Source organism: Haloarcula sebkhae (genome assembly GCF_014647415.1).
Lineage (GTDB): Archaea > Halobacteriota > Halobacteria > Halobacteriales > Haloarculaceae > Haloarcula > Haloarcula sebkhae.
Genome location: NZ_BMPD01000011.1, coordinates 1 through 83,886 on the forward strand (window position 1 = coordinate 1; position 83,886 = coordinate 83,886).

General features: G+C 53.0%; 77 protein-coding genes, 13 pseudogenes and 1 riboswitch. Of the genes and pseudogenes, 52 read left to right on the plus strand and 38 right to left on the minus strand.

Going from position 1 to position 83,886, the window contains the following annotated elements:
- Positions 1–211, minus strand: a pseudogene (locus IEY38_RS21455) (hypothetical protein); the annotation flags it as partial.
- A 440-nt stretch (positions 212–651) separates the two neighbouring features.
- Here IEY38_RS21455 and IEY38_RS20150 point away from each other — a divergent pair.
- The 6 genes and pseudogenes from IEY38_RS20150 to IEY38_RS20175 form a co-directional block, all read left to right on the plus strand.
- Positions 652–1,197 (plus strand): HD domain-containing protein, encoded by a 546-nt coding sequence (locus IEY38_RS20150; RefSeq protein WP_188980663.1) that lies wholly within the window; start codon positions 652–654, stop codon positions 1,195–1,197.
- 172 nt (positions 1,198–1,369) lie between these two features.
- A complete protein-coding gene (locus tag IEY38_RS20155) occupies positions 1,370–3,046 on the plus strand; it encodes a transposase (RefSeq protein WP_188980665.1) in 1,677 nt (558 codons plus the stop codon).
- Between the two features lie 355 nt (positions 3,047–3,401).
- Positions 3,402–4,424, plus strand: a complete 1,023-nt coding sequence (locus tag IEY38_RS20160) for a tyrosine-type recombinase/integrase (protein ID WP_188980667.1) — start codon at positions 3,402–3,404, stop codon at positions 4,422–4,424.
- Positions 4,425–4,530: 106 nt separating this feature from the next.
- Complete coding sequence (locus IEY38_RS20165) at positions 4,531–5,349, plus strand: hypothetical protein (protein ID WP_188980670.1); 819 nt, start codon at positions 4,531–4,533, stop codon at positions 5,347–5,349.
- A 329-nt stretch (positions 5,350–5,678) separates the two neighbouring features.
- On the plus strand, positions 5,679–7,085 hold the full coding sequence (locus tag IEY38_RS20170) for a dockerin type I domain-containing protein (RefSeq protein ID WP_188980672.1): 1,407 nt from the start codon (positions 5,679–5,681) through the stop codon (positions 7,083–7,085).
- Positions 6,976–7,287 (plus strand): annotated as a pseudogene (locus IEY38_RS20175) (tyrosine-type recombinase/integrase); the annotation flags it as partial. The gene IEY38_RS20170 and the pseudogene IEY38_RS20175, both read left to right, overlap by 110 nt.
- A gap of 94 nt (positions 7,288–7,381) precedes the next feature.
- Here IEY38_RS20175 and IEY38_RS20180 read toward each other — a convergent pair.
- Positions 7,382–8,236, minus strand: coding sequence for a hypothetical protein (locus IEY38_RS20180; RefSeq protein WP_188980830.1), 855 nt, complete (start codon positions 8,234–8,236; stop codon positions 7,382–7,384).
- Between the two features lie 196 nt (positions 8,237–8,432).
- Here IEY38_RS20180 and IEY38_RS20185 point away from each other — a divergent pair, with 196 nt between their 5' ends.
- The 4 genes from IEY38_RS20185 to IEY38_RS20200 all read left to right on the plus strand — a co-directional run bounded on the left by IEY38_RS20185 (position 8,433) and on the right by IEY38_RS20200 (position 15,431).
- Complete coding sequence (locus IEY38_RS20185; RefSeq protein ID WP_188980674.1) at positions 8,433–12,584, plus strand: VWA domain-containing protein; 4,152 nt, start codon at positions 8,433–8,435, stop codon at positions 12,582–12,584.
- Between the two features lie 882 nt (positions 12,585–13,466).
- The gene (locus IEY38_RS20190; RefSeq protein ID WP_188980676.1) at positions 13,467–13,868 is read left to right on the plus strand and encodes a hypothetical protein; all 402 of its coding nucleotides are present in this window, start codon (positions 13,467–13,469) and stop codon (positions 13,866–13,868) included.
- A gap of 389 nt (positions 13,869–14,257) precedes the next feature.
- Positions 14,258–14,605 (plus strand): hypothetical protein, encoded by a 348-nt coding sequence (locus IEY38_RS20195; RefSeq protein ID WP_229775401.1) that lies wholly within the window; start codon positions 14,258–14,260, stop codon positions 14,603–14,605.
- Positions 14,606–14,984: 379 nt separating this feature from the next.
- Positions 14,985–15,431, plus strand: a complete 447-nt coding sequence (locus tag IEY38_RS20200) for a hypothetical protein (RefSeq protein ID WP_188980680.1) — start codon at positions 14,985–14,987, stop codon at positions 15,429–15,431.
- Positions 15,432–16,307: 876 nt separating this feature from the next.
- Here IEY38_RS20200 and IEY38_RS21460 read toward each other — a convergent pair.
- Entirely contained in the window at positions 16,308–17,696 is a 1,389-nt protein-coding gene (locus tag IEY38_RS21460; protein ID WP_229775402.1) for a DUF6498-containing protein, read from the minus strand.
- Positions 17,697–19,181: 1,485 nt separating this feature from the next.
- On the opposite strand from IEY38_RS21460, the gene IEY38_RS20210 reads away from it, so the two are divergent.
- Together IEY38_RS20210 and IEY38_RS20215 are read left to right on the plus strand one after the other, a co-directional pair.
- Entirely contained in the window at positions 19,182–19,559 is a 378-nt protein-coding gene (locus IEY38_RS20210; protein WP_229775403.1) for a hypothetical protein, read from the plus strand.
- A 202-nt stretch (positions 19,560–19,761) separates the two neighbouring features.
- Positions 19,762–20,613 (plus strand): hypothetical protein, encoded by an 852-nt coding sequence (locus tag IEY38_RS20215; RefSeq protein ID WP_188980684.1) that lies wholly within the window; start codon positions 19,762–19,764, stop codon positions 20,611–20,613.
- A 123-nt stretch (positions 20,614–20,736) separates the two neighbouring features.
- Here IEY38_RS20215 and IEY38_RS20220 read toward each other — a convergent pair.
- The 3 genes and pseudogenes from IEY38_RS20220 to IEY38_RS20225 all read right to left on the minus strand — a co-directional run.
- Positions 20,737–21,066, minus strand: a pseudogene (locus tag IEY38_RS20220) (radical SAM domain-containing protein); the annotation flags it as partial.
- Between the two features lie 4 nt (positions 21,067–21,070).
- Positions 21,071–21,298: pseudogene (locus tag IEY38_RS21895) on the minus strand (ATP-binding cassette domain-containing protein); the annotation flags it as partial.
- 83 nt (positions 21,299–21,381) lie between these two features.
- Positions 21,382–23,586, minus strand: a complete 2,205-nt coding sequence (locus tag IEY38_RS20225; protein WP_188980686.1) for an ATP-binding protein — start codon at positions 23,584–23,586, stop codon at positions 21,382–21,384.
- A 354-nt stretch (positions 23,587–23,940) separates the two neighbouring features.
- Here IEY38_RS20225 and IEY38_RS20230 point away from each other — a divergent pair, with 354 nt between their 5' ends.
- Complete coding sequence (locus tag IEY38_RS20230) at positions 23,941–24,144, plus strand: hypothetical protein (RefSeq protein ID WP_188980688.1); 204 nt, start codon at positions 23,941–23,943, stop codon at positions 24,142–24,144.
- A 93-nt stretch (positions 24,145–24,237) separates the two neighbouring features.
- Here the strand turns inward: IEY38_RS20230 and IEY38_RS20235 are convergent, their stop codons facing one another.
- The 4 genes from IEY38_RS20235 to IEY38_RS20250 form a co-directional block, all read right to left on the minus strand.
- A complete protein-coding gene (locus tag IEY38_RS20235) occupies positions 24,238–24,531 on the minus strand; it encodes a HalOD1 output domain-containing protein (protein WP_188980690.1) in 294 nt (97 codons plus the stop codon).
- Between the two features lie 177 nt (positions 24,532–24,708).
- Positions 24,709–25,122, minus strand: coding sequence for an amino acid permease (locus IEY38_RS20240; protein ID WP_188980691.1), 414 nt, complete (start codon positions 25,120–25,122; stop codon positions 24,709–24,711).
- Positions 25,123–25,190: 68 nt separating this feature from the next.
- Positions 25,191–25,490: a hypothetical protein gene (locus IEY38_RS20245; RefSeq protein ID WP_229775404.1), complete on the minus strand. Its 300-nt coding sequence runs from the start codon at positions 25,488–25,490 to the stop codon at positions 25,191–25,193.
- Between the two features lie 7 nt (positions 25,491–25,497).
- Positions 25,498–25,668, minus strand: a complete 171-nt coding sequence (locus IEY38_RS20250; protein WP_188980693.1) for a hypothetical protein — start codon at positions 25,666–25,668, stop codon at positions 25,498–25,500.
- 81 nt (positions 25,669–25,749) lie between these two features.
- Here IEY38_RS20250 and IEY38_RS20255 point away from each other — a divergent pair, with 81 nt between their 5' ends.
- The 3 genes from IEY38_RS20255 (at position 25,750) to IEY38_RS20265 (ending at position 28,660) form a co-directional block, all read left to right on the plus strand.
- The gene (locus tag IEY38_RS20255; protein WP_188980695.1) at positions 25,750–26,859 is read left to right on the plus strand and encodes a PDDEXK family nuclease; all 1,110 of its coding nucleotides are present in this window, start codon (positions 25,750–25,752) and stop codon (positions 26,857–26,859) included.
- Between the two features lie 226 nt (positions 26,860–27,085).
- On the plus strand, positions 27,086–27,505 hold the full coding sequence (locus tag IEY38_RS20260) for a competence protein CoiA family protein (protein ID WP_188980697.1): 420 nt from the start codon (positions 27,086–27,088) through the stop codon (positions 27,503–27,505).
- A gap of 117 nt (positions 27,506–27,622) precedes the next feature.
- Positions 27,623–28,660 carry an aldo/keto reductase gene (locus tag IEY38_RS20265; protein ID WP_229775405.1) on the plus strand — a complete coding sequence of 346 codons (1,038 nt, stop codon included), beginning with the start codon at positions 27,623–27,625 and terminating at the stop codon, positions 28,658–28,660.
- Positions 28,661–29,703: 1,043 nt separating this feature from the next.
- Here IEY38_RS20265 and IEY38_RS21900 read toward each other — a convergent pair.
- The 5 genes and pseudogenes from IEY38_RS21900 to IEY38_RS21470 all read right to left on the minus strand — a co-directional run.
- Positions 29,704–29,913, minus strand: a pseudogene (locus tag IEY38_RS21900) (radical SAM domain-containing protein); the annotation flags it as partial.
- 289 nt (positions 29,914–30,202) lie between these two features.
- Positions 30,203–30,454: a hypothetical protein gene (locus IEY38_RS20270; protein WP_188980699.1), complete on the minus strand. Its 252-nt coding sequence runs from the start codon at positions 30,452–30,454 to the stop codon at positions 30,203–30,205.
- Positions 30,451–30,744, minus strand: coding sequence for a hypothetical protein (locus tag IEY38_RS21465; RefSeq protein ID WP_229775406.1), 294 nt, complete (start codon positions 30,742–30,744; stop codon positions 30,451–30,453). Before IEY38_RS21465 ends, IEY38_RS20270 begins: the two co-directional genes overlap by 4 nt.
- Positions 30,745–30,789: 45 nt before the next feature.
- The gene (locus IEY38_RS20275) at positions 30,790–31,839 is read right to left on the minus strand and encodes a sensor histidine kinase (protein ID WP_188980701.1); all 1,050 of its coding nucleotides are present in this window, start codon (positions 31,837–31,839) and stop codon (positions 30,790–30,792) included.
- 284 nt (positions 31,840–32,123) lie between these two features.
- Positions 32,124–32,327: pseudogene (locus IEY38_RS21470) on the minus strand (radical SAM domain-containing protein); the annotation flags it as partial.
- A gap of 60 nt (positions 32,328–32,387) precedes the next feature.
- On the opposite strand from IEY38_RS21470, the gene IEY38_RS20280 reads away from it, so the two are divergent.
- From IEY38_RS20280 to IEY38_RS20290, 3 genes are all read left to right on the plus strand, one after another.
- Positions 32,388–33,035: an archaellin/type IV pilin N-terminal domain-containing protein gene (locus IEY38_RS20280; protein ID WP_188980703.1), complete on the plus strand. Its 648-nt coding sequence runs from the start codon at positions 32,388–32,390 to the stop codon at positions 33,033–33,035.
- A gap of 945 nt (positions 33,036–33,980) precedes the next feature.
- Positions 33,981–34,511, plus strand: a complete 531-nt coding sequence (locus tag IEY38_RS20285) for a hypothetical protein (protein ID WP_188980705.1) — start codon at positions 33,981–33,983, stop codon at positions 34,509–34,511.
- Between the two features lie 91 nt (positions 34,512–34,602).
- Positions 34,603–35,358: a DUF7537 family lipoprotein gene (locus IEY38_RS20290; RefSeq protein WP_188980707.1), complete on the plus strand. Its 756-nt coding sequence runs from the start codon at positions 34,603–34,605 to the stop codon at positions 35,356–35,358.
- Positions 35,359–35,732: 374 nt separating this feature from the next.
- Here IEY38_RS20290 and IEY38_RS20295 read toward each other — a convergent pair whose 3' ends face one another.
- The gene (locus IEY38_RS20295; RefSeq protein WP_188980722.1) at positions 35,733–37,076 is read right to left on the minus strand and encodes an SPL family radical SAM protein; all 1,344 of its coding nucleotides are present in this window, start codon (positions 37,074–37,076) and stop codon (positions 35,733–35,735) included.
- Positions 37,077–37,210: 134 nt separating this feature from the next.
- On the opposite strand from IEY38_RS20295, the gene IEY38_RS20300 reads away from it, so the two are divergent.
- The gene (locus IEY38_RS20300; protein WP_188980724.1) at positions 37,211–38,290 is read left to right on the plus strand and encodes an SPL family radical SAM protein; all 1,080 of its coding nucleotides are present in this window, start codon (positions 37,211–37,213) and stop codon (positions 38,288–38,290) included.
- Here the strand turns inward: IEY38_RS20300 and tcmP are convergent.
- A complete protein-coding gene (gene tcmP, locus IEY38_RS20305; protein WP_188980726.1) occupies positions 38,273–39,337 on the minus strand; it encodes a three-Cys-motif partner protein TcmP in 1,065 nt (354 codons plus the stop codon). The genes IEY38_RS20300 and tcmP overlap by 18 nt on opposite strands.
- A 329-nt stretch (positions 39,338–39,666) precedes the next feature.
- Between tcmP and IEY38_RS20310 the strand changes: the two genes are divergently transcribed.
- On the plus strand, positions 39,667–40,941 hold the full coding sequence (locus IEY38_RS20310) for an AAA family ATPase (protein ID WP_188980728.1): 1,275 nt from the start codon (positions 39,667–39,669) through the stop codon (positions 40,939–40,941).
- 200 nt (positions 40,942–41,141) lie between these two features.
- Here the strand turns inward: IEY38_RS20310 and IEY38_RS20315 are convergent, their stop codons facing one another.
- From IEY38_RS20315 to IEY38_RS20325, 3 genes and pseudogenes are all read right to left on the minus strand, one after another.
- A complete protein-coding gene (locus IEY38_RS20315; protein WP_188980730.1) occupies positions 41,142–41,405 on the minus strand; it encodes a hypothetical protein in 264 nt (87 codons plus the stop codon).
- 175 nt (positions 41,406–41,580) lie between these two features.
- The gene (locus tag IEY38_RS20320; protein WP_188980732.1) at positions 41,581–41,832 is read right to left on the minus strand and encodes a hypothetical protein; all 252 of its coding nucleotides are present in this window, start codon (positions 41,830–41,832) and stop codon (positions 41,581–41,583) included.
- Positions 41,829–42,083 (minus strand): annotated as a pseudogene (locus IEY38_RS20325) (hypothetical protein); the annotation flags it as partial. The pseudogene IEY38_RS20325 and the gene IEY38_RS20320, both read right to left, overlap by 4 nt.
- Positions 42,084–42,234: 151 nt before the next feature.
- On the opposite strand from IEY38_RS20325, the gene IEY38_RS20330 reads away from it, so the two are divergent.
- Positions 42,235–42,699, plus strand: a complete 465-nt coding sequence (locus IEY38_RS20330; protein WP_188980737.1) for a hypothetical protein — start codon at positions 42,235–42,237, stop codon at positions 42,697–42,699.
- Positions 42,700–42,835: 136 nt separating this feature from the next.
- Here the strand turns inward: IEY38_RS20330 and IEY38_RS20335 are convergent, their stop codons facing one another.
- Together IEY38_RS20335 and ftsZ are read right to left on the minus strand one after the other, a co-directional pair.
- Positions 42,836–43,087, minus strand: a complete 252-nt coding sequence (locus IEY38_RS20335; RefSeq protein ID WP_188980739.1) for a hypothetical protein — start codon at positions 43,085–43,087, stop codon at positions 42,836–42,838.
- Positions 43,088–43,672: 585 nt separating this feature from the next.
- Positions 43,673–44,663 (minus strand): annotated as a pseudogene (gene ftsZ / locus IEY38_RS20340) (cell division protein FtsZ); the annotation flags it as partial.
- Positions 44,664–45,445: 782 nt separating this feature from the next.
- Here ftsZ and IEY38_RS20345 point away from each other — a divergent pair.
- Positions 45,446–46,273 carry a hypothetical protein gene (locus tag IEY38_RS20345; protein ID WP_188980741.1) on the plus strand — a complete coding sequence of 276 codons (828 nt, stop codon included), beginning with the start codon at positions 45,446–45,448 and terminating at the stop codon, positions 46,271–46,273.
- A 142-nt stretch (positions 46,274–46,415) separates the two neighbouring features.
- Here the strand turns inward: IEY38_RS20345 and IEY38_RS20350 are convergent, their stop codons facing one another.
- Together IEY38_RS20350 and IEY38_RS20355 are read right to left on the minus strand one after the other, a co-directional pair.
- A complete protein-coding gene (locus IEY38_RS20350) occupies positions 46,416–46,667 on the minus strand; it encodes a hypothetical protein (protein ID WP_188980742.1) in 252 nt (83 codons plus the stop codon).
- Positions 46,664–46,960 carry a hypothetical protein gene (locus IEY38_RS20355; RefSeq protein ID WP_188980744.1) on the minus strand — a complete coding sequence of 99 codons (297 nt, stop codon included), beginning with the start codon at positions 46,958–46,960 and terminating at the stop codon, positions 46,664–46,666. Before IEY38_RS20355 ends, IEY38_RS20350 begins: the two co-directional genes overlap by 4 nt.
- Positions 46,961–47,112: 152 nt before the next feature.
- Here IEY38_RS20355 and IEY38_RS20360 point away from each other — a divergent pair, with 152 nt between their 5' ends.
- The 11 genes from IEY38_RS20360 (at position 47,113) to IEY38_RS20410 (ending at position 57,221) form a co-directional block, all read left to right on the plus strand.
- Complete coding sequence (locus tag IEY38_RS20360; RefSeq protein WP_188980746.1) at positions 47,113–47,325, plus strand: hypothetical protein; 213 nt, start codon at positions 47,113–47,115, stop codon at positions 47,323–47,325.
- Positions 47,326–47,831: 506 nt separating this feature from the next.
- Complete coding sequence (locus IEY38_RS20365) at positions 47,832–48,512, plus strand: transcriptional regulator (protein WP_188980748.1); 681 nt, start codon at positions 47,832–47,834, stop codon at positions 48,510–48,512.
- On the plus strand, positions 48,509–48,823 hold the full coding sequence (locus IEY38_RS20370; RefSeq protein ID WP_188980750.1) for a PadR family transcriptional regulator: 315 nt from the start codon (positions 48,509–48,511) through the stop codon (positions 48,821–48,823). The genes IEY38_RS20365 and IEY38_RS20370 overlap by 4 nt, the downstream gene beginning before the upstream one ends.
- 504 nt (positions 48,824–49,327) lie before the next feature.
- On the plus strand, positions 49,328–49,480 hold the full coding sequence (locus tag IEY38_RS20375; protein WP_188980752.1) for a hypothetical protein: 153 nt from the start codon (positions 49,328–49,330) through the stop codon (positions 49,478–49,480).
- A 796-nt stretch (positions 49,481–50,276) separates the two neighbouring features.
- A complete protein-coding gene (locus IEY38_RS20380) occupies positions 50,277–50,576 on the plus strand; it encodes a hypothetical protein (protein WP_188980753.1) in 300 nt (99 codons plus the stop codon).
- On the plus strand, positions 50,576–50,833 hold the full coding sequence (locus IEY38_RS20385) for a hypothetical protein (protein ID WP_188980755.1): 258 nt from the start codon (positions 50,576–50,578) through the stop codon (positions 50,831–50,833). Before IEY38_RS20380 ends, IEY38_RS20385 begins: the two co-directional genes overlap by 1 nt.
- Positions 50,830–50,997 carry a hypothetical protein gene (locus tag IEY38_RS20390; protein WP_188980757.1) on the plus strand — a complete coding sequence of 56 codons (168 nt, stop codon included), beginning with the start codon at positions 50,830–50,832 and terminating at the stop codon, positions 50,995–50,997. The genes IEY38_RS20385 and IEY38_RS20390 overlap by 4 nt, the downstream gene beginning before the upstream one ends.
- Positions 50,998–51,177: 180 nt before the next feature.
- Positions 51,178–51,327, plus strand: a complete 150-nt coding sequence (locus IEY38_RS20395; protein WP_188980759.1) for a hypothetical protein — start codon at positions 51,178–51,180, stop codon at positions 51,325–51,327.
- A gap of 142 nt (positions 51,328–51,469) precedes the next feature.
- A complete protein-coding gene (locus IEY38_RS20400) occupies positions 51,470–52,309 on the plus strand; it encodes a hypothetical protein (protein ID WP_188980761.1) in 840 nt (279 codons plus the stop codon).
- A 758-nt stretch (positions 52,310–53,067) separates the two neighbouring features.
- A complete protein-coding gene (locus tag IEY38_RS20405; protein ID WP_188980763.1) occupies positions 53,068–54,228 on the plus strand; it encodes a hypothetical protein in 1,161 nt (386 codons plus the stop codon).
- On the plus strand, positions 54,228–57,221 hold the full coding sequence (locus tag IEY38_RS20410; protein ID WP_188980765.1) for a type IV secretory system conjugative DNA transfer family protein: 2,994 nt from the start codon (positions 54,228–54,230) through the stop codon (positions 57,219–57,221). The genes IEY38_RS20405 and IEY38_RS20410 overlap by 1 nt, the downstream gene beginning before the upstream one ends.
- On the opposite strand, the gene IEY38_RS20415 is transcribed toward IEY38_RS20410, so the two are convergent.
- Entirely contained in the window at positions 57,218–57,829 is a 612-nt protein-coding gene (locus IEY38_RS20415) for a hypothetical protein (RefSeq protein WP_188980767.1), read from the minus strand. The genes IEY38_RS20410 and IEY38_RS20415 overlap by 4 nt on opposite strands.
- A gap of 1,452 nt (positions 57,830–59,281) precedes the next feature.
- Positions 59,282–60,022, minus strand: a complete 741-nt coding sequence (locus IEY38_RS20420) for a hypothetical protein (protein WP_188980769.1) — start codon at positions 60,020–60,022, stop codon at positions 59,282–59,284.
- Between the two features lie 143 nt (positions 60,023–60,165).
- On the opposite strand from IEY38_RS20420, the gene IEY38_RS20425 reads away from it, so the two are divergent.
- The 4 genes and pseudogenes from IEY38_RS20425 to IEY38_RS20440 all read left to right on the plus strand — a co-directional run bounded on the left by IEY38_RS20425 (position 60,166) and on the right by IEY38_RS20440 (position 65,984).
- Entirely contained in the window at positions 60,166–61,050 is an 885-nt protein-coding gene (locus IEY38_RS20425; protein ID WP_188980771.1) for an IS1595 family transposase, read from the plus strand.
- Between the two features lie 124 nt (positions 61,051–61,174).
- The gene (locus IEY38_RS20430; protein ID WP_188980773.1) at positions 61,175–62,449 is read left to right on the plus strand and encodes a hypothetical protein; all 1,275 of its coding nucleotides are present in this window, start codon (positions 61,175–61,177) and stop codon (positions 62,447–62,449) included.
- A 1,067-nt stretch (positions 62,450–63,516) separates the two neighbouring features.
- Positions 63,517–64,482 (plus strand): hypothetical protein, encoded by a 966-nt coding sequence (locus IEY38_RS20435; RefSeq protein WP_188980775.1) that lies wholly within the window; start codon positions 63,517–63,519, stop codon positions 64,480–64,482.
- A 678-nt stretch (positions 64,483–65,160) separates the two neighbouring features.
- Positions 65,161–65,984, plus strand: a pseudogene (locus tag IEY38_RS20440) (IS5 family transposase).
- Positions 65,985–66,081: 97 nt separating this feature from the next.
- Here IEY38_RS20440 and IEY38_RS20445 read toward each other — a convergent pair.
- The 4 genes from IEY38_RS20445 to IEY38_RS20460 form a co-directional block, all read right to left on the minus strand.
- Positions 66,082–66,438, minus strand: a complete 357-nt coding sequence (locus IEY38_RS20445) for a nuclear transport factor 2 family protein (protein ID WP_188980777.1) — start codon at positions 66,436–66,438, stop codon at positions 66,082–66,084.
- A 440-nt stretch (positions 66,439–66,878) separates the two neighbouring features.
- Positions 66,879–67,235, minus strand: coding sequence for a fluoride efflux transporter CrcB (crcB, locus tag IEY38_RS20450; protein WP_188980779.1), 357 nt, complete (start codon positions 67,233–67,235; stop codon positions 66,879–66,881).
- Positions 67,235–67,645 (minus strand): fluoride efflux transporter FluC, encoded by a 411-nt coding sequence (locus tag IEY38_RS20455; RefSeq protein ID WP_188980781.1) that lies wholly within the window; start codon positions 67,643–67,645, stop codon positions 67,235–67,237. Before IEY38_RS20455 ends, crcB begins: the two co-directional genes overlap by 1 nt.
- 6 nt (positions 67,646–67,651) lie before the next feature.
- A riboswitch (Fluoride riboswitch) is annotated at positions 67,652–67,716 on the minus strand.
- A 165-nt stretch (positions 67,717–67,881) separates the two neighbouring features.
- Positions 67,882–68,205, minus strand: a complete 324-nt coding sequence (locus IEY38_RS20460) for a hypothetical protein (RefSeq protein WP_188980783.1) — start codon at positions 68,203–68,205, stop codon at positions 67,882–67,884.
- 279 nt (positions 68,206–68,484) lie between these two features.
- Here IEY38_RS20460 and IEY38_RS20465 point away from each other — a divergent pair.
- Positions 68,485–68,682, plus strand: a pseudogene (locus tag IEY38_RS20465) (IS1595 family transposase); the annotation flags it as partial.
- A gap of 101 nt (positions 68,683–68,783) precedes the next feature.
- On the opposite strand, the pseudogene IEY38_RS20470 reads toward IEY38_RS20465, so the two are convergent.
- From IEY38_RS20470 to IEY38_RS21480, 3 genes and pseudogenes are all read right to left on the minus strand, one after another.
- Positions 68,784–69,065 (minus strand): annotated as a pseudogene (locus IEY38_RS20470) (HVO_A0114 family putative DNA-binding protein); the annotation flags it as partial.
- A gap of 71 nt (positions 69,066–69,136) precedes the next feature.
- Positions 69,137–69,337 (minus strand): toxin-antitoxin system TumE family protein, encoded by a 201-nt coding sequence (locus tag IEY38_RS20475; RefSeq protein WP_188980787.1) that lies wholly within the window; start codon positions 69,335–69,337, stop codon positions 69,137–69,139.
- 116 nt (positions 69,338–69,453) lie between these two features.
- Positions 69,454–69,930, minus strand: a complete 477-nt coding sequence (locus IEY38_RS21480) for an SHOCT domain-containing protein (protein WP_229775407.1) — start codon at positions 69,928–69,930, stop codon at positions 69,454–69,456.
- Positions 69,931–70,373: 443 nt separating this feature from the next.
- Here IEY38_RS21480 and IEY38_RS20485 point away from each other — a divergent pair, with 443 nt between their 5' ends.
- From IEY38_RS20485 to IEY38_RS20510, 7 genes and pseudogenes are all read left to right on the plus strand, one after another.
- Positions 70,374–71,831 carry an alkaline phosphatase gene (locus tag IEY38_RS20485; protein ID WP_188980789.1) on the plus strand — a complete coding sequence of 486 codons (1,458 nt, stop codon included), beginning with the start codon at positions 70,374–70,376 and terminating at the stop codon, positions 71,829–71,831.
- A gap of 213 nt (positions 71,832–72,044) precedes the next feature.
- The gene (locus IEY38_RS20490) at positions 72,045–72,449 is read left to right on the plus strand and encodes an SHOCT domain-containing protein (protein WP_188980791.1); all 405 of its coding nucleotides are present in this window, start codon (positions 72,045–72,047) and stop codon (positions 72,447–72,449) included.
- A 1,343-nt stretch (positions 72,450–73,792) separates the two neighbouring features.
- Positions 73,793–73,882 (plus strand): annotated as a pseudogene (locus IEY38_RS21485) (IS6 family transposase); the annotation flags it as partial.
- Positions 73,883–73,947: 65 nt separating this feature from the next.
- Complete coding sequence (locus IEY38_RS20495) at positions 73,948–74,931, plus strand: hypothetical protein (protein ID WP_188980793.1); 984 nt, start codon at positions 73,948–73,950, stop codon at positions 74,929–74,931.
- Positions 74,932–75,236: 305 nt separating this feature from the next.
- Positions 75,237–75,506, plus strand: coding sequence for a type II toxin-antitoxin system HicB family antitoxin (locus IEY38_RS20500; protein WP_188980795.1), 270 nt, complete (start codon positions 75,237–75,239; stop codon positions 75,504–75,506).
- Positions 75,507–75,758, plus strand: a complete 252-nt coding sequence (locus IEY38_RS20505) for a type II toxin-antitoxin system HicA family toxin (protein ID WP_188980797.1) — start codon at positions 75,507–75,509, stop codon at positions 75,756–75,758.
- A 589-nt stretch (positions 75,759–76,347) separates the two neighbouring features.
- Entirely contained in the window at positions 76,348–77,340 is a 993-nt protein-coding gene (locus IEY38_RS20510) for a hypothetical protein (protein WP_188980799.1), read from the plus strand.
- 164 nt (positions 77,341–77,504) lie between these two features.
- On the opposite strand, the gene IEY38_RS20515 is transcribed toward IEY38_RS20510, so the two are convergent.
- The gene (locus IEY38_RS20515) at positions 77,505–77,759 is read right to left on the minus strand and encodes a PRC-barrel domain-containing protein (protein ID WP_188980807.1); all 255 of its coding nucleotides are present in this window, start codon (positions 77,757–77,759) and stop codon (positions 77,505–77,507) included.
- A gap of 382 nt (positions 77,760–78,141) precedes the next feature.
- Between IEY38_RS20515 and IEY38_RS20520 the strand changes: the two genes are divergently transcribed.
- Positions 78,142–78,324 (plus strand): hypothetical protein, encoded by a 183-nt coding sequence (locus tag IEY38_RS20520; protein ID WP_188980809.1) that lies wholly within the window; start codon positions 78,142–78,144, stop codon positions 78,322–78,324.
- A 319-nt stretch (positions 78,325–78,643) separates the two neighbouring features.
- Here IEY38_RS20520 and IEY38_RS20525 read toward each other — a convergent pair whose 3' ends face one another.
- Entirely contained in the window at positions 78,644–79,174 is a 531-nt protein-coding gene (locus IEY38_RS20525) for a PH domain-containing protein (protein ID WP_188980811.1), read from the minus strand.
- Positions 79,171–79,293: a hypothetical protein gene (locus tag IEY38_RS21725; protein ID WP_268238783.1), complete on the minus strand. Its 123-nt coding sequence runs from the start codon at positions 79,291–79,293 to the stop codon at positions 79,171–79,173. Before IEY38_RS21725 ends, IEY38_RS20525 begins: the two co-directional genes overlap by 4 nt.
- Before the next feature lie 467 nt (positions 79,294–79,760).
- On the opposite strand from IEY38_RS21725, the gene IEY38_RS20530 reads away from it, so the two are divergent.
- A complete protein-coding gene (locus IEY38_RS20530; protein WP_188980813.1) occupies positions 79,761–79,913 on the plus strand; it encodes a DUF7837 family putative zinc-binding protein in 153 nt (50 codons plus the stop codon).
- A 27-nt stretch (positions 79,914–79,940) separates the two neighbouring features.
- On the opposite strand, the gene IEY38_RS20535 is transcribed toward IEY38_RS20530, so the two are convergent.
- Positions 79,941–80,399 carry a hypothetical protein gene (locus tag IEY38_RS20535; RefSeq protein ID WP_188980815.1) on the minus strand — a complete coding sequence of 153 codons (459 nt, stop codon included), beginning with the start codon at positions 80,397–80,399 and terminating at the stop codon, positions 79,941–79,943.
- A 433-nt stretch (positions 80,400–80,832) separates the two neighbouring features.
- Between IEY38_RS20535 and IEY38_RS20540 the strand changes: the two genes are divergently transcribed.
- From IEY38_RS20540 to IEY38_RS20550, 3 genes are all read left to right on the plus strand, one after another.
- Positions 80,833–81,117, plus strand: coding sequence for a helix-turn-helix transcriptional regulator (locus IEY38_RS20540; protein ID WP_188980817.1), 285 nt, complete (start codon positions 80,833–80,835; stop codon positions 81,115–81,117).
- Between the two features lie 261 nt (positions 81,118–81,378).
- Positions 81,379–81,777, plus strand: coding sequence for a type II toxin-antitoxin system death-on-curing family toxin (locus IEY38_RS20545; protein WP_188980819.1), 399 nt, complete (start codon positions 81,379–81,381; stop codon positions 81,775–81,777).
- A gap of 34 nt (positions 81,778–81,811) precedes the next feature.
- The gene (locus IEY38_RS20550) at positions 81,812–81,982 is read left to right on the plus strand and encodes a hypothetical protein (RefSeq protein ID WP_188980821.1); all 171 of its coding nucleotides are present in this window, start codon (positions 81,812–81,814) and stop codon (positions 81,980–81,982) included.
- A gap of 45 nt (positions 81,983–82,027) precedes the next feature.
- Here the strand turns inward: IEY38_RS20550 and IEY38_RS20555 are convergent, their stop codons facing one another.
- Positions 82,028–83,044: a tyrosine-type recombinase/integrase gene (locus IEY38_RS20555; protein ID WP_188980828.1), complete on the minus strand. Its 1,017-nt coding sequence runs from the start codon at positions 83,042–83,044 to the stop codon at positions 82,028–82,030.
- Positions 83,045–83,513: 469 nt separating this feature from the next.
- Between IEY38_RS20555 and IEY38_RS21490 the strand changes: the two are divergent.
- Positions 83,514–83,886: pseudogene (locus tag IEY38_RS21490) on the plus strand (hypothetical protein); the annotation flags it as partial.

Genomic DNA, 83,886 nt, shown 5'->3' on the forward strand with positions numbered 1-83,886 from the left:
GGTCGAACAACTCTTGGCCCCCTTTTGAAAGGTTACTGTACCTGAGCACCTTATCGTCGGGAGAGACATCCGATTCATCCACCTCCGTGACGAGAACTTGGGTCCCCGTATTGGGGGCAACGAAAAGAAGTAGGGCAGATATGACGAGTGCTGCGACTCCAATTATAATGAGAGCCCGGACACTGAATCGAAATCCTGCTGGTGTACCCATTTTAGAGACTATCTGAATCAAATCAGGGAGCTATCTTCAGTATCGTAATTCATCAAGCGAGGAAGCAATTTCATGTCCCGTGCAAGTGCCTATATTCTTTGTGGGAATTCACATGTGTGATTGCCAGTTCGACAAGACTAGGCGTTTGGAGAGCAATCTGAGCCAGTTCCCGGTCACTGAACCAGCCGAAACCACGCATCATAGCACCGCTAAACCCGCTGTAGTCTCAACTTCCAAGACACGACAGTAGTTGAGACCGCCAGTCTCAGTGTACACAATATGAAATCTAGTGGATCTTGGCTGAATTAACTGTTCAATCTGGATGCAAATTTCACGTGGGCAAGGAGTGAGTTAGGGGTCATTGGGGCAGTCAGAACAGATACTTCGGGCAGGTTGTGTCAAAAAGAAGTTTATAACCTATCTGTACTCTATTCGTACAGATGAGAGATTTAGGAGAGGATGAAGAAATTGAGCGTGCTATCCAATATCTAGTGCACTCGTTCGAATCTTCGGGCGATAATCCGAAACCAGTGATACTCCACAGTACAAGAGTGGGAATGAATCTTTATAACAGAGATTACGACAAGTCCATCGTCATCTCTGGTTTTCTCCACGACCTGCTAGAGGATACAGACGTGGCTTCTGATGAGATCAGTTCGGAGTTCGGAGAGGATGTTGCAAATATCGTGGAAGCCACTAGTTTCGACGGGAATATCGACGACTATCTCCAACAACATCTCGATATCTATGAAAGATGTTTTGAATTGGGACGAAGTGCGGTGATTGTCAAAGCTGCAGATATCCTTGATAACAGTGATTACTACGATTTGGGTGGCTCGGAGGTACTACAAAAGAACCTAATCAAAAAAATGGACTATTTCATCCAAAACTCTGAACCATATATCGGAGACGAGGACATACATCAGGAACTCAATGATAAGCTCCCTATAGTTAAGGAAAGAATGAATATAAAGACCGACAGCTGAAATTTACGACATATTTGAACTGTTCGGGCTGGCTACCGAGCCTAGAGTGCTCCGTTGCTGTTCTGTACTGACTACTGTCCACTCATACTGCTTAGCGATATTGAGAGCTGAATGTGTACTCTCTATTACCAGTTAGACGAATTTTTGGGCATGTCGTGGCCAATACCTTACAGTGGTTGCGAGTTGTGATTCTCAACGCAGTGTCTTTCGACGAATCGCCCAGCAATCATTTGTTGAATGGCCAGCATATGATTCGACGCCACTCTACGATCGGAGCTCTCTCGCCGCCTTGGAGGAAGACATCCGGGCCGTTGCCTCCACATGGTTCGACCACAAGGCCCACGATTCCGTCGACGAGTTCGTGTCTCACTACCCAATAGCGTATTTCAAGTTTCGACCACACGACTGGTATTCGGGAGCAACCCGGTACCAGATGACCCAACTGTTTCGACTGTTCCTACTCAAAGAACTTCACGGCTGGACTCATGAGACAGCACTCGTTACGTACCTCACCCACCACTCTGCACTCTGTGAGCAACTAGATCTAAAGACGGTCCCAGACCAGGCGACGCTGTGGCGCAGCTGGCACGATCGATTCACAACAGAGCTTCGCGAGACAATTGAGGCAGCCGCGCGGACGATTCTGATCAAAGCCCAAGACGCGGGCGTTGCTGTTCCACGCGAGCCAGAACGTCAGCTTCCATTTCACGGCGATGAACAAGAGGAATCAGATCCAGACACTCAAGCTATTCTCGACGAAGCGGCATCGATTACGGACCACATCGGCCACGTCGTTTTCCCGGCATTCTCACTGAATCGTGACAACGGCTGTGAGATCCACGAAAACGCTTACTGGGACTTACAAACATACCTCGGACTTCGTGAGAGTTTGGCTGCGAACGAAGGAGCCCGCAGCTTCGTCTACGAGTCAACTCGTGACCGGACACCGCTAGGTCACGCCCATCGCGAGCACATCCGCGACTTGTCGATTGAACAGATCCGGGAGATGTACCCGCAGGCTGTGAATCGACTATTGGATGAAGTAGCGGAGACGGAGGAGTTCCTCCGAGCTGGTATCGTTGCTATCGATATCACTGAAGCGGCCCCGTTCACAGGCGACAGGACCGGGCACGAAGACGAGATTATCGGCACGAAAGAAAAGACCGACGAGTACGCCTATCAGTGGGCTACCGTCCAATTAGTCGGCAATGCTGTCCCAATTGTGCTGGATGCTCGTCCTGTGCGAAGAGGTGAACCACGGAAAGAGATAGTGGAGGATCTGCTGGATTCAGCCCAAGACGCCGTTCACGTCGATAGCGTACTGATGGATCGTGAGTTCGACAGCCAGCACATTCTGGAGATGCTCAGCCAGCGTGGACTGTCGTATGTCGTCCCGAAACGAATGCAGACCAGCGAGAAAGCCCAAGCAAAGCGACTCCTGCAGCGCGGCCAGGATCGGTACGAGACCGACAGGAAACTTAATCTCGGGAAGAACGAGTGGCACGAGACGACACTGACCTATCGGCGGAAAGAGGACTCAAAGCACGACGACCACCGCCAGTACTCGGTGCTCATGTCCAATCGCGGTAGTGGCTTCCTCACTGAGTACGGGTATCGGTGGGAGATCGAGAGTGGGTACAAATCGATCAAGCGATTCATGGCCGCAACGACGTCGAAAGATTTCGGGTTGCGATTCTTCTATTTCGCGTTTGCGTGTCTGCTCTACTCGATCTGGCGGGCGGTTGATTTGCTCGTACAAGTCGAATTGACTGGTGAATACGAGCATTCGCCGATGGTGACGGCCGATAACACGCTGACGCTGTTGAAGAAGGAGACTGGAATCGGGTAGAGAGGGAACTCAATCCAGGTGATTGCGGAATTTGAGTGGATACACTATCGAAAATCTTCGGAACCTGGAAATATAGTCAGTAATACAACATGATTGGCTGATTGAGAACTAATCTGAATCTGTCCTCGGTCACTTAACCGTCCAAATACATACATTACAGCCCCGCTACACCCGTTGTAGTCTCAACTTCGGGACACGAAAATTTGGTATAGCAATATGTACTTTATCAATATCGGTATGTCAATTCTAAGCACCATAGAGGTGCTGAGACACCAGAATTCTGGTTCGTGGTTTGGGTTTGTATTATCTTAATAAGCACCACCAGTTTTACCCGGACCCCCGCTGTATGGGAAGCATGGATCGGCTTCCGCCTGAGTACGACGCTACTCCCGGGGATGATGCCCTCGAAGCAGCCATCGAGAAACGACTGGTCGATATCGACTCCGGACGTTACCGAACAAACGTCGCCAGCGTGCTGCGGAAGTTCGCGGCATGGAGTCGGGACCAGCATGGTATCACCGGTCCGGAAGAGATTGACGATGATCTCTGTCGACAATACGCTCGTGATCTAGCTCGAGCCGACGATCGGGACGATATCTCGCCGGAAACAGCACGGCGGTACTTCGCCTACGTCCGCTCGTTTCTCACCTGGGCCGTCTACGAGGGCCTGATACCGACGAACCCAGCCAAGACCAACCACGCTGAAGGCCCGCTTCCGACCGACGAGACCGAAACTGACCAGCAATATTGGACGACACGCGACCGCGAAGCCATCTGTGCCACTGCGACCGCTCGCGTCGACGAAGCCGGTGAGCACGAGGACGTCGATCGGGTGGCAGCTTATCGCGACCAAGCGCTCGTTTTCCTACTCGCCTACTCCGGAGCTCGCAGCGCAGAACTCGTCGCCGTCTCTGATGATGAAGAGCGGAACGGCCTGCGGTGGCGACACGTCAATCTTGATGCTGGCACGATGCAGGTGTTCGGCAAGAATCGAACCCGCGAGTCTGCACCGATTCTCGACGATGCGCTCCGCCCACTTCGACGCTGGAAGCAACTGCGAGAACCTGACGAAGACGAAGCCGTGTTTCCCAGACTCGATAACGCGGCGAAACCAATGGACCCAACACCGTCGATCACAACCCAGTCTGCCCGAAACATCCTCGCCGACCTCTGTGAGTGGTCTGAGTATGATTTCGAGGAACCGCTGAAGCCACACGGCGCTCGCCGGGGGCTTGGACGAGAAATCTATCGCGAGAACCCGCAACTGGCTCAAGACGTATTGCGACACAAGTCGATCGAAACAACGCACGAGGGCTACGCACAGGAAGCAGCGAAGCGTACCCGTGACGAAGCGAATGATATCATCGGCGGTGAGTAGGTTGGGACATCACCTCGGTAGAAGGAGGTAAGCGACACTTCAACTGATTTGTTCACCGAGATGGGGAAGAATGAGTATTATTTAACTCCCACGTGATTATCAACTGATGTCTGGAGACAACTTCTCAGAAGCAGTCCTCAACGCTGCCACTGACATTGTGGCTATTCTCAAAGAGTTCGGGCTAAGCGATCAGGACATACTTGATGCCATCATGGAATACGACGGTGACGCTGACTCACCAGTTGAAGCTGTGGCTGGCGAATTTAATATCTCGGCTCCAAGCGAGGGGGCGATATCTGCTAATAAGACAATGGTACTGCAAGATGTACTCAATCATAGTGAGTTAGGGGTGGTAACCGACAGTAGGTACGGTCACAAAGTAAATCTTGAACATCAGGTCGATGGTGCGGTGAATCGGTTTGGGTATGGATTCAACTTCCAGAGTATTGGCACTGACGAATGGGTCAGACTCAAATCAACCCACCCCAGAGCGTTCCGATTGGTCGTTACCGGGGAGAGTGGCGAGACGGTGACGACAGCCACATTCCGCTATCCCCCTGTTGACGACGAGGCTCAAAAGTCATACCAGCAGCAGGGAGCCCTCGGCGCAGCTCTGAACGACACTGTACTCAGTGATATCGGGCTTCACATGTGCTACCTTGATGAAGGAAGTGAACATTGGAAGTGGTTCATCATACCGAAGGCTACCCTCTCTAAGTTGGTTGAGACATACGGTGAATCATTGGCCGTTTTCGGCGAACCGCTTGTTCGACGCTGTCCAAGGTATACCTACAGCTGGAACCAGATTGATATTGATGAGGCAACTGATCACGAGGATGAATTCGGTGTCCCTGAACCGCCAACAACTTATAAAATCGAAGAGGCATACGATTTGAGTGAGCCGGCTTCACAACAACTGTGGTAGCTATTATCGACTACTAAGCAGAGACTAATCGGTGTGATATGAGTGGTCGCACTGTGCTGCTATCTCACTCTTGATCCATAGCAAATTCTCCTGTCTCGCGGAAAATAGTATACGGGTTCACCGCTAAACATGGCTATACAAAGGCCAGCTACTATTGCAAGTTGCTTTATTGAATATTTTTACTGAGTAAGTAGGATTAAGTACCCTAACAACTGAGATAAATAGCAACAGTACCTCTATTGAGACTTCATATGACAAGCTCAACAAGAAAACTACAGGCGTTGCTTGGTGTGTTGCTAGTACTAACTGTCGGTCTAATATTTGGGGTGATGGCCGGAATCTGGGCTGGTCCGTTAGAGACAGCCGAAAACGAATCGGCACAGACACCCACCTCAACAGCCGGAGACCAGGCGACCGGAGAAATATCGGCCAGTTGGAATGAGTCAACAGAACCGAGTGCGAGTGCCATTGAGCAGTTAGCGCCCCGGGAAGACGACTCTCAGCCGTACCCACTCGTCGGTGGACACCAGCCTACTGACCCAGATGGTGACGGGCTCTACGAAGATGTCAATGGCGATGGGGCTTTCAACACCGTCGACGCTAACGCACTGTCACGTCATCTGGGGACTACGGCAGCTGGTGCTAACTGGAGCGCGTATGATTATACAGGTGATAAGCGAACTGACGGCGAAGATGTCCAATGGCTCCTCGCGGCTACACGCTCGACACCCTCGAATGACACCGATGGCGATGGACTTCCGGATGCATACGAGCGAAACGTCACCGACACCGACCCCGACATAGCGGACTCCGACGGGGATGGTGTGATTGACGGCACAGAAGACTGGGATAACGATACGCTCCCAGCATACCGAGAATACCGACTCGACACTGACCCTCGAAGCAATGATACAGACGGTGACAGGCTCTCTGATGGCATTGAATCACGGCTCCCAAGCGTTGATCCGACCGACCCTGACACGGATGGGGACGGCGTACAGGACGGCGCTGCCGATCCAGATAACGATTCACTGAGCACCTACAACGAGACCGTCGCAGGTACCCTTAGCACCAACCCAGATACGGACGGTGATGGCCTGCTTGATGGGACAGAGGTTCACCAGCTCGGGACCGACCCACTCACCGCTGATACGGATAGTGACGGGCTTCCAGACGGCGAAGAAGTTCGCCTCGAAACAGACCCACTCGTGGCCGATAGCAACGACAATGGCGTTATTGATGGTCAAGAGAGCTATACCACGACGGCTACGAACGAGACACTCGGAGTCACACTGAGTCTGACTGGCAACGGTGACATCGGGAATGAAACGACCATTGCTCCCCAAGACGAACCACGGTTCAACACGTCCCGTGTGACGTATATGAGCGCATCGCCAGTTGTTGAGCTCACCTCCGAGCGAGACTTTTCCTCGGCTAATGTTACTCTGGCGTACAACGAAACGGGGGTTCAAAATGAGAGTCAGGACCTCGCCGTGTTCACATACGATCCTGAGATGGGGATTTTCGTCCCGTTAAACTCCACTGTCGACGCCGCTAACAACACAGTAACTGCGAAGACAACCCACTTCTCTACGTTCGCAGTCTATGATCTTACCAACTGGGCAGCGACGTACAACGCAACCGAGCCAGCCCGACAAACACACGGCGGTGGTGTTCAGCCCAACACCGTCAATCACAACGCAGTCAGCCCGAAACATCCTCGCCAATCTCTGTGAGTGGTCTGACTACGAGTTTGAAGAGCCGCTGAAGCCACACGGCGCTCGCCGTGGCCTTGGACGCGAACTCTATCGCGAGAACCCACAGCTGGCTCAGGACATCCTCCGACACAAATCCATTGAGGCGACCCACGAAGGGTATGCTCAGGAGGCTGCCAAACGGACCCGTGACGAAGCGAACGATATCATCGGCCGTGAGTAGGTTGCTGACATCTCTTCGCAAGGGACCAGACAGACGACACCTCAACTGAGCTGGTCAGCGAGGTGAGAACGTATCGTCTGTTCTGGAGTCGTTTCTACAACCGCCGGTAGATGATGATCCCACCGAGAACAGCCACGAGAATGCTCCCACCCACAAGCAGATTTGTCGGTGAGCCACCAGACGGCTCAACACTGTCGGTCGCTCTGGTCTGAGACGGTGCGTTCGTCGCGTCCGGCGTGATGGCCGGCCCACCGCCGGTCTGCGCCGAGGTTGACTGCTCGGTTGCCGTCTGTGTCGGTTGTTCAGTTGCCGCTGTCGTCGTTGTCGGCGTGTCACCAGGCGTCGGTTCCGTTACTGTCGGTGTGTCCGTCGGTGTTGCCGTGTCACCAGAGTCACTGCTGCTGGAATCACTGTCACCGTCACCGTCATCGCCATCATCATCGTCATCGTTACTATCGTCGGAACTGGAAGAGTCTGACTCGGTTGGTGTCTCCGTCGGAGTCGGTGTTGGCGTCTCCGTTGGGGTTGTTGTTGTGTCATTTCCGGACTCGACTGTCAGTGTTCCAGCGCGGACGCTGGTGACATTGTATGCGTTCCCGGATTCGTCACCAACGGCTGCAACAGTCAGGTCGACGTCGCTCGTTCCGACAGCCTCGCCGGTGAGCGTGACCGAGACAACAGGCGCTGAGCCAGTGTCGGCAGTATCCATGCCAGTCGCCGCAACGCGGACGCTGTTCGCTTCTTGTGAGGTCTGGACTGTGTCTGGATTCCCAGAAACAGTCGTGTTCGAAACTGTTGCAACTGACCCGCTGGTGCTTGCAATATCGATATCCAGCGAGCCGACTCCGTCTGTAGCAGACGTGACCACAATATCAACAGTGGTTGTGTTTCCAACGGCAACGCTGTCAGTCGATGGCTGGACGACGACACTGGTCGTTCCCGCCCCCATCGCGAGTCCCGCACAGAGGGACAACGCTATACAAAGGCCAGCTACTGTCGCAAGTTTCCTCATTAAATATACTACTCAGATAAGTAGGATTAAGTATTTTGATTACTGAATCAAACCAACAACAGTACCTCTGGTGGGGGTTTATATGGCAAGTCCAACGAGAAAATTACATGCGTTATTTGGTGTATTACTATTAGTGACTGTCGGTCCGGCTTCCGGGATGATGGCCGGAGTCGGGGCTGGCCCGTTACAGACGGCCGGCAATGATGCGTCTCTCACAGGTGCCGGAAACCAGGCTGTCACCACGGCCGGAAACGAACCAGCACAGACACAACCGACCCAAACACCCGCCGCAACGGCCGGTAATGAACCAACACGGACACAACCACAGACACCCGCCGCAACGGCTGGCAATCAGGCGACCGGACCACTTTCAACCAGCTGGAATGATTCAACAGAACCGAATGCGAGTGAAATTGAGCAGTTAGCGCCCCGAGAAAACGACTCTCAGCCGTACCCACTCGTCGGTGAGCACCAACCGACTGACCCAGATGATGACGGCCTCTATGAAGATGTCAACGGCGATGGCGCTATCAATATCGTTGACGTTGACGCACTGTCGCGCCATCTGGAGACTACAGCAGCCGGTGCTAACTGGAGCGCGTATGATTACACAGGTGACGATCGAACCGATGTCGGGGATATCCAGTGGCTCTTCGTGGCCACACGCGCGACATCGTCGAACGACACTGATGGCGATGGACTTCCGGATGCATACGAGCGAAACGTCACCGACACCGACCCCGACATAGCAGACTCTGACGGGGATGCCGTGATTGACGGCGCAGAAGACTGGGACAACGATACGCTCCCAGCATACCGAGAATACCGACTCGACACTGACCCTCGAAGCAATGATACAGACGGTGACAGGCTCTCTGATCAGGTAGAATCACGACTCCAGGGTGTTGATCCAACCGACCCCGACACGGATGGGGACAACCTTACTGACAGCGACGAACACAGACTCACGAAGACGGATCCCACAAAGCGAGACTCTGATGGCGACGGGGTCACTGACAACCATGCAGACCCCGATAACGATGGGCTCACACACAAAGAAGAATTGGCTGCCGGAACTCACCCGCTGTACGCCGACGTGGATAACGACGGCCTGACTGACCCAGAGGAACTCGAACTTGGAACTGACCCGCTCTCGCCTGATACTGACGAGGATGGGCTGACTGATGGCGATGAGAGAGCTGACCCGTTCAACACGGACCCACTGAACCCTGATACCGACGGAGACAGTGTCACAGATGGGAACGAGACCTACACTACGACTGCCGGCAACGAATCGCTCGGAGTCACCATCGACGTCACCGGCCAAGGCAACGTGGCCGATCGTGTCTCGGCTTCGGTCGACGACACCGGCCGATTCGACACCCCGCAGATGAACTCGGCTGCCGTGACGCCCGTCGTGGACATCGAGTCTGAAGAAGACTTCGACAACGCCTCAGTCACCTTCGAGTACAACGAATCGGCGGTGCCTCAGAGTGCCTCCGCACAGCTTGCAGTGTTCAGGTGGAACGAGTCGATACAGGGCTTCGAGCCGGTGAATTCCACGGTCGATACGAGCGCACAGACCGTGACAGCCGAGACACCCCACTTTTCGCGGTACGCGGTACTGAACGTCTCCCAGTGGAAGGACAGTTTCACGGCCGTTCCGGCTGACGAGTTCTCCGACAATCCCGAGGACAATACAACGCTCAAGCCCCTAGACGTGGTGCTGTTGATGGACACGACAGGATCGATGAAAGGGAACGACCCGAACGGGCTCGCCAAAGATGCGGGTGAAGAGTTCATGTCGAGCCTGCTGCCATCGGACCGCGCGGCGGTCCTGGAATTCTCCAATCGGGCGAACGTCATGCAACCGTACACGACCAACCACGATGCAGTCAACAGTTCCGTGATGGATCTCAACTATCGCGGTGGCCGTGGTGGGACGGCTATCGGCTTGAGTCTGGAGGATGCCATCGATTACAAGCGCAATAACAGTACCCCGGATCACCGTCGCGTCATCGTTCTCCTGTCTGACGGGCAAAACAAACAGGGCGTTGGATCGGATTCGTATACGGTTGCCCAGGCCGAGCGAGCCGCTCAAGAAAACATCACTGTCCACGCAGTTGGCTTCGGCGGCGCCGATGAAGACCTCCTGCAAGAGGTTGCCAACAGTACTGGTGGCCAGGCGTACTTCGCCGAGAGTGCAAGCGAATTGCCCGAAGTGTTTTCGCGGGTCGCGACAAATACGACCGGCGGACAGGACAGTGATGGTGACGGATTGCCAGACGAGACTGAAACTGGCGGGTTCACGGCGGAGACGCTGCCGATGACCGTCGAGCCGTTCTCGACTGATCCGACACAGAAGGACACCGATGGTGATGGACTACTAGACGCCGAGGAGATCAGCGCCGTGCACAGACAGTCCCACGCGTTCACGGTCGTCACTGATGGTGACGCTGTCTCGCAGTCAGTGAAAGGCGGCTACTGGCGGATCAACAGCAATCCGACGAAGACCGACACCGACGGGGATACGATAAACGATTCGACGGAAGTCAACGGGTGGACCATTTCGGTGATCAATAAGACCGGCCACACCGACCCGTATCGGTACGACTACGCCTGTGAAACGGACGATGGGTGTGAAGCCCAGTCGGATTCCATCCGTGTGACGTCGGACCCGAAAACGCCACATTCGGATGACGATGGTCTGACCGACCCCGAAGAGAAGAATCTCACGCACACCGATCCGAGCGCGGAGCGAACGTACAACATTACTACCGAGCGGTCAGAGACGTTCGAGCAGGTGTTCGATGGCAGAGGGTCCTACCCACGAACGAACCTGCAGAACCAGATGGGACTGGACACTGATCGCATGCAGGGCGTGGACGACCTCTCGGATCCGGAGTTCACGGACGCAAGCGATTCATTCGACTTCGTAACGACCGACCAACGTGGGCTAGATCAGTTCGTCTTCAGAGGGCTGGATGGCACCCCGCAGACGGATCACTGGATTTCGAACAAGAAAGAGATCCGCACGGCGAATCCGGATCATCGGCAACCAGATGCAGATCCGGCCCTGGGCTCTGAGACTGATCCCTGGGACCCTGACACCGACGATGATGGACTCACTGATGGACAGGAGATTGATGGAGTGCAGGACGGTTCGTCCGGCTCGGTCTACAAAACAGACCCAACGGACCCAGATACCGACGGTGACGGCTACTGGGACGGCTGGATCGGCGTCTACGACGTTGGGCACACTGACAACGTGGTGCTGTATCGCGAACACTTAGAGGACGATGATGGAAGTGGTGCACCGAGCGGGATTCAGGGAGACGAGATCGTGGATGCCCAAACTGGCGTCCACAAAATCGATCCAAGTGATCCGATGACTTCGTCGGCATTTGGCGCACAGTACAACGGTGACCGTGTCCACTCAAACGTGCATATTGGAGAACGTCAATGGGGAACAGACCCAACGACAGTAACGAGTCGGTCCGAGACGACAATCGGTGTGGAAGTAGACTGGTTGAAGGGGAAGAATCCGTATTCGATGACGGTTGCAGGGACGAACTGGAACGTGATCGAAGCGACTCAGTTGAATTATCGCCTCTACGGCATCAACTTCCAGTTCTACCGATCTGATGAAGGAATCTCAAAGCAATCGCTTCGGAACGTCTGTCGATATGGTCTCCGACAAGATGGCGGGTACGGAGTCAAGAAATACTGTCTCGAACCGGATAGCTTCAATGCCTGGGAAGGTGACGTGGTGGAAGATAACTTCCACGACGACACCTCCCGCGTCCATCTGTTCTGGACGAATCGGTACGGCGCGGACAGGCCACAGTACATCCCACACGATACACCTGGTCAAATTCCGAGTTCCGTTGCCGGTCTCACTGGGCACACCGGGTCGCCGACGCAGGTTGCCATCATCGAAAACGGATTCGGGACACCGTATGGTGTGATGATGCTCGACGATACACTGAACTCCCCGTCGGCAAAACATCGTGTCCTGATGCACGAGATGGGGCACGTTCTTGGGGCTGGGACTGCAGACGATAACGCTGCGAGGATTGGAGAGTGTTATAGTGGGAGAGATTGTGTTATAGACACCAGCATCACCGGCGGAGTGGATAAAACACCTGAGCGAGTATCGATTTTCGGTGGACCAGAGTGGCCTGTCATGGGCGATTCAAGATATATTGACACCGCTCGGGCTGGGTTTAGCATCGAAGAGTTGAGTACAATTGATATGGAGGATCTCCCGAGTACCGATGACTAACCAGATTACCCGGCGTCATCTACTTTGTTGTGGCTTTGCAGGTGGCGGTTTATTGGTTAGCGGCTGTTTACAGCACAGTCGGCTCCGTTCACTAGAGTTTCGGCGAATAAATGTTGAAAATCAAACCAATAGTGAATACGATATCCGTGCAGACGTTGTTGCTGATGGGCGCGCTGCTACTTCTGAGTGGGCAACATTTCATAATGTTTCTGTTGTCGGATACACTCGCTCAGGGACAGTTGTTTGCCAAGAAAATATCGGGACCGTCTCCCCAAATGGCTCCCCACAAACAGTTCAATTGTCGTGTGAGGAAATACCGCCGTTGTTCACGTTCACTGCGGACGAGTCCCCCTGTGACCAGGAAACGTGGATCGGAATATATCAATATAGGAATGCGGAAAAGGGCGTTGATTACTGGGAATTGCGTAGGAAGGAATGCGATGAGCCGTCACTTCCTCCAGTTGCTGAAAATGAGTAATGATACAATCTGTCTGTTTAATTAACATATAAACGGCTAACATTAAATCCCGAAGAGGACTGCTGCTGCTGTTTCTGAATATTGGCAACAATCTCCACTTCTCAGGCACTGGTTTTCCAAGAGCTACTGAGGTGTGTGAACCGTTTTATGACACCCTGTGATTAGTAGAGAAATCACAGGAAGAGAAGATCAAACGCCCGAAGAGACATCGAGGTTCCAAGACAACTCTTGGCCGATCATGGGTGATAGTTTTATTGCCAGCCCCGGCCGTACTGTGTTTAGTATTGAAGAGCTGACCACAGTAGATACCGATGACTTACCTAGTGTCGATGATTGAAGATATCTCACGGCGGACGATCATCAGAAGCATTTTCGGAGTGTTGCCAATGGCTGTGGCTGGGTGTATGTCTGAGCCGCGAAATAGAAACTTGGGATTCAAGACATTAAGTATAATCCCTGTTGACAGCGGAAAATTCAAACTAGAGGGAGAGGTTAGAAGCTCTTCACGCAATGCTGATGAAAATTGGGCAACATTCCATAATGTATCTGTTGTAGGCTATCAATCTTCGAAAAGTGTTGTCTTTCGTAATTATATCGGAACTGTCACGCCAGGATATGATGGAATCCGAAACATATCAACTGTGACTGAAACACTTCCAAAATTCATTACGCTAGTCGCCGACGAAACTCCTTGCGATGATTCAACGGACATTAGCATCCTCACATTAAATGAGGGTGAAAAAACATATTCGGAAGCTCGTCATCGGAAATGCAAGGAGCCAGAACTTCCCCGGATACCTGAATGACCTCAAAAAATTAGTTCTAGATGCACAACCAGCGAACCTAGGTACTGTTGCTGACAGACTTGCAGAGTAGTCCGGATTAACCGAAGCACGCAATAAAAGTGCTCACACGTGGCTGTCGGCCGAGCGTGAACTCGCTGCAGGGACGGACCGTGGGAAAACATTCAGTCGTGGAAGATCATGCGTTCGGGTTGGTCAGATGAAGTCGTCCATACTCACGACAGACGGATTTACTATGCATTCAATATTGAAGAAGTAGCCACTACGAAAGAACCATGAAAGATCCAAATTCCAAACTGATTGTTCTGTCTTTGGTCATCATATTGGTGGCCTTAAGTGGATGTAAGGCTGGCAATCCAGTATATAATGGGAGTATTCGGTTCAGTGGCGAAATGACTGCTGTTGAAGATGAATTCATAATGGAAGGCGATCTCGACAATGAGGGGATTGCGAATATGACCTTCAATAATCTCAATGTGTACTTGTACTATGCAAATGGAACCCGGATCAAAAAGCATCATATGGGAGATCTATCCACAACTGTCCCAGTAACTATTCGTAGTACACAGATTCCGGACTACGTCATTATAGACTCCCCAGATTTTTGGAGCACATCAAAAGTGGAGGTCGCATACTATGAAAAGCGAAAATCGGGGAACTATACCGAATCTATCGTAACGGAGCGTGATGACTTACCAGTTAATCCGAGACACCGAAATATAAAATATCGGCCGTGGTGAATCGCCGGACATAGCGTGATTGTCAGGTGTCACGGCTCGCTTGATGATGTAGCCGACACTTTTCAGGACGAGTTCGCAGAACTCACGTTACTGAGCACAAACGATAGAGAAGTTGGAAGATGATTGATCGCAACGTTGGAGTCGGGGCTATAGCACTTGTCGGAATCCTGGCTGCTCTGGGCCTGCTCGTTGCGGCGTCTCAGGAGTCAGGACCATCGCAGAGATCACCGACAGTGATGACCCGGCAGGTCAGATAGCCACTCGATGGAAACGTCGAATGGAGCGTAATGTCTTCAGGCTGGGATAGAGACTAGGTGACGCAGCTAATGGACGGACGGTACTACTCTTACAGTGTTGAAGAACTTTTTCTAGTCACACAATGAGCGAAGCAAATCAGATTGGTATCATCGTCACGCTGGTGCTTCTCGTCTCGACAGCTGGCTGTACGTATCCGGAGGCAACTGAGAACAGTCTCGAATTCAGCGGCACTATCGAACGATCGGCTGGTCAGTTCAATATGGACGGAGATGTCCATGTGGACGGGACAAACGACCGCGATGTCGAAGATATAGCTATTGTCCTGTACGATGATACCCAATCTGAACTCAAGCGGGTTCCTGTTGACCTGATTTCGAGCAATCCCGATGGTTCGTATCCTTCCCGGCAATCGGTCAATATTACTACTGATAAACAGCCGGAGTTTGTGCTCATTGAATCACCAGACGCATGGAATGCGGGCGTTCCATCGGAAGCGTACCAATGGACTGGCGACCACTACACCACATACTGGGTTGAAAATGAGGACGATCGGTTCCCATCCGACTAATTCCACCTGCAATGATACCGACGGAGAGGGACTGCCTGACGCCGAGGAGATCAGCGCCGTGCACAGACAGTCCTACGCGTTCACGGTCGTCAGTGTTCCTTGCGTTGTGTCTGCGGCTCGTCGTTGCAATCACCAACTTCGAGCGAGGAACCGAACCGGGCTTTGAGAAGCTATGAGATGGATTCTATGACACGCTCCAATTAGACCAACCACCGTACTCAGTGGTCACACCACTGACGACGCACACGCTACTGACGCCGTCAGTATCAAAACGGTGCTTGAGAACGGAAAGTAACAAGACTGAGTTCACTACAGATCAGGTGTTTGGGTGCGGGCTGTAGTGTAAATCGCCTAGCTCATTGCACACTTCTTGGAGGTTTACCTCCCTGTCCAAGCGGGGATACGGTCGTCTTGCAAACAGGTCTGTTCGAAGAGCTTAGAGACACAGCGGCTCAACAAAATTCCGTGAGTTCCGAGAAATCGCTCTAATGTGTGTCGTTTACCACATCAAACGTGCCGTGAAACAGTAAATGCAACCGCCCCATAGCGATTCAACACAGTCTTATATTTTTTATCCCGCTTTTTGACACGATCAACCCCAACCAAGTCGTGATAGCCCCACCGAAGAGCTCGAGTAGAAACTCACCGATAGCCAATATAGAAATTCCAAACCGCATAAGAAACCCGAAAACATTGCTGAGGAACATGCCTCAGATTTCTGTTCCCCGGTTATTAGAGCTACTGTACCCGCGGCTGCAGTAGGCAACTTGCATACTGACCGTGGCTACGGACATGATGAAGTTTAGCTAACGGTGATTTATTAGTCGCTGCGCCGGAGTCCCCACACTCCACTGATGGCTCGGCGAGGAGTTCCACTTAGATCCGAGACAGCGCGACGTACAACAAGATACCCGCGTGAACTACTGCGAAGGGTCCGATAACAACCAGTGAAGCGTAGGCTGTCCCAGAGTCGACTCCCGGGGCCAGAAACAGCCCAGCTGGAACTGCGAGAAAAAAGAGCAACAAGCCGCCGGCAGCCGCGATGATCGTTGGATCTCGGTCTGGCCGATCCGTTTGATACACTGGTAGATCCAACGTCTCGATAGCTCCGTCGAGATCAGATAGCGGGCCGAACTGCACGCTACCTTGATTGACCGAATCAACCCCGGCGATCCGTAGCCGCCCCGTGCTGCGAAGCCGGTCGACGATAGCATTAATCACGGAGAAATCGGTTCTTGGACCGACCTTAGCGATCCATTGCGGGGACTCCAACAATCGGTCGTAGGCGACCAGAAACTCACCCCGGCGCTGGTACTCAATTGTTCCGTACCGTAGATAAAAACTCAGTATACGAACTCCAACGATACAGAGAACTACGACCGAAAGCAGCCCGATCCAGACCGGGTTCCCGATCTGTAACGCGATGACAAACGCCGCGACAGTGAGAACTGTGAACCATGAGGTTAGTGCGAACCCGACGGCGCTGAGACTTCCCAGTAGAACCGATCTCTTATCGACAGTAACACTAGCCTCCACCGGCTCTTCAGGCATTGTGAGTTCCGGTGGCGGTTCGCTTTCAGGCAAATCATCTGATAGGTCCAGATCCACGCTAAGAGATGACCCGCCGATATGATCCGCGTAGAACCGGTAGAGTGAGCTGAGCGTTTTCCCGACGACGAGCCCGGTTAGCAACGTCATTCGACCGGCTCGGGACCCGCCCAACGTGAGAAACCCGATAAAGAGGAGCACTAAGGTCAACTGTGCTGGTGTCCGGATCAGCTCTTGTGCGGACACGTCGCGGTACTCATCGGTACCAATGTACTCGACCACGAACTCTTCGACCTGTGAGAGGACCAACGCCACGATACTCACTATGAGGCCCACTGAGAGCTGAATTGTAGGTCCGAGCGTCAAAAGATAGACAAGGCTGATTGGCCCGATGAACCCGAACCAAACCCCTAGCACCATTAGCGCGAAGGGGATATTTCGCGGGTATATTGGCGGCCAGTCCGAATAGATCTTGAAACCACCGCGTTTCTCCCGAAGTTCATGTAACGGCTCGTGCTGCCCGGGGCGTCCCGGAGAACCTTGCTTAGCGAACAACGCCTTCGTAGCTGCGATAAGGACTGAACAGGCGGCCTCAGCTGTGTAGACGACGAGTAATAGCCAGAGGTCCCAGCCCCAGACAGTGACTCCGACCAGCGGAATACAGTTCGCAACGATTAGGCCTAGACCGCGGACGGAGGCCGGGAATCGCTGGGTCATGATTGAGGACGATCAATTCATTATACTTGAATAATAAACATACTTCGAATTCGATAGGACAGCTGAACCGAAGCCCGGTTATTCTGAAGATGAAAAAAGCGGACACTGGACCGGTCAGTAGTGGTCCAATCAGAGTTGGGCACTGAGATTCCAAGTTTGTGGGCAATCACCGTTACAGGACCGCTAAAATGAATTAGTGGGTATACACCACAGCAACCTCTCTCTGGGGATACCGGATTTCAACCCCACGAGGGTCGTCTGAAATCTGGACTTCCACTGTTACTCTTGGCTTTGAGCGGTTGACATCAAGAGAAGGTATGCAATGACACCAGTGGTCCAGACAAGGACTCCGGCGACCTCTGGTGTTTGTAATTCAACATATTTGGTGAGTGCTAATGGGCTTATACTCAGCCCGAACATCCCAACTGCATGGCCAAGTCTGTGTGGATGTTTCCGAAACGTGATATGTTCTTCTAGCAACGGGATATCGAACGAGAAATAAAAGTACACACTACCGGCGTACACTGCTGCAATGCCAAGCGCGAAGAACCAATCCGGAAGCAAGAATCGGTAGACGAGGCTGCCGATAGCGAGGCCACACACTAAAGCGAATAGGAGGGACTTGTTTGGAGACATGGGTTACGCTCTGACCAACGTGTGCGTAGCCTTGGTGTACAGCTACTTTAGATCCCATCACTCTGCGCAATAGCCATGCCCGGCCAGACACGTCGTCTCAGCAAAGATATGTGCGAGGACGTGACACAGAGATACTGGAATAATCAGTCAGCAGGTAGTTTACCAACTACCGCGATGCATGCAGAAGGCACGTTCAGACCCTACGTATTCGAGTTGATTCGCTCGAACAGTGTTTCCACTTGGCCGACGAACCACTGGGCACTGCGGTTCCGAGGCCGAGATCCCGCAACTGAAACCGTTACTCGAACGCGTCCCGACGTACCAGACATGACGACGACTCGGTTCGAGAGCGTAACGGACTCCTCGATGTCATGAGTTGCGAACAACACTGTCTTGTTGGTATCACGCCAGATCTCGGGTAGTTCGCGTTGCAATTGGCGGCGAGTCCGCATATCCACACTTTCGAACGGCTCGTCCAACAACTGGATATATAGGGGAGTTGAGACGGGGCAGGATGTCCCGACGGACCCCTCCCACTGGGCACTAGACAGTTCGGAACAGAGTAGAATCACGCCCGTAGACTCACGTCGTGCAACGCCATAGATAACACTCTCAGTATATTTAGTGCCAGAATACTGTCTAACGTTGTACTTAATCAGATCATTTAATATTAACCGCGTTGATTAACGAAATATGCGCGATCTCCTCAATGAAGAAACATATATTGTGCGGTTCGAAGGGATACGGGATGGGTACCGGGCAGAATTCAAACATCCGGAAATGTTAGAGAAAAAGAGCGCGGATGTTGCCTCTTACGAGTTTTGCGACGTTGACTACACACTGTTACCGATGGAGGGGCGCCATCACAGCGCTCTGTATTCGATTCGGCTCAGGCTGAGTGCAGAGCCGACTGACACACCAGACGAAATCGGCGAGACCGTCTCCAGTGCTGTGCTTGACCTTGAAACTCTTGACGAGGACAAGCATATTCTTGTTCGCGGCTGGGACGACGAAGAGAACCTCCTCGTCAGACACCTCCATTTTTCCTCGTGGTGGGACGGCCACGACGCCTCCGAATACGAGTATCTGACCATCGAACTCGAATATCTCCACCAGACACGAAGCGAACCCGATCCAGACCCGGAATATATCGAGGACTGCCGACAGTCGTTCCAGAAACAGATCGACCGCTTCGACGGGATTGCTGTCGACGATACTGCGTTCTAGCGACGACCGGTCCACGTCGCGACGATACTCACTGCCATCGGCATCAAGAGCAGGATCTGGAAAGGCCGTCCCCACGTGTCCCCACCAACTGAATCGATAGAAACGCTGCTGGAAACTGTGTTATCGACCACTTGAGTCTGAGACACAGGGGTATAAATTACAGTAAGTAAGTTATGAAGATAGTGAGTGGATGGCTACAAACATGATATACATGGAAGATTTCGCCACGGCAGAAAAAGAAGAAGTCGAAGGGAGATTTGATCTCTCGACAGGAGCTATATCACGAGTTCACATAGCAAAAGAGTTCTTACCAACCAAGGGTCGATACATCCGAGCATGGTATCGGCTCTCGGTCTCGATCGAGCCCCATTCAGCAGAGAAGAACACCGAATCAGTCACTGGCCCGCGAACGGCTGTCCTTCGACTCTGGGGAGATACTTTGAAAGAGTACAATCACATCGACCTCTGCTCTGATGCTGATACTGAAACTATTCGTGGACATGTCAGTCTTGAGCCGTTTATCCTCTCATGGACTGGGGACGACGACATGGAACGCGTACCAGACGAGTGCCAAGTTACACTTGCGATCGAGTACGACCCCGGCAAGACACTACGTCGGACATCATACCCAGACATAGTGAGAGAAGCGGACCCAGATATCGGGTATCGAACAGCGCTTTCGGAGACCGAAATCACCGTCGATTACAGAGGCCAGATTGAGGGAGAGGGCTGGAATCACCGATTCCCTATGGATATCAAATACGTGTACCCGATCGACGGCCGACTACTTGTCTTGCTTCGGGAGGACACTGAGGGCGTTAGCAATCCAGATATAGCGTGTGATACCGCCCGAAACGTCGTCTGTTTTGACTCGAACGGTGATGTGTTATGGAGAGCGCAACCGAGCAAGGCCGACGATGGCGACCACACTTACTACCGCTACCTCTGGCGCTACGACGACCGGCTTATGACGAGAACGGCTGCTCAATCGTACGTAGAACTGGACCCCGAAACCGGGTCGATCATCCAGACAACTCCCATGTACCCGGGTTAGGGAAGAGAATGAGTACAAAAGAACTGCTGACGCTGTTCAAACGCGAGACTGTCGCCAGCTAATATACATGGCATTTGTTGAGTTCACATTTACTGCATGGAAAGAGGAGGATGCGGCTGACTATTAAATGAGATGCTGTATAGAATCACTGTCCCGGGCTAACTCCGACTGCCCAGGCGAGGCGTCTGTATCGTGCTCGGAGAACGATTCCGGTGACACAGCCTGTCGCATCGCTTTGAGCTTCGACCGAAGTTGACCGCTTGTCGAACGTACCAACTCATCGTCGGGCCAAGAGTGTACTTCGAGTCCGTCAAAGCGCGTCGCAACTTGCCGGACCGTATTCAGTTGTTCGAGGACACACTCAACCCAGTACTGGTGGCTGTCCTGCATCTCTTGGAGTTCTGCAACCACGTCGTCGTAGCCGGCTTCTTTGGCGGCGGTGAGACACTGCTGGGAGGTCCACAGACAGTGCGCGCGCAAAACCGACTCGCTGTTTCATACCGCCTGAGAGTTCCTTCAGGCAGGCGTCAGCAAAATTAGACAATCCAATAACATTTAGCAGCCCTTGGACCCTATCTTGCCGCTCAGCATCTGGGACTCCCTGCCCCACCAACCCGAAGGTGACGTTTTCCTAAACTGTCAGCCACGGAACCAAGTGGTACGTCTGGAACACCGTCTCCCGATTCAGATCCACTAACACGGTGGTCAGTCGATACCGCAGCCCCATCTGAGGTTGTACTGTCAGTCATGATGGTCGGGACAGACGTGTCAGTGGTCAGTCTGGCTTTCAGCCTTGTCATCGACATTACTGCTTCCGCTGCCGTTGTCACCCCCGCCAGTATTGTTGCTCCAGTCGTTGTCAGCGTGAGGACCGCCACCGCCGCCATTGCTGTCATCCGTCTCATCGGTCTCTTCATTCTGGGGAGTTGGGAGTCGAATGTCAACAGAAGTTCCCCGAGCTGTCGCCACAGAAACCCTGCCATCGAGGTTTGTGATGATCCAATGAGCCAAGAACAGCCCGAGTCCTTGGCCATGGACAAGCGGGTCCTCTTCTCCAGTGGTCAGTACCTTTTGATCGGTCTCTGGGAGCCCCGGCCCATAGTCGCCGATCTTGATTAAAATCTGTTCATCAGTCACGGAGACATCAACATCAATAGTTGGTTCCGGGCCTGTGTGCTGTGCAGCGTTGTCAAGGATCTCCCAAAGCGCGGTTTTGATCCGTGGCTGCGTCTCCGCAATTGCGGTCTCTGGGATATCCATCGCCACTGATGCTTCAGGGTACTCTTCATTGAGTTGTGCAAGTAACTCGCTAACAACCGGCACGAGGTCAAGCGACTCTAGATTTGGTGACAATTCACGGTGAGATTCAATGCGGCGGGCCGACTCACTAAGATTGAGAAGGTGGTTACCGGCATCGAGGATGCGGTCTGCTTTTGATGCGCTGTTGCCCTCAAGGTCCGCTGCCAACATCTTAGCATGTCCATTGATTACGGTGAGCTTGTTACGCACGTTATGACGCAGGACACGGTTGATAACGCTGATTAGACCTTCGCGCTTACGACGATCACTCGCATCCCGTACCATCACTTGGGCACCAATAATATCTTCAGTGGTCCGTGCGTTTGACGCAACACTTGGCTCGTATATTGGCTCTGCTCGGATATCTGCATAGACCGTGTTACCGGATCGGGTTTCGATTGGGTGGCCACGGACTTGGATAGCTTCACCATTATTAATTATGCGATCGAGATAGTCACGTGCTTCTTTGACTGTTTGCTCGTTAGGTCCCAGTATCGAAATGGGTTCACCGTTGAGCATGTCCGGTCTGTAGCCGGTAAAGTCTTCAACAGACGGCGAAACAAAGCTGAACTTGGCTTCTGTATCAATCTGAAACACAAATGCAAAGCTCGCAGAAATAACAGCGCGATATAGCTCGTTTCGTTTGTTGAGTTCACGCTCCCGCTGGATCAGGTTGCGGCGCTGGCGCTCGGACTCCGTGACATCGGAAAGCCCGAGAATCCTGACTGTCGAGCCTCCAATCGTCATCGATCTAGGGGAGATGAGATAGTAGCGTGGTCCATCATCTCCATTACCTTCGACAATCTGATCAGTGTCTCCGTTTTCAGTGGCTGCGACTGTTGGAACTGTATCGTCGAGCTGCATGCCTGTCGCGCCATCGAGTTCCGGGAAAATATTCGCAGCCGCAGGTGAATAGGCCTGAATTCGATTCGTCTCGTCCAGCACTATCGTAGCTGCATCACCCTGAGCCGTGGTCCGAACTGCAAGGAACTGATCGCCGAAAATAAACAAGACCCCGACAGCAAAGATCGCAACCCCAACAGGGGCATAGATAAACTCGATTAATTCTGGGGTCGCTAGGGCAACGAGATCTATTGTAACGGGCAGAGCAAGCAACGCTGTCAGCACACCGAGTGGCGTCGTATCGTATCCTGACTCGACATACATTTCAAATATCATAAACAAGCCAATAGCTGCGAGAACGTACGAGAGGCTGGTCGATACCCAATGAATAAGTCCGTGCTCGATGGCTAAATACCGGAACGGTGTCGTTGCCTCGGTAGTGGTAAAGTATTGTTTGTGTATTGGATTCGTTAGCTTTAATGCGGTAATAGTGACGAAAATGGCGCCACTGAGGCGTCGGAGTGTCGAATTCTTGTGTAGTGTCCGACCAGTATAGGCAGACGCGAAGTATAGCCATGCCCAGACGGATCCAAACCCGGAAATAAGACCAATAGTATAGATTGCCGACTGCAACGAAATAGGGACAACAAAAAAGGCTGTTTTAAACAGCGCCCAGAGCCCAGTCAAGCTGAGCAATCCGACTAAACCGTACCTGACCTCAATGTCAGCGAACGTCCGTGCCCGAGGTAGAGATGCCAGACAGCCAACCCCAGTAAGAAGGAAAAGTCCAATATATCCGATGCCAGCGAAGGTGGTCCACGGCATCGACATAGTAACATCAAGTATAATACTCCCACACTAATAACAAGCTCGGAAAATGAGTGTTTATAGGTCTTGAAAAGGCGATTGAGCAGTAATATTAGACACTGCTGGCCACAGTATCATAAAAGATACTTGCTGAATAAGCGGGCGAAGACGAACTTCTATTACCGTCAGATTATGCTGGGGAGGTCAAAGACGGAGATATTCTACGCTCCTGACCGAAGCCGAGGAGTTTGACTTGCATAAGACAGAATTCAATTCCTTGGCTTCATCCTTCTAAACCGGTGAAAACAAACGAATTGGTTGCTCTTCAACAGAGCATATCCGAAAGGTATTGTCACTTACCGTTGATAGGACTCATCGATGCCCTCCACAAACAATCGACAACTGCTGGAAGTTTGCGCCGCGGGGATTGATTGGCTCGTGAAAATCGTCCTCGTCTATCGTTGGTACGTGGGTGACATCGAGACGAACACACCGGCCTGCTGGAGCGTATCCAGCGCCTGCCAGCGAGTCATCGGTGAGCGATCACTCCGTGATCTGCGTGGTGTGTTTGACGAGGACTAAGTAACCTCGATAAGCCGTCACGATCACGTATGCTCTTTGATACCTACAAACCGATGAGGGCAAGTAATTAAACCAGGCGGCTACAGCTCCTGTCTATTCGGAATGTAGCTGCCGTCGAGCTTCTATTGCTCCGTTTTGACGGATCCGGACCTCATACGTATCAACAGAGAAACGAACCTCGGTAAACTGTCGCCCTGCGACTGCTTGAAGCCCGTTGCAGAGCGACTCAGCGTCAACGTATTCATCCAGTACTGGTGCGTCATCAGTAGACAACTCATCCAGAACTTCTGCAAGCTCTACGATAAGCTCAGTGTCGCCATCCCAGTCATGAACTGCAAGCGTTTCCCAGTTCTGGGAAAATGATGCAGCAGCAGTACTCTCTGACATACCTTTACTCATGAACGTGCGTACATGAAAATATCGTCCAGAGTATCAGTAGTGATAACCAAGTAAAAATAAGTTAAATCAATTAGCAATAAGGTTGCATATTCAAAATCTCTCAATTACTTACCCTGCTGGGAGAACGCACTCGAAGCGGTTGTATCCGAGTAGCCACCGCAGGGGTCAGGTTAATAGCCAGAGCACGACAACCACGACGGTCGCGAAAGCGAGAATCGGGAGCAGGTACTGACGGAATAGGGCAACCGGTGCGAGAAGCGTTGCCCGAAGCGTGTGATAGACACGCCAAGCCGTCGCCGTGAGTCCAGAACCACCCGCGTCGCTGCGGTCCGACATCGTATCTTGCTGGCTGGTCTCGACCGAGCCATCAACAGCCACGTCAGGGCTGGACTCAAACCCGGGATCTGGCGTTGTTCCGTAGGTCAGTGTTTCTGCGTCGTCCAGTGCATCCGGACCCGTCGGTGAATTAGACTGAATATCGGACTCGGCGACAGGTTCGAAGGTGGTTGCGGTGCACTCACGGCACTCATCGGGGTTCTGTGTATGAACCGTCTCACACCGGGTGCACAGCCAGAACATCAAGTGCTGTATCGAGGCTTCTGTAAAAAATCTTGATGGTGTGACTACCGCCTCATCGACGCTTAGAGTTATAACAGAGCGTGGCTGCTATTCAGCTCATCAACTTTGCCGTCGCGTGCGGCAGCACCATCGTCGTGGATGAACCGCGTGAACTCGATCGTATCCATATCTTTGGGATCGTGGATAGCGAGCCAGCCACTCTCCGAGAGGACGAGCTTCAGGAGCCGGCCGTCGTACTTCAGATTCGTCAGACCCAGCTGAGTGTTCTCGTTGCTGTGAATGAACTCCGCCAGATCGGGCTCACTGTCGATGTCGCCATAGGCTGCGCCGCTATCAATTGGGCCGTCGCTTGCTCGGAACCAGCCCATCTCTGAGTCACCGCACCATCCAGGCCGCGGTCGAGACGGTTGACAGCGCCGTCGCGAGAACGAACTGAATACCAACCAGAACCTCGGCGCTGGGGTCGTACAGCTTCACGAGGCCGACGACCGCGAACAGGACCTGCGCGATGACGATGGTCGTGATGGCGAGGCGTCTGTTCCACAAACTCGCCTGCTACCCAAGATGTGGAGACAAAGGAAACGACTCGCCCCTGTTTTATCCCAGTAGGCCCAGTCTGATCCGAGGATGCGAATCTACCAGTTCGAAAATAATGACTCTCCTCAAACTACTACTGCGGCTGAACCAAACCCGATCATTCCTGCTGGTGAAGATAACGGAGAAGGAGAGGAGGCGTTAGAAGAGTGGCTGAACAATACTCCAGAAGCAATTCTTGATGAGCGGCTTCTCCTATTCGCTCGGCAACCAAGTTTGTCCACAGGGGTTCCTGATCTCTTAGGGCTCGATCGATATGGAAACGTGGTTGTCATCGAACTCAAATGTGGAGACTCTGGTTCTGGATCGGCTTCTGAGGGGAGCATCATCAGCCAACCTCAGCTCTACGCACAGGCGCTCGATCGATACGATTACAATGATCTTGACAATCTCTACGCCGAATTCCGGAGCCGAGAGTGGTCAGTACAGGATATCGTTGACGAGCATAGCTCTCTGTCGTCTGCCTTTAATGCCTTCTTTGAGACTGATTCCAAACCGTGGGAGCTGAACCAGACACAGCGACTTGTTATCGTTGCAGAATCGATCACGGGCCAAACGCGTGACTCCGCCCGATGGCTTCGGGATCGCGGCCTTGATTTGCAGTGTGTAGAGGTACAGCGGTTCCAGTTTCCATCTGGGGAGAGCGGCTTCGGGGCGGTCACTGTCATTGATTACGACGAATCACGTTCGAAAACGTCCGCTCCGTCAAAACCGGGTGATCGAGTATTCTCTACAAATGTGTTCACGAGAGCATTTCCAGATATCCAAGATTTGCTCTCTGTTCAGAGCATCGATCCAGTCCTTGGTAACCTCTCGACGAACTACCCATATCTTGAAACGAGGGCCGATACTCACCCGGGTGGAGTCCGGTATGCATTACGCGTGAATCCCTACGATGATCAAGAGGTCAAGGTCGCAATCGATTCATCTGGTGATAGTGAAGCCGTTGAGAGTCTTCGAGAGCACAGCAGTGAGTTCGAGCATAACGGGTTCACGGTGAGTTCTAGAACGGCCATGCGGATTGTCGTTGATACGTGGGAGATTGAGGGTGTCGAAGCCCTCCGAGACGATACGTTCATCCATCGAGTCGCAGAGCGCTACGCTGAACTGGTCAAGATAGGACATCAGGTACTCTCAACATAGTGGGTTGTACACAGCTACGGGCGTTCACAGGGGACATTATTCCATCTGTCTGTGGTTGATGTCTCAGACTCGTGCGAAGCCAGTCAGCACACGCACATAGGGTACCACCGACAAAGCCGGTTGTTCACCCGATGGCAGACCTAGACCGCGATTCTATTGTACCGGGTAACTGGTTGTCTATCAGACGAGAAAACACAGTTACGGTGGGGCATAATTGCAACGAGCAATGCCCTTCATCGCGGTTGACCCTGTTGACAACCGACCTCGGATTCCAGTCGGTGTCGGTGACGATGAGGAGGTTCAGTGCCCTGTTTGTGAAGATATCCTCCGCGTTCGGGACGGAGACAGCATAGCCCGCCATTTCTATTATCCACCAGACTCAGAGTGCTCCGGGGAGTCGCCGCTCCATCTTCTGATGAAATCAATCGCGGTCGACAAAGTTCAAAAGAAGCACCCAGACGCGACGGTTCACGTGGAATTTGTAACCCATGAAGTGCCTCGACGTGCGGATGTCTTTGTGGAGTTCGAGCAACCGAAGCAGCCACTTGGCAGTGGCACCGCGGTTGAGGTCCAGCATCAAAACGAACAAAAGGACTTCGTCGAGACGACTGCCAGCTATCTTGACGGAGGGTGCAGTGTTATCTAGCTGTTCAAGAAGAACTACGTCGACACACATCGCTACACAGAATCCAGAAGCCGACGAGCATGGAAACGACTTCGCAAGAGCAGCACAGTTATCTTGGCGGCAGGTGTAGTCGCCACCATGTCGGAAATGCGCTACCGACTTCTCGGGAACAGTGGCCTGCGGGTGAGCGAGTACTGCCTCGGAACGATGACGTTCGGCGAGGATTGGGGCTGGGGAACTGCGGAGGAGGGTGCCCGCAAGATGCTTGACCGCTTTGCCGACGCCGGCGGAAACTTCATCGACACCGCGAACAACTATACGGACGGCTCCAGCGAGCGCATGCTTGGCGAACTGCTGGAGGGCCGCCGTGACGAATTCGTGCTGGCGACGAAGTTCACCTCCGCGACCCGCCCCGGCGACCCGAACGCCTGCGGCAACGGGCGCAAGAACATGGCCCAGGCCGTGGAGGCCTCGCTCGACCGGCTTCAGACCGACTACATCGACCTGCTTTGGGTCCACGCCTACGACGGGATGACCCCTATCGAGGAGACGATGCGCGGTCTCGACGACCTCGTCTCGCGTGGCCTGGTCCACCACGTCGGCCTCTCGGACTATCCGGCGTGGGCGGCCTCGCGCGCGGTGACGCTCGCCGAGGAGCGCGGCTACGTCATGCCGTGCGCGCTCCAGATTAAGTACACCCTCACCGAGCGCACGCCCGAACGCGAACTACTCCCACTGGCGCGGGAACTCGGCCTCGGCGTGACTCCGTGGTCGCCGCTCGATAGCGGTGCCCTCACCGGGAAGTACCTCGAGGAGGACGCCGAGGGACGCCTCTCCGCGACGGGGCGAGAGATGAGCGACGAACAGGAGCGGGTAGCCCGGGCGGTCGTCGAGGTGGCCGACGAGGCCGCCTGCTCGCCCGCGCAGGTCGTGTTCGCGTGGCTAAACGCCCGCGAGAACGACACGGGTATCCAGTTCACTCCCATCGTCGGGGCGACCACGCCCGAGCAATTGACGGACAACCTCGGCGCGCTGGACGTGACGCTTGCCGATGAGCACCTCGAACGACTGAACGAGGTGAGTGCGGTCGACATGGGGTTCCCCGGGGAGTTCCTGAACTCGGAGAATATCGACGACATCGTCCATAACGGGATGCGAGACCGGATTGATAAGTGAATAATTCTGGCGACTGGACGACAATACACCTTAGAAACCGGATACGCGGCGATTTAATGTGATCTGAACGCTCTTGTGGCCACTTAATGGAGCGTATATTCTTTTCGGGTTTTCTCCTTGAATTTACCCCAACCCCGGTTTATACCGGTGAAAAGATCAACTCACCCGCGATCATGGTGGCTGAAGCCCTACTCGTTTCAGGACTTGGCTCATTGTTGGCTGGCACAGTTTGTGGACCGTCTGCTGTTCCGACACCATTTCACTCTGTATATTCTATCTTCGACGGAACGCCTTCTGTGTCTCGAAGCACAGCGTCGATCGCCGGGACAGTGACTATGGACATTGTGGAGTTTAGCTAAGGATTATTTATCAATCGCTACGGCGGCGTCCCCATAATCCACCGATGGCGAGTACGGCTCCCGCAAGTCCGCTGAGAGAACCAGCGACAACAGATACCGGGTTCATCGCAATGACAACCTCAACCCGAAGGATTGACTCGTTATAGCTGACAAAGTACGAATTCACGATATCGTTTCGATAATTGAAGTGGGTCCCACTATCGGATGCTCCACGGTCTGCGTACGTCAATTGCGATGACTGACTGGCACGTGTGATGGCCGTCTGTTCTGGTGCTGAGAGATTTGAGAATGCGATAGGGTCAATTTCGGACGCAGAATATGACTCCACCGCAGTTGCCATTGCTTCTCTATTCGGTTCCTGGGCAGCTATCGAAGTCGTGTATGCTGGATAGCCCACATAAACTAATCCAGCACCTGCTATCAGGAAGATGACGCCAATGTACAGAACTACCTGAGACCGATCTAATGGAGGGGTGCCCATGTAATATCGAATGAGTTGATATTTTACTTATGGGTTATGTATCGTAGCTCGGCTCCTGCTTGCGCTAAATGCAACTCACTGGTTGACCAGCGAAGAAATCGGGATTGTTGAGGCAACAGTTGAGGAGTGGTGCTTAGCACTTAGCGTACTCTTCAGTTACGGCCGCTTGTCGTTCCACTGAGGCGGGTAACGGATTTTCTCGGCTACATGAGTCTCCGAATCTGCTCAGATTCTTCTGCTAACACTGCCTGAGTAGATGATTCTCGATAATCCTGTCCAGAAAACAACTCTGGTGACACGGCCTGTTGCATCGCCTTGAGTTTCGACCGGAGTTGGCCGCTTGTCGAACGCACCAGCTCATCGTCAGGCCAGGAATGTACGTCGAGTCCGTCGAAACGCGTTGCACAACGCCGGTCGGCAGGAGCGACTTCAACCGCTCAAGTCCGTCTGAAACCCAAACGAGACGACCAGTGGCGGTGACGGTGGCGGCGGCTTCAACCGCTCAAGGGTCCGTCTGAAACTAGACCCACGACGCGATTTTGCCATCCTCCGGGTCGCTTCAACCGCTCAAGGGTCCGTCTGAAACCATGCCCAGTTTCCGGGACACAGCCTATCTCTAGGCCGGTTTCACTTCACTATTTTCGTCGACCGCCAATACCCCCTGAACCCCCTGGGGGTCGACGAAAATATGATACTATTATCCTACACCGTCGCCGCCACGTGCTGATACTCCGCTTGCGACGGCGTCGGCTGCAACGTCAACCCCGCCAGCGCCAGCTCACGTAACACCTCCGGCGGCACACCCTCCGAACCACGCAGCACATCACTCAACGTCCATTCACCGTACTGACTCGCACTCGGCGCAAGCACGTCTACCGATTCAGTCGCCACCTCCTCTTGAATTGCTCTCGCAGCACGCCGAACACGCTTGCGCTCTTCCACAGTGCAGCTCATGCTTCCACCGCCCGAACGAGATCACCGACCAGTGACCCACCAACGTGCGGCCCGATGTCCCAGCCACGCTCACCACGCGTGTATTCGCACCACTGTGAAAGCGTTTCAAAGGGCGTCTCTGCCAACACAACTTTCTCTGGCTCACCGTCACTCTCGACTATAGCCACGGCGAATTCATAGCTGTCCCAGTAGTGTGCGGCACCCTCGCTGTCAACGCCGAGAAAGAGCGGTCGCCCTTGGGTGAGTAGTTCGCGTGCGGGACAGTCCAGTACAGGTAAGAGATGTAGCACGGTTTTTAAGTCAATACATGTTGTCCAGAGTGCAACTACGTTTCGTTACGTGACGTTAGTGATCTCAAAACGGGCTCCCCCTTCTGCCCCAGTCATGGTTGTAATATTCCAGCCATGGGCGGAAATAACCTCCTCTACGATTGCTAATCCAAGCCCTGTTCCAGTTGCTGCAGTCGTCATCCCCCAGTCAAAAACTTCATCGGCGGTATCCTCGGGAAATCCAATTCCGTTATCCTCGATATAAAACCCTGAATGCCCGAGGCGACCTACTTTGACCACCGTTAACTGGTCACCACCATGGTCTATCGCATTCCGAAACAAATTTTCAAACGCCTGTCTAACCCGTGGTTCATCCACTTCGACCGTCATCAAACCTTCTATCTGGAATTCAACATTATTCGTTTCAACAGTCTCCCACGCCGAGCGTGCAACCGAATCAAGCGCGACTGATGTCGTATCCGCTGTGAGTTGCGTCTGCTGAGTCAGGGCAAGTGTGTCTGTAATTATGTTCTCGATTCGATCAAGGGATCGGTCAATCGCCGCGATGTGCTCTGATTCTGTTGACTTTTTGAGGATATCGAGACGCCCTTGTGCGACGTTTAGCGGATTTCGCAGATCATGGGATAGAACACCTGATAATCGGGTTAATCGTTCGTTTGTCTGTTCTAACTCTGCATTGTGTGCCTGAATCTGACGGTGTTGCTGTCGAAATTGGAGATACAGTGTGGTGAGAATACCGTTTCCTACGATCCCAATTGAGACACCATTGAGGTAGACAGGGAAGTAACTGCCTATCAACCCATTTTCAATGTTTACAATAAGAAGAATCCAAGAAGTAATAGCAGTGAATAAAATACTACCCGCAATGAAGCCCAACGCTGCGAGGATTCGCTTCTGAGCATCAAAATCAAACATCCGGTTTTGTGATATCCACCAACCGAATCCGATTATGAAGATACCTGAGAAGAGTGGCAGCATGAGTTCCACATCATCAACGGCGAGTGGGTGATCATCAAAAGTAGAAAACCACATAGTAATGACCAATAAGAGACCACCAACTCCCTCAATAGACCATCTTGAAACTTGAGACAACATCTGCTGCTAGGTTGTAATGTCTGGGCCGAAAGTATGTAGCTATTCTGGCCGTCTATCGAGATTCTAACTGTAGATTTAATAGAAAAGTTTGGCACCAACCATGGCAAATTAGTCATGCAGTCAGCACGCTTACCGAGCAGTCGTTCCTAGGAAGAAAACGAGAAATAAATGGCTGGCAGGAAGCGGGTACATACTCGTGTGTGTCTCATGCATGTGCTCAATATGGAAGGGACCGTGACCGTATGCGAAGTGTAAACTGCCCATGACACAGTATCGTGGGTACGTTAGATAAGATGGCTAAGAGACTCGGTTTCGTTGGCTAAGCCTGATTGCTCCGATGATGGAGCGGCCTGCTTCCCGGAGAACGACTCTGGTGACACAGCCTGTTGGATCGCCGTGAGCTTCGACCGAAGTTGGCCGCTCGTCGAGCGTACCAACTCATCGTCAGGCCAGGAATGCACGTCGAGCCCGTCGAAGCGCGTCGAAATTATCACGTGTGAAAATGCTGTGAGAAACATTATATACTGCTCTCATTTGCTTAATATTACATGGAATGCGCATACGGCGCGGGCCCGGACGGTTCTCGTGGACAGGTTGGTATCGGCACGCTCATCGTTTTCATTGCGATGGTCCTCGTTGCAGCAATCGCGGCCGGCGTTCTGATCAATACGGCCGGATTTCTTCAATCAAGCGCCGAACGGACAGGGCAACAGAGCTCTGACCAAGTCACCAATCGGCTACAGGAAGCCTCTACAACCGGACAGGTAGGTACTGTGAGCGGCGAAGACCGTGTTGGCGTCGTGAACATCAGCGTGAGTCGAGCGCCGGGCGCCGGCAACATCGATCTGTCTGAGACGACTATCCAATGGGTCGATTCGTCAGGCTCGTACAGTCTGGTCCATCAGAGCCAATCGGGTGGCGTCGCCGACGGAACGTTCGGAACGACGATAATCCAAGACGGCGACGGCTCGCAGCCAGTCTTGAACGACCGCGCCGACCGACTCAAAATAACACTTGACGTCGGAGCCGCCCCGTTCGATGTTAGCGTCGGTGGAACTAACATAGACAGCTTCGGTAACTCGCTCGCAGAGGGTAACTCGGCGACGATACGAATTACCACTCCGACTGGTGGAACCACCGAGATTCAACTAACTGTTCCACAGACCCTCAGTGGGTCAAGTTCAGTCTCGCTGTGAAGTAACAGTTTGCCGGCACAATTGTAACTGATATCACAGCCGCGCTCGCTAGAGGTGTAATCGCACCACTCAGCAAGCGGCTCGAAAGGCTTCTCCGATAATTCCACTTTCTCAGCGTCGCCATTGGTTGCCACAACGGCCACGGCAAACTCGTAACGGTCCCAGTAGTTAGTCCAAGCAATCAGTGCACCGACCAGCACCGGGAGGCGATGGCTCCCCGCAATCTATGCATGCATCAGTTGCGGCGTGATTCTTTGCACCCGATTCAAGATACTCCTTAAGTGTTTTCCATACCCGCTGAATCATATCTAGAATCTAGTGCTCAAGCCATATAAACCCAATATTCGAGGAGTTAGTGTATACCGCTATGGAGTAGTATGTATCATACCAGCTCCTGTGCAACTGTGCCAAAATGTAAAATATCGGGTGGACCGAACTGACAGGCAGGAGGCGACATCTGACCGAGCTGCTGTAATGCCTGTTCTCACCGTATACAGACAGTGTAGACTGCCCAACGATGAAATCTGGATTGTCGAGGCCAGAGTAGTCTACTGGCCCGTAAGCAACTACAATACTGCTGCAATAGCCCCAGCAGTCAGGCAGTTGACTGTATATGATATACAGGTCAGGCGTTTGGGTGCGGGCTGTAGTGTAAATCGTCTAGCTCACTGCACACTTCTTGGAGGTTTACGTCCCTGTCTAAGCGGGGATACGGTCGTCTTGAAAACTGGTCTGTTCGAAGAGCTTAGAGACACAGCGGCTCAACAAAATTCAGTGAGTTCCGAGAAATCGCTCTAATGTGTATTGTTTATAACATCAAACCTGCTGTGAAACAGTAAATGCAACCGCTCTATGGCGATTCAACATAGCCCAGACGAATAAATTCTCGTTACCGGGTCTTGTCTGAACCCTGGGATTTAACCCGTTTTTTCACAACAGGATAGTATGGCGACTGAGACGCAGGCACGTGACGGAATCGTGTTGGATACTAAAGTGATCGCTCAAGCAATCAAATACTACGCTATCATCGGGGCCGGCCTCGGGGTTCTTGGGGTCGTCCTCTTACTCCAACTTGGCGCTGGTGAGGAAGGCGGCGGGATCATTGGGGGCATCCTTTCGATGGTCGTCTTGGCATTTGCTGTCCTGAGCGGCCCGGTTATTGCAGCGTTCATCGGCTATGCCACTGCCGGAATGGGAATTGGGGATATTCGGACCCGAGCAGTAAACAGCGGCATTGCAAACGGCATTGGTTTCGCGATTTTTGGAATCATTGTCGCCGCAATCCTCTGGGGCGGTCTTGCTGTGCTTATGGGTAGCGGTGGTGACGGTGGTGCAGCCAGCGGTGGTGGTGGCAGCTCCGGGCCAATCGAGATTACCAAACTCATCACGCTCATTATCCTGATGATGATCCCAAATTCGCTTGTCGGTGGTGCCATTACCTTCTTTCTCGGAGGGCGAGGGCGAGCCTCGCCATAGCGAGTCTGCACACGCACAAGCTGCAGGACGAGAGACTGCGTCGGGGCATGCGTCGTCCGGTGGCGGCATTAGCCGACGCACAATTGGTGCCGTGATTATCATCGGCCTCTTCGTGTTCATCGGGGGCATGGTCGTGTCTGGGGCCCTGCCCGGGCTGGATGGGACTCCACTTGCTGGGACAAGTGACCCAGCTGCGGAAGGTGGTGTTCCCGATGAAGCATTCGGGCCTGAGGTCAATTCGACAGCGTTGCGCCAGGCACACGCTGACCGACTCAACGAAGCTGGCTCGTTCACATTTACTGAGGAATATAGCGCCGAAAGTACCAGTGCGGACGGCCCATCAAGTGATGAAACGCTTACTGCCACATTCGATCTCGAAAACGAACAGTCACTGATTGAAATCTCGACTGCGGACTTCCGGCGGGCCGCATATGGAACAGGTACTGAAAGTTACGAACGGATTGAGCTGCCCTCGCAAGAACCACAGTATCGAGTTCCTGACCGAGATATCGGACCTGACCCATACCTCGATTCAGGGCTTCTAGGCGAGTTGGAGACAATGGAGACGGAGCATCAAGAGACCGAGACCGGCCACGTGTATACGGCGAGTGGTGTTGATGCCGTCTCAGACGGGTTCCTTGACGCAGATGTGGACTCATTCCGATCGTTCGAATTTGAGGCTGTCGTGACCGATCAAGGCGTTCTCAAGGAATTCTCGTATCGAGTTGTGCTTGAGGATGGCGGTGAGGTAATCACCGTGACACGATCGGGCGAAATCACAGATATCGGATCCACTGAAGTGCGCGAACCAGGATGGCTTGATGATGCCCGTACGGCCACGAACTAACAGCTAATCTACAGCCGTATTCTCGGCAGCACTGTTTTCGGCGGCTTGGCTAACCCGAATTAGCTCTGCTGTGTGATTGTGTATTGGTATTCACGGCCCTGTTGACATTCCCAACCCGCGACAACTCTTGAAAGACGTACTGACTACAGGATGCGAGTCTTCGATAATATCCTCATACCAATCACCCATTCCACTGAGCTATCCATCCGGTATCTAACCACTTCAACAAAGAGTACTAGTGCTGCCTCAGAGCTGAACTATGAGATATGACCGATAGATCACTTCGCTGTAAATCTAGTAATTCGTGATGGCAACCCATCACTTCCCATTAGACAGACTGTAGCGCAATACATGATCGCTGTACTGCGGGTGCATTAGATAAGATGGCTAAGGGACTCGGTTTCGTTGGCTAAGCCTGATTGCTCCGATGATGGAGCGGCCTGCTTCCCGGAGAACGATTCTGGTGACACCGCCTGCTGCATTGCCTTGAGCTTCGACCGAAGTTGGCCGCTCGTCGAGCGCACCAACTCATCATCAGGCCAGGAATGCACGTCGAGCCCGTCGAAGCGCGTCGCGACCTGCTGGACCGTATTCAATTGTTCTAGGGCGTATTCAACCCAGTATTGGTGGCTGTCCTGCATCTGCTGGAGTTTATCAACAACGTCATTATAGCCGGCTTCTTTAGCGGCGTCGAGACACTGCTGGAAGTTTGCGCCGCGGGGGTTGATTGGCTCGTGGAAGACAACAACCTCACCGAGGGCTCTGAAGTAGCTCAGGAGCTCGTGAAAGTCGTCTTCGTCCATCGTCGGGTATGTGGGCGACATCGAGACGAACACTGACACACCGGCCTGCTGGAGCGTATCCAGCGCCTGCCAGCGAGTCATCGGTGGCGGGGCGTTCGGTTCCATCGCTCTCACCAGTGTCGTATCGAAGGAGGGAATCGACGAGCCGACAGTAATCCTGTCACCGGCAGCCTGGAAGAGGTCGATGTCCCGAGTCACAGCCGGGCTTCGCGTGAGGATACGAACGGGAATGTCGTGAGTGATGAGTTCGGCGACAGCGCCACGGGTAATCTGCGCTGTCCGTCGGTCCTGATAGCAGTCAGTGCCACTGGATAGCATCACAACACCTCGGCCGCGGTCAGTCTGCTTACGGTCGCTGGGATCACGTTCCTCTAAGATGTTGCCCAGTCGCTCCGGGAGGTCGTCCCGGTACAGCAAATAGCTCCCCCAGTCAGTTTGTGGATCATCAACTTCGGCTTGCTCGGCAAGCATCGCATCACGACTATCGATAGCCGGCGTGGTTGGCACGTAGCAGAATTCACAGCCGTGTCGGCAGCCAGTGGCGACGTTGATGACGTGGTCACAGAGGCTCTTAGTGTGGAGATGGGACTCGCTCATCACCGACTTCGTTGGATCGGTGTTGACCGTGATGCCCTGTTCGTCGTGACTTTCGGTGTCTGTGGCACAGTCCCAGCACAGCAGATCGCCCTGTGGGTTGGCAGCAAACCGGCCGTTGATTTCGTCGCTGCACTGGGTACACAGGAGGCCGGCCTGCCAGAGGTCGAGTCGGTCAGTTGGGGCACCGTGGCTCCGTGAGATCTCACGGAGTTCATCGAGCGTCGGCTGGTCATCGAACGTGGCGACCGTCTCACCAGCGTGTTCGACGGCGTAGGTACGCTCGAACCAGCTATCGCCGGTGTCCCACGTGAGTTCCATGCGTCTCTCTCTTACCTGTCTTTTTATACTGGACCCCATTAGAAGTCAGCCACGCGGAGTGAAAGTGAAAGTAGACGATGAGCCGTGTCGCACATATTTATATCTAGACATAGACGGGAACAATAAGATAATATATGACAGACGGTCACGACGACGTACGGACGGGAGAAGACCCTACAAAGGCGATTCTCAGTGAATCGGGCCTCAATAGCAAGCATCTGTGTGACTACGTTGTCAACGTAGCGACAGGCTGTCGGCATGGCTGTAAGTTCTGCTATGTTCCCTCGACGCCGAACATTCGGACGCGGCCGGATATGCTCAAAGAGGAAGCCGATGTTGACAACGGCCAGAAAGAGTGGGGAAACTATGTGCTCTATCGGGATGATCTAGGCGAGAGACTGGACGGACATTTGGATCGAAAACGAACGTGGCGGGAAACAGAGCGGGGCCAGGGCGTGGTTGGCGTGTCCTTTTCGACTGACTGCTACATGGACGGTCGCGCTGGGAAGATCACCCGCGATGTCGTGGATGCGATTGCAAGCCACGAAGAGTACGTCCGGGTGCTAACGCGGAATCCGATTCTGGCACTACAGGACTTAGATGTGTTTCAGGATGCCGGCGAGTATGTGACGATTGGCTCATCGATCCCGTGTATGGACGCCGAGCAAGTTGGCGCGATTGAGCCGAGTGCGCCAGCGCCGGAGTTGCGGTTGAAGGGGCTGAAGGAATTCAACGAGCATGGTGTCCAGACCTTCGTCAGTATGAGCCCGACTTATCCCACACAGGACAAGGCCGATCTTCGGGAACAGCTAGAGCGGGTCGCTGAATGTGACCCGGCTGTGGTGTTCCACGAGCCGATCAACCCGCGTGGTGGGAACTTCGAGATGACTGTCGAAGCAGCACGGGATGCTGGGGAAGCAGAGTTAGCCGAGGAGTTGGATGCGCTTCGCACCCGTGAGCGATGGGTCGAGTACGCGACGAATCATCTGCGGTGGGTTCAGGAAATTGGGCGTGAGCTGGACCTGCCGGTGCATCTGTGGCCAGATAAACAGCTTATCAAGAATGTCGGGGACGAAGAGGCAACCTGGCTTCAATCATGGCGAGATCGCCAGTCGCCAGAAGATTTCGCTCATCGGGAGCTCCCGACCGATCCAGTCCCGGAATATCCGCTTAGTAACACTACGCAGACTACGATGTCAGAAGTCTCCGAGTGAAGACTGCCCGTCCTCTCTCTCAATTTCTGCTTGATCAGGAACGAACTCATCCAACCCTGTTGCACTGCCCTCCATAATTTCGATTACCTCTGCAACATCATCACCTGACATTCGTTCAATCCGCTCCTTCATATTGTCCATAAAGCCGATGTATGGACTTCCATTATCAGTCTCACGAGTCGCGTAAATCAAATCATATGAGTACCGATCTCCGGCACCTTTCACTCGTATTTGTCTATTAATCGGGCGGTTATTCTGTGGCTCATCATACTTTTCGCCGATAGTCGCCAACTGCTGTTTATATAATTTCCTCAATTCGTCTGCAGAATTACATCTACGATACTGCCGTCCGCCAACAAACTTGTGTAGTTTCCGCTGAGCGGTTTCAATACGCTCTTCAGATGCCTCACCACTCTCTAAATAGCCTAACTCCCGTGAGACCCCCTTATGTTGAAAATTGATGAGGTAGTCTCCCCAAATACGAGATAATGCAATCATCGTCTTCCAATCGATTTCCATCCGTTCATTATCAGCGAACGTGAGTTGGTTTGTTCCGCTATATCCAGATTCCTGAATTATCTTATCTATTTCTTCCGGGACGGTCTGATTGGCATCGCCGTGGTGAACAAAGCAGGCATCTCGGTCAATATCAAGTGGTGTTTCGTCGGCTATGTAATCCAATCGGTGCGAGAGTGCTGTAGCACGCTCTCTTTTACCTTCAAAAAAGTGTAATTCATCGAATGGGTATTCTGGAAGCGTTGCGGCAATTATTGGCGACCCGGTTATATTCACGTCCTTATTTTCAATTTCAACGATTCCTGATCCTGCTAGTACATCAAAATATAGTTTCCTATCAATACCATCTGACTTGTGAATAATACGAGTGTATAGGTCAACAGTAACAATCAGATGGAAAAGTTTGAGTGCTGCCCAAGGACCAATTTCATTCGTAGCACTCGGCTGGATATTGTACAGTTCGTCTGCGTATTCGGTTAATGTATTTAATTTCTGTCGTATCCACTCATTATCTGGTGTTTGAAGGGACATTTGTATCGATTGTTAATACAGACAGCTAAGTTAATTCGTTCTTCTGATTTATATTTAACTCAATATTTGGCCGTTGTAAATCTGGAATAACCGGGACAACAACAGGAGTATTTGACGTGCGGGACGGGCGGTACAAATCAACGATATTTCACACCGAATCGTTACGTACACAAGATTTGTTAAGGACTGTCTGCTGAATATAGAGGGTATACTCAATATAAAATAACAACTATCTTTTTGTTAAAATTTTGCAACTCAATCCAAAGAAGATCACCTACGGAGATAGTGAATACCATGATACCTTTATGTAAATAGCGAAAATAACGTATATGCATATTTCGGACGTATTCACGCCCGGGGATACCCCTGACGTGACCTATGTCGAGAGAAATAGAGGGCAAAAAGAGAGTGAATTAAAATTACAAATAAATAAAAAATCGTATATTGCGTCGATAACAGGTCCTTCAAAGTCTGGGAAATCTGCACTTGTTGATAAAGTTGTTGAACAGAATGGGGGCCAAGTTTCAGAAAAGATAACGATTAACGGTAAACAAATTCGTTCCGAACGAGACCTATGGTCGGGAATACTTGATGGTCTGAATAGGCCTACTGAAAAAAGTATAACAACAACAGACAGTGAGAGTGGTGAAGTTACTGGGTCACTAGGCGTTAACCTTGGTGGATTTACTGCGGATGTTGGAGCAACAACTGGAGAATCCTCGTCAGATGAGGTCTCTCTTATATTTCAGAGATCTGTATTGAACTATGTTAATAATCAGATGGATAATAGTGGAAATGTTTTGATCTTTGTGGACGATGCCCACTATATACCTGAAGATATCCATCAATCCATCGCAGAAAATATAAAAATGGCATTTGAATACGGCCTAAATTTCTGTTTTGCTTATATACCATTTCGTAGTGATGATCTTACAAAAGCAAATAATGATCTTCAGACTAGAACACAGCACATTGAGTTGTCTGATTGGAGTCCAGGGGAACTGAAAAGGATTGCCGATATCGGGTTTGACGAGTTGAATATATCGGTGTCTGCAGATTTAAAAGAACATTTTTCAAGAGAATCTGTAAGATCGCCATATCTTATGCAAGAATTGTGTTATAGGTTTTGTGCCATCAATGACATATATAACAAATGTGAAAATGAAGTTAAGTTTTCACCCAGTGAAAGAGATATAAAAGAAATACTTAGAGACACCGCTGATAGCTTAAAATATCCAACCGCTCATGGGATAATAAGCGGAGATACAAGAGGGCGTAGTGACAAACAATTCAACTTCGTTGACGGGACTGAAGGCGATCGATATGTGGCGTTGATGAGGGGGGTGGCAGCGAACCCTCCGAAATCCAGTTTTGAAATGTCTGAAATAAAGAAGCGGATTGACGAACAGTGTGAGACTAAGGGTCCGGAACCAGGAAACATTATTCAGGATGTTAAACGGGTGAGCAAATGGATGAATGAATCTGATGAGGATGATCTTCTATTTGACTATTCTGACAGTAAGATAGAGATGATTGACCCGAGTTTGGTCTTCCATCTTAGGTGGTCTAGAACTACTGATTTTGAGCCAGAACTCTCCAGATAACGTCAATGTAGCCTATAGACGTATGTGATTTACTGCTATCCAAAGTTCATGGCTGCCACATAACTGATAAGCAGGTGTTCTCAACACTCATACCAGTTGTTGTGAATACGGCAGATCTATCCGTGACGGTAGTGAGCGGCACAGAGATCCGTGTCACAGTCCTAATTGACCTGATGTCCACTGTTCACCGGCTTTCTTCGTCATCTCGTTTTGATCAGAGAACACCGTGTGTTCTGAGACGTGCTCATTAAATGAAGCGTCTGGAATCTCATCAAGCTCCTCCGACTCCACAGTCCATGGACTTTCCCCAAAAAACTCTTGTATTGATCGAAGTTAGTGTACCCCTCCGTGAAACTAGGATTGGAAAGTTCGGATAGGGGAACCTCATTTTCCCCGTCGAGTTCCTCAGCATGGTCGCCTATTTCAATTAAGTCGTCTACTGAGTTATCAATATCATCGGCCATACTGTCCAGATAAATATCTGAGGTTGAAAAATATTAGAGGTGATAAGTCAGATATGTGCTGGACGCATTTCAGGTGAAAATTTGAGCAACAAACGACGGTCAGAAACTAATCGGTTATCGGCTAACCAACAGTTGTGGGTATTACTCTGCTATTGTTGGTTAGCACTCCGGTATCCTACACTGTCGCCGCTACATGCTGAAACTCCGCCTGCGACGGTGTCGGCTGCAACGTCAACCCGGCCAGTGCCAGTTCTCGCAATACCTCCGGTGGGACACCCTCCGAACCACGCAGCACCGCATCAAGCGTCCATTCACCGTACTGACTTGCACTCGGCGCGAGCACGTCGACGGACTCGGTAGCCACTTCGTCTCGAATCGCCCTCGCGGCCCGCCGCACCCGCTTGCGCTCTTCTACAGTGCAGCTCACGCCTCAACACCTCGGACAAGATCGCCGACGAGCGACCCGCCGACGTGCGGCCCGATACCCCAGCCACGCTCACCCCGAGTGTATTCACACCACTTTCCGAGCGTTTCAAATGGCGTCTCGGCTAGCACAACTTTCTCAGCGTCTCCGTCAGCCTCGACAATAGCCACAGCGAATTCATAGCTATCCCAGTAGCGGGCGGCACCCTTGCCGTCGACGCCGAGAAAGAGCGGTCTGACCTGAGTGAGTAGTTCGCAGAGATTCTGTCAGTACAGACCAAATGTTGATCACTCGAACCCTATCGAATGGCTCGAAGACATGCTCCAGTCCTATACTTCGAACTATTTTCCGGTGGCGTGATTGACGGCCGAAAACATATATCGCAACCAGCAGAACTCCGACTGAATGCCCGCTGATCAAAGATTACTCACACCTCTGTTCTGGATGCTTCTTGGATGCTTTTTCATCGGCGGGAGCGCCGTCGTATTCTCAATGATTCCTGTCACGGAGTACACAACCACCGTCGAACCAGCTACTGCAGAAGAGGTCGATCAGATAGACGGACATGACCACTATTACACATTTTCGACTCTCTCTGATAGGGCTCAATCGCTATTCTTGACAGCAAAGAATACCACAAAAGTGACCACCACTAACACGAGTCGCCTCCCACCAGAGTTTGAATATTACGATGATACAACATGGGACACATACGTTCAGCATGATGGCAAATACTACTTAGTGTGGACGTACAGATCTGACTGCCTTGGCTGTCCCATTGCTCAACTCGGGGGCGCACTCATCGGCCTCATCGGTGCCGGGTTTGTTCTGCTCGGACTAATACTTAGATTATTGGGGAGAAAAGCGTAGATTGCTTGGTTCGCACGCTTACCGAGCAGTGGTTTCAGGAGAGTACCCCAGCAATAAATGACTGTCAAGAACCTGAGTTAGCTAACCAACAGCTGTGGGCTTTTACTCATTCTTTGTTGGTTAGCGCTCTACTCGCCTACACCGTCGCTGCCACGTGCTCATACCCGGCCTGCGACGGCGTCGGCTGCAACGTCAACCCGGCCAGCGCCAGTTCTCGCAACACCTCTGGCGACCCACCCTCCGAACCACGTAACACAGCATCGAGCATCCACTTATTGTACTGACTCGCGCTCGGTGCAAGCACGTCGACGGACTCTGTCGCCACCTCTTCTTGAATCGCCCGCGCGGCCCGCCGCACTCGCTTCCGTTCCTCTACAGTGCAGCTCATGCATCCACCGCCTGAACAATCTTACGAGTATATTCACACCATCTGTGAGTGTCTTGAATAATGTTGCACTAAATTTGACTTTCTCGCTCCTCATGTTGTTATAGTGACGACAAAATCTCAACGAGTAACTGGCCAACAATTCTAATATGTTGCTGCCTTGCGTGGGCTATCACATTTCAATATCCAGTCTTGGTCAACTGTCTGAAATCTGTCTGAATCTCTGTAGCGTCTTGACTCTATGACACCGGCGATGCTGAATTTCAACTACCCAAGGATCCGTCTGTAACTATTTGTCCGTGTCAAATACTATATCCCAATCGTCTTCAGATTGTTCGGCTTCCTCGTTTTCAGGGTCTGAATCTTTTTTACTCTCCCGATTGGGCTCGTCTTTTTGTTCTGACTCAGGCTTCTCTTCTTCAACTGGAGTTGGATCCGGCTTATTAGTTCTAATAACATCAAGCTTAGAATTTTGGACTACAGCGTCTGCCTCGGTTGTGTTGTAGTCGCTATGGGCATGAGACCTAGACATCGTTGGAAAATCTGCACTCAGATCATCAGATGAACCTAGTTCTTCGACCGCCTCGTGGGACTTGTTGGCCTGCTTCTGGGTCGTCGGACCGAGCACCTGGTCGGACTGGACGCCGGTCATGATGGCCATGACCCGCACCTTGCCCTTGTACTCATCCTGAATCCGTGCGCCCCAGATGACGTTGGCGTCGGCTTCGAGCCGCTCAGTGATGTTTTGTGCGATGCCCTCGGCTTCCTTCAGCGTGAGGTCCGGGCCGCCAGTGATGTGGACCAGACTACCACTCGCGCCGCGGTAGTCTACGTCGAGCAGCGGGTGGTTCATCGCATCCTTGACGACTTCCTTGGGCTTGTTCTTGGCCTGAGTCTCACCTACCAGCATCACCGCGACGCCGCCTTGGTTCATGATGGATGTCACGTCGGCGTAGTCGAGGTTGACGAGGCTCGGTTGTGTGATGGTCTCGGTGGTACCCTTGATCGTCTCGGCGATGATCTGGTCCATCACTGAAAATACCTTGCCGATGGGTAAATTCGGAGCGAAATCGAGTAGTCGATTATGATCCAGCACGACGATGGAGTCCGCTTCGTTGCGGAGCTTCTCAAGGCCTTTCTCGGCCTTGACCGTGCGGGCCCGCTCGACGTTGAATGGCGTCGACACCATGCCGACGACGATTGCACCCTGCTCCTTGGCGACCTTCGAGACGACGGGGGCAGCCCCGGTCCCGGTGCCGCCACCCATCCCGGCGGTGACGAACACGAGGTCAGCGTCGCCCAGCACTTCCCCGATGGTACTCTGTGCCATCTCCGTGGCGCGCTCACCCATCAACGGGTCGCCACCGGCCCCGAGGCCATTAGTGAGGGACTTGCCAACCAGAATCTTCGTGTCGGCTTCGATCATCTTGAGGTGCTGTTTGTCCGTGTTGATGGCTACGGTGTCAGCGCCTTCAACGCCGATGTTGTACAAGCGGTTGACTGTGTTGTTGCCGGCGCCACCACAGCCAGCAATGACGATGCGCGGGGCGCCAAACGTGTCAACGTCTTCATCGAACATCCGCTTCTGTTCTTGCTCGTCGCGTTCGAGGGCCTCATTGACTAGATTTGCTAACCCACTACCCTGTACGTCTGTATTATCTCCAGAATCCAATTCCCCTCTTTCATCATTGTTAGGTGAGAAAGTCTCTCTATTTTTACTGGGGAAAATTGAGTCAGTCTCTGTATTTGCATCAGGTTTGGAAGGACGATCATCAAAAGAAAGGGATTCAGCTATCGCCTCCGGGAGAGAAGGTCGGTCGGCAGTAAGATGTCGCTCAAGAGTTTCACTATGCGAAGTGGAATCAAAGAGGGCTCGTTGTACGGGTACTAAGCGTAGGTAATTATATTCGTGAAGAATTCTGATTCCACGTGCTGTGGGCCCCCAAAATTCTTTTGGATAGTCGCGCTTGTTTGGATTATCTGGGTTTTCGGTGATGTATTTCTTTATAAGCGATTCACTTTGGAGCCGCTGAAGTGCATCGTCAATTGCGCCTGCACTCTTTGAGACCATTTCTCCAATTTCGGTACGAGAAGCTAAGTGGTGGGGATGACCGAGAATAGACATCAAGATACTGTGGCGTGTCTCCTGAGATAGGAGTTCCATCATCTCGCGCTGGCTCTCGCCAGGCGTGGAGTGAGTGTTCTCCCCATCGTCAGCCATGAGAAGGTTTACGCGACTATACTGTAAAATAGTTCGGGCGAACCGAACCGGTCATTCTAATGAAAACCGAATAGGTTGGAAGAGTGTAATCCCGAAATGGTCGAAATATTTTCTAATTAAGCACTGTTACGATGAGTTGAATGGTTGATTCTGGTTCCTTACCTGGTGTTCCTGAAGAAGCCTCCGAAATTTACACCGCATTGACAAGAGCGCTAGGGGATATTGAATTATCTCAGGAAGAACGTGAAGCTATTGCTACGTACGTTCGTAGAGAGGCCCCCACATTGCTTGATACAAGGAGCTCTACATACTTGATTCTCGGAAGCTATCGCGGGGAACGTTATAATAGAGTACAAGCAGTTGAGCACGAACTTGGTACCCGTCGTACTGACACCAAGGTCGTCGTGTTAGGCGACACAGCAGATCTCGAAATTGATGAGAGAGAACTACCCGGGTTTTCGGTCAAATTTAATATATTGGCAAGCTGTGTTGATTGGATAGTAATGGTGATGGAAAAGGAAAGTGGAGGTGAAAGCGTTGAACTTGGTAGAATCGTTGACGGTCCATATTTCTCCGACTCCCATGTTATGCCGCGAGACTATGCAAATTTCGTATCTGAATCCGTTGAGTCGATGACTGACGCAAAAAAAGCCGCCATTGAAGTTTGGTTTAACGAACATCTATCCGACTCAGAGTCTGAGAACAGTATTAGGAGGTTCGCGGAGCATATTGCAGATAACCCATCTCTTGATTTCAATGACTCTGATAAGATTACAGAACGGCTCATTGAATTTGCAGAGCAACGAGAAAAAGAAAAAGAAGAACCATCAACATACTCGTGGGTCCATCTGAGTGACTTCCGAAAATTTGAGCGGGTAGGACGGTGCTACCCTTGGATGGATGAAGATTCTCTTAGAGAGCAGGCTAATAATATTCCAGGCCCAGGGACTGTTGATTGGTCATACTAAACTTACGTAGTTTATTGCTATATTTTATCATTTAAACTCTCACGCTAGTCCTACATATGAGCAATATAATTCTATCAGTGCTATTTCTGACCTTTTTCGACAGTGTCGTGGTAATGCGATATGCTGGTCAGCACTGTGCTACCTACACTGTGGCTGCCACATGCTGATACCCGGCCTGCGATGGCGTCGGCTGCAACGTCAACCCGGCTAGTGCTAACTCTCGAAGCACCTCCGGCGGCACACCCTCCGAACCACGTAACACCGCGTCGAGCGTCCATTCGCCATACTGACTCGCACTCGGCGCAAGCACGTCCACCGATTCGGCCGGAACCTCCTCTCGAATCGTCCGTGCCGCCCGCCGCACCCGCCGCCGTTCTTCCACGGTACAGCTCATGCTTCCACCGCCCGAACGAGATCACCGACCAGCGACCCGCCAACGTGCGGCCCAACGTCCCAGCCACGCTCCGAACGCGTGTATTCGCACCACTGTGCAAGTGTTTCAAACGGCGTCTCCGACAATTCCACTTTCTCAGCGTCACCATCGGCCGAAACAACGGCCACGGTGAATTCGTAGCTGTCCCAGTAATGGACGGCACCCTCGCCGTCAACGCCCAGAAAGAGTGGGCGACCTTGGGTGAGTAGTTCGCGTGCGGTACGTTCTTGTGGATTGGATTGCGTAGTTGCCATTGGTTCTTGGACGGAACCACGCGCCTCGGTGCTCTAACACCGGGGCGATTTTGGAAGAAATCGACCAGTGGCGCGTGTGTTCCTATACTTAGCTTATGTTACGCCACCACCATAATACTTTTGCTGGCCGTAAACAATAGTAATAGTAGAAGATGTCTCAAGGAAAACGCGAAGTGACCGATTCAGAGATTGTGGATGCGTTCAAAGACATTGCTGGTCCGTTTGCTGCAGCTTCTGAGGTTGCAGAATATTTCGGACATACCCGCCAGTGGGCACATCAGCGTCTTACACAGCTACACGAACAGGGTGCCGTAGAAAGAAAGAAGACCGGCGGACAGTCTGTAGTTTGGTGGGTCGAGGACTAAGTTTCGCGTGTCTCAGAGAGGTATTGTCTGCCTTCATCAGTAACCCAGTAGAAGCGTGAATTCCCACCGGGGTTCTTACTATCGACGTATTCAGATGATTCCAACTTCTGTAGCTGTTGATGGCCCCACTGTCGGGTTTTATCGAATTCATCTCCGACCTCACTTGCAGTAAAAGCAGGATCTGGAGATTGGACCATGAAGAGAAGAATCTCACGGGGGCTTGCAGCTGGATCTGGTCCACTGGGCACAACAAACCACAATCTCGACTGGCGATTAAGTTATGCGGTGCTTTTCGTTTACGGCCAGCAAAGGTTAAGTGCGGTCGGCATAACAGTCTGACATAGGCGACGCCCACACCGAAAGCGGCGTCCCGTCGAACCCATGACAGCAGCCAAGCCCACCCACGAAGAGTCGCATCGCTCCCCAACCACGAGACAGCGTCCCATTCCGGGTTCCGGAAACGACCCGAGTAGCCACTTTACGCCCCCTGCCGGAGGGATGGCTGCATGACTGCTTGGCACGACTGTACCGCCCTCCAGCGGGATCTCCTGAAAGCGATTGCCGACCACGACCACTACAACCGCGAGGCCACCGCCGACGCCCTCCAGATCGCCGTCGAAACCCGGCGCGAAGCCACGCTCGACGACACGCGCGTCACGGACGCTCTCGCCGAGCTCGAAACAAACGAACTGGTCACCACCACCAGCGGCACCTACGCCCTGACCGACCGCGGCCAGGACGCCATCCAGCAAGCCGCCCGGTCACTGGCTATCGTCACCGGCCACGACCTGGTCGTCACCGATGGCGGCACTCCCATCCGGTCACATACCGAGGCGGCCAGCCAGCTCGACACTGTGCTACACGCCGCCGAACCCGCTCTCGATGACACGGAACTCGACTCGCTGGCGGCTGTTAGCACCTACCTCCGCAGTACGGATGGGTTCGTCGTCGAAGCCCACGCCGAACCCGAAATCCGAACGCACGCATGCACCGTGATCGCCGCCAGCGAAGACGAACAGGGCGCACCCGTCGGCGCAGTACTGGACACACTCGCCGGCGAGTACGGGGCCAAGCGAGCGATGACGGCGCTGCTGGATCTTCTCATTCAGGGCGAGTGCTATCAGCCCAATCCAACGACGTTCCGGCGGGTCGACACCGACGCCAACGAGCCGGGAGGCGACCAATGACAACCCACTACGACCTCACGGGCTTCCAGCGCGATCTCTTGGAAGCCATCGCCGCCGTCGAGGACGATCCCTACGGCCTCGCGCTCAAAGAGTACCTTGACGAGCGCTACGCCGACCCGATCAATCACAGCCGCCTCTACCAGAATCTCGACCAGCTCGCCGACCAGGACCTCCTCTCCCGTAAGGAACTCGACGCTCGCACGAACGAATATACGCTAACTGACGCCGGCCAGAGCGTACTCCAAGAGCAGGCAGCCACACTCACAGGCCTGTGTCCGCAGGCCCGTCCCGTTGGAGGTGACCGACAGTGACGGTTCGTTGTCGCCACGCTCGTATCAATCAGTTTTTATGTTTCTACCGTGTAGTAAAATTCGGGCGACCGTGGGCACCTGCAGTGTCGCCCGACGGCCATTGTCAGAGGCACGGACAGGTTCTAGACTCTGCACACCGCTTGTCCCACGTCCGGGTAGCGTGGGGGTCGGTCTGCAGCGAGTACCAGAACCTATTTCTACAGTATGGGCCATTGATAATTAATTCTGGCCATAAACTGTCAGCCAGTGCCAACCCTGGCCCTGCATATCACGGTGGTCACGCCAGGGTAGCTGTGAAACACTCTCTCAGCAGTCGAAGCTGGGACAGACAGTCTCTCCAAGTCCAGCAAAACGGTGTGTGGCAGCCGGGGGAAAGCGGCGTGCCACGCACCACCCAACGTCGCCGTTCCCGACGACAGGTCCTGCACCCAACACATTCACTCAGACGAGCGAGGCTCGGGGAAACATGGAGCGCGGGGCAGCACCTGTCATGCAATACCAGTGATGGGAGTGATAATTTTTATCCAATCCCACGCCGCGCTGGCGGGCATTCACGAAGCCGCTGGTATCGCCGCCAGCAACAGAATGGGCGACAGCCATGGGCAAATGGCCTGTCACAACCCATTCAGCGTCGCCAACGTCGGCGACGGGTTCTAGTCCCGGGCTATTCGGGAGATCGAATGAGTCCTATGAGGATGCTGAGTGGGATCCAGAACCCATCGAAGCATCGGACGAGTCCCGGTAAAAACGCTTTCGATACTCACAGAATCGCAAGCCAGCGATGGACTACGTCTCGTCATAGTCAACCCCAGCAGCAGCGGTCAGCGGGCGCATTTCTGTGTGGCCACTCGATTCTCAGGCAACAGCAATCACAGAACGAGAATGGTGGGCAGCCGGGGGGAAGTGGATGTGGGAGTGGCGTGCACTGCACCATTCGAAGTCGTCATCCACGACGACAGGCTCTGGACCCGAAGTCCGTGGTGACTCAATTGGCTATCAGGGGGACCCGGAGCGGGGACCAGAACCTATCTAATACCAAGATAGTCCGTACGAAAAACACTTGCGATATGTCACCAAATACGTTCCAGCTTGTTCAGCCCCGAGCACACGCGCTGGACACACCACATGTCCACAGTCGTACAGTCACAGCACAGACTCCTGTAGCGAAGACAATACTTAATCGCCGACGGAATAGTGGCCAGCTCGGGGGGCCTTCGAATGGAGCGAATACGATGGCCACTATTCGGTCTTGTCGCCTGTACCGACAGGTTCCGAAGCCAGTCTCCCCTGACCTCTCGGGAAGGCTTACTGATTGGCAGGCGGGGCTTCGGAACCTATCCACTCGATTAGTAACAATCCGTAAAAGTCATTTTGGCCGATATGTCTCGTTCGGTAGACTAAGTCGATGCCGTCGGCAACCAATCTCCCGCTCGTATCAGCCGGAGGTGGGCCAATGACCGCCCAGCCGACCGTCGGCGAGATCGTCGCCATCACGACCATCGACAGCGACCCGCTATTGCTGGTCAGTACCATCGCTGACGACCACGTGACCGGCGTCTTGCTGGCAGACCTTGCAACTGAGACGCTCCACCGGCTGCAAGCGTCCGAACCCGACACAGCCACGCGCCAGCAGCTGGCCGATGCAATCGGTCGGACTAATGACCGCATGTCGTTCACGGTTCCGCTCACAGATTGTGCGCTGGTGGAACGCGACAGTAGCCGCCTTGGGCCGTTTGAGGGAGGTGAGCACTGATGGCCCGGGCCGACAGAACAACGGCGACTGAGCGGGACACAGTGCCGGTACAGGCCAGTGAGTGGCGACTCCGCTACACGGTCGGTGATCTCGTTCATTACACCGAGTGGACGGCCGACTTCCCGACTGTCGAGAACTACTACGACCAGTACCGCCGCAGCGACCACGCCCATGATGTCCGCATCGAGCGCCGGGTGGTTGCCCGTGGTGCCGAAGATGAACAAAGCGAGACGCTACGCACGGGAGGGACAGCATGACTCCCCCAACCGACCAGCTTGCGGACGCTCGGGAGGCGGTAGCTGCTGTCGACCTGAATGAACTCAGCCGTGCAGATGCACGAATCATCCTCAATATCGAGGAAACGCTGGAGGGGCTGGAACAGGCCTACAGCGACTCATCGGAGGGTGTAGATGGCTCGTGAGTGTCCCAGTACTGCGGCACACATGGACGCTCCCAGCACTGAGAGACACCGCACAGACGGGAGGGGCAGTCATGGAGTGTGAAGACTGTGGCGAGCCCGGCCCCGATCTCTCGCCGGTCGTCGTTGGCGGGCAGCGCAAGACCCTCTGTGCAGACTGTAACCCCTACAACCCGCTCACCGATGGCTGAATCGTACTACACCGCCAGCGCCCGCTGTCGGAATTGCGATGAGAGGCGGCCAGATACCACAGAGCGCGAGATTGCTGGGGCGACAGTCATCCTCTGTGGTCGGTGTGCAATCAACTGGTTCGTCGAGGGCGGTGACGCATGACGGCCGTCAGACAATCTCCGGGACGCCGACAGCACGGTCAGCTAGCGGCTGCGCTCTCCAGCCGCTAGTGTAGCCCCGTCGTTGTCGTTCAGTGGCCCGTGCCATCGGCGGCTTCGCTGGGTTCGATCCCCAGGCGGGCTCTATGGCAACAGCAGATGCCGGCGAGACGACCGTCGATCAGCTAGCCACCCGTGTCGAGCAGTTAGCGCAGCAACTTGCACGCAAAGACGACCGCATTGACGCCCTTGAACAGCAACTCGCCGATCACGAGGAGCGTATTGACGGGCTGAAGCAAGAGAACGAAGCGCTACAAGAACGCGTCGATGAGCTTGAAGACCTCGCTGATGTCAACAGCAGCAAGATCAAGCGTAACCGACAGCGTGCGAGCGACATCAAGAACCGGCTTGGAGAGATCCAGTCACGTGAACTCGAAAAGGGCGCACATCTGCTTGAAGCTCACATCGATACCGGACGGCTTGACGTCGACGGCGACCGCATCGAATGCTTCGACGGTGATGACGGACAGCGCTATGCCCGACTGCCCGGTGAGGCTGATCCGCTGGGCCGGTCTGGGTCATCGAGTCTCGCGATGGGTGACCTCCTGCCGATCCAGCAGTTAGCACGCATGGACGATGATATGCTGGCGGCATCCACGTCATCACTGCCAGCCCAACTCGCTGCCAAAGCGTGGCGCGAACGCGAAGCTGGCCGGTTGTGGAACAACGGGAGCGGGAGTGTCCGCCACTACGTCGATGCCAGCGACCTCCGGACCTGGATTCGTCGCGAAGAGCAAGGTGTGAGTGAAACATATGCAAAGAAGCTCGTCAGTCGGACGCTGGATGCACTTCAGGAACTGACGAAAGACCGGCTCTGTATCGAACGCCGAAGTCGGAGAAAGGATGGACTCAATTACAAAGAACGGCGGGTTGTGTTGCCAGCCGACTCAGCGATCCCCGGCGAAACCACCGGTCAGGAGGAGTAGCCCGATGACAGCTGTCGTCCCCGGTCAGCACTGTCGCCGGGGACAGATCGAGGCCGAGAGGCCCTAACGAACTCTCAAGGACCCACCACATCCGACGCCGCTGCTGCCGTGCTGTGTGTTTCCAGTGTATCGTTACTTGCGGGTATCGGGTGAAGAGCGGGGGTCGGCGGGGAACAACGAGAGACGCACACTCAGCAGTCACCGTGGACGACAGTTGTCTCCGGAAGACCACTCTCCTAGAGCGAATGTGCAAACTTCTCAATTGAGCCCCAAGGCACTCGGCCTGCTCTGCCTGTAGAGTAACTCTCTCCAGCGGTGACCCACTGCCACCGGCGTCGTGGCTGCTCCGACGGTCGACAAACTGGGCGACTCTATGGAGACTGTATCGACAACAGTTGACAAGGTTTTATCAAAATCGAGAGTCGAAATTTTATATGGCCCGTCGCCGCATCAAACGACGATTGAAATCAGCGTTGCTGAGATTCAGTATTGGTACTGGGGTCCTTACGATTCTTGTCGAGTGGTTCTATAAAGAGAATTTTCAGTCCGTATTCGGTCCACTCTCGTTTGAAGACCATCTTCAGATTGTCGCATTATGCGCAATGGCTATTTTCCTCTTTGTCGTTATGGTGTCAATTCAATAGTCAAGATTCTAACTCGCATCCAACACTCCTGATTTGCTTCAGTGTTGATAGTCTCGTATTCTATAATATATTGTTTCTGATAGAAGCTAAGTGCGATGAACGCAATGTCTCGGTATGGGATTGATTTTCGGTGATGAGTCACGCGAAGCAAAAGAATACGAGACATATCCCATCACAGCGCCGTTTCAGGTCCCGCTAGAGAGTCTCCCCGGAGAATTGCTTGAGATCCACCCATACAAAGATAATGACGGCATTGAGGCCGGCGCAAATCTCCTGCAAGCACTGCATGACGTTCGTATCCGTGATGGCGAGAATGCCAGTGACGCCCACGCATTCGAAATCTGGTTCGACCGAGGCCAATTCACCTTCCGATTATATGCCGCAAATGAGCGCGCCAGTGAGCGATTCCAACGCCGGACAACGAACACGTACACGAACTCTGAGGTGATTCCATTATCCGAAGGCAAGGCATTCCCATCGCTTCGCCCGGGCGATCATGTCGCCGGCTCATTTCTGGCTGAAGAGCGACACACCTTCCTGCCGATACGTCACCACAACGCCGAGGGGTTCGAACACGGTGATCCGTACAGCGACATCATGGGTGAGATGCTGACGCTCGACGATTCTGTTGTTGTCGTGCAGGTCGTTTTCAAACCAGCGGCCAAAGACTGGACTCAAAACGGACCGGATGGGGAATCAGTTGCTGATATTGCGACTGACCTACGGAACGGCTCTGTTGCTGGGTTCAAAGACCCGCTGTTCTGGCTCGGCATCCGCGAACTTGACGAGCGCAAAGCCAGTCGCAAGGATAAGGAGGCCGCGAATATTGTGGAAGATCAGCGTGGCGAACAGGGGTTCCATGTTAATGTCCGGGTGTTGGCTGCCTCACCCCAGCCCCGGGAAGCTCGGGAGCGGGCCCGTGGGGTTGCCTCGATGTTCGCGAAGTACTATAATGCAACCACGGAACAGGGATTAGACCACCATCCAGTTGATGCAAGCGACGAAACGATGCAGGGACTACTTGCCGATTTGTTCGAACGTCGCTGGCACGATCGGAAGATGATACTGAGCATTGACGAGGTTGCCGGCCTGGCGCATATTCCGAATGGAGAGATTGAGGTGCCACAGATCCCATGGAAGACGACACAGACTGGGTCACAAATCGCCGCCGAGGCTGGCAAACACGAGTCAGAGACAGCGACACCAGCTGCCAGTGACGAGACGGATGAACCTGCATGGGGATACGAGGCCGACAGCCACGGGGAGGGAGACTAATGTTCGGGCTCGGCGGTGACGACGACCAGCACGCCGGGTTCGTTGACGACGAACCGACACCACGGGACCAGACATCATCGGAGCAACAAGGGCCAGCAGCGGATGAATCACTGACCGGTGAGACGTATCAGGTTACCATCGACGATACCGAGCGAGCTGGACAATACGAAATCAAAGCACACACAGAGCAGGCGGGGCCTGTCGCCGGAAAGAAGCCCCGACGGATGTTTGAGACGGCAGCCAACGATCCACAGCAGTCGCTTTGGATTGGCTACGATGACACCGCCCGCAATGGGTTTCGAGAAGCCCCAATCCAGTTCTCAGCCCTTCGGCGGCATCTGTGGATTAGTGGTACTACTGGGTCCGGCAAGACCACACAGATGCAAAACAAAGCTGTCCAGCACGCTTACGCCGGGCATGGGTTCTGTAATATCGACCCGAAAGCCAGCGGCGACACTATCGAACTCCTGCAGCAACTGCCTACGCACCGACTAGATGATGTGATTGTCCTTGACCCAGGGTCCCCAGGGCTTGAGAAGATTGTCGGCATCAACATGCTGGATATGCCGGCAATTGAGGATGAAACGCGCCGGGAAAAAGAGATCGAGAGTCGGCTGGAGAATTTGGTCGCGATTTTCGATAACGACGAATACTGGGGTGTCAACATGCAGGCAGTGACAGAATCGATGGGGAGAGCGATGCTCCGGCACAACGCCGAAATATCGCTCGACCCAGCTGGAGATCCGGAGGACAAGTACAGCGTTATCGACATGTATTTTGTGTTGTTGAACGCTGAGCGCCGTGAGCGGTTCGCCACAGAGTGCAATGACCCATATCTCAGAGAATTCCTGTTTGAAATCGTGGAGATGGATGACGACGATCTGCGCCCGCTAACAAAGCGCATCAAATCATGGGTGGAAAACGCAGTCGTCCGCCGCATCATCTCACGGCGTGAGTCGACTATCGACTGGGACGATATCGTGGACAATGATCGGATTCTGTTAGTGCGGATTCCGGTTGACAGCGAAGATGTCCATCAGATGATTTCCCTCTCGGTGCTGCGGAACCTCTGGAGTGCAAAGAAGCGACAGGACCGGGACCCAGAGCGCGAAACGAAGCCGTACTTCTTGCAGGTCGACGAATTCGAGAAGGTCGCTAACGATAATCTCGCAATCGAAGACATGCTCGTTCGTGCTCGCTCGATGTGGCTGTCGGTGACGTTGGGAACCCAGTACCCCGGCCAGATCGAGCAAGACCACGAGGGCGTGATGCGTGCTATGGAGAACAATTGTAATTCGTTGCTCGCGATGCGTACTCCGGGTGGCAACGACGCCAAACTGTTGATGCGGCGGTTCGAGGGGTACAGCGCCGGCGATCTCATGGATACAAATTACTATCGAACGTGGACCAAGATCCCGCTTCCAGGAGGTCGAGAATCTGAGCCAGTCAACCTGCAGAACTTCGCCCCGTATCCCCCACTCCGGTCAGCGGACGAGGCAAAGAATGTTATCCGGACAACATTGGACCGCTGGGGAGCCGAACCACTGTCTGACGATGAAATTCAGCGCAACCTGAAATACGGAGGCTTCAACGAAGTGCTTGACCCGGATGCAGCGTCGGGGGCGGATTTCAACCCGGATACAGCGGCATTTGACGAGGGTGGACTCTCAGTCGAAGACTTGCCGACAGATACGATCTTAGAAGGAATCTATGCCGCACAAGTTCAGTACGAAGATGAGGAAACGTTGGTTGCCGCCACACACGCAGTCGAAGAAGTAGAGAAGCGACTCGGCGATACAGGCTACCAGTCCCAGCTAAGCAATGCATTCGAAGAACTGGAGTCAGTCAAGCGGGGCCGGCGGTCTGGCGAGGTCGTTGTCGGGTTGACTCCCGAGGGGCGGACACGCGTGTTTAGCGCTGATACCGGGTCATCGGCGTCAGGTGGTGGCGACGATCATCGGTATATCCTGCAGGAGTCGTTCCGAGCGTTCACGCGACTCGGCGCACTGACGCACCTGCCGACGCAGGAAGGCGACGAACTCCCGGACGGGGTCGCGGACCTGCCGATTGACCCACTTGCGGATGCCGACACAATGGCTGAAGCCCATGAGCTTGAAACCCGGTTGCAGAGTGAATACCCAGCACTGTACAATCTCGCTGGGGCACGTGATATCGCTATTGAAGCGGAGACATCGACGATCAAGAAGCCAATGCAGACGCTGACGAATCTACGGAAAGCTATCGAAAGTGATCGACTCTGTGTTTATACGTGTAAAGACGCAACAGCGTCAGGCAACGGATTCACGTACTGGCCCCAGCGTGGAGAGAAGATCATTTTCGATGTCGACGGACAGCAGATTGATTATAAGACAATCACGTGCGTTCGGGATGTCGATGATGAGGGACGGCGGACATTCTACAACAAAACCTCGAAATACCAGATCGACGCGGACAGCTATGCAGTGCGGCCGACAACAAAAGAACGAAACCCGCTCCGTTGGCACGAAGCAGATGATGATATCGTCGCGACAGCGAAGAACGGGACTGAGTGTGGGCGGTTCGACAGCGCCGAGGCTGTCGAGAATCCGTCCCCATCGGAAGTCCGTGCTTATCGAACCCTGACTGATGACGGTGCGTGGATCGTCCAAGAAGGCAGCAAGCAGCATGGACCATATGGGTCGCTGGATGAGCTGCGAAACGAGTGGCAGGACCTCTATGCGCCGTTTATCCCAGAAAATGAGTTCCCGCGTCAGCCGGTTCCAGATGACTTTGTGTTCGTCGTCTTCCCGGACGACGACAACACAGAGTTCGACGAGCCAATGCTATACGATCAAGGAGAGATCCGGCCGCTGTTTGAGGACGATATAGACTCAACGGTGATAGCCAGCAGTGAGGGACAAGATAGTACTGAACCCCAGCATCAAGCTGACCAACCAACAGGTGCAAATAAGGAGACTGACCGGGCAACGGACTTGTTCGTTGATCGAGTCTAGTCAACCAACGGCTTGATGTCCTCACGGTAGTCTGCGGTCAACTCCCGAATCCGATCTTGATCGCCGTGTCGATCATCAAGTACCCGAGTGAGAGCGAGTATTGCTGCTCGGCAGTCATCCAAGTTGCTCCGGATTTCGGTATCGAATATTGGGTCGTTCTTTAATTCTTCAACTTCCATAGCGAGGTTAGCAACCTGTTCTTGGAGATTATCGACATCTGTCTGGCCGGTGGATGAGCTATCTGAATCGAGCCCTTGTACTGTCGACTGAATAGTATCAACTTGCCTTTCAACCTGTTCGAGCCGGTCAACCACATTCCCAGATGAGGGTTCCTGATTGAGCGTGTCGATCACCTCTTTTCCATCCTGTGTCAGTTGGATCTTCTTTGCAGGGGCAGGGCCAGGTCCACCGGCAGGTTGTTCGGTGATAACTAGTCCATGATGTTCTAAGTAGTTCTCAATTCGATAATGTATCTGTTTGTTTGATAGTCCAGTGAGTTCTTTTATATCGGCCGTCTCAGCGACGGAATCAAACTCAGCGAGCGCACTGAGAATGTCCCGAGAGCCTTTGTCTAACTCGGTCCGTATCTGATCAGATACTTCGGTCACAGGTAGTGTTAGTATCCCGCTACTTGAAAAATTTCTCCTGATTTCAACTTGCGCTATTTCATGGTGGCTCTCTTCATGGTGAAATTTCATGGTGTTATTTCAAGTGATTTCAAGTTGAATACCGCACCGCGTCTCTAATAGACAGATTGGACCCCAGTTCAGCGCGAGCAGGTGGATACCCAAAGAGGGAGAGACAGGCCGAGATGAGAGTGTGTCGAGAAAGTGAGGTTTCCAGTCTAGCTAAGCAGTACTGAGGGCCGGCCGAGTGCCGTGCAAAGTGAGGTCCCGAGCAGCGCGAGCCCGAGGACTGACAACTGCCTCGAAGCAGGTGGGGTGTCCAGCAGTGTCGAACAGCTGAGCATCCGGGTGTGTCTCCCAGTGTGGGTGTCCGGCAGGGCAAGCACCGCGATAAGAGTGTGAACAGCAGCGCTGGCAGCAGCGTCGACAGGGCCGACAGGTGGGGGGTCCCTCTGGTGAGGCACCCCGTGGTTCACTGGTCTCTCCGAGGGGGTATCCCGGCGAACTCGACGGCCGAGAGGCAATGGTGTGTCTCCCGGGTGGGGTATCCACCGGCTGAGTGACAGTGGGGTCCGACTGTCTCGATGACCGACAATCCGGGGCTAAGTCTCCCGGTGGACATCCCCACTGGCTGACCGAGGCTGGGGGCGAGGTCCTCGACGATCTCGACGACCGACCAGCACTCTCCGGCCGACAGCCTCTTCAGACCGACCTCGACGACCGACCAGCACTCTCCGACCGACACCGCTGGTGGACACCCGGGCTGGCTAGGACCCGTGGTTGTCCGGTAATTTTCCCAGTGGACCTCCGGGCTGGCTTCAGCAATAGGACCGCCGTGGCCCGCTTCGAAGTTGGGGGTCCCACCGATTCCGTATCAGTGAGTCTGGGTGTGCTTCTCCCCGTGGGATACCCGGTGGGGCGAGACATCGAACCACCCCATCTCGATGGCCGACCCCCCACCACACGCGGAGCGGCAAACTAGCCGGGGCCGCCGGTAGCAAACATCACATCCAATCATTTTGCGAGTGACATCCTCAACAGTACCGTACTCACCAATGTCCTCTTTTTCAATAATATGGATAGTATCTGTTACTGCTGAGGACTCGGCCCGGCAATGAAATAGACCAATTGTGTTAATGTCAATAGCCATTTGTTATCCCCACAAAGGCTTCGGATATATACTTGGTTGGCTTCTAGCAAAAGTAAACATACTTATCTTGATTAAACGTGGAGAACTGAAGAACTGTATAACTGTCTATGGATGATCACCTGAACCGACCTCTTTTTTGAAACTGTTGTTAGATGGGTAATCAATTCATGTCATTATAATAGTTGCTACAAACACAAAGTCTGCAATTCTAGGATTTTCACTGATTGAGCTATTTTATTGGAGAGAAGTAAATCAATCATGTCTACCAAGACCTACTCAGCAAATTAAGAGGGTAATGATGTTGGTTTCTGAAATGAGCGGACAGCCACAATCAAGAGCTGAACGGTTTTGCCCAAAGCTGGCAAGATGGAGGATAGCAGTAATATAACATATGACAGTATTGCTACAATAGTGGCAACAGTGGGTCCAAGAAGCACCTTTGTGAGAAGGACGCTTACAATAATGAGTGTGGTCATAGCTGATATTTTGCCCAATATAATTGCTAGTTCATAGTTTGAGGAGTCATCTATCATCGGTAGGAAAAACAAACAAAGTAAAACCAACTCGACAGCCCCATATCCTGCGTGATTCCCTGCATGGGAGATTATTGATTGTATTGGTAGTAATATCCAAGCTATTCTGAGGACAGCTTCTGTAACTCCATACAGCACCAGGCCAAGGCCTAACACTTCTTGCCATTCCTCGCGGATCTTCACATGATCGGGGACCATATTGCTATTTATTATCGACAAGAATGAGGGGTAAATAACCAATGAGAGCATGTACATAGATAATGGAACTTGAAATGGCGAGACCAGATGGAAGAGACCTGTCCCGCCAATAGAAATGCATATCGTTTGTAACACTCGTCTGATGAATTCAATCCAATTTTGCCGTTGTTGCATAGTGACTTCACTGTCCGGACTGGTATAGCAATTATACCAAAGATTAGTCCACATATTCACAAGGAAAATTGCAAAGAGTTTAAAGGGGGATTCTAATGGACTGTCGTTCTGTTCCGGCATACTATTAGATATTATGTAGGAGTTTAAAAACATACGCTAGTCATTTAAATGGTCGCTCTTCTGTAGCGGATTGTTGGTGAGTTGGAGCAGTAGCTGGAAGTCACAGCGGGCAAGGGTGGCGCGACCACGCCACCCGACGAAGCATGATTCCACTCAAGATGTTCGTCTCGGAGCGTCGGGCCGCGAATCTGCTGGCACAGGTTCGCTGGCGTGACGGTATCTATTGCCCGCGCTGCCGTGCCGAATCAGCGATTCGGTACGGCAGCTATCGGGTGTTTCAACGGTATCTGTGTAAGGATTGCGGCCGGACGTTCAACGACAAGACCGGCACGGTCTTCGAACAGTCAACGATACCGCTTAGGAAGTGGTATCTCGCCGTCTGCAGTTACATCCGGCTGAACACGAGCATCCGCCAACTGGATGCTGAACTCGCCGTCTCGTACAAGACGGTCTACCGGCGCGTCCAGCGCTTCCTGCGGGCGCTGGACGCGCCTCGACCACAAGTAGAAGGCCCGGTTGAAATCGACGAGTTGTACGTCAACGCAGGCAAGAAGGGCCGCGAGCGCGACCAGCCGTCGCGCTCGCGTGGCCTGTCCACACGCGGTCGTGGAACGTATCACGAAGACAAGCCGCCCGTGTTCATCATCGCTGATCGCGGCACGGGAGAAACATACGTTCATCCGGCGAAAGCTGCCGATGAGTCAACGATTCGACTCCTGCTTGACGACGGCAAAGAGGAGTCGCTAACAGTCTATACTGACGGCTTTCGAGCGTACGGGCCACTTGACGAGGACGACGCATTCGACCGCCAGTACGTCGTCCATAGTGAGGGTGAATACGCTGATGGAGACGTGCACGTCAACACATGCGAGAGCCACGCGTCGCTGGCGCGACGGTGGCTCTCGCCCCATCGAGGTATCTCTAAAGACAAACTCACACCCTACCTCAGAGCGTTGCAGCTTCGAAAACGTGTCCGGCGAAAACCCGGCGACGAAGCGCTCAAAACCATCCTCGAAACAGCACTATGACGCCACCAACAATCGCTTACCCAAGAGCGTAAATGGTTATTATAATATCCTAATCTACCCGTGCTTTACTTTCACCTCACCCTCACAGACTTTTACTCTCATTAGAGAGAGCTAGTCAACAAACGTGTCACGAGCCGATATATGGAACGCTACGCCGCCCCACGGTGACTCGATAAAGCTGGCAAACCTGCCTGAACCACCAGAGAATTACGACGAACTATATTCGGAGTTAGATCTTCAAGTAGAGCGAATCCCACCGCTTGAAGAGGTCATTGTCAAGCAAGCTGAGGACCAGTGGACTAATTCTTTAGCTGACGTCGTTGGCAAAGTCTGTATTCGTGGGCACTATATGCCCTCGATCGAACACGAAAACCAGTACTCGACGAAGTTTGATCCGATAGAGTCGCTCAACATCTACATGTATCTCCAGTTGAGCCCCAACGGACAGACGAACTTATCCCGGAAATCAAAATGGTCTGACGGGTTCTGCGACAGTCTGGATATTTCGAAACCAGTGAGCCAGCCCACTGTCGGCCGTATTAAAAATCGAGTTCAGGAACGCACGCCCAGTTGGGCAGACTACTTCGACCGTGTCTGTGACGATGTGTTCATCCAAGTCCAAGGAACCGAATATGAAGATTGGTTCGATGATCCTCCAACAGTGACGTTTGACGGCGGTGCCGTGCCTGAAGTCAAGAAAATAAGCCGCAGGCTCCGGCGGTATATCTACCCGTTCATCAAGCTCAACAGAGGCCACGATACGAAGTACTCCAAGGATAAACTGCTAAAGATTTTGGCTGCCGCTGGACGTTGGGGCTGCCAGCCAAACCAGGCAGCAGACGCGATGGAGCTGAAGGATTGGAATCATGGTCAAGACGTACCAGATTCCGCGTCGCTATTCTACAACATTTGGCCGATGAAGATGCAGCAGGTGATGGAAATGTTCATTGTGTGCCACGAGGCACTGTTTCGGCTTGCCAGTCGATACGAGTCGTTTGGTGGTGACATCGAGGTCGCTATCGACATCACAGACTGGCCGACCTTTGGCGACCCAAACGCGAGCAATGGTATCAGCGGCACGAAACCAGAGCGGAACTTTTCTCATGCCTGGCAGTATGCCACGCTCTCCCTCGTTGGCGATCGCGTCCCCATGACACTTGCTGCTATTCCGGTGCAACAACGGAAGAACGCGAACATCGCCATGCGGAAGCTGTTCACCTATGCAGACTCGAAGTTCGATATTGACAGAGTATACCTTGACAGTGGATTCTACGAAACCAAGTTTCGGAAGGTCTGCGACGACTTCGACATGAATTTCGTCATAAAAGCGAAGGAGCAGGCAGATGCGGTTGAGCAATCCTGCATGCTGGATCTGGCGGACGGACGCTGCGGGTTCTAGTGCCTGACGAGGTGCTGTCAGCACTAGGCATTGCTCGCGAAGAGGTCGACAGCAACGACCCGCCAGAGCTAACCCTGTTTGCTGGACCAGAAGTCCTAGCTGTTGAGCGCACAACCAAGCGGACGATATCTATTCCAAAACCATAGCTGTCTGGCGATTTTTGAAGTGTGACTGCGCGTAACTTTTGAGAGATCTTAATTAAGAGAATATAATTATTGAAACCTGTACCAACAAATAACGGTACAAATAATTTTCAAACCCTAATTATCAAAAATATGAATAGGCGCGATAACCACGAAACTCAAAAATTCCAGCTTCAAATGCCCTCGCAGTCGGATTCTATCTCGATAATTTCGATATATTTGACTTTGAGTTACTGCTTATAGATCTACATATCCCAACAGCTTTTTCACACTCGAAAACGCGCCATTCGACAATCAGGAAAAACAAACTAACTACTAATAAAAGGTAGAAGCAGGGTGTTGGGACCGTCACCAGCGATCCCAACGACAACCACAGCACAATCGTGATTCTTGCTTCTATTCCCGACGGAATAAAGATTGTGGCCGGACAGCCAGAGATATCTCTGTGCTGTTTTCATGCCCAACGCATCGCGAAGTAGTCGATAGACTGTCGTATTCCCCGCAAATGATGACCCCCACCCACGCCTCGACGGTCATTTCAATGTCTGACGCTGATAGCGGTTTTAACTCGCCGCATGTGCAAGTCGCAGGACAGAGAAGACACTACGAGAACACAACGCACCTGAGAAGGGGCCGACGTTCCCAGCTCAAACCCGCGCCAACGGGATTCGCTGGGAACGCTGCATCTGTATCGGTCCTTTCTCGGCAGACTGTCTTAAGCGTTACCCCAGAGTGGCGACGCTGCGCAGTGCCCACGCTGCCGCCGTCGAGAGGCGCCGGGTGTTCGAAACCACCCACAATGAGTACGATTTCGCAGGGGGCACAGACGTGTGTGTCTGTCCCCGCCGAGACTGCCGCCCAGCCCGCCAGCCATGGCGAACCGACCAGCCGCGCTATGATCGTGGCGCTCGCAGGAGGTGTCCAATGAGCGTCGACAACTCGCTGCCGGCTACCGACGAGTTGCCGGAAGGCCCGAACGGACTTCGGGACGTTGTCGCTGACCTCGCCGAAGAGGTCTCCCAACTGCGCGCGGAAAACGAACATCTACGCGAGCGCGTTGACGAACTCGAAGACGAGGTCGCCGAGCAAGAGTCCATCGAGTATCGCGGCGATACCAGAGAGATCGAGAACCTGTTCGTTGGTGGTATTCCAGTTGGGAAGAGCATCGCTTCGAACAAGCAGGGTCGGAAGAATCTCAGTCGCCTCGTGTTCGGGAACCCAGATCCCGACGTCGAAAAGAGCGACATCGAGTCCCTCGTCGAGGACCACGGCACGGTCGAAGAGACGGTCACCAGCTCCAAGTCGACTGCCGAAGACCAGAGTGAGCCAGCACAGCACCGAGAGAACATGCTTCCGCTGCACCGGATGATGGTCGATATGCACTCTGGGGCAGGTGCGTCGCTCAGCAAGTCACAGAAACGTGCTGCGGCGCTGTACGAGCGGTTCGTGAACAAGGCCAAGGGCGAGACGAATCAGAACGTCACCCCGGACGGCCAGAAGTTCGCGATGAACACCGAGCAGGCCGTGGAAGTCCTCGAAGACGAGGGCCTGCTGGATGGCGTTAAACCACAGTCGTATTCCAAGACAGCCGGTCGTGTCATGCGCGATGTCCAGCGGTTCACGATTGTCGATGGAGATGCCCACAAGGACTGTGTTGACATCGACAAGTGCTCTGACCACGGCCTCATCAACTTCCGGCCTGGGAAGCCACACACCCTGACCGTAGCCAAGCAAAACATGAAAGCCAGCGTCCACAACGCTGACACTCCTGACAGCGCTGTCAGAACCGACGATAAGAGCGAGAGCGAACAGGATACGGCCGAAGAGGACTCAAACACTACAGCATTCGACCAACTGAATCAGGCAACGGCGGTGAACGCTGATGACTGAGCCGCGTTCTGACAGTGTTGTCAGTACGCTCGCGAGTAGGCTGTCAGATAGAGGTGAGCAACAAGAGCGGTAACCACTCCCCGACTAGCCCCCTGCGATAAAATCCACACGAACGTGGTGCGTAACGTACGCTTGTTCTCGTTTCCGTAGAGTGACGTGAAATGACTTCCCATTTCCTTCCCTCTATGAGGTGTAGGAAAAGAAGTCTGAGAACGAACGATTCCATCTGACATCCTCTTGCATCGCCTTCTGACAACACTGTCAGATAGCTCGTCAAACTAACTCCACGCCTTTTTGATCTCTACTTTTACGACAGTCCTCAGGACTCAAGCAGTTCTTCTGATATTGTTCTCTCCGGTTTCTCCCCTCAGTCTGCTGACGCGGTGGATGAGATCACTCAGGAAAGAGCAGATTTTGAAGCGGTTGCTCAAGCCCGCTGATGTAGTATGCAACAAGATCAATCAGGAATTTGGAGACGAGCACAATAAACAGGAGCGGGCCACTGGCTGCACTCGCAAGGCTGACTGGGTTGCCTTCTATGGATTCACGGGCGGTCAATAATACGGGTAATCCAATAGCAACGATTACCAGTCCCCTGTAAAATGCCGTGTTGAATAGCGACCTAATCAGCTGGCATCGCGGAGTAGAAGGACGAAGCCGAGGAAATCGACTCTGCCTATGGAGATCGACATCCTCGACTTCATTGAGCAGTGTCGGCATCTAGCTAAAGAAGCGTTAGGGAAGCATGCGGGCGAGCCCGCCAGCGGCGGGTTCGCCCGCTGGTTCACGTCGTCTTGCACTGTTTCCGGGTTGAAGAAGAGCACAGCTACCGTGAAATGCCGAATCGGCTGGAATACATGGCTGAAATCCGTGACGTGCTAGATCTTGATCAGGACGACCTCCCGGACTACACAACTATCTACAAGTCCTTCGATCGGCTCAAAATGTGGGTTTAGCGGGCGTTGCTGCGCGTTTCAGCGCAGCAACACCCACAGTCCGGCCACACAGCACTCGACAGCATATTCTTCGACCGCCGCGTCTCTTCATCTTACTACCGGCAACGCTCCGGAAACAGCGTTCAGACGCTGAAAGTGACGACATTAACTGATGTGGAATCGCTTGCTGTGTTGGACGTACACATCTCAGCGCGCTGGCAACACGATACCAAGACCGGACCGCAGGTCGTCCGCCGGAATGCGGATGACCTGCAGTCCGTCGCCGCCGACAACGGTTTCCAAGACTGGAACACCGAGTACGAGATCGCCGCACTAGATATCGACTACCTCGTCCACTACCGTGGGTCGTCGCTGAACGCAACCGCGAATAACGCACTTATCCGGGCAAAAGGCTACTCTCAGCGGTGGATAGCCGAAACCTCGTATTCAACAACGAAGCGCTCGCTCGGCGATGCCGTGCGAGCGCTCGGCTGGTATCGACAGTTCCGTGAAATTGTCCTAATGTTCGCCATCACAAACATAGAAACGCTCTGTGAGCCACTCTAACAGTGACTCAAGATCTATTCAACAGAGCAACTGTACCCGCTCCTGTAAATAGGCGGCCTGCGTATTGATCACAGTTATGACCATTGGCCGTGACTAATTAAACCGTATCTCGGTCTGTGTAGGTATACCGACGTTTAATAAGGCCAGTCTCATTGAATACAAAGAAGTCGGCGAACCCAAATGAGACCTCGGTATCACCTTGTATACCGCTAAATGTCCCTCTCACCGCAACAGTCTCGCCTTCGTTGATGAGCGAGCTAATTTCATGCGCCCCATTAGATAGCGGCCGTTGGTTGATATAAAACTCCTTGAGAGCGTCTTTACTACGAATGTTTTCTTGCCCAGGGCGTTCATACACTATATTCTCATCGAAGAGGCTAAACACTGTATCGTGCTCTTCAGCATCGATTGCCGTGTAGTACGTCCGGACAGCATCTTCGTTCGTCTGTGGCATAGTGGTACATACCCCTCAAAATAAAAATACTTCCCCATCTGGCCGCGGGCGATATAAAGGACATCAGAGAGTAGGATCGCTGCTGGAAGTTCCGATATCCAGACTTGTAACACCCAAATGTTGATTCCGACAGGCGTTATCGCTGTCAGCAATACCCCATCAAATTACTGTGTTGAATAGCGATGCTGGTCGGGACAGTAGAAATTTGAGTCGACTTGTCAGGGGCTGGTGCCGATGATCTCAAAATCGGTGTCGTCTCACCGTGGTCCAGGGGACGCTATTCAACACAGCAGATATTCACGCTTTGGATACCGCCTATCGGGTTCAGCCGCGTTCTACAGTTGGCCTATTTTAAGCGCTGTAACGGCTATACTCTATCCACCGTTCAATAGAGTGGGCATAGGTACCAGCGTGGGCTTCAGGCGGTCTTCGGTCGACAATCATAGCTGAAGGATGGTAACGAGGGCAGCGGCGACTCCAGCAGCAGTGAGACACAGTCCAAGCGTCCCGAGCGCGTACATGCTTGCGCGTAGCCGGTCACCTGTCTCCCACATTCTGACGGATTGAACCGAAAACGAGGAATACGTCGTGAAGGACCCGCACGCACCGGTTCCAACGAGGAGCGCGGTGTCACTATTGAGTCCAGCAAAGACGACGAGTCCGAGCGCGAAACTTCCCACTACGTTTACCGCGAGCGTCGAGAACGGGAACCGGTCAGAGGCCAATAGCTGGCCAACCGTATAGCGTGCCACCGCACCGAGTGCACCACCGGTGCCAACGAGATGGGCTGGTTCCATCAGTCACCGACCTCCGGTACCGGCGGCGTAACATCGATAATCCAGTGGGTGGCCTCCCGACCGAGCAGCACTGCCCCGAAGCCTAACACGTAACTCGTGGCAGCGTAGCCAACCGCCAACACTGGTGAAGTCGTGAGTGTGCCGATGATAAATGTGCTGTAGGTGGTGAAGGAAGCGATGAATCCAGTCGCCATGAGCGTCCGACTGGAACCTGAGATCGTCCCGCTGAAGAGTTCCTCGTAGATCAGGAATCCGAGGGCGAAGGAACCGATGACGTTGACTGTCAGCGTTGCCGCCAGTGAGTTGGGGACGGTAAGATCGACAAGGTATCTGAGGTTCGAGCCGGCGAAACCGCCGATTCCGACCACGACGAGTGCTTCTACGTGTTCGATGGGGTGTGTTCGAGCCATGGCTGATGTTCAGTAGGAGTCATCAGCCAGAATGGCGGTTGGGACAGGCGGACTCCATCGCCCGAACAGCCCACATAGGGGCGTTAGTCTCGATTGACGCTGGTTACATTTTAAAAATATGATTCTCGGTGAGTCATACGAAGTGGTAACTACGCAGTAACTACCTAACGGCTGTTTCATGCAAGAATATGTCTGAAGAATAAGGTTTCAACAGGGCCAGACTACTGTAAGTGCGCTCACGCAACTTGCTGCCAAGATGGATTCATTTCGAGTTTTTGAATAGCAGATTGGAGCTCCGACTGAATCGCTCCATAAAATCGTTCTCGGCCAACAGGTGTCTGGATGCAAATAATGGCTGTTTCACTGGTAACCTTGAAAGCCGACAATCGCCACTGCTCATGCTGATGGGTCCATCTGCTGAGAACCACCGTTTGCTCATCCTGAACGGTGGATTTGCCCAACTCCCAACTCTGTCGGGTGAGATGAGACAGATCGAATGGCACCACAGCTGGTAACGTGGCGGAACCCTTACTTTCACCTCGATTGTTATGAACTGCCATATCACGATGTCTAGAATTATTCATCAAAAAGGTGTCTATCTGGGTAACTGGAACATAACCGCAACCTGAGGCGGGTATGACACAAACACCTGACACGAAACAGAGCGTGTAACTATGCGGTACGAAGAAACCGTCTGTATATTGCGGGGTACAAGCAGGGTTACATGGCCGATATGCGCGCTGGTCTTTGAGAACTCTCAGTTCGAAAACGGCAGCACAACTTCGACGGCTACCATCCGGTTTAGAGAGGTTGCGAGAACGTAGTAGGGTTGACCCGCCGGCGTCCAAATTAACCAAGCAGAGTGCCTATTTTTGCTCGTCCAGCCGTGGCTGCGGAAGGTCTGCGGCCTGTCCAAGCAGGGCTTGGAACGGGCCGCTCACACCTTCGGCATCGTTCGTTCACTCAACCTAGCTGGTGAATCCACCGAGTCAATAATTGAATGTCTCGTTATCGGGGCTCTCCGCAATTCTACATAAGAGCGAGTTCAGTCAGAATCCCGGTGTCGTTGAGACGCGGGACGTCCGGAGAGGCCCGCGCCAGTGAGGGTATCGTGCGACACCGAACAGCGTCAGCGTGATCACGCCGCAGCAACGTCGGTGTCACCGCTGTCGAGAGTAATCTCGGCGTCAATCGCGTCGAAACGAACAATCGGCCGTTTTGAGCGGCCCGACTGCTCGAACTTGATAACGTTCAGTGTCTCTAGTTCGGTCAGGTTTCGATGCACGTCCTTGAAATCCCGCTCAACGAGGTTAGCTGCCGCACGTATGCTCTCCGGCTCGTGTTCTCGAATCGCTCGCAGCAATTCGAGGTTGGTCGGACTGAGCAGGCGCTGTAGGTCAGCTTCATCGTCGAGGACAAGGACATGCCGGTGAGGGTGGTCTTGTCTGTCATTTTTTGAACCTCATCTATATGGCACCCTGAGACTCAGTCCTACGGTGGGAGTTCGTTGATCTCTCTCCGGAACCGGTCAAACAAGTCGATGATCCCCGGAAATTCGATTTCCGTCACGTCGTCGCCAACGTGGCGTTCGTGGCCGTGCGGCCGTTCGTGTGCATTATCGTATCGGAGCAGCGTCTCGCCGTCAGTCGTTCCGTAGTGCATCGTGTAGTCGTACCCACACCAGCGTGTCATAGAAGCGTTCCCAACCCCGTAGTGGCCACCCGCGGGCGGTCAGTACGGTTCATACGGTTGCGAAGGCCTGGCTCCCATCCCGAGCCAACCGCTAGTTTAGTTACGCGAGAACTGACTCACCGATTGTGATCCATATTTAGTTCCGCTGTTGATGGTGAATCAGCGCTGGCTGGGCTGTTTACCGAGTCTTCAAATGCTGGGGACTCTGCCTGTTCACGCTGATCAGTGTCCTCGGACTGGGCCAACGTATTCATCCGACGTTTGAATTCTTCGTCAGTAATTTCTCCCGTTGCGTACTGCTTGCGGAGTATCTCAATCGCTGAATCGGTATCTTCGTCTTCTGCACCTCGGTCAGTCGCGATTGATTGTTCGATCATCGCGTAGACCAGACATATCGAGCTCAGAATGCATCCGGCCCCAACGAAAAACAAGACAAGCACACCCGCTGACACATGACTGGGATCGAGAAGATGCTCTCCGGCTGCAGTGAGCCAGCTACCCAGAAATATCACGCCGAGCACGAAGCTAGATACAGCCAGAGTTGCCTGGGGCCGCAGACTTTCAGGGATGAGCTGAGCTATCCGATTACGCATGGGTGTCTCCTGTTCGGATATCTTTGGAGGGCATTCATATTTAGAAACACGTTGTTGATATAAAATATTTATTACAGCAGCTAAACGGCTGGATTAGTATCTGTGATGATTCTATGGGAGATACGCAGCACGGCTGACGAAATAGTATAAAAGTAATGATGGTTACTGGGCGACGTAACAGTCAGTTCGCAGACGTACCGAACAGATGCCTATCTGTTTGGCCTTCTGTTTCGCTCTCATCCAACAATTAATCGAAACAACATATGTCGTGTTGAGAAAATAGGGAACAATGTACGGTCTGGGATGATCACTTGCCAGACTGAATGTTTCTAGACATTTCTAGTTGTGAGTGAATGAATTCCTATTCTGTATTTAGTGGTACATAGTATTACGAACAGAAAATATCAATTATTAAGACAGTAATCTCCTGTGAACTTACCGTAATGACGGGAAATTCTGATTCGCAGCAAGGCGCTGGATCTGCCAAACCAATCCGTGAGCGAATTAATACATCCCGGCGAACACTTCTTAAGTCAGTTGGGGCGACCGTTGGGGTTGCTACAATAGGTGGTACAACAGTTACTGCAGCTACACAGCAGTCGGATCAAAATAATATTATTATGTACGTTGGTGATGGCCAGGGTACGTCTCATATCAGTATCGGCCGATATCTCAAAGCCTATCAGGAAGACCCCGATGCGTTCCCACAGAATACCCGCAGTGCAGAGTATAATTTTGACCGTCATGACAACGTCGGTCTCACCACAGTACATCCACATGACCCCGACGAGGTAATCACTGACTCAGCGGCGGCAGCTACAACGTTTAGCGCCGGTGTAAAAAGCTACAATGGCGGCGTTGGCGGTGTTGAGGATAACGGCGAGTTCCGGGAAGTCACGACAATTCTTGAAGCGGTCCGAGAACAGGGGTATGCAACTGGACTGGTCACCACTGCGCGGATGACGCATGCCACACCCGCAGCTTTCGCATCACACGTCCCTGACCGCGATCAAGAGGACGAAATCGCAAGACAATACGTTGACGACCAGAACGTGGACGTGCTATTTGGTGGTGGCAGACGACATTTCCTCCCGGGAAGCCGTGACGACGGGCGTGACATTACACAGGAGTTCCAGGATCAAGGATACAACTACGTGACCACTGAAAGTGAGCTTGACTCCGTAAATGAGGCGCCAACGCTTGGCCTCTTCGCCCCAGATAGTCATATGAGCTATGTGCTTGACCGGATGGGAGATGAGTCTGAGGAACCAAGTCTGCCGAAGATGACTGAGAAGGCAATAGACATTCTTGAAGCGGAAAGCGGTGATAATGGGTTCTTCCTCATGGTTGAGGCTGCACGAATTGACCACGCTTCACATGCCAATGATTTCGCGGTTGCCCACGAGCAGACGGAGGCAGATGACGCTGTTGGAGTCATACTTGATAGGGCTGCAGAAACGGCCAATGATACCCTCGTTATCTCAACAGCGGATCATGAGTGTGGCGGCCTCTCACTCGGTACTGAAGGCCCCTATGACGTGAACTATGATGTCTTGGATAACGTTACAGCCAGCGGCGAGGCAATGAATGAGGCAATCAGTGGAGTTGAGGAGGAATTCGGTGATGAGGGTGCAGATGAAATTGCTGATTTGATCGAAGAGTTTGGTGGGTTTGAGCCGACTGAGACAGAGGTCGACGCCGCACTCGGTTATGGGGTCGGGATGAAAGACGTAATCAACGAACGCGCTCGGATCGGTTGGACTACGGTTGGACACACCGGTGAAGAGGTCCCCACGTTCGCCAGCGGGCCGAATGCCGAACAGGTGAATAGTATGCACGATCATATCGATTTGGCAAACATCATGTTCGAAACAGCTGGCATCGATAACCCTAATAGGTAGATCTGAGTCCTGTCAGAAGGAATTTATATAAATTCCGTATAGCGGTATGCATTTACGTCAATGTTTGCTGAACTACCGTATAGAAAAGACTAGCCAGTGTGCTTGCGAACTGGCCAGTGTTCTACCCTCTTCGTAAAAGGCTATCTTGACCTTCCGGAGAAATCATGTTCCGTTTCCGGGATTATTAAGTTGTAAAATAGTAATAACGTAGGTGTGTTCGAATTGGTCCACCGATATGCCCCTCAAAGCCCCACTGGTCGAACTGCGATTGCCATCGTGGCCTGTTTGATTGGTGTCCCAGCACTCGTTTTCGGGCTCTTTGCGCTGACTGGAAGCATCGCGTCAGGGGCATTGTTTCTATTGCTCAGCACCGTCACACTCAGTGTCGCCGGACAATTGATACGTGGGGTCATTCGCCAGGCAAATGCGGCCCCTGCCGATAGTCTACAGGACGGGCAGCAGTTAGACGAACCAAACCAAACGCCAGTTGAAACGCTGCGGCAGCGGTATGCAGAAGGTGAACTTGATCAAGAAGCGTTTGAGCGGCGTCTTGACCAACTCATAGAGACAGAGGAACCAGAACAGCAGACAACCGAGCGCGAACGTGTCTTAGAGTAATTCCCCATATTGACCGTAGAGTCCTGATTTGGGCTGCTATCCCAGTATCCTGGCTGAGCGGAGTCCCCACTGTGCAGGCAATACCGCAATTTGCCGTTCTGTACCTCCACCATCGCTGAACAGTGGCTATCTCTAAACTCAGTCAGCTCTTTTTCTGCCCTGTCCTAACTGTCGTAGCCCTCTAGGTGTACGTCCGGTAATATAGGCTTGCGGCCACAATATCTATGTCTCTGTGATGGATCGGCTCCAGCCACTAGCATTCGGGAGCACGCTCATGAGAAGCACGTTGTTGGTGAGTCAAAGCATAGTTCGAACAACCTTTTTGAGAGCTTCTTGACCATCTATTCACACTGCGAATAGTGAATCAATTGGCTAATGGATAGAACTGGCTCACTTGGTCCAGTCAATATCCGCGCTGTCTCTGTCTGTGTGCTCATCTACGGCCCGCGAGACGATAGTCTCCACCACTCGGTCCCCACCTTTCGCATTTGACTTAGTTTGTTCATACCACTCTCGGCCAAACTCGGCTACATGACTATTATCCCACCATAGAGAAACGGTATCGCTGCCGACGATTAGTTTCACCTCGATCTGCTTTCTGTCTGTGTTAACCTCAGTAGAGTTGTCTTTTTGCATAGTCTTACCCAGATGTCCGAATGAACCCGAGTCAGTCCCCGACCGAGTGGTTGGGACAACACAACATACGGCTCAGAAAAAATAAATTCACGGTATAGTTCCTGGATTCCCTGTTTCTCAATGGGTGCAAAGTTACCAGTTGTTCGGGATCTTGGGGTATTCGTTGCACGCTAACCAGGCCGACAAGCCGGCGACACGACGCTAGGATGGAAGCGTGGCCTCAGGCCCCTCGAACATTGCTCCACCCTCCGTCTTCTTCGGGGTCGTATACGTCCTCCCAGTCGGGCACCTTCTTGGGCCGACTCCACGAATCGCGTAGCGAAGCTCTTCGCTGGTCCATCTCTAAGCGGTATCAATATCGATTCGAATCGACGCGAGAGTGACGCTGTATCTGGTACGACCAAACAGTCCGACAGCCTGCACTGGGATTGAAACCTCTCCCGGCTTGACGAGCGAGATGCCGGCAGTTGTGCTCAAAGCTCTACAGGAGTCTCCCCCACCCGGCGATGATTGCCACGACTACCCCCTGTGACCGTGGTACTCCAATACGACAGCTGTCCTTCCGCGATCCGAGCAACCGATACCGAGTGCAAAACAGAGCAAGACACCACTACAGCCCTTTTGAACCGGATTCTCTCACACACCGTCGAAGCAAGTATGACATAATGTCGGCCTGAATCAGTCTATATTGTCGGGGGATGCAAGACCGAGGCATCTGTTTCTCAAACCGTTTCAGTAACGCCGAAGCAGAAACGGCCGGCGGCTGGCCCAGAGTATTCAGTTTTGCAGAGAATTAGCTAAGCTGAACGTGAGGAATAATTTAAAGGAAAAAATTTAGATATTGTCACTACTAGATAAACTCATGGTAAGCAGACGTACCATACTGAAAACAGGATGTTCCGGAACTATATTCTTAGCAGGTTGTGCTTCAAGTTCGAACAATCCACAAAATTCAAGAGAAAATGGAAACTCGTCTGAAGGTATTGGCGAAACATCAGAAAGATTAAGATGTGGGAATATTACCGGAACACATATTCTGACTATAACCCCACAGGGCTACACTCTAACAGCTGACGATCGTCAGACTGCGGAATCATTTATTAACGATGTCAATGGGCTAGAAGCCGACGATATTACAGGAATAACTCCCGCTGAGGTGACGGAAATTGAGTCTTCTGAGGGATACCTAATAGAATTTAACCAAGGTAATTATCAAGAGTCGGATATGGAATCTTTTGTAAACCAATATGATGGAATCAATAGCTATTCTGTTGGAGTCAGTAGATTGAGCTTAATCAAAATTGGAAGAATGCTTTATAATAGATTGCACGGAACTCAATCAGTTTCGGATTTTTCGGTTTTTCATGTAGTTACGAATGATTCATCTGCAGATTTGATAGCAGCAGATATAACAGCTGTAGAGGATGGACCATTCCCTAGTTCGCTTGGAAACATTTCCTTTCATGTACAGGTTAGTGGCAAAGAAACAATCACAGTAAGACAATCTAATCTAAGTGGAAAGTTTGAAACTTATGAATCGACCGGACCAAGGGTAGTATTATATCTCCCCTCTGATGTTATGGATAAATTCCAAGAACTAGTAAATCAAGGAGCTTTCGATGGGGAGAGCGATTCTCAAATCCGGGTCAAATTTAGGGACGAAACAATTTTTGAAGGTGGTATTACTCAGGAACTTCAAGAGTCGATAAAATCAGACTCTTGGAGTGGGGAGATAGCTGTGCCGTTTGAAAATTCAGACACAGCGAAAGAATTTGCGATAGTATTAAACTTAGATACGCTTGGTCGATTCGCCACAGAAAGCACTATAGAAGTTTGTGAGCAATAAATAATGCATTCAACAGCTGTTCCAGATTTTGGGCAATCCGTTGCACGCTAATCAAGCCGACCATCCGGCGGCGCGAAGGGGGGGTTGCGAAGGCTGCATGAAAACCGGGCGTCAGCCACCCCTAACTTGCTCCACCCTGCGTACTCCTCGGGGCCGTATACGCCCTCCAGCCGGGTACTCCAAGTGGCCCGTGGCCGCGTCGAGTCTCCCGATATCATCACCCCACCGCGGCCAAATCCCGCTCTCTCACTCTAGTGCTTCTGTGCTAACCGAACGCTTATCCCACTCATACAGCAAATAAGCGTATGGCCAGTTCGACACGCGATGAAGATCCCCACGAGGACGAGATTCGGATGTGGCGCGAAGGGGACACGTGGGTCATCACGGATGTCGACACCGGCGTCACCACACAGGGTGAGACTCGGCAGGAGGCCCTCGAAATGCTCGATGATGCGGTTGCGGCCTACAACGACGACCGTGGCCACGAGCCCACCGACGAGGAACTCCGCGAGCTGGGGATTGATCCCGACGATAACACGACCGGTGATGGCGAACTGCCCGAGTTCATGCAGTAAATGGCGCGGGGTACGCTTTCTGGCAGGGATGTCGTGACGGTCTTAGTAAACGTCGGCGGCTTCGAGTGGCGTCGGACGACTGGCGATCACGCCCAACTCTACTACCAGCACCCGACCAACGAAAGCGACCAACGACACGTCACTATTCCACTGCATGACGAGCTCAAGACGGGAACGCTCCGAAGCATCGCCGACGATGCTGGCGCGAACGACTTTGCGGCGTTCTGTGAGTGGATCGACCGCAATTCGTAGGCACTCTGGATCGTTGTCACAGATTGAGAGTTTTGAGATTTGCAAGCCGGTATTGAGGGACTCGGATATGATATTCAGCGAATTGATAATTCGTGGAATGTTTCAGATAACTCTCTCTGTGCGTTATACAGCCTCCGTTCTCGCGATCGTCGACAGTCACAACGCAGGCACGACCGTGCAGCTGCGTGGATCGAAGGACGCCGCCCCTCAACAGAGATGTCTGGGGCAGTCAGCCACTCCAGTCACTCGCTAATCGGGTACACTCGGATGTTGTACGGGAATACCTGCTGGACAAGTTGTAGCGGAAAGGAACCGCCACATCGACGTATAACCGCTGTATCCCGACGATACGCATTGTCTCTATCGAACATTGCGCCTCCAGTTAGGATGTTCAGAGCACTGCTGTACAAGTGAGCCTATCGTTAGAAGAACCGCCCTCAGATCTTTATTTGCATCCATTGAGATACTCGACGCAACTTAGAGAAGCGATTCTCTACATGTCAGATCGCCTCTTTTCTATGTAGCCAAGCGAGAGACAGTTGATCTGCTCTACCTCAGCGTTTTGGTCGGTCATAATATACCTGTGAGTATGACCTTCGGGCCGACATGGAGCAATCTGCGTGAGAACGTTGACGCACTCCAGTCTACTGCAACGCTTATCACCCCATTGTCGCGCAAAGCCTTCCGGATAGAGGATGTGCAGGAACATCGAGTGTTGATTCAGTATCGAGACGACGACGAGACGATTCCACTGCAAAAAGAGCAATTCGAGACGCTGTACGAGCGCGTGAGCGACTCTCATGGCGAATTCGATGTTGACCGTCTGCCGCCAGACGCCGAACCGTACGCAACTGTTCTGTCTCTGCACCCACGCTTCGAGGTCGACGACCGTGCCGGGACACTGACTGAAAGCGATCAGTCTACAGGGTCGCCGCTGGTGGAAGCTCAAAGCGGGAGTGGGGACCCCGATGAGACTGAGCGCGAAGAACCGGATCTGGATGTCTATGCAGACGCATTACTGTTGATTGACGCGCTTGAACGGCATGATATCGCCTCGCTTGAGGACGTCGAAACGCCCGCGCTCGTGAACGTCTACACCCTACTATCGGACGTGCAGCGCAATGCAAACGACCTCCGGAAAGCCGTTCGCAGTGTCTTACTTGACCGACTGCATCACGACCAACCAGTCTCCGGGCAGTTTGGGTCCGTCCAGCGGACCACCCGGCGAAACCGATCGCTCAAAGATGACGAGTTGGTGTTGAACGCGTTCGAAGCTGCTGGCATCGAACGCGAACGGTTGACGACAGTCGATTCCAGTAAAGTCGATGAAGCACTCGACGTGACCGAACTTTCTGAGTCCGATGTCTACGAGATTGAGCCGAGCGAGTACGTTCGCAAAGCCGATGTGGACGAACAGAAGAAAGAAACACGCCTGCAGGGGTTGAAAGACCAACTCGAGGCGACTGAGGGGGAGGAAGCTGACGATCTCCGAGAGGAAATTGAAGAGCTTGAAGAGCGGATCGCTGAACTGACCGAATTTCGATCCGGGCGGTCATTCCATGAATCCTCGACCGGCGGGTAGCGCAACCACCGCCTACAGCGGTTTGTCAGCCGTCTTCCTGAGGTGTCTACAGACTCCTGGATGTCCATTCTATAGCGTCCTCTCCCCTTTCAGTAATCCGGCAGGTAGAGATGGTCGTGAACGTTTGTACGCATAAAACTAGTTATGACCGGGAGATACCGGCGTTAGCCGAGATACTCGTCAGGCGGCCGAATGATGAGGTGGTCACGCAGTGACTCAATTAGGTCGGCAGGAAGTCGAACATAGCCGTCACCGTCTTGTTCTTTCCCGAATAGCTGCTGTGCGTCTGTGTCGATAACAAGCTGTCTGAGATTGCCATCAAGCGTATTGACCGTGACGTTATGTACGGTTCCAAGTTCTTGACCGTCGGTACTCATCACTCGCATGTCGGAGAGCTTGCTTGCGAGGACCGTTTGCATACGTGCGAATATGATACATTCAATACACAAATAGATTGCACTTACGCACAAGAGGGTATCAACCCTATCTCTGCAATTATACAGAAGGCTGATACCAGTAGCGCCGAAGATTCTATCGCAGGCACCACCCTGAATCCACTTTCGGTGCCTGTATTCCACCTCACCACCCCACTTCTCTATACGACCCACTGGAGTGCCCGAGCAACGATTACGCTTGAGTCGAAACCACTAATCATGTACGTATATCCACAATTCCATTGAGCATTTTCTTGGCCTGACTGTGCTAGCCACTATTCACTCCTGTAGGCTGATCGCTCCAGCGGACTCACAGCAAGCGTAGTGTCTGACGCAGTTTGATATTCAAGAGTTACCAATGACAGGTATGTTTGGAACAAGTGACACAGACCAACTTGGGGGAATGCGAGCGCTGATAACGTGTGCGGTTTGTAACACCCCCATCGCGAACGTTGATACGGTCGGCCAACAGGCCACTGTTGAAACCGATATCAAAGACTGTCCGGATCACCCCGACGCGACGTACACTCTAGCTGTCGAGCGGCTCTGAAACCAGCACTTGGGTGTGCATTCTCAGCACCACCATTTTATCCAGCCAACCCGTGGCTCAAGATGTATAGTTAACTCCGAGACAGTCCTGTGTCTAGTCTGTGGCTGGAGTGGAATCAAAGCCCGGCTGTCAACTAATGGCGGACAGTACCAGTGCCCGTCGTGCAGCAGTTCAATCCGGCTTGAGTGAACCCAGCCCAAAGCAGCCACTACCGGTTTCGTGGGATGACCGGACGATTTTATGTTATGCCATGTACAGCCTTGCTTCCTCACATCTCCGCAGGATGGATACCTGAGCGTTGCGATATTACGCTTCCAGGTTACTCGATCTCGGCGCGTATCTCACGGACGACGGACAACACCGACCGCCACTGTGTCGCCGAGCCGGGGATACTGTCCTCGTCACTCCCAGTCCGGTCCGTAATCGCCGCCTGTACTGCCTCGGGATCGTCGATCCGTCGAAACTGTAGATCACCGCCGCCCGCGACTTCGATAGTGATGGTTCCGTAGCCGAAGGCTGAGCCCGTGATGGACCGGCTGTAACCGGTGTTTTGGACCTTGTTTAGTCCGACGCGACGAACAGTGCGACCGGCTATGCCGTGTTTCAGCCAGAGCGCACGCGTCGTGAGCAGGTACTTCGTCCGTCGCACCCGGAGAAGAGCCCACGCCATCACGCCGACGCCAGGGGCGACACCAATGGCCGCTCGTGGGTCCGCGAGCACCGCCGCTGCGACCGCGAAGGCACACACTGCGATCCCGACACTGACACCGGGGAGCGCCGCTGAGAGCCGCGGCTGTCCTTCCCAGACGACGCGCTCGTCGCCGTGCCGGAACCACCAATCATCACTCATCGCTCGTCAGTGGCTGTTCTGTCACTGGATGGCTGTTCTCCGCCGACCGGGTCGTTGCCGTCGTCATCGGCCAGTTCCTGACGGATCGCCTGGAGCTCGTGGAGGATTTCGTCTAGCACGTCGTTGGTGTCGTCTCCCGCGTCTCCGTTGCTCTGCTCTCGGTCATCAACTTCCCGTGCGATTAGTTCCTGGACCGACGCCGGATCCGGGATGCTGCGGAACTTGAGTTCGACACCCGACCCGCCGGCGGGGCCCCGCCGGCGTCGTTACCGCGCGCGACGTCCAGATGCAACTCTCGCCAGTCGGTATCGGGCCAACTGTCTGTGTCGGTCACACCCTATGGTTGATTCAACCAGCCTGCCCTGATCAAAGCGCCGTGCGAGATATGCGTACTGCATCAGTTATGAGAGTTTCTACCAGTACAAACGCAGTACTGTGTCTCCGAATTCAGTGAGAGTACAGAATTCAGTGAGAGTACAGAAATTCCAGCTAATTAGTGTGGAAAACGCTTGAAGCGCGTATTTCCGGGCGCAGTCCAGATTAATCTGGAAAGAACACTGTCACACGCTTCTTCCATCCCCTTACTATGTCTGATGACACGCGAAGCCCAGATCGCTGCCCAGACTGTGACCAGCCCATCGCAAACTCGTGGATTCTGGTTGAATACGAGGAGGACGATGGCACAGAGGACATCTGGGCAGAGTGTCCGACGTGTCGAGATGTCGTTGAGCTGGAGTAGTTCGAGAGAATGATGAGGGAAGGAGCTTCAGGTGTCCGCTTCACCCCGCCGTAGCCATCGAAGTCCAGTAATGCCAATCGCAATCCCAGTGAGGAGGAAGGGGGTTATCTTAATATAGTCAAAGATGTGTCCTGCCGATCCTCTCGTCACCACCTCGTATATCGTTCCCTTGCTCTGGACGTAATAGAAGCCAGCATCATCGGAGTAGTACCATTCCGGCGCCCGGTTTTCTTTGCCATGAACAGTGTAACTGCCCTCATTAGCCAAGGCCTCTCGGAATGCTGATCTCGCTTCTGGCGACAGATCACCGACTGGAGTCACGGTCTTACTCTCTGGAACTTCGTCGGCTTCGACAGTTCGCTCGATTTGATGTGTGGATTGTGCCTCGCCAGGGTGGGGGATCAAAATGAACCCGAGTACGACGATTGTGAGACCAACGATAACAAGGGCACCGCCAGCAGGTTGTCGATTCTTTCTGGAGGGCATCGATGAGTTCTGCCAGCAGCGAGTAAAAATACCTTTCCGATATTCTCAGGCGCGGAGAGTAGCGTCATGGTTAGGCGGTGAACGATTGATGCTGCCCGTACAAGGTCGTTTAGGCGAGACTGGCGTTTTTACTGCTCTGACGCACCTCTGCAATGAACGATACGGCCCGTCTAAATGTGGAAAGCCCACTCGGGAGAGATATTTCTCCTGAGTGGGCTGTGATAGGTATGAATGGTGGCGGCGAACCGGATTTCCTAGATGCTCGCACACTCCAGTACTCCCCAGAACGCTGGTGGGCTTAGTTGAAGACTATCGAGATTACGAACGCCTAAGTGGGGACTCAAGAGTCGCTGTGGGCTCAGTTTACCACAGAGGCTGCTATTCAACAAGACACACTATATTTAATTACACCAAACTGCTGGGTCAAAGTGAAATGCACGATCTTACTGGGTTCCATCGAGACCTGCTATATGTCGTTCACGGGCTAAACAACCCATATGGCTTAGCGATCAAAGAAGAGATGGATGAGTACTATTACCAAGATATCAATCATGGGAGACTATACTCAAATCTTGACACGCTTGTCGAGAAGGGGCTCGTTGAAAAGGGAGAAAAAGACAAGCGGACCAACACTTACTCAACCACACAACGTGGTGAACGGGAGATCACTGCTCGAAATGAGTGGGTGAGCCAACATTTGACATCCTCCTCCGCATGAGCGGTAATTTTCACGCACCAAGGTGTCCTTTCACCTCCAGTAGGCGGTCCGGAAACGTCCGTATCAAGACAGAGAATAGGTACATCAGACAGGTTATATCTTTTTCAGAGCCGAAAGAGTTGCAAAGGGAGCGAACGATTCAGCAGTTTCGATAGATGGGATAGATCCGGAAAATGAGTGTTCGACGCTGCGATCGGGTGCCCTCGCCAGTGGCGTTTCGGGTCAGAAACCGTTAATCAGGAGCGTGAGAAAGTCGGGGGCGTGACTGACGATCTGGTGTATCCCTCTGTCGAGCTCATCGTTGAGATCCACGACCAGATCGTGGCAGAAGGCGATATCACGGAATCAGGGGTCCGGTCAGAGGACGCGATTGCATCCGCACTACAGTACGTTTCGGAGGGGTTCTTTGGGGAGGTACCTGAGACGATCCATCAGAAGGCGGTGCATCTGATGCGCCTACTCGTTTCGGATCATCCGTTCGTCGACGGAAACAAGCGGACAGCACTCCGGACGGTGGTCGTTTTTTATATGATAAACGGATACACATTCGATTACGGTGATGAGGTTCGGGCGCTCTTGCACCGGTTTGCAACCGGTGATACCACGGTCGACGTAGGCACTGCCGTCATCTACTTCCGAGCATGTGCTCGCCGCAACTGATAAACCGATACACTTGGTACTGATAGATAGAGAAATGGCGTCCAGTACCGATTCCTCGACGGCGATTGACGAGGAAGTCCGGCAATTGTACGAGCGATACCAGGCGGCTGAAAGCGACGCTGAGCGTCGCAAGATTGCTCTTGAGATGGGGAAGCTCGATGGACACCGCCATGCAGAGATCTACGCAGCGCTCGAGAACGAGTGAGAAGCCCCCTGTTCGACGCTCGCTTGTACAGCGTCTACGTGTATTCTAATTAATGATATCGTTTGCTTCGTCACGCGTTCGCTTTGCAGCCTCCTGTGCATAGCCTTCGTGGGTTGTCTCGATAGACTTGTGCCGCAAAACGTCCTGTGCCAACTGCGGGTTCTCGCGATAGATTTCTCGACCGAGGCCACGGCGAGCACCGTGTGGCTTCAACGGCTCCTCGAAGTCGTAGCCTGATTGCTCACAGAGGTCTGCCAGAATATTTCGAGCGGACTGTGTGGTGATCGACGGTGTCGGGTGCAGCGGTTTCGCCGCATTATCCAGTCGCGGAAACACGGCTTCGTCTTCGTCAGGTTCTCGCAGTTGCTTCCAGCGCCGAAGTGGGCGAAGCGCATCGTCGAGAATCGGGGCAGACTCCCGAGTGCGATTCTTGCCGAACACCTGCATCGTGCCGGCGTCAAGATCAACATGACGCCACCGGAGGCCATTCCGTTCTTCATCGTCAGAGACGGCGACGAGTTCCGCGCTCCGTGCGCCAGAGTACGCGAGCAGAAAGACGAGCGCCTGGTCTCGATAGGCCGCTTCTCGATCAACGTCGTCGTGTTCGCCGGCTTCGTCGACGCGGACTGTGGCGGTTGCACAGATGGCTTCACGATCACGCACCGTCCAGTATTGCTGGTCGGTTTCAGTCTCGTCAGTCGGCAGTGGGTCTTGGGCGTGGTTGGTCTTGGCCGGGTTCGTCGGTATCAGTCCCTCGTAGACAGCCCACGTGAGGAACGAACGGACGTATGCGAAGTACCGCCGTGCTGTTTCCGGTGAGATGTCGTCCCGGTCGTCAGCTCGGGCTAGCTCACGAGCGTACTGCCGGCAGAGATCGTCGTCGATGTCCTTGAAGCCGGTGATACCATGCTGGTCCCGTGCCCACGCGGCGAACTTCCGCAGCACGCTCGCGACGTTCGTTCGGTAGCGTCCGGAGTCGATATCGACCAGTCGTTTCCCGATGGCTGTCTCGAGGGCATCATCTCTATGAATAGCGTCATACTCAGGCGGAAGCCGATCCATGTTTTCCATACAGCGGCGGTGTTGGTCAAATTGGTGGTGCTTACTGGACAAGAAAGACGGGCACACTCGCTGGACGAACAGTCCTGCTTGGCTTGGGGGTTGAGGCGTTGAGTGGATCGCCGCGCTTGTCTCATCAAACATAAAACCCAGTGGTGATCTGCACTTGCGCGTGACCCAGAGTTGGCCTATATACTTCTGAGGGAGAAAGTCCAACTGCAGCATGTCCCCCAACCGACATCGGTCCTCCAACGAGAGAACACGCCGTCAGGTGCTTTCCATGGGCGGTGTAGCAGTCGTAACGTCACTGTCCGCGCTGACCTCTGGGTGTTTGTCCAGCCTTCCACCTTTGGGAGATGCGCGGTCATATGGTCGCGTCGACGTCCCCTCTGCAGGAGATCCAACATACCGAACATGGCTTCCCGCACCGGAGAGTCTCGATCCACCAGCAGATCAGTACGCGTTTAGCGCCATGCAACCAGCCAGCCCCCGGCCCGGCGCCCAAGAGACGTTTATTTCAGCACAAGCGAGGCAAAAGTGTCATGTAGACTACTTCGGCATCGGATTCAAGAATTACGATCGAATCATTGATTCCGCTTTCGGAACCGTGATTGAGGCAGCGTTTGACCGAAAGAGCGTTATACAAACTGTCATCGACAGCGGCTACGAGCGCGCCGGTGAGTATCGAGACTACAGGGTGTTTGACCGGATGGATATCCCACGCCGTGTTGCTATCGGCGACGATGCCATCGTGTGGACGAGTGAACAGAGACACGACAGACCACATATAGAGGCACTTATCGACGCTAATGCGGGTAAACGACCTCGATATCACGAGGAAAATC

Bases quoted from the DNA above. Each gene is read 5' to 3' on its own strand.
- IEY38_RS20150 (WP_188980663.1), top strand. From the start codon at position 652: ATGAGAGATTTAGGAGAGGATGAAGAAATTGAGCGTGCTATCCAATAT.
- IEY38_RS20160 (WP_188980667.1), top strand. From the start codon at position 3,402: ATGGATCGGCTTCCGCCTGAGTACGACGCTACTCCCGGGGATGATGCC.
- IEY38_RS20165 (WP_188980670.1), top strand. From the start codon at position 4,531: ATGTCTGGAGACAACTTCTCAGAAGCAGTCCTCAACGCTGCCACTGAC.
- IEY38_RS20170 (WP_188980672.1), top strand. From the start codon at position 5,679: ATGGCCGGAATCTGGGCTGGTCCGTTAGAGACAGCCGAAAACGAATCG.
- IEY38_RS20180 (WP_188980830.1), bottom strand. From the start codon at position 8,236: ATGGGGGCGGGAACGACCAGTGTCGTCGTCCAGCCATCGACTGACAGC.
- IEY38_RS20190 (WP_188980676.1), top strand. From the start codon at position 13,467: ATGTCTGAGCCGCGAAATAGAAACTTGGGATTCAAGACATTAAGTATA.
- IEY38_RS20195 (WP_229775401.1), top strand. From the start codon at position 14,258: ATGACTGCTGTTGAAGATGAATTCATAATGGAAGGCGATCTCGACAAT.
- IEY38_RS20200 (WP_188980680.1), top strand. From the start codon at position 14,985: ATGAGCGAAGCAAATCAGATTGGTATCATCGTCACGCTGGTGCTTCTC.
- IEY38_RS21460 (WP_229775402.1), bottom strand. From the start codon at position 17,696: ATGACCCAGCGATTCCCGGCCTCCGTCCGCGGTCTAGGCCTAATCGTT.
- IEY38_RS20210 (WP_229775403.1), top strand. From the start codon at position 19,182: ATGGAGGGGCGCCATCACAGCGCTCTGTATTCGATTCGGCTCAGGCTG.
- IEY38_RS20215 (WP_188980684.1), top strand. From the start codon at position 19,762: ATGATATACATGGAAGATTTCGCCACGGCAGAAAAAGAAGAAGTCGAA.
- IEY38_RS20225 (WP_188980686.1), bottom strand. From the start codon at position 23,586: ATGTCGATGCCGTGGACCACCTTCGCTGGCATCGGATATATTGGACTT.
- IEY38_RS20230 (WP_188980688.1), top strand. From the start codon at position 23,941: ATGCCCTCCACAAACAATCGACAACTGCTGGAAGTTTGCGCCGCGGGG.
- IEY38_RS20235 (WP_188980690.1), bottom strand. From the start codon at position 24,531: ATGTCAGAGAGTACTGCTGCTGCATCATTTTCCCAGAACTGGGAAACG.
- IEY38_RS20240 (WP_188980691.1), bottom strand. From the start codon at position 25,122: ATGTTCTGGCTGTGCACCCGGTGTGAGACGGTTCATACACAGAACCCC.
- IEY38_RS20245 (WP_229775404.1), bottom strand. From the start codon at position 25,490: ATGGGCTGGTTCCGAGCAAGCGACGGCCCAATTGATAGCGGCGCAGCC.
- IEY38_RS20255 (WP_188980695.1), top strand. From the start codon at position 25,750: ATGCGAATCTACCAGTTCGAAAATAATGACTCTCCTCAAACTACTACT.
- IEY38_RS20260 (WP_188980697.1), top strand. From the start codon at position 27,086: ATGCCCTTCATCGCGGTTGACCCTGTTGACAACCGACCTCGGATTCCA.
- IEY38_RS20265 (WP_229775405.1), top strand. From the start codon at position 27,623: ATGTCGGAAATGCGCTACCGACTTCTCGGGAACAGTGGCCTGCGGGTG.
- IEY38_RS20270 (WP_188980699.1), bottom strand. From the start codon at position 30,454: ATGAGCTGCACTGTGGAAGAGCGCAAGCGTGTTCGGCGTGCTGCGAGA.
- IEY38_RS20275 (WP_188980701.1), bottom strand. From the start codon at position 31,839: ATGTTGTCTCAAGTTTCAAGATGGTCTATTGAGGGAGTTGGTGGTCTC.
- IEY38_RS20280 (WP_188980703.1), top strand. From the start codon at position 32,388: ATGGAATGCGCATACGGCGCGGGCCCGGACGGTTCTCGTGGACAGGTT.
- IEY38_RS20285 (WP_188980705.1), top strand. From the start codon at position 33,981: ATGGCGACTGAGACGCAGGCACGTGACGGAATCGTGTTGGATACTAAA.
- IEY38_RS20295 (WP_188980722.1), bottom strand. From the start codon at position 37,076: ATGGAACTCACGTGGGACACCGGCGATAGCTGGTTCGAGCGTACCTAC.
- IEY38_RS20300 (WP_188980724.1), top strand. From the start codon at position 37,211: ATGACAGACGGTCACGACGACGTACGGACGGGAGAAGACCCTACAAAG.
- tcmP (WP_188980726.1), bottom strand. From the start codon at position 39,337: ATGTCCCTTCAAACACCAGATAATGAGTGGATACGACAGAAATTAAAT.
- IEY38_RS20310 (WP_188980728.1), top strand. From the start codon at position 39,667: ATGCATATTTCGGACGTATTCACGCCCGGGGATACCCCTGACGTGACC.
- IEY38_RS20315 (WP_188980730.1), bottom strand. From the start codon at position 41,405: ATGGCCGATGATATTGATAACTCAGTAGACGACTTAATTGAAATAGGC.
- IEY38_RS20330 (WP_188980737.1), top strand. From the start codon at position 42,235: ATGCCCGCTGATCAAAGATTACTCACACCTCTGTTCTGGATGCTTCTT.
- IEY38_RS20335 (WP_188980739.1), bottom strand. From the start codon at position 43,087: ATGAGCTGCACTGTAGAGGAACGGAAGCGAGTGCGGCGGGCCGCGCGG.
- IEY38_RS20345 (WP_188980741.1), top strand. From the start codon at position 45,446: ATGGTTGATTCTGGTTCCTTACCTGGTGTTCCTGAAGAAGCCTCCGAA.
- IEY38_RS20350 (WP_188980742.1), bottom strand. From the start codon at position 46,667: ATGAGCTGTACCGTGGAAGAACGGCGGCGGGTGCGGCGGGCGGCACGG.
- IEY38_RS20355 (WP_188980744.1), bottom strand. From the start codon at position 46,960: ATGGCAACTACGCAATCCAATCCACAAGAACGTACCGCACGCGAACTA.
- IEY38_RS20360 (WP_188980746.1), top strand. From the start codon at position 47,113: ATGTCTCAAGGAAAACGCGAAGTGACCGATTCAGAGATTGTGGATGCG.
- IEY38_RS20365 (WP_188980748.1), top strand. From the start codon at position 47,832: ATGACTGCTTGGCACGACTGTACCGCCCTCCAGCGGGATCTCCTGAAA.
- IEY38_RS20370 (WP_188980750.1), top strand. From the start codon at position 48,509: ATGACAACCCACTACGACCTCACGGGCTTCCAGCGCGATCTCTTGGAA.
- IEY38_RS20375 (WP_188980752.1), top strand. From the start codon at position 49,328: ATGGGAGTGATAATTTTTATCCAATCCCACGCCGCGCTGGCGGGCATT.
- IEY38_RS20380 (WP_188980753.1), top strand. From the start codon at position 50,277: ATGACCGCCCAGCCGACCGTCGGCGAGATCGTCGCCATCACGACCATC.
- IEY38_RS20385 (WP_188980755.1), top strand. From the start codon at position 50,576: ATGGCCCGGGCCGACAGAACAACGGCGACTGAGCGGGACACAGTGCCG.
- IEY38_RS20390 (WP_188980757.1), top strand. From the start codon at position 50,830: ATGACTCCCCCAACCGACCAGCTTGCGGACGCTCGGGAGGCGGTAGCT.
- IEY38_RS20395 (WP_188980759.1), top strand. From the start codon at position 51,178: ATGGCTGAATCGTACTACACCGCCAGCGCCCGCTGTCGGAATTGCGAT.
- IEY38_RS20400 (WP_188980761.1), top strand. From the start codon at position 51,470: ATGGCAACAGCAGATGCCGGCGAGACGACCGTCGATCAGCTAGCCACC.
- IEY38_RS20405 (WP_188980763.1), top strand. From the start codon at position 53,068: ATGGGATTGATTTTCGGTGATGAGTCACGCGAAGCAAAAGAATACGAG.
- IEY38_RS20410 (WP_188980765.1), top strand. From the start codon at position 54,228: ATGTTCGGGCTCGGCGGTGACGACGACCAGCACGCCGGGTTCGTTGAC.
- IEY38_RS20420 (WP_188980769.1), bottom strand. From the start codon at position 60,022: ATGCCGGAACAGAACGACAGTCCATTAGAATCCCCCTTTAAACTCTTT.
- IEY38_RS20425 (WP_188980771.1), top strand. From the start codon at position 60,166: ATGATTCCACTCAAGATGTTCGTCTCGGAGCGTCGGGCCGCGAATCTG.
- IEY38_RS20435 (WP_188980775.1), top strand. From the start codon at position 63,517: ATGAGCGTCGACAACTCGCTGCCGGCTACCGACGAGTTGCCGGAAGGC.
- IEY38_RS20445 (WP_188980777.1), bottom strand. From the start codon at position 66,438: ATGCCACAGACGAACGAAGATGCTGTCCGGACGTACTACACGGCAATC.
- crcB (WP_188980779.1), bottom strand. From the start codon at position 67,235: ATGGAACCAGCCCATCTCGTTGGCACCGGTGGTGCACTCGGTGCGGTG.
- IEY38_RS20455 (WP_188980781.1), bottom strand. From the start codon at position 67,645: ATGGCTCGAACACACCCCATCGAACACGTAGAAGCACTCGTCGTGGTC.
- IEY38_RS20460 (WP_188980783.1), bottom strand. From the start codon at position 68,205: ATGGCAGTTCATAACAATCGAGGTGAAAGTAAGGGTTCCGCCACGTTA.
- IEY38_RS20475 (WP_188980787.1), bottom strand. From the start codon at position 69,337: ATGACACGCTGGTGTGGGTACGACTACACGATGCACTACGGAACGACT.
- IEY38_RS21480 (WP_229775407.1), bottom strand. From the start codon at position 69,930: ATGCGTAATCGGATAGCTCAGCTCATCCCTGAAAGTCTGCGGCCCCAG.
- IEY38_RS20485 (WP_188980789.1), top strand. From the start codon at position 70,374: ATGACGGGAAATTCTGATTCGCAGCAAGGCGCTGGATCTGCCAAACCA.
- IEY38_RS20495 (WP_188980793.1), top strand. From the start codon at position 73,948: ATGGTAAGCAGACGTACCATACTGAAAACAGGATGTTCCGGAACTATA.
- IEY38_RS20500 (WP_188980795.1), top strand. From the start codon at position 75,237: ATGGCCAGTTCGACACGCGATGAAGATCCCCACGAGGACGAGATTCGG.
- IEY38_RS20505 (WP_188980797.1), top strand. From the start codon at position 75,507: ATGGCGCGGGGTACGCTTTCTGGCAGGGATGTCGTGACGGTCTTAGTA.
- IEY38_RS20510 (WP_188980799.1), top strand. From the start codon at position 76,348: ATGACCTTCGGGCCGACATGGAGCAATCTGCGTGAGAACGTTGACGCA.
- IEY38_RS20515 (WP_188980807.1), bottom strand. From the start codon at position 77,759: ATGCAAACGGTCCTCGCAAGCAAGCTCTCCGACATGCGAGTGATGAGT.
- IEY38_RS20520 (WP_188980809.1), top strand. From the start codon at position 78,142: ATGTTTGGAACAAGTGACACAGACCAACTTGGGGGAATGCGAGCGCTG.
- IEY38_RS20525 (WP_188980811.1), bottom strand. From the start codon at position 79,174: ATGAGTGATGATTGGTGGTTCCGGCACGGCGACGAGCGCGTCGTCTGG.
- IEY38_RS20530 (WP_188980813.1), top strand. From the start codon at position 79,761: ATGTCTGATGACACGCGAAGCCCAGATCGCTGCCCAGACTGTGACCAG.
- IEY38_RS20535 (WP_188980815.1), bottom strand. From the start codon at position 80,399: ATGCCCTCCAGAAAGAATCGACAACCTGCTGGCGGTGCCCTTGTTATC.
- IEY38_RS20540 (WP_188980817.1), top strand. From the start codon at position 80,833: ATGCACGATCTTACTGGGTTCCATCGAGACCTGCTATATGTCGTTCAC.
- IEY38_RS20550 (WP_188980821.1), top strand. From the start codon at position 81,812: ATGGCGTCCAGTACCGATTCCTCGACGGCGATTGACGAGGAAGTCCGG.
- IEY38_RS20555 (WP_188980828.1), bottom strand. From the start codon at position 83,044: ATGGATCGGCTTCCGCCTGAGTATGACGCTATTCATAGAGATGATGCC.